Origin of the sequence: Halomarina halobia (genome assembly GCF_029338575.1) — an archaeon.
In the GTDB taxonomy this organism is placed as follows: Archaea; Halobacteriota; Halobacteria; order Halobacteriales; family Haloarculaceae; genus Halomarina; species Halomarina halobia.
In genome coordinates this window covers 1-112,914 of record NZ_CP119994.1, presented here as the reverse complement: position 1 = coordinate 112,914, position 112,914 = coordinate 1, and the positions used below count along the sequence as shown (strand labels likewise).

General features: G+C 67.8%; 108 protein-coding genes and 6 pseudogenes (1 of these 114 only partly in view). 46 read left to right on the top strand and 68 right to left on the bottom strand.

Annotated elements, in window-relative coordinates; all coding sequences use genetic code 11:
- Window positions 1-252, top strand: partial view of a universal stress protein gene (locus P1K31_RS21355; RefSeq protein ID WP_276306794.1) — the 3' portion only. Its footprint begins 159 nt before the window's first position; 252 of the gene's 411 nt are visible here — the last part of the coding sequence; its start codon lies beyond the left edge, outside the window; it ends in the stop codon at window positions 250-252.
- A 6-nt stretch (window positions 253-258) separates the two neighbouring features.
- On the opposite strand, the gene P1K31_RS21350 is transcribed toward P1K31_RS21355, so the two are convergent.
- The 5 genes from P1K31_RS21350 to P1K31_RS21330 all read right to left on the bottom strand — a co-directional run bounded on the left by P1K31_RS21350 (window position 259) and on the right by P1K31_RS21330 (window position 4,852).
- Window positions 259-537 (bottom strand): DUF7521 family protein, encoded by a 279-nt coding sequence (locus P1K31_RS21350; protein ID WP_276306793.1) that lies wholly within the window; start codon window positions 535-537, stop codon window positions 259-261.
- A complete protein-coding gene (locus P1K31_RS21345) occupies window positions 534-902 on the bottom strand; it encodes a winged helix-turn-helix domain-containing protein (RefSeq protein ID WP_276306792.1) in 369 nt (122 codons plus the stop codon). Before P1K31_RS21345 ends, P1K31_RS21350 begins: the two co-directional genes overlap by 4 nt.
- Window positions 903-1,159: 257 nt before the next feature.
- Entirely contained in the window at window positions 1,160-2,506 is a 1,347-nt protein-coding gene (locus P1K31_RS21340) for an MFS transporter (protein WP_276306791.1), read from the bottom strand.
- Window positions 2,507-2,562: 56 nt separating this feature from the next.
- Complete coding sequence (locus P1K31_RS21335) at window positions 2,563-3,498, bottom strand: ArsA family ATPase (protein ID WP_276306790.1); 936 nt, start codon at window positions 3,496-3,498, stop codon at window positions 2,563-2,565.
- A gap of 208 nt (window positions 3,499-3,706) precedes the next feature.
- Window positions 3,707-4,852, bottom strand: coding sequence for an FG-GAP repeat domain-containing protein (locus P1K31_RS21330; RefSeq protein WP_276306789.1), 1,146 nt, complete (start codon window positions 4,850-4,852; stop codon window positions 3,707-3,709).
- A gap of 311 nt (window positions 4,853-5,163) precedes the next feature.
- On the opposite strand from P1K31_RS21330, the gene P1K31_RS21325 reads away from it, so the two are divergent.
- The 5 genes and pseudogenes from P1K31_RS21325 (at window position 5,164) to P1K31_RS21305 (ending at window position 10,432) form a co-directional block, all read left to right on the top strand.
- On the top strand, window positions 5,164-6,105 hold the full coding sequence (locus P1K31_RS21325; protein ID WP_276306788.1) for an NAD-dependent epimerase/dehydratase family protein: 942 nt from the start codon (window positions 5,164-5,166) through the stop codon (window positions 6,103-6,105).
- Between the two features lie 523 nt (window positions 6,106-6,628).
- Window positions 6,629-7,255, top strand: a complete 627-nt coding sequence (locus P1K31_RS21320; RefSeq protein ID WP_276306787.1) for a DUF7344 domain-containing protein — start codon at window positions 6,629-6,631, stop codon at window positions 7,253-7,255.
- A 365-nt stretch (window positions 7,256-7,620) separates the two neighbouring features.
- Window positions 7,621-9,436 (top strand): annotated as a pseudogene (gene glmS, locus P1K31_RS21315) (glutamine--fructose-6-phosphate transaminase (isomerizing)).
- Between the two features lie 229 nt (window positions 9,437-9,665).
- Window positions 9,666-10,178, top strand: coding sequence for an ArsR/SmtB family transcription factor (locus P1K31_RS21310; protein ID WP_276306786.1), 513 nt, complete (start codon window positions 9,666-9,668; stop codon window positions 10,176-10,178).
- Window positions 10,175-10,432, top strand: coding sequence for a hypothetical protein (locus tag P1K31_RS21305; protein WP_276306785.1), 258 nt, complete (start codon window positions 10,175-10,177; stop codon window positions 10,430-10,432). The genes P1K31_RS21310 and P1K31_RS21305 overlap by 4 nt, the downstream gene beginning before the upstream one ends.
- A 227-nt stretch (window positions 10,433-10,659) precedes the next feature.
- On the opposite strand, the gene P1K31_RS21300 is transcribed toward P1K31_RS21305, so the two are convergent.
- The 6 genes from P1K31_RS21300 to P1K31_RS21275 all read right to left on the bottom strand — a co-directional run bounded on the left by P1K31_RS21300 (window position 10,660) and on the right by P1K31_RS21275 (window position 17,437).
- Window positions 10,660-11,625: an NAD-dependent epimerase/dehydratase family protein gene (locus tag P1K31_RS21300; RefSeq protein WP_276306784.1), complete on the bottom strand. Its 966-nt coding sequence runs from the start codon at window positions 11,623-11,625 to the stop codon at window positions 10,660-10,662.
- Window positions 11,618-12,496, bottom strand: coding sequence for a DUF362 domain-containing protein (locus P1K31_RS21295; protein ID WP_276306783.1), 879 nt, complete (start codon window positions 12,494-12,496; stop codon window positions 11,618-11,620). Before P1K31_RS21295 ends, P1K31_RS21300 begins: the two co-directional genes overlap by 8 nt.
- A complete protein-coding gene (locus P1K31_RS21290) occupies window positions 12,493-13,551 on the bottom strand; it encodes a Gfo/Idh/MocA family protein (protein ID WP_276306782.1) in 1,059 nt (352 codons plus the stop codon). Before P1K31_RS21290 ends, P1K31_RS21295 begins: the two co-directional genes overlap by 4 nt.
- A gap of 99 nt (window positions 13,552-13,650) precedes the next feature.
- Window positions 13,651-14,604 (bottom strand): glycosyltransferase family 2 protein, encoded by a 954-nt coding sequence (locus P1K31_RS21285; RefSeq protein WP_276306781.1) that lies wholly within the window; start codon window positions 14,602-14,604, stop codon window positions 13,651-13,653.
- A gap of 244 nt (window positions 14,605-14,848) precedes the next feature.
- Window positions 14,849-16,381 carry a glycosyltransferase family 39 protein gene (locus tag P1K31_RS21280; RefSeq protein ID WP_276306780.1) on the bottom strand — a complete coding sequence of 511 codons (1,533 nt, stop codon included), beginning with the start codon at window positions 16,379-16,381 and terminating at the stop codon, window positions 14,849-14,851.
- A 141-nt stretch (window positions 16,382-16,522) separates the two neighbouring features.
- The gene (locus P1K31_RS21275; protein ID WP_276306779.1) at window positions 16,523-17,437 is read right to left on the bottom strand and encodes a sugar phosphate isomerase/epimerase family protein; all 915 of its coding nucleotides are present in this window, start codon (window positions 17,435-17,437) and stop codon (window positions 16,523-16,525) included.
- A 270-nt stretch (window positions 17,438-17,707) separates the two neighbouring features.
- Here P1K31_RS21275 and P1K31_RS21270 point away from each other — a divergent pair, with 270 nt between their 5' ends.
- Window positions 17,708-17,941, top strand: coding sequence for a hypothetical protein (locus P1K31_RS21270; RefSeq protein ID WP_276306778.1), 234 nt, complete (start codon window positions 17,708-17,710; stop codon window positions 17,939-17,941).
- A 28-nt stretch (window positions 17,942-17,969) separates the two neighbouring features.
- Here the strand turns inward: P1K31_RS21270 and P1K31_RS21265 are convergent, their stop codons facing one another.
- Window positions 17,970-19,532 (bottom strand): lipopolysaccharide biosynthesis protein, encoded by a 1,563-nt coding sequence (locus tag P1K31_RS21265; protein WP_276306777.1) that lies wholly within the window; start codon window positions 19,530-19,532, stop codon window positions 17,970-17,972.
- A 219-nt stretch (window positions 19,533-19,751) separates the two neighbouring features.
- Here P1K31_RS21265 and P1K31_RS21260 point away from each other — a divergent pair.
- The 3 genes and pseudogenes from P1K31_RS21260 (at window position 19,752) to P1K31_RS21250 (ending at window position 22,768) form a co-directional block, all read left to right on the top strand.
- Window positions 19,752-20,704 (top strand): annotated as a pseudogene (locus tag P1K31_RS21260) (glycosyltransferase family 2 protein).
- A gap of 54 nt (window positions 20,705-20,758) precedes the next feature.
- Entirely contained in the window at window positions 20,759-21,511 is a 753-nt protein-coding gene (gene aglF, locus P1K31_RS21255; RefSeq protein WP_276306775.1) for a UTP--glucose-1-phosphate uridylyltransferase AglF, read from the top strand.
- 135 nt (window positions 21,512-21,646) lie between these two features.
- The gene (locus tag P1K31_RS21250) at window positions 21,647-22,768 is read left to right on the top strand and encodes a glycosyltransferase family 4 protein (protein WP_276306774.1); all 1,122 of its coding nucleotides are present in this window, start codon (window positions 21,647-21,649) and stop codon (window positions 22,766-22,768) included.
- A gap of 24 nt (window positions 22,769-22,792) precedes the next feature.
- Here the strand turns inward: P1K31_RS21250 and P1K31_RS21245 are convergent, their stop codons facing one another.
- The 9 genes from P1K31_RS21245 to P1K31_RS21205 all read right to left on the bottom strand — a co-directional run bounded on the left by P1K31_RS21245 (window position 22,793) and on the right by P1K31_RS21205 (window position 32,441).
- Complete coding sequence (locus P1K31_RS21245; protein WP_276306773.1) at window positions 22,793-23,221, bottom strand: PIN domain-containing protein; 429 nt, start codon at window positions 23,219-23,221, stop codon at window positions 22,793-22,795.
- Complete coding sequence (locus P1K31_RS21240; protein WP_276306772.1) at window positions 23,218-23,532, bottom strand: AbrB/MazE/SpoVT family DNA-binding domain-containing protein; 315 nt, start codon at window positions 23,530-23,532, stop codon at window positions 23,218-23,220. The genes P1K31_RS21245 and P1K31_RS21240 overlap by 4 nt, the downstream gene beginning before the upstream one ends.
- A 153-nt stretch (window positions 23,533-23,685) precedes the next feature.
- Complete coding sequence (locus P1K31_RS21235) at window positions 23,686-24,126, bottom strand: HVO_A0114 family putative DNA-binding protein (RefSeq protein ID WP_276306771.1); 441 nt, start codon at window positions 24,124-24,126, stop codon at window positions 23,686-23,688.
- Window positions 24,123-24,401 carry a toxin-antitoxin system TumE family protein gene (locus P1K31_RS21230; RefSeq protein ID WP_276306770.1) on the bottom strand — a complete coding sequence of 93 codons (279 nt, stop codon included), beginning with the start codon at window positions 24,399-24,401 and terminating at the stop codon, window positions 24,123-24,125. Before P1K31_RS21230 ends, P1K31_RS21235 begins: the two co-directional genes overlap by 4 nt.
- Window positions 24,402-24,511: 110 nt before the next feature.
- The gene (locus P1K31_RS21225) at window positions 24,512-25,486 is read right to left on the bottom strand and encodes a hypothetical protein (protein WP_276306769.1); all 975 of its coding nucleotides are present in this window, start codon (window positions 25,484-25,486) and stop codon (window positions 24,512-24,514) included.
- An 8-nt stretch (window positions 25,487-25,494) separates the two neighbouring features.
- Window positions 25,495-26,721: a glycoside hydrolase family protein gene (locus P1K31_RS21220; RefSeq protein WP_276306768.1), complete on the bottom strand. Its 1,227-nt coding sequence runs from the start codon at window positions 26,719-26,721 to the stop codon at window positions 25,495-25,497.
- A gap of 374 nt (window positions 26,722-27,095) precedes the next feature.
- Window positions 27,096-28,160, bottom strand: coding sequence for a DUF354 domain-containing protein (locus P1K31_RS21215; RefSeq protein ID WP_276306767.1), 1,065 nt, complete (start codon window positions 28,158-28,160; stop codon window positions 27,096-27,098).
- On the bottom strand, window positions 28,157-29,455 hold the full coding sequence (locus tag P1K31_RS21210) for a nucleotide sugar dehydrogenase (protein WP_276306766.1): 1,299 nt from the start codon (window positions 29,453-29,455) through the stop codon (window positions 28,157-28,159). The genes P1K31_RS21215 and P1K31_RS21210 overlap by 4 nt, the downstream gene beginning before the upstream one ends.
- A gap of 526 nt (window positions 29,456-29,981) precedes the next feature.
- Window positions 29,982-32,441 carry a hypothetical protein gene (locus tag P1K31_RS21205; RefSeq protein WP_276306765.1) on the bottom strand — a complete coding sequence of 820 codons (2,460 nt, stop codon included), beginning with the start codon at window positions 32,439-32,441 and terminating at the stop codon, window positions 29,982-29,984.
- 538 nt (window positions 32,442-32,979) lie between these two features.
- On the opposite strand from P1K31_RS21205, the gene P1K31_RS21200 reads away from it, so the two are divergent.
- Window positions 32,980-33,885 (top strand): hypothetical protein, encoded by a 906-nt coding sequence (locus P1K31_RS21200; RefSeq protein WP_276306764.1) that lies wholly within the window; start codon window positions 32,980-32,982, stop codon window positions 33,883-33,885.
- Between the two features lie 480 nt (window positions 33,886-34,365).
- Here P1K31_RS21200 and P1K31_RS21195 read toward each other — a convergent pair whose 3' ends face one another.
- From P1K31_RS21195 to P1K31_RS21175, 5 genes are all read right to left on the bottom strand, one after another.
- Window positions 34,366-36,654: a hypothetical protein gene (locus tag P1K31_RS21195; RefSeq protein ID WP_276306763.1), complete on the bottom strand. Its 2,289-nt coding sequence runs from the start codon at window positions 36,652-36,654 to the stop codon at window positions 34,366-34,368.
- A gap of 130 nt (window positions 36,655-36,784) precedes the next feature.
- Entirely contained in the window at window positions 36,785-37,786 is a 1,002-nt protein-coding gene (locus P1K31_RS21190) for a glycosyltransferase family 2 protein (RefSeq protein WP_276306762.1), read from the bottom strand.
- Between the two features lie 407 nt (window positions 37,787-38,193).
- Entirely contained in the window at window positions 38,194-38,769 is a 576-nt protein-coding gene (locus tag P1K31_RS21185; RefSeq protein ID WP_276306761.1) for a metal-dependent hydrolase, read from the bottom strand.
- Window position 38,770: 1 nt separating this feature from the next.
- On the bottom strand, window positions 38,771-39,865 hold the full coding sequence (locus P1K31_RS21180) for a DUF1616 domain-containing protein (RefSeq protein WP_276306760.1): 1,095 nt from the start codon (window positions 39,863-39,865) through the stop codon (window positions 38,771-38,773).
- 139 nt (window positions 39,866-40,004) lie between these two features.
- Window positions 40,005-40,280: a PadR family transcriptional regulator gene (locus tag P1K31_RS21175; RefSeq protein ID WP_276306843.1), complete on the bottom strand. Its 276-nt coding sequence runs from the start codon at window positions 40,278-40,280 to the stop codon at window positions 40,005-40,007.
- A 350-nt stretch (window positions 40,281-40,630) separates the two neighbouring features.
- Here P1K31_RS21175 and P1K31_RS21170 point away from each other — a divergent pair, with 350 nt between their 5' ends.
- On the top strand, window positions 40,631-41,179 hold the full coding sequence (locus tag P1K31_RS21170) for a DUF7344 domain-containing protein (RefSeq protein ID WP_276306759.1): 549 nt from the start codon (window positions 40,631-40,633) through the stop codon (window positions 41,177-41,179).
- Window positions 41,180-41,227: 48 nt separating this feature from the next.
- On the opposite strand, the gene P1K31_RS21165 is transcribed toward P1K31_RS21170, so the two are convergent.
- The 3 genes and pseudogenes from P1K31_RS21165 to P1K31_RS21155 form a co-directional block, all read right to left on the bottom strand.
- A complete protein-coding gene (locus P1K31_RS21165) occupies window positions 41,228-41,449 on the bottom strand; it encodes a DUF7511 domain-containing protein (protein ID WP_276306758.1) in 222 nt (73 codons plus the stop codon).
- Window positions 41,450-41,595: 146 nt separating this feature from the next.
- A complete protein-coding gene (locus P1K31_RS21160; protein ID WP_276306757.1) occupies window positions 41,596-41,877 on the bottom strand; it encodes a HalOD1 output domain-containing protein in 282 nt (93 codons plus the stop codon).
- Window positions 41,878-42,558: 681 nt separating this feature from the next.
- Window positions 42,559-43,245: pseudogene (locus tag P1K31_RS21155) on the bottom strand (nuclease/transposase family protein); the annotation flags it as partial.
- Window positions 43,246-43,422: 177 nt separating this feature from the next.
- Here P1K31_RS21155 and P1K31_RS21150 point away from each other — a divergent pair.
- Window positions 43,423-44,397 carry an AAA family ATPase gene (locus P1K31_RS21150; RefSeq protein WP_276306756.1) on the top strand — a complete coding sequence of 325 codons (975 nt, stop codon included), beginning with the start codon at window positions 43,423-43,425 and terminating at the stop codon, window positions 44,395-44,397.
- Between the two features lie 249 nt (window positions 44,398-44,646).
- On the opposite strand, the gene P1K31_RS21145 is transcribed toward P1K31_RS21150, so the two are convergent.
- The 9 genes from P1K31_RS21145 to P1K31_RS21110 form a co-directional block, all read right to left on the bottom strand.
- Window positions 44,647-45,336: a DUF7519 family protein gene (locus P1K31_RS21145; RefSeq protein WP_276306755.1), complete on the bottom strand. Its 690-nt coding sequence runs from the start codon at window positions 45,334-45,336 to the stop codon at window positions 44,647-44,649.
- Window positions 45,333-46,625, bottom strand: coding sequence for a DUF58 domain-containing protein (locus P1K31_RS21140; RefSeq protein ID WP_276306754.1), 1,293 nt, complete (start codon window positions 46,623-46,625; stop codon window positions 45,333-45,335). Before P1K31_RS21140 ends, P1K31_RS21145 begins: the two co-directional genes overlap by 4 nt.
- Window positions 46,622-47,269 carry a DUF7269 family protein gene (locus P1K31_RS21135; RefSeq protein WP_276306753.1) on the bottom strand — a complete coding sequence of 216 codons (648 nt, stop codon included), beginning with the start codon at window positions 47,267-47,269 and terminating at the stop codon, window positions 46,622-46,624. The genes P1K31_RS21140 and P1K31_RS21135 overlap by 4 nt, the downstream gene beginning before the upstream one ends.
- Window positions 47,266-48,018 carry a DUF4129 domain-containing protein gene (locus P1K31_RS21130; protein WP_276306842.1) on the bottom strand — a complete coding sequence of 251 codons (753 nt, stop codon included), beginning with the start codon at window positions 48,016-48,018 and terminating at the stop codon, window positions 47,266-47,268. The genes P1K31_RS21135 and P1K31_RS21130 overlap by 4 nt, the downstream gene beginning before the upstream one ends.
- Before the next feature lie 209 nt (window positions 48,019-48,227).
- Window positions 48,228-48,482: a hypothetical protein gene (locus tag P1K31_RS21125; protein WP_276306841.1), complete on the bottom strand. Its 255-nt coding sequence runs from the start codon at window positions 48,480-48,482 to the stop codon at window positions 48,228-48,230.
- A gap of 89 nt (window positions 48,483-48,571) precedes the next feature.
- On the bottom strand, window positions 48,572-50,380 hold the full coding sequence (gene glmS / locus P1K31_RS21120; protein ID WP_276306840.1) for a glutamine--fructose-6-phosphate transaminase (isomerizing): 1,809 nt from the start codon (window positions 50,378-50,380) through the stop codon (window positions 48,572-48,574).
- 455 nt (window positions 50,381-50,835) lie between these two features.
- Entirely contained in the window at window positions 50,836-51,027 is a 192-nt protein-coding gene (locus P1K31_RS22190; protein ID WP_438268332.1) for a DUF7563 family protein, read from the bottom strand.
- Window positions 51,028-51,252: 225 nt separating this feature from the next.
- Window positions 51,253-51,822 carry a DUF7344 domain-containing protein gene (locus P1K31_RS21115; RefSeq protein ID WP_276306839.1) on the bottom strand — a complete coding sequence of 190 codons (570 nt, stop codon included), beginning with the start codon at window positions 51,820-51,822 and terminating at the stop codon, window positions 51,253-51,255.
- 328 nt (window positions 51,823-52,150) lie between these two features.
- The gene (locus P1K31_RS21110; protein ID WP_276306838.1) at window positions 52,151-52,504 is read right to left on the bottom strand and encodes a hypothetical protein; all 354 of its coding nucleotides are present in this window, start codon (window positions 52,502-52,504) and stop codon (window positions 52,151-52,153) included.
- Between the two features lie 103 nt (window positions 52,505-52,607).
- Between P1K31_RS21110 and P1K31_RS21105 the strand changes: the two genes are divergently transcribed.
- Window positions 52,608-52,862 (top strand): hypothetical protein, encoded by a 255-nt coding sequence (locus tag P1K31_RS21105; protein ID WP_276306837.1) that lies wholly within the window; start codon window positions 52,608-52,610, stop codon window positions 52,860-52,862.
- A gap of 174 nt (window positions 52,863-53,036) precedes the next feature.
- Here P1K31_RS21105 and P1K31_RS21100 read toward each other — a convergent pair whose 3' ends face one another.
- From P1K31_RS21100 to P1K31_RS21085, 4 genes are all read right to left on the bottom strand, one after another.
- On the bottom strand, window positions 53,037-54,239 hold the full coding sequence (locus P1K31_RS21100) for a Cdc6/Cdc18 family protein (RefSeq protein WP_276306836.1): 1,203 nt from the start codon (window positions 54,237-54,239) through the stop codon (window positions 53,037-53,039).
- 1,236 nt (window positions 54,240-55,475) lie between these two features.
- Complete coding sequence (locus P1K31_RS21095) at window positions 55,476-55,961, bottom strand: DUF8160 family protein (RefSeq protein WP_276306835.1); 486 nt, start codon at window positions 55,959-55,961, stop codon at window positions 55,476-55,478.
- 317 nt (window positions 55,962-56,278) lie between these two features.
- Window positions 56,279-57,082: a ParA family protein gene (locus tag P1K31_RS21090; protein ID WP_276306834.1), complete on the bottom strand. Its 804-nt coding sequence runs from the start codon at window positions 57,080-57,082 to the stop codon at window positions 56,279-56,281.
- Between the two features lie 605 nt (window positions 57,083-57,687).
- Window positions 57,688-58,902: a tyrosine-type recombinase/integrase gene (locus P1K31_RS21085; RefSeq protein WP_276306833.1), complete on the bottom strand. Its 1,215-nt coding sequence runs from the start codon at window positions 58,900-58,902 to the stop codon at window positions 57,688-57,690.
- Window positions 58,903-59,347: 445 nt separating this feature from the next.
- On the opposite strand from P1K31_RS21085, the gene P1K31_RS21080 reads away from it, so the two are divergent.
- From P1K31_RS21080 to P1K31_RS21065, 4 genes are all read left to right on the top strand, one after another.
- Window positions 59,348-59,920 carry a dihydrofolate reductase family protein gene (locus P1K31_RS21080; RefSeq protein WP_276306832.1) on the top strand — a complete coding sequence of 191 codons (573 nt, stop codon included), beginning with the start codon at window positions 59,348-59,350 and terminating at the stop codon, window positions 59,918-59,920.
- Between the two features lie 669 nt (window positions 59,921-60,589).
- Window positions 60,590-60,976 (top strand): HVO_A0114 family putative DNA-binding protein, encoded by a 387-nt coding sequence (locus P1K31_RS21075; RefSeq protein WP_379794871.1) that lies wholly within the window; start codon window positions 60,590-60,592, stop codon window positions 60,974-60,976.
- Window positions 60,977-61,359: 383 nt separating this feature from the next.
- On the top strand, window positions 61,360-61,902 hold the full coding sequence (gene msrA, locus P1K31_RS21070) for a peptide-methionine (S)-S-oxide reductase MsrA (RefSeq protein ID WP_276306830.1): 543 nt from the start codon (window positions 61,360-61,362) through the stop codon (window positions 61,900-61,902).
- A 304-nt stretch (window positions 61,903-62,206) separates the two neighbouring features.
- The gene (locus tag P1K31_RS21065; RefSeq protein ID WP_276306829.1) at window positions 62,207-64,765 is read left to right on the top strand and encodes an alkaline phosphatase D family protein; all 2,559 of its coding nucleotides are present in this window, start codon (window positions 62,207-62,209) and stop codon (window positions 64,763-64,765) included.
- 297 nt (window positions 64,766-65,062) lie between these two features.
- Here the strand turns inward: P1K31_RS21065 and P1K31_RS21060 are convergent, their stop codons facing one another.
- Entirely contained in the window at window positions 65,063-66,448 is a 1,386-nt protein-coding gene (locus tag P1K31_RS21060) for a hypothetical protein (RefSeq protein WP_276306828.1), read from the bottom strand.
- A gap of 14 nt (window positions 66,449-66,462) precedes the next feature.
- Between P1K31_RS21060 and P1K31_RS21055 the strand changes: the two genes are divergently transcribed.
- From P1K31_RS21055 to P1K31_RS21015, 9 genes are all read left to right on the top strand, one after another.
- Window positions 66,463-66,912, top strand: coding sequence for a universal stress protein (locus P1K31_RS21055; RefSeq protein WP_276306827.1), 450 nt, complete (start codon window positions 66,463-66,465; stop codon window positions 66,910-66,912).
- A 593-nt stretch (window positions 66,913-67,505) separates the two neighbouring features.
- Window positions 67,506-68,621, top strand: coding sequence for a DegT/DnrJ/EryC1/StrS family aminotransferase (locus tag P1K31_RS21050; RefSeq protein ID WP_276306826.1), 1,116 nt, complete (start codon window positions 67,506-67,508; stop codon window positions 68,619-68,621).
- A gap of 22 nt (window positions 68,622-68,643) precedes the next feature.
- Window positions 68,644-70,071, top strand: a complete 1,428-nt coding sequence (locus tag P1K31_RS21045) for an oligosaccharide flippase family protein (protein ID WP_276306825.1) — start codon at window positions 68,644-68,646, stop codon at window positions 70,069-70,071.
- Between the two features lie 541 nt (window positions 70,072-70,612).
- Complete coding sequence (locus tag P1K31_RS21040; RefSeq protein ID WP_276306824.1) at window positions 70,613-72,508, top strand: asparagine synthase-related protein; 1,896 nt, start codon at window positions 70,613-70,615, stop codon at window positions 72,506-72,508.
- The gene (locus tag P1K31_RS21035) at window positions 72,505-74,160 is read left to right on the top strand and encodes an alkaline phosphatase family protein (RefSeq protein WP_276306823.1); all 1,656 of its coding nucleotides are present in this window, start codon (window positions 72,505-72,507) and stop codon (window positions 74,158-74,160) included. Before P1K31_RS21040 ends, P1K31_RS21035 begins: the two co-directional genes overlap by 4 nt.
- Window positions 74,161-74,249: 89 nt before the next feature.
- A complete protein-coding gene (locus P1K31_RS21030) occupies window positions 74,250-75,293 on the top strand; it encodes a lipid II:glycine glycyltransferase FemX (RefSeq protein ID WP_276306822.1) in 1,044 nt (347 codons plus the stop codon).
- A gap of 825 nt (window positions 75,294-76,118) precedes the next feature.
- On the top strand, window positions 76,119-76,343 hold the full coding sequence (locus tag P1K31_RS21025; RefSeq protein WP_276306811.1) for a hypothetical protein: 225 nt from the start codon (window positions 76,119-76,121) through the stop codon (window positions 76,341-76,343).
- A gap of 53 nt (window positions 76,344-76,396) precedes the next feature.
- Window positions 76,397-76,678: a hypothetical protein gene (locus P1K31_RS21020; protein ID WP_276306810.1), complete on the top strand. Its 282-nt coding sequence runs from the start codon at window positions 76,397-76,399 to the stop codon at window positions 76,676-76,678.
- Window positions 76,679-76,944: 266 nt separating this feature from the next.
- On the top strand, window positions 76,945-77,481 hold the full coding sequence (locus tag P1K31_RS21015) for a DUF7344 domain-containing protein (RefSeq protein WP_276306809.1): 537 nt from the start codon (window positions 76,945-76,947) through the stop codon (window positions 77,479-77,481).
- Between the two features lie 78 nt (window positions 77,482-77,559).
- Here the strand turns inward: P1K31_RS21015 and P1K31_RS21010 are convergent, their stop codons facing one another.
- From P1K31_RS21010 to P1K31_RS20990, 5 genes are all read right to left on the bottom strand, one after another.
- Complete coding sequence (locus P1K31_RS21010; RefSeq protein ID WP_276306808.1) at window positions 77,560-78,720, bottom strand: thiolase C-terminal domain-containing protein; 1,161 nt, start codon at window positions 78,718-78,720, stop codon at window positions 77,560-77,562.
- A complete protein-coding gene (locus P1K31_RS21005) occupies window positions 78,717-79,190 on the bottom strand; it encodes a Zn-ribbon domain-containing OB-fold protein (RefSeq protein WP_276306807.1) in 474 nt (157 codons plus the stop codon). The genes P1K31_RS21010 and P1K31_RS21005 overlap by 4 nt, the downstream gene beginning before the upstream one ends.
- A complete protein-coding gene (locus P1K31_RS21000) occupies window positions 79,187-80,257 on the bottom strand; it encodes a hypothetical protein (RefSeq protein WP_276306806.1) in 1,071 nt (356 codons plus the stop codon). The genes P1K31_RS21005 and P1K31_RS21000 overlap by 4 nt, the downstream gene beginning before the upstream one ends.
- Before the next feature lie 207 nt (window positions 80,258-80,464).
- On the bottom strand, window positions 80,465-80,848 hold the full coding sequence (locus tag P1K31_RS20995) for a PIN domain-containing protein (protein ID WP_276306805.1): 384 nt from the start codon (window positions 80,846-80,848) through the stop codon (window positions 80,465-80,467).
- Window positions 80,845-81,153, bottom strand: a complete 309-nt coding sequence (locus P1K31_RS20990; protein WP_276306804.1) for an antitoxin VapB family protein — start codon at window positions 81,151-81,153, stop codon at window positions 80,845-80,847. Before P1K31_RS20990 ends, P1K31_RS20995 begins: the two co-directional genes overlap by 4 nt.
- Window positions 81,154-81,237: 84 nt before the next feature.
- Between P1K31_RS20990 and P1K31_RS20985 the strand changes: the two genes are divergently transcribed.
- Window positions 81,238-81,447: a hypothetical protein gene (locus P1K31_RS20985; RefSeq protein ID WP_276306803.1), complete on the top strand. Its 210-nt coding sequence runs from the start codon at window positions 81,238-81,240 to the stop codon at window positions 81,445-81,447.
- Between the two features lie 276 nt (window positions 81,448-81,723).
- Complete coding sequence (locus P1K31_RS20980; protein ID WP_276306802.1) at window positions 81,724-82,173, top strand: MaoC family dehydratase; 450 nt, start codon at window positions 81,724-81,726, stop codon at window positions 82,171-82,173.
- A gap of 86 nt (window positions 82,174-82,259) precedes the next feature.
- On the opposite strand, the gene P1K31_RS20975 is transcribed toward P1K31_RS20980, so the two are convergent.
- Both P1K31_RS20975 and P1K31_RS20970 read right to left on the bottom strand, forming a co-directional pair.
- A complete protein-coding gene (locus P1K31_RS20975) occupies window positions 82,260-83,207 on the bottom strand; it encodes a ferritin family protein (RefSeq protein ID WP_276306801.1) in 948 nt (315 codons plus the stop codon).
- Between the two features lie 124 nt (window positions 83,208-83,331).
- Window positions 83,332-83,484, bottom strand: a pseudogene (locus tag P1K31_RS20970) (hypothetical protein); the annotation flags it as partial.
- A gap of 59 nt (window positions 83,485-83,543) precedes the next feature.
- On the opposite strand from P1K31_RS20970, the gene P1K31_RS20965 reads away from it, so the two are divergent.
- Window positions 83,544-85,166, top strand: coding sequence for a class I adenylate-forming enzyme family protein (locus P1K31_RS20965; RefSeq protein WP_276306821.1), 1,623 nt, complete (start codon window positions 83,544-83,546; stop codon window positions 85,164-85,166).
- A gap of 10 nt (window positions 85,167-85,176) precedes the next feature.
- Here P1K31_RS20965 and P1K31_RS20960 read toward each other — a convergent pair whose 3' ends face one another.
- Both P1K31_RS20960 and P1K31_RS20955 read right to left on the bottom strand, forming a co-directional pair.
- Window positions 85,177-85,659: a type II toxin-antitoxin system VapC family toxin gene (locus tag P1K31_RS20960; protein WP_276306800.1), complete on the bottom strand. Its 483-nt coding sequence runs from the start codon at window positions 85,657-85,659 to the stop codon at window positions 85,177-85,179.
- Window positions 85,656-85,877 (bottom strand): AbrB/MazE/SpoVT family DNA-binding domain-containing protein, encoded by a 222-nt coding sequence (locus P1K31_RS20955; RefSeq protein WP_254547401.1) that lies wholly within the window; start codon window positions 85,875-85,877, stop codon window positions 85,656-85,658. The genes P1K31_RS20960 and P1K31_RS20955 overlap by 4 nt, the downstream gene beginning before the upstream one ends.
- A 149-nt stretch (window positions 85,878-86,026) precedes the next feature.
- Between P1K31_RS20955 and P1K31_RS20950 the strand changes: the two genes are divergently transcribed.
- The 4 genes from P1K31_RS20950 to P1K31_RS20935 all read left to right on the top strand — a co-directional run bounded on the left by P1K31_RS20950 (window position 86,027) and on the right by P1K31_RS20935 (window position 88,308).
- Window positions 86,027-86,827 (top strand): enoyl-CoA hydratase/isomerase family protein, encoded by an 801-nt coding sequence (locus P1K31_RS20950; protein WP_276306799.1) that lies wholly within the window; start codon window positions 86,027-86,029, stop codon window positions 86,825-86,827.
- A gap of 332 nt (window positions 86,828-87,159) precedes the next feature.
- Window positions 87,160-87,357: a trypsin-like peptidase domain-containing protein gene (locus P1K31_RS20945; RefSeq protein WP_276306798.1), complete on the top strand. Its 198-nt coding sequence runs from the start codon at window positions 87,160-87,162 to the stop codon at window positions 87,355-87,357.
- A 34-nt stretch (window positions 87,358-87,391) separates the two neighbouring features.
- A complete protein-coding gene (locus tag P1K31_RS20940; protein WP_276306797.1) occupies window positions 87,392-87,721 on the top strand; it encodes a hypothetical protein in 330 nt (109 codons plus the stop codon).
- A gap of 164 nt (window positions 87,722-87,885) precedes the next feature.
- Window positions 87,886-88,308 (top strand): universal stress protein, encoded by a 423-nt coding sequence (locus P1K31_RS20935; protein WP_276306796.1) that lies wholly within the window; start codon window positions 87,886-87,888, stop codon window positions 88,306-88,308.
- Between the two features lie 15 nt (window positions 88,309-88,323).
- Here the strand turns inward: P1K31_RS20935 and P1K31_RS20930 are convergent, their stop codons facing one another.
- Window positions 88,324-88,764 (bottom strand): universal stress protein, encoded by a 441-nt coding sequence (locus P1K31_RS20930; RefSeq protein ID WP_276306820.1) that lies wholly within the window; start codon window positions 88,762-88,764, stop codon window positions 88,324-88,326.
- A 301-nt stretch (window positions 88,765-89,065) separates the two neighbouring features.
- Between P1K31_RS20930 and P1K31_RS22185 the strand changes: the two are divergent.
- Both P1K31_RS22185 and P1K31_RS20925 read left to right on the top strand, forming a co-directional pair.
- Window positions 89,066-89,152, top strand: a pseudogene (locus P1K31_RS22185) (DUF7501 family protein); the annotation flags it as partial.
- Window positions 89,153-89,218: 66 nt separating this feature from the next.
- Window positions 89,219-89,629 carry a universal stress protein gene (locus P1K31_RS20925; RefSeq protein WP_276306794.1) on the top strand — a complete coding sequence of 137 codons (411 nt, stop codon included), beginning with the start codon at window positions 89,219-89,221 and terminating at the stop codon, window positions 89,627-89,629.
- Window positions 89,630-89,635: 6 nt separating this feature from the next.
- Here the strand turns inward: P1K31_RS20925 and P1K31_RS20920 are convergent, their stop codons facing one another.
- From P1K31_RS20920 to P1K31_RS20900, 5 genes and pseudogenes are all read right to left on the bottom strand, one after another.
- Complete coding sequence (locus tag P1K31_RS20920) at window positions 89,636-89,914, bottom strand: DUF7521 family protein (protein WP_276306793.1); 279 nt, start codon at window positions 89,912-89,914, stop codon at window positions 89,636-89,638.
- 4 nt (window positions 89,915-89,918) lie between these two features.
- A pseudogene (locus P1K31_RS20915) lies at window positions 89,919-90,278 on the bottom strand (helix-turn-helix domain-containing protein); the annotation flags it as partial.
- 257 nt (window positions 90,279-90,535) lie between these two features.
- Window positions 90,536-91,882, bottom strand: coding sequence for an MFS transporter (locus P1K31_RS20910; RefSeq protein ID WP_276306791.1), 1,347 nt, complete (start codon window positions 91,880-91,882; stop codon window positions 90,536-90,538).
- Window positions 91,883-91,938: 56 nt separating this feature from the next.
- Window positions 91,939-92,874, bottom strand: a complete 936-nt coding sequence (locus P1K31_RS20905) for an ArsA family ATPase (RefSeq protein ID WP_276306790.1) — start codon at window positions 92,872-92,874, stop codon at window positions 91,939-91,941.
- Window positions 92,875-93,081: 207 nt separating this feature from the next.
- Entirely contained in the window at window positions 93,082-94,227 is a 1,146-nt protein-coding gene (locus P1K31_RS20900; protein WP_276306789.1) for an FG-GAP repeat domain-containing protein, read from the bottom strand.
- A gap of 311 nt (window positions 94,228-94,538) precedes the next feature.
- Between P1K31_RS20900 and P1K31_RS20895 the strand changes: the two genes are divergently transcribed.
- The 6 genes from P1K31_RS20895 (at window position 94,539) to P1K31_RS20870 (ending at window position 99,805) form a co-directional block, all read left to right on the top strand.
- Window positions 94,539-95,480, top strand: a complete 942-nt coding sequence (locus P1K31_RS20895) for an NAD-dependent epimerase/dehydratase family protein (RefSeq protein ID WP_276306788.1) — start codon at window positions 94,539-94,541, stop codon at window positions 95,478-95,480.
- A 522-nt stretch (window positions 95,481-96,002) separates the two neighbouring features.
- Window positions 96,003-96,629 (top strand): DUF7344 domain-containing protein, encoded by a 627-nt coding sequence (locus P1K31_RS20890; RefSeq protein ID WP_276306787.1) that lies wholly within the window; start codon window positions 96,003-96,005, stop codon window positions 96,627-96,629.
- Between the two features lie 365 nt (window positions 96,630-96,994).
- Window positions 96,995-98,812 (top strand): glutamine--fructose-6-phosphate transaminase (isomerizing), encoded by a 1,818-nt coding sequence (gene glmS / locus P1K31_RS20885; RefSeq protein WP_276306819.1) that lies wholly within the window; start codon window positions 96,995-96,997, stop codon window positions 98,810-98,812.
- Between the two features lie 227 nt (window positions 98,813-99,039).
- Window positions 99,040-99,432, top strand: coding sequence for an ArsR/SmtB family transcription factor (locus tag P1K31_RS20880; RefSeq protein ID WP_276306818.1), 393 nt, complete (start codon window positions 99,040-99,042; stop codon window positions 99,430-99,432).
- Window positions 99,375-99,551 (top strand): hypothetical protein, encoded by a 177-nt coding sequence (locus tag P1K31_RS20875; RefSeq protein WP_276306817.1) that lies wholly within the window; start codon window positions 99,375-99,377, stop codon window positions 99,549-99,551. The genes P1K31_RS20880 and P1K31_RS20875 overlap by 58 nt, the downstream gene beginning before the upstream one ends.
- Window positions 99,548-99,805 (top strand): hypothetical protein, encoded by a 258-nt coding sequence (locus tag P1K31_RS20870; protein ID WP_276306785.1) that lies wholly within the window; start codon window positions 99,548-99,550, stop codon window positions 99,803-99,805. The genes P1K31_RS20875 and P1K31_RS20870 overlap by 4 nt, the downstream gene beginning before the upstream one ends.
- A 227-nt stretch (window positions 99,806-100,032) precedes the next feature.
- Here P1K31_RS20870 and P1K31_RS20865 read toward each other — a convergent pair whose 3' ends face one another.
- From P1K31_RS20865 to P1K31_RS20835, 7 genes are all read right to left on the bottom strand, one after another.
- Window positions 100,033-100,998 carry an NAD-dependent epimerase/dehydratase family protein gene (locus P1K31_RS20865; RefSeq protein ID WP_276306784.1) on the bottom strand — a complete coding sequence of 322 codons (966 nt, stop codon included), beginning with the start codon at window positions 100,996-100,998 and terminating at the stop codon, window positions 100,033-100,035.
- Window positions 100,991-101,869, bottom strand: coding sequence for a DUF362 domain-containing protein (locus tag P1K31_RS20860; RefSeq protein ID WP_276306783.1), 879 nt, complete (start codon window positions 101,867-101,869; stop codon window positions 100,991-100,993). Before P1K31_RS20860 ends, P1K31_RS20865 begins: the two co-directional genes overlap by 8 nt.
- On the bottom strand, window positions 101,866-102,423 hold the full coding sequence (locus P1K31_RS20855; RefSeq protein ID WP_276306816.1) for a Gfo/Idh/MocA family protein: 558 nt from the start codon (window positions 102,421-102,423) through the stop codon (window positions 101,866-101,868). Before P1K31_RS20855 ends, P1K31_RS20860 begins: the two co-directional genes overlap by 4 nt.
- Window positions 102,375-102,923: a Gfo/Idh/MocA family protein gene (locus P1K31_RS20850; RefSeq protein WP_276306815.1), complete on the bottom strand. Its 549-nt coding sequence runs from the start codon at window positions 102,921-102,923 to the stop codon at window positions 102,375-102,377. The genes P1K31_RS20855 and P1K31_RS20850 overlap by 49 nt, the downstream gene beginning before the upstream one ends.
- 99 nt (window positions 102,924-103,022) lie before the next feature.
- Window positions 103,023-103,976 carry a glycosyltransferase family 2 protein gene (locus P1K31_RS20845; RefSeq protein WP_276306781.1) on the bottom strand — a complete coding sequence of 318 codons (954 nt, stop codon included), beginning with the start codon at window positions 103,974-103,976 and terminating at the stop codon, window positions 103,023-103,025.
- Window positions 103,977-104,318: 342 nt separating this feature from the next.
- On the bottom strand, window positions 104,319-105,752 hold the full coding sequence (locus tag P1K31_RS20840; RefSeq protein WP_276306814.1) for a glycosyltransferase family 39 protein: 1,434 nt from the start codon (window positions 105,750-105,752) through the stop codon (window positions 104,319-104,321).
- 141 nt (window positions 105,753-105,893) lie between these two features.
- The gene (locus tag P1K31_RS20835; protein WP_276306779.1) at window positions 105,894-106,808 is read right to left on the bottom strand and encodes a sugar phosphate isomerase/epimerase family protein; all 915 of its coding nucleotides are present in this window, start codon (window positions 106,806-106,808) and stop codon (window positions 105,894-105,896) included.
- A gap of 270 nt (window positions 106,809-107,078) precedes the next feature.
- On the opposite strand from P1K31_RS20835, the gene P1K31_RS20830 reads away from it, so the two are divergent.
- The gene (locus tag P1K31_RS20830; protein ID WP_276306778.1) at window positions 107,079-107,312 is read left to right on the top strand and encodes a hypothetical protein; all 234 of its coding nucleotides are present in this window, start codon (window positions 107,079-107,081) and stop codon (window positions 107,310-107,312) included.
- A 28-nt stretch (window positions 107,313-107,340) separates the two neighbouring features.
- Here the strand turns inward: P1K31_RS20830 and P1K31_RS20825 are convergent, their stop codons facing one another.
- Entirely contained in the window at window positions 107,341-108,903 is a 1,563-nt protein-coding gene (locus P1K31_RS20825) for a lipopolysaccharide biosynthesis protein (RefSeq protein ID WP_276306777.1), read from the bottom strand.
- Between the two features lie 219 nt (window positions 108,904-109,122).
- Between P1K31_RS20825 and P1K31_RS20820 the strand changes: the two genes are divergently transcribed.
- From P1K31_RS20820 to P1K31_RS20810, 3 genes are all read left to right on the top strand, one after another.
- On the top strand, window positions 109,123-110,076 hold the full coding sequence (locus tag P1K31_RS20820) for a glycosyltransferase family 2 protein (protein WP_276306813.1): 954 nt from the start codon (window positions 109,123-109,125) through the stop codon (window positions 110,074-110,076).
- Between the two features lie 54 nt (window positions 110,077-110,130).
- On the top strand, window positions 110,131-110,883 hold the full coding sequence (aglF, locus tag P1K31_RS20815) for a UTP--glucose-1-phosphate uridylyltransferase AglF (RefSeq protein ID WP_276306775.1): 753 nt from the start codon (window positions 110,131-110,133) through the stop codon (window positions 110,881-110,883).
- Between the two features lie 135 nt (window positions 110,884-111,018).
- Window positions 111,019-112,140: a glycosyltransferase family 4 protein gene (locus P1K31_RS20810; RefSeq protein WP_276306774.1), complete on the top strand. Its 1,122-nt coding sequence runs from the start codon at window positions 111,019-111,021 to the stop codon at window positions 112,138-112,140.
- Between the two features lie 24 nt (window positions 112,141-112,164).
- On the opposite strand, the gene P1K31_RS20805 is transcribed toward P1K31_RS20810, so the two are convergent.
- On the bottom strand, window positions 112,165-112,593 hold the full coding sequence (locus P1K31_RS20805; protein WP_276306773.1) for a PIN domain-containing protein: 429 nt from the start codon (window positions 112,591-112,593) through the stop codon (window positions 112,165-112,167).
- Window positions 112,590-112,904 (bottom strand): AbrB/MazE/SpoVT family DNA-binding domain-containing protein, encoded by a 315-nt coding sequence (locus P1K31_RS20800; protein ID WP_276306772.1) that lies wholly within the window; start codon window positions 112,902-112,904, stop codon window positions 112,590-112,592. The genes P1K31_RS20805 and P1K31_RS20800 overlap by 4 nt, the downstream gene beginning before the upstream one ends.
- Between the last annotated feature and the right edge of the window lie 10 nt (window positions 112,905-112,914).

Sequence of the window (112,914 nt, the reverse complement as noted above, 5' to 3'; positions counted from 1 at the left end):
ACCGAGGAGGGACAGCGCGCGACGAAGGAAGCCGCCTCCCGCGTCAGCGGGGCGGGCCTGTCGGTGACGCGCGCGGTCGTCGAGGGGAAGCCGTCGCGGGCGATCCTCGAGTACGCCGACGAGGCGCGGATCGACCTCATCGTGATGGGAACCCACGGTCGAACGGGACTCGATCGGCTGTTCATGGGGAGCGTCGCCGGGCGCGTCGTTCGCCTCGCGAAGGTCCCCGTGCTGACGATCAGGCGGCCGTGACGCGACTCAGTCGGCGTACAGCGAGTAGGTGATGACGCCGAAGCCGACGGCCGTGAGGGCGCTCTCGATGAGCAGGACGGTGTCGGAGTCGAGGCCGAACCCCTGGTGGGCGGCCCCGGCGAGGAGCGACCCGAAGGTGACGATGGCGAACCCGACCGAGAGCGCCGCGAGCGCCCGCGCCCGCGTGCGTCGGTACGCCTTGAACGCGAAGTAGGTGATGACGCCGCCGAGCACCAGCGTCAGGGTCTTGAACGCGACGACGAGGGTGGCGAACTCGGCGGTCATCGCGCTTCCCTCCGTACCTCGCCCCACAGCTGTTCCAGGCGCTCGTCGGGGGTCGACGGCCGCTCGATGGTCACGGCCAGCCGGCGGTCCTCGCTCAATCGGATGACGACCTCCTCGAAGTCGCGTCGGTAGCGGGTCGTGTGGTGGCCGTCGCGTCGGATCTCCGTCTCCTCCGCGACGAGCGAGGCCTCGCTCAGGTCGTCCAGCTTCCGGTAGGTCGTCGAGAGGGGGACGTCGCACGTCTCCGAGAGTTCGCTTGCCGTCATAGGTTGGTCCAACTCCACGATGATGCGCTGGCAGGTCGCGTCGTCGAGGGCGTCGAGGACCGCCTGCATCTCCGAACCGTCGTCGTGTGGCCGCACCATCTCCATCTGACAGTCCTCGAAGGGGACGTATAGCCCTGTCTCTCCGTCGCTCCCACGTTTCACCACCGTTATATACTTGTCAGATCAACCGCCATCGACGGGCGGGATGTTAGTACGACGATAACGACAGTCCGAACCGGGCGTCGGTCGCCGGACGAGATGGCCGCCGCCGCGCCCGTCGGCGTTCGGTCCGGTCCCGGCGGCACCGTACCGACCGCGCGGCCGACCCGTACCCCGCTTCGGCCCTCCTCTCCCGATCAGCCCGCCGTCGTCGTCGTCGGCCGCCGCGCCACCCGTACCAGCAGAGCCACGATCGGAAGGACCAGCGCCGCGCCGACGGCGAACGGCGACCACACGGCGACGGCGGCGTACAGCAGCGCCATCGCGGGCGGTCCGACCGTCCGACCGAGGCTCGCCGCCCCCTGTGTCACGCCGAAGGCGCTGCCCTGTGTCTCCTCCCCCGTACTCGTCGAGACGAGCGTGGCGAGCGAGACGTTGAGAAGGCCGTTGCCGAACGAGAGGCAGGCGAGGACGACCAGCAGCGCCGCCAGTTCGGGCGTCAGGGGCGACGCCAGCGCGAGTCCGCCGAAGAGCGCGCGACCGAGGGCGGGCGCGCCCGGGATGCCCGCCAGCGCGAGCGCGAGGACGCCCGCGCCCACGAGCGCGAGCAGCCGGTCGTCGTAGCGCCGCGAGAGGCGACCGACGAGCACGCCCTGGTTGACGACGCCGAGGACGCCGACGTAGGTCAGGAGCGCGGCCGCCTGCGACGCGTCGTAGCCGTAGATGTCCGCGACGAACGGGATGAACATCACCTGGACGCCCGAGAAGGCGAGGGAGACGAGGAAGAACGCGACGACGAGGTCCCGGAGGCCGGGCGTCGAGAGCGCCTCGCGGAACTGCGCGACGAACGTCCCGCCGCGGGCCGCCGCCCGGGTGCGCTCCGGTTCCTCGAGGAAGAGGTACGCGAGGAGGAAGCTGGTGAGGCTCAGTCCGGCGGCGGCGAAGCTCGGCAGCGAGAAGCGCGTCGTCGGGACGAACGACGGGAGGAGACGGTCCGCGGCCGAGACGACGGCGTCGCTCGCGAACGCGCCGCCGATCGCGGGACCGAAGATGAACCCGAGGGCGAACGACGCGCCGACGAGGCCGAGCGCCCCGGCGCGGCGCTCGCGAGGGGTGACGTCGGCGATGTACGCCTGCGCGGCGGCGATGTTCCCGCCCATCGCCCCGGCGAGCATGCGCGAGCAGAACAGCGTGGCGACGGCACCGACGACGCCGAGCAACGCCTCCGCCTCCCCCGCGAGGCCGAAGACCGTCCACGCGACGGCGCTCCCCGCGAGCGAGAGCATGAGGACCGGCCGCCGGCCGCGCTCGTCGGAGACGCGGCCGAGGACGGGCGCGAGGCCGAACTGCATGAGCGAGTAGGAGGCCGCGAGTAGGCCGATGAAGACGTCGCTCACGCCGAAGCTGCGGACGTAGAACGGGAGGATGGGGATGACGACGCCGAACCCCAGCAGGTCGACGAAGACGATGACGACGACGGTCGCGAGGGCGCGGCGGGGCGATCTGACCGCGGCCGTGGCCGTCGCCGCGCGCGGCGCGCTCATACTATCTAGAGCGGCGAGAACGACCTAACGGTTGTGTAATCGGCGGTCGCGGACGGTCACGCGTCGATCCGCTCGGCGAGGCGGGAGAGCGCGTCCCGGCCGTACGCCTCGCCGTCGAGTTCGGGTACCACCCGGACGGAGCAGTCGGGAAACGTCTCCCGGACGCGTTCGAGCCGTCGCTCGTGGCGCGCCTTCCGCGCCGCGCACCGGTCGCAGTTCTCGTCTACGTCCTCCAGCACGCGGTTCACGAGAAGCGTGTCGACCGGAACGTCGAACTCGCGGAGGCGCTCCACGAGCCGTCGGGTCTCCTCGATGGCGAGCGTCTCGGGGAGCAGCACGACCCGGAAGTCGGTTCGCTCCGGGTCGCGGAGGAGCGCGGCGACGCGCTCCATCCGTTCGCGCAGCGCGTCGACCTCGTCCGGTTCGCGGCCGGGACGGAGGAGGGCCGCGGGGCCGAACACCACGCTCCGCGCCGAGGCGACCAGCCGTCGGAGCTGTCCCCGCACCTTCCCGACGGTCGAGAGCGACTCGCGCAGCACGTCGGGCAGGGTCAGCAGCCGGAGGGTGTGTCCCGTCGGCGCGGTGTCGAACACCACGTAGTCCCACGCGTCCGCCTCCGCGTACTCCCCGATGAACTCGAGCGCGGCGATCTCGTCACTCCCTGGCACGAACCCGGCCGCGAACAACCGCTCGACGTCCTCGTCGTCGAGCCTGACGCCCGCCTCCCGGAACTCCGCCGCGAGCACCGAGACGATCCCGCGGTAGGTCTCCTGGCCCGCCTCGGGGTCGGCCTCCACGGCCCAGAGGTTCGCCGCGACGCGCGTCGGCTCGCCGCTCAGCTCGGTCTCCAGGCTGTCACCGAGGGAGTGGGCGGGGTCCGTCGAGACGACCAGCGTGCGCGCTCCGCGGCCGGCGAGTTCGAGCCCCGTCGCGGCGGCGCACGACGTCTTTCCCACCCCGCCCTTCCCGCCGTAGAAGACGTACTCGGTCATCGCCCGACCTTGGTCCCGCGGCCGCAAAGGCGTGCGGCCGCGGAGGGGTGCCGTCGGCCCGTCCGCGGCGAGCACACGTCGTTTCTCGCAGATTCGACACGGCTCGTACAGTTCGCACGATCCTTGCGATTTGTACAGTTTGTACAGTTTGGATAGTTCGTACCGCTCCGCGGCCCGGTTCGTCGGACCGGCGTTCGCCCGCGTGCCGTCAATCGGTCTCGTTGTACCAGACGTCGACGTGGTGGGTCGGCCCGTAGGACTTGCCGACGACGTCGAGTCGGCCGTCGCCGTTCACGTCGGCGAGTTTCGCCTCGTGGGTCGCGACGCCGCGCTCGACGACGACCTCCTCGAACGCGCCGTCGCCGCGGTTCCTGAACACGACGTGCTCCGGGTCGTCGTTCTCGCCCAGACCCATCTCGCCGACGTAGACGTCCGGTCGTCCGTCACCCGTCAGGTCGCCGACCTGGAGGCTGTGCGGGCAGTACATGTCGTCGCGGAGGACGTGCGGCGTCCAGTCCGGTCCGTCGAACCACGCGACCTGCGCGGGGTGGGTGCCGTAGATGGGCGAGTCGCCCTCCGCGAGGACGATCTCGTCCTCGCCGTCACCGTCGAGGTCGGCCACCGCCACGCGCACGTCGTCCCACCCCTCGACGATGGACTCGCGGTCCCACGAGCCGTCGTCGTCGCGGTGGTAGATGCCCGTCCCGGCGACGATCTCGGTGCGGCCGTCGCCGTCGACGTCGCCGACGTGGACGCCCTCGACCGAGCGGTCGCGGTCGACGACGTGGCAGCACCAGTCGGGCCACGGCTCGACGGTCGGGTCCGCGGGAATGTCGAAGTAGAAGACGGTGGCGGCCTCCTGGGAGAGGCCGACGATCTCGGGCTCGCCGTCGTCGTCCACGTCGCCGACCGCGAAGTCGTGGTACTTCCGGAAGCGGTCGGTGAGCAGGTGCTGCTCCCACGGCTCGCGGGGGTCCTCGGGCTGGCGGTACCAGTAGACGTCGCCGTGCCCGTAGCCCTGGCCGACGATCAGGTCGACGCGGCCGTCGCCGTCCACGTCGTGGAGGGTCCCGCCGACGTCGAGGTGGAGGTCCCGCTCGGCGGCGAGGGTGTGGCGCTCCCAGCCGGGGTTCTCGTACCAGAAGACGTTCGTCTCGAAGCGGGGGAGGAGCGAGCCGATCCCCGGCAGGAGCCGGAGCTTGATCTCGGTGCCGTTGAGCGAGACCGTCGGGTAGCGTCCCATCCCGCCGACGATGACGTCCGGCCGGCCGTTTCCGGTCAGATCGGTCGTGAAGCAGGTACTCAACCGGCCACAGGGAGGGCGCGAGTCGATTCGCTCGTGCCGGAAGTGCATGGTTTCGCTTGGTCTTTCACGGTCGTTGTAATGACTCGCCTACCGATTCCTGACAGACCGGGAACCGAACCACTCCGCCGCCCGACGACCACTCGCGCGGCGGTCGCCGGGCGACGACGTTCCGCGTACGATACACCTTTCCCTTGGTAGGGATCGCGTAACGAGCACCGCGGCACCGCCGTCGGCGCGTTCGCGTTCGACGTATCGCCGTAGCGACTGCTCGTCTCCGGTGGTAGTCCCGCCGTCGAATGCGCAATCTATCACGATAGAATACTAATAACCATACGCCCCGGGCGCCGAGGACGGTCGCAATGGCATCCGCGACGCTCGAGGGTCGGAGCGTGTTGGTCACGGGGGGCGCGGGGTTCATCGGGAGCCACCTGGTCGACGCGCTCGCCCAGGACAACGAGGTGCACATCATCGACGACTTCTCGACGGGACGCCGCGGACACGTCCACCCCGGGGCGACGGTGATCGAGGGGGACGTCTGTGACCCCGCGGTCGTTTCGGAGGTGATAGCCGACGTCGATCTCGTCTTCCACCAGGCGGCGAACGCGAGCATCAAGCGGTCCGTGGACGATCCGAGCGCGAGCCACCGCGCGAACGTGCAGGGGACGCTCACCGTGCTCGAACGCGCGCGCCGCACTGACGCGCGCGTGATCGTGGCGTCGAGCACCGCGATCTACGGGAACCCGACGTCGGTTCCCATCTCCGAGGACGAGCCGACGACGCCGACCTCGCCGTACGGCGTCGAGAAACTCGCCGCGGACCACTACGCGCGGCTGTACAACGAGCTCTATGACCTCGACACCGTTGCCCTCCGGTACTTCAACGTCTACGGACCCCGACAGGCGTGTGCGGACTACAGCAGCGTCATCACCACGTTCCTCGAACAGGCGTGTAGCGGACAGCCCATAACGATCGAGGGCGACGGGTCGCAGATACGTGACTTCGTCCACGTCAACGACGTGGTCCGGGCGAACCTGCTGGCGGCGACGACCGATCGGGTTGGCGAGGCGTACAACGTCGGCACCGGACGGAGCGTGAGCGTCCTCGAACTCGCCCGACTCGTCGCCGACCTCACCGATTCGCGCGGCGAGGTCATCCACGTCGATCGCCGTCCGGGTGACATTCAGAAGAGCCGAGCGGACATCTCGAAGGCCCGGCGGGACCTCGGCTACGAACCGTCGGTCGGGCTGCACGACGGCCTGGCGGCGCTCGTCGACGGCGACGGGACCGTCCGCCGGCGGTGACCGCGTTACCACTGGGCACTCCTCGACGGCGAGAAATTCGCCCCTGAGAACCCCGAGAAACCGTTCGAGGTCGATAACCCGCGAAAAATCGTCCGCTAACCGGACATCGGCACCCGGCGGAGCCGCCCTGATCGACCGGAGACGACGCACCCCCATATAACGTCTGACGACCGCATGACGGCCGCCAGCCGCTCACGAGCGTATAATTCAATCATCTGGGCAAGAAAGTAACCTGCAATCGATCGGAACGAACCTCTAGATGCCCGTATCAGTTTTCGCACATTCTGCAAAACGGGCGGGGGGTTTTGCAGCCCCTGCATAAATCAGTTACTTATTAAGCTATTCATAGATTACACTGGAACTGCTGACGCAGCATCGTGGGGATGCACGCGTGTCCGCCGATCACGGACGTTCGTATAATCGGTACGGCGGACATAACTCCGATCTCGTCGCGGCCGCTTCGGTACGCGGCACGACCGGTAGGTGCAGCCAGCCGCTGCGACCAGCCACAGGTGGTATCCAAATGAGCCAAACTCGACTTCAGACGCCGGACGAACCGTCGTCACCGACTGACTCCGCCGACGCCGGGTCGGAAAAGCTTCCGCTCGACACGGTGTTCGAGATCCTCAAGAATCGACGTCGGCGCGACATTCTCCAGTATCTCTGGGAGCACGACGGTTCCGCCAACATCGGCGAGCTCGCGGAACACATCGCGGCGATGGAAAACGGAATAGAGGTGAACGCGCTCTCGTCCGCGCAACGAAAGCGCGTCTACATCGGCCTCTACCAGTGTCACCTCCCGAAGATGGACGACGCCGGGATCGTGGACTTCGACAAGCATCGGGGGACCATCGAACTGCGGGAGGTCGCAGAGCAGCTCACCCCGTATCTCACCGTGCAGACGGACACTACCGATCGGGTCCCGAGGAGCAATCTGTACGTCGGACTCGCGGTCGGGGTGCTCGTCTCCGGCGGGGCCCTGGGCGCACCGGTACTGGGTGGGATCGAACCGCTGGTGTGGACGTTCCTGAGCACGGCCGCTCTGCTGTTCGTCACCGCGAACCAGTTCCGGGCGAAAGCCGACGGCGAGGAGGACTCGCCGCTGGCCCCGGTGCTCGAGCACCTCGACGCCGAGCCCTCGGTGTCCTGAGTTCGCTCCTCCTGACCCCATCGCTCGTACTCTCGTTCGAGCGTGCTGCACCGACCGGGTGTAGCACGCTCCTAACCCGGACGGTTTTTCGTCCGTTCATCGACAACCTGTTTTTAACAAAGGTCCCGGGCTGGCTGCTATCGGTAGATGATGCGCCGTGGATACGTGGGAATCCCGTGGCTGGAGAGGACGATTGGTCCCTACCGGGGTGACCGTTCGGAGACCACCCTGCGGAAATTTAATACAAATCTGTGCACGATTAAACTAATAAAGATACAGTTGGAAAAATTGATCATGAGCGCTCAGGGTAGCCGACACGGAGACGTCGATGGCGCAGTACACCACGTTCCGGGGGTGAGTCGCTGATGTGCGGCATCACCGCGTACGTCGGAACCGACGACGCGGTCGGCGGCCTCCTGACCGGGCTCTCGAACCTCGAGTATCGGGGGTACGACTCCGCGGGCATCGCGGTCAAGAACGGACGCGGACTGGAGGTGATCAAGCGGGAGGGCGAACTCGACCGACTCCGCGAGGCGGTGGGTAGCGAGCGGCCGACCGGCGGGATCGGCATCGGACACACGCGCTGGTCGACCCACGGCCCGCCGACCGACGAGAACGCCCACCCACACACGGATTGCTCGGGACGCATCGCCGTCGTCCACAACGGGATCATCGACAACTACGACGGGCTCCGGACCGACCTCGCCGCCGAGGGCCACGAGTTCAGGAGCGACACCGACACGGAGGTCATCCCGCACCTCATCGAGTCCGAACTGGAGACGGGGAAGTCGCCGGCCGACGCCTTCCGGGCGGCCATCGCCCGCCTCGACGGGAGCTACGCCGTCGCCTGCCTCATCGACGGCGAGGACGTCGTCTACGCGACCCGCAACGGATCGCCGCTCGTGCTGGGACGGGCCGACGGGCGGTACTTCCTCGCGAGCGACGTCCCCGCCTTCCGCGAGTACACGGACGAGGTCGTCTACCTCGAGGACACGGACGTCGTCGTCGTCCGTCCGGGGGTACGAGATCACCGATCCCAACGGGATCCCGGTGAACCGGCCGGTCGAGACCGTCGACTGGGAGCCGGAGGCGGCGGGTAAGTCCGGCTACCCCCACTACATGCTGAAGGAGATCAACGAGCAACCCGAGTCGCTCCGTCAGACCCTCCACGGCCGCGTCGACGCGCTCGCGGGGAAGGTCGACCTCCCCGAGTTCCCGCCCGGCACCTTCGAGGACGTCGAGCAGGTGCAGTTCGTCGCGATGGGCACCTCCCACCACGCCGGGATGTACGCCGCGTCGATGCTCACCGCGCACGGCATCCCCGCGCACGCCTACATGGCGGGGGAGTACGCCGACTGTCCGCCGCCCGCGGACGGTCGGACGCTGGTCGTCGCCGTCACGCAGAGCGGCGAGACGGCCGACACGCTCAACGCCGTCCGCCGCGCCCGGAGCGCGGGCGCGCGGACGCTCGCGGTCACGAACGTCGTCGGGTCGAGCGTCACCCGCGAGTGCGACGACGAGCTGTTCATCCGCGCGGGGCCGGAGATCGGCGTCGCCGCCACCAAGACGTTCACCTCGCAGGTCGCGGCGCTGACGCTGCTTGGCGAGCGCATCGCGGGCGACGTGACGGGCGTCGCGAGCGCCGGCGCTCGCGACCTGCTGGCGGCGCTCTCCGAGCTGCCGGGCGACGTCCAGCAGGTGCTCGACGACGGGACGGCCCGCGAGGTCGCGGAGGCGCTCTACGGCTGCGACGCGTACTTCTTCATCGGGCGCGGTCCGGCGTACGCCGTCGCGCTGGAGGGGGCGCTGAAGATGAAGGAGATCAGCTACGAACACGCCGAGGGCTTCGCCGCCTCCGAACTGAAACACGGCCCCCTCGCGCTGGTCACGCCGGAGACGCCGCTGTTCGGCGTCCTCACCGGGAAGGACGAGACGAAGACGCTGAACAACCTGAAGGAGGTGCAGGCGCGCGGCGCGCCGGTGATCGTCGTCACCACGCCGCGCCACGCGTCCGCCGCCTCGTTCGCCGACTACGTCATCGAGATCCCGGAGACGGAACCGGAGGCCGCGGGCATCCTCGCCAACGTCCAACTGCAGCTCGTCTCGTACTACGCCGCGGACCTCCTCGGCCGGCCCATCGACAAGCCGCGCAACCTCGCCAAGAGCGTCACCGTCGAGTGACACCGTCCGTGCCGACGCGAGAAACGCCCGTCCGGACGGGGATCGTCGGCCCGCCGCGCTTAACAAGCAGCCGCCGTGACCGACCGTGTGAGGAAGACCAGGCGCTACACTAATAGCTCAGGGAAATGATAGCCGAACACGGGTATGAGTAGGCGTTCACCGACGGAGGTCCCCGCGGCGAGTGGTCGCACCCAGCGGGGCGGCCGGCGCTGCCGGGGGGTGCCGTGAGATGTCCGACCCGGAGCCCCAGCTCTCGGAACTGCTCGACCACCTCGGCGACGACGTCTCGCGGGCGGTCCTCGCCGCCTGCGCGAACGATACCCGGAGCGTCGGCGAGCTCGCCGAACTGTGTGACGTCTCCGAGGCGACGATCTACCGTCGATTGAACCACCTCATCGACTCCGGACTGCTGGAGGAGCGCCCCCGGATCGGGGGCAACGCCGTCTCGGGGGGAAAGGAGTACCGCACGGCCATCCAGCACGTCGAGATCGTGCTCGACGAGGAGGGGATCACCGTCCAGATCGACGACGCGACCGAGTCGGGGGGACCGCTGCCGACGTTCACGGTGTTCGACCCCGACGAGCGCGAGGAGGACGGAACGCGGGTCGTCGACATCCAGTTGAAGCTCCCCGAACACCTCTTCAGTGAGTTTCTCACCGTCTGGGCCGAGCTGAACAAGCGCGCAGAAGCGGAGCGCGACGACGACGATTCGAATCAGGGAACGCTGAACGACGCTCTATGACGAACCCCGACCCACACATACCGGATCCGCCCGAAGACCCGCGCAGGGCCGACCACTATCGGCACCCGGACTGCGTGGAGATCGTCTACCTCGTCGAGGACGGCCACGTCCTCACGCTCCGCGAGTACGATAGCGTGGAGGCGTTCGAGCGGACCGTCGCGGACGCGCGCTACCTCGGCCTCCACGAGGGCGTCGAGGCGCTCCCCGATCCGGCGACGTTCGCCGACGAGGACGACACGTCCGAAGACGGATAGATCAGAAAACGTACCAGTACGCCGGACGACCGATCGCGGCGGGTGCCGAGATCGGTCGACGACGGCGTACCGGCGGCGACGCCGCTGCCGAAGGTTTATTATACGTGGTGCTGAATTTTCAGATGGCTTCCCCGGTTCGCGTGCCAGTTCGTGTGCCAACAATCGTGCTGCGGGCCAGGGAAGCTACTCGACGCCCGACACGAACCGGCGAATCGTGTGCCAGCCGGTTATCGTCCCTCGGCGTTCCGATACCACGCCCACGCGTCGGGAACTACCTCCCTGAGCGGCCGGTACGCGTAGCCAAGTTCCGCCTCCGCCTTCCGACTGCTGTAGAAGAGTCGCTTCGTCGAGAGCCGCGCCATCTCCCCGTCGAAGGGGAACATCCGCGTCCCGAGGAGGTCGTTCACCCGGCCGACGACCGGCCCGGCGGCGTGGACGAGCGTCGGGGGGAGTTCCACCGCCGGTTTCTGACCCCCAGTCAGCGCGGCGATGACGGTCAGCGCCTCGGCGTAGGTGAGGTTCTCGCCGCCGAGGACGTAGTGCTCGTCCGCCTCGCCCCGCTCCGCGGCGGCGACGATCCCGTCGACGACGTCGCCGACGCCGACGAAGCTCGCCCCGCCGGGGGGATGCACCACGGCGAGCGGGTTGTTCACGAGCGCGAACATGCGCCCCGTGAAGTCCGGGTCGCGCGGCCCGAAGATCGACGTGGGGTGGACGGTGACCACGTCGAGGCCCGCCTCGCCGTACTCGTCGCACAGCGTCTCTGCGGCGGCCTTCCCGCGCTGGTACGCGCCGATCGGCTCCGCGACGTCGTCCTCGGTCGCGGTCCCCCGCGCCCGACGGGTCCCCGCCGTGCTCGTGAACAGGACGCGCTCGACGCCGTGCTCCCGCGCGGCGTCGAGGACGTGTTCCGTCCCGTCGCGGTTCACCCGCTCTACCGTCTCCGCGTCGCCGGCCTGCAGGCCGATGCCGGCAAGGTGGAAGACGTAGTCGTGGCCCTCGACGGCCGCGCTGACGGCGGCGGGGTCGAGCACGTCCATCGTGGCCCACGCCATGTCCACGTCCGCGAGGGCGGTGGCGTCGGAGGTCGGCCGGCGCGTCCCGGTGACCTCCCAGTCCCCCGCCGCGAGTGCCGCACAGAGGTGCGAGCCGAGGAAGCCGGTCGCGCCGGTGACGAGCGCGCGCTCAGGCATCCGGGTCCCCCATGAACTGCGGCGGGAGCAGGTCGCCGGTGACGCGGGAGTAGAGCCGGTACCCCGTCTGCATGACGGGGGAGGTCTCCCCCGTCTCCTCGCGCTCGTTCGGGAGGCGGTCCGCGATCTCGTCGAGGTCGAGGCCGGCGACGGGTGGCGTCCGGACGCCGTGGGGCGCGAGGTAGGGCACCTCCTCGGGGTCCTCGTTCACGAGCCGAGCGGCGGCCGCGTCGAGCGTCGGCGCGTCCGAACTCGCGAGGAGGAACCCCGACCGGTGGGGCGCGCCGGTGTAGGTGTACGTGCCGTCGAGGAGGACGGCCGCCGGATCGCACACCGCGGCCGCGGCGACGACGTCCTCGGCGGTCGCGTCGGCCGCGTCGGCGCCGAGCGCGCCGAGGGCGGTCGCGGCCATCCCGGCGACGAAGCCGTGGTCGGGGTCGGTGCGGAGCGTCGGGACGGTCACGAGCGTCTCCGAGTCGAGCGGCTCGGGGACCGTCACCCGACGGCGGCTGTCGCCGATGGTGACGGTCCGCTCGACCGACCCGGCGGCGTCGAGGTCGAGCACGTCCACGCCGAGGCGGTCTACGACCTCGTCGTAGCCGAGGAACGCGGCGCAGCGATCGCCCGCGACCCACGGGGAGTCGGGGTAACAGAGCAGAACCTCCGTGCCGCGTCCCTGGAGGAACTCGATCAGGACGCCGACCACGCCCGGATCAGTGACGAGGCCAGTGCTGGGGTGGAAGGGGTAGTGCACGTCCGGCACGACGAGCGCGCGTCCGGCGGGCGGCGCGTCGTCGAGGAGGTCCATGACGGCCCCGGCGAGCGACGCCGCCGTCCCGTCGACCCGGCGACCGGAGACGCGGGGGGTCACTCCGTCACCTCCACGAGCGCCGCGTCGGCGTCCGCGATGCGGTAGGCTTCCCTGACGTGTTCGACCATCCGCAGGCCCGTCTCGCCGCCGACCGGCGGCGACTCGCCGTCGCGCACGGCGTCGAGGAAGTCCCGCAGCGCCCAGTAGTGGGCCTGGTAGTAGTACGTGGGCTTGAAGTACTCCGGCTCGTCGCCGCGCAGGCGGCGGCCGAGGTTCTCGAGCGCCGAGCGGGCGGCGTAGGTGGTGAAGCGTCGCGGGACATAGTCGGTGCTCACGACCGAGTCGGCGATGCCGTCGAGGCGGAGGTAGCTCGTCACGTCCGGCGGCGTCTCCCACTGGAAGAACCCGCAGGTGAGCGTCGCCGTCGTTCCGCGCTCGCCCCTGACGACCACCGTGGCGGCGTCCTCGTAGGGGAGGTTCAGCTGGCGGTCGGTGACGGCGTGTTCGACGGTGAGGTCGCCGAAGAACCACTCCAGCACGTCGAGCAAGTGGATGCCGAGGTCCATCAGCGCCCCACCGCCGGTCGCCTCGGGATCGAGCTGCCAGGTCGGCACCTTCGATCGGGCCGGCGGCGCGTCGAACGGTCCGTTGTTGATGCGCGAGATGGACGCGATGGGGACGTGGCCGAGACGCCCCTCGTCGAGCAGTTCCTTCAGCCGTCGCATCTCGGGCTGATAGCGGATAGTGTGATCGACGCCGACCGAGACGCCCGCGGCGTCCGCGGCGTCGAGCATCCGTCGCCCCTCCTCGGGGGTGCGCGCGAACGGCTTCTCGACGAAGACGTCACAGCCCGCCTCGGCGGCCGCGACCGCGGCGTCGGCGTGGAGAAACGGCGGGAGGGCCACCACGACCGCGTCGAGCGACTCGGACGCCAGGAGGTCGGCGTAGTCGTCGTAGGTGCGGCGGACGCCGAGGCGCTTCGCGCGCTCCCGGTTACCCTCGACCGCGTCCGCGGCCGCGGCGACGGTGACTCCCTCCAGCGTGCTCGCCGTCTGGAGGTGGACGGTCCCGATGTGACCGACGCCGAGCAGTCCGACGGCCAGCTCACGCGGCATCGACGGCCCCCCTGAGCGGTCCTCTGCCGATGCTACTCGACGGCGTCCTCGTAGTCATTACCGGAACAACGGCCGCTGTCACATCTTGTTATACACTCGCTACCCGCGATGCTCGATAGCGTCGCGAACAGCGCCGTACGCGTTGGTCAGTTTGAGCAGGTAAGTGAGCGCATAGAACAGGAGTTTCTCCGAGAGGGGAAGGTCGTCCCAGTTACGTAGCGCGGCGCGGACCTGCCCCGGCGTCGCCGGTACGTAGATCGCGGGGTTGAAGATGAGCCGCGCGGAGCTGCCGTAGCGCTCGGGGTAGATGCGCCTGAGCTGGTTCTTACCCCGGCCGATGCGGATGGACTTCTTGACGAGCGCCTTCAGCGTCGTCCGCGTCGGGTGGTACATGTGAACGTCGGCGGCGTAGCCGAGCGTCCACCCCGCCCGATAGACGCGGTGGCCGAACTCGCGGTCGCCGCTCGACGTGAAGCGGACGTCGAACGGGCCCACGTCCTCCACGACCTCCCGGCGGACGGCCAGACAGCACGTCGGCGCGTAGTGGAACTCGGAGACGTAGTCCTCGATGGGAAAGCCGCTCAGGCGGTTGAACTTCGCCGCGAGCGACTCCTCCCCGACGGAGTACAGCTTGACGTTGCACGCCAGGTAGTCGATCTCCTCCTCGTCCATCGTCTCGACGACGCGTTCGAGCCAGTCGGGGTCGACGGTCATGTCGGCGTCGATGAACGCCATGACGTCGCCCGTGGCGCAGTGTAACGCCCGCGTTCGCGCCGCGTACGAACTCTGCCGGCGACGCTCGTCGAGCGCCGTCACGCGCTCGTACGCCTCCGCGTACTCCTGTGCGACTGCCCGCGTCCCGTCGTTCGATCGGTTGTCGACGACCAGTATCTCGTAGTGCTCCTCGGGGTAGGTCTGATCGATGAGCGTATCGAGGGTCGTGCGAAGTCCCTCGGGGTCGTTGTAGACCGGAACGATGACGGACACGAACGGCACGGTCGCCGCTGCGGCCACGGCCGTCGTTCCTTCCGCGTTAGTAGCTTGTTCCGTCATTGTGTGCGAACCTCTGATACCGGCCGACGACGACCGGTCGTTCCCGATAGACCAGTGGCTGCCCTATTTATCCTCCGCCAGAGACGCTGGCCTATCCGGCCCGAGCGAGCGAACTCACCCGCTCGAACTACACGGGAATACATCGATTACACCTTTAGTTGTATCTGATTCTCCCGCCCGCCGGATATAGTTGCACGTCGTTTCACGTGCGATAAGAAGAACCTTTAGGGCGGGTCCAGTGACACTATCGTACGCGTTCATTATCAGCCTCCGTACCTTCATAGCGGTACACCTCGATGTCGATGTACTCCCGGTGCCACGTCTGCCGACGGCCGTCGCTCGCTATCGCCTTGATGCGCTCGTCGTCCTCGTCTTCCGTGTGAGAGAGGACCACCCACACCTCGTCGTGGCCGGCCATCTTCCGCCTGATCTCCGCGTCGCTAGTGCGTTCCGTTCCGTTGGGTGCGTCGTCCGCGTTGATCGGTTTGACCACGAGGTCGTCCCGGGTCTGGTAGTACTCGAAGGCGCGTTCGGTGACCTGATCCGCGACGACGACCAGCGCGCCTCGATCCGCGCGCTGTTCGACGTCGGCGGTCGCCTCGTCCCACTGCTCGCGGGTGTCGGTGGTGAGGTAGAAGGTCGTCGGCGGGACGAGCGCGACGAGCAGGAGGACGACGAGCGCGAGGCGAACGTGCGAGCGCTTCGCCCTGCTGACGCCGTATCCGACGAGCAGGTAGAGCGCGAAGGAGGCGGCGATGGTGTATCGCGGCCAGAAGACGGGGGTGAGCGCGTAGGAGACGACGAGCGGCAGGAGGAACGTCCCGGCGAGCCAGAACAGCAGGAGGTGGACCTCCCATCGGTCGGTGAACCCGACGCGCTCGCGGAGGTTCCGTAACGTCCGCCCCGGGCGACGCGCGTCGAGCGACGCGGAGAAGCAGCCGTCCGTGACCGCGAGGACGAGCAGTCCCCCGACGAGCACCGAGACGTACGCCAGCGCCGGCACGATCCCCGTCCGCGCGAAGTACCCCGTCACCACCGCGATCACGAGCTGTGGCGTCGGCGTCGGGATGTAATCGAGCGTCACGCCGCCGCCGAAGCGGAAGAGGGCACCGACGACCAGCGGGAGCACCGCGAGGCCGAGGGCGGCCTGCGTCCCGACCGCCCGCCGGAGGTCGGCGACGCGACCCCGCAGGACCGCGAAGGCGAGGTAGGCGCTCTCCCCCGCGACGACGAACACGGCGAACGGATGGCTGTAGACGAGGAGGATCGTCGCGAGCGCGTAGGCGGCCGCCGTGCGTCGCGACTCCGTTCGCAGGTACCGAACGAACAGGTACAGCGAGGAGAGCGCGAGAAACGCGAACAGCGTGTACATCCGCACCTCCTGGGCGTGGTAGACCTGCACCTGCGCCAGCGCGTAGATCAGGGCGGCGACCAGCCCCGTCGCGTCGTTGAACAACTCGCGCCCGGCGAGGTAGAACAGGGGGATGGAGGCGATGCCGAACAGCGCCGAGAACGAGCGGAGCGCGACGGGCGACATACCGAACGCCGACGCCCACAGGTCGAGCAGGACGTAGTACAGCGGCAGGTGGGGCTGACTGAGCGGGATGACGACGAACAGTTCGAGCGTGTCGTACCGCTGGATGAACTCCATCGTGATGAGCTCGTCCAACCAGAGGCTGTCCCTCCCGATCCCGTACAGGCGCACGGCCGCGCCGACGAGCACGACGGCCGCGAGCGCTATCCGCGTCCGGCCCGCACGAACGACCCGCTCTGACATTAGTGGTGGTAATCAGGACCCGCTGATAACGATACTGGCCGAGTACGTCCCGTGCCAGTGAGTTTCATCCATCAACGATCGTGGTGGATCTCGGGGGTGTCCCGCGCAGGCGGCCGGTCGCGGCGACGGCCGGGCGACGCGTCAGGGTTGAACCGCGCTCGTGAGGTCGATCAGCGTATCGGCGCCCACGCGCAGCGTGGTGATGGGGTCCTCGGGGTGGTCGTGCTCGAAGACCAGCCAGTCGACGCCGTTGCGCTCCGCGGCCCGGGCCGCGCCGGGGAAGTCGACGAGCCCGCGGCCGGGATTCGTCGAGCGGACGGACGCCAGCGGCCCGGGGTCGCCGTCCACGACGACGTCCTTCATGTGGACGAGCGGGGCGCGGTCGCCGACGAAGTCGAGGACGTCGCCGGGATCGTAACCGGCGGCGGTGACGCCGCCGACGTCCACCTCGAACGCGACGGCCTCCGGGCTGGTCCGCGCCACGAGGCGGCCGTAGGCGGTCGACTCGACGGACGCGGCGGCGACGGGCGGGGACGCCACGGCGCGCAGCGCGCGGTCGCCGAGCAGGCCGAGGCCGGTCTGGGCCTTGCTCGCCCCCGGGGAGTGGGGGTGAACGGCCGTGAGGAACCGTTCGAGGGCCGACGGTCGATGGACCGGCAGGAAGTCGTGGACCTGGTTGTGGTAGACGAGCGAGAGGCCGCGATCGGCGAGCGCCGAACCGACGGCGTTCAGCCGCGCGGCCAGTTCGTCGAGGCGGCCCGGCGTCCGGTAGTGGGTCACCGGCAGGTGGGGGATGACGAGACGGGTGACGCCGAGCGCCCGGTACCGCTCGGCGACCGCGTCGAGGTCCGCCTCGATCGCGCGCAGGTCGACGTGCGCGCCGATCGGTTCGACGCCGGCTTCCGCGAGCGCGTCGCCGACCGCCTTCGGATCCGCCTCGGCGACGCGCGTGGCGAACTCGACGCCCTCGAAGCCCGCGGCCGCGACCCGGCGGACGAGCTCCGGCAGCGGTTCGTCGATATCCCGCACGGTGTAGAGCTGGATCGCGGGGCGCATTACGCGGACCACCCGTGGAGAGGCCCGACGCGCCCGACGGCGTACGGCGTTGGCATGTCCGACAGTCACCACGTTCGATACTATTGTAATAACGCCCCTACGCCCCGGACGGGAGCGTTCCGGACGACCGGAACGTCACACAGGTAGGGTAGCTGTCACATAACCCGCCAGGGGGCGTGCGAGCGACGCTCCGTCGGTGGACGCTCCGCGTCCGCCGCGCCGAACCGGAGGACCAGTAAGTACTTATCGTGCCAATCGATCACTAGCCTCGTGACACGAGAGAGGCCCGGACCGCGGACCGGAGGAGCGGACGACAGCCGTCCCACGCTGATCGCGGCGCTCGTCCTGCTCGGGGTCGTCGTGATCCCCCTGCTCGCGCTCTCGCCGACGGACGCCTCGGTCGCGGTCCTGGCCGGCGCGCTGGGTCTCGCGGCGTCGTACCTCGCGACGACGTGGGCGGTCGATCGGACTGACGTCGCCCCGCAGACCTGCGTCGAGAAGTGAGTACCGGGGCCGCGGTGCCTCGGAACCGCTACCCGTTGACCGCGGCGACGACGCTCCGGAAGTTCTTCTCCAGCCCCCAGCCGAAGCCCCGGTCGAGCACCAGCGCCGCGACCCCGTACGAGACGGCCCCGACGACGATCTGGACGACGAAGACGCCGAGCACCGGCAGGTACGCGTCGATCCACGCGCCGACGGCGACCACGACCGCGAACATGAAGACGCTCGCCGCGAGCGGGAAGGCGACGTCGCGGGCGACGCGACCGTACGACGTCTCGACGATGCGCACCAGGTAGTAGACGTCGATCGGCATCATGGGGAAGATCTGCACGGCGACGATGGCGAGCGAGACCAGTTCGATCCCCTGGAGTTCGACGCCGAACAGGGCCATCACGAGTTCCTGCCCGTAGAGGATCGAACCCGGGACGAGCACGGCGAGCATCAGGACGCGGAGGAACGAGAACTTCGCGATGAGATCCGGCCGTCCGGTCGCCTTGAACACCGGCCCCATCGTCGCCATCATCGAGCGCATGAGCCCGTAGATGGCGAGGATCTGCATCGTCAGCACCATGGGCATCCACTGCTCACCGAGGAAGGCCGCGATGAACGCGGGCGTGACGGCGATGATGCCCATCGACATGGGAAACGAGAGGAACGTCGTCACCTGCAGCGTGTGGAAGTACGCGTCGCGTAGCTGTCGGACGTTGTCCTGGAGCTTCGAGTACGCCGGGAACGTCACGCTCGAGATGACGTGGGTGACCTCCGTCGCGGGCGCGTTCGAGAGCTGGTAGGCGTAGCGGTAGAAGCCGAGCGCGGTCGTGGAGACGAGCGCCCCGACCACGACGTCGTCGCCCTCGTTGTAGAGGAAGTAGAGGATGGACGTCGCGGTGATCCACTTGCCGTAGTTGGTGATCTCCTTCGCGTGATCGAGGTCGAACTCGAAGCTCGGGCGGTAGTCGTGCATCAGGTACGAGACGACCATACGGATGAAGTCGGAGATGACGTACGCGAGCACGAGCGCCCACACCGTCTCGTAGGTGTAGGCGTACCAGATGGCGAAGACGAACTGGACGACCGACCCGCTCAGGGTGTAGACGAACTGCTTGTCGAACTCGAGGTCCTTCTGGAAGTAGACGGTCGCCGGGTTGCGAAGTCCGACGAACACCTGCGAGAGGCCGATGACCTGCAGCAGCGGGACGGCCGCCGGTTCGCTGAAGATCGTCTCGCCGATGAACGGCGCGGCGAGGAGGAGGATCCCGGCCAGAAGGACCCCACGACCGATCTGGAGCGCCCACGCCGTGTTGAGCATGTCGTCGACGTTCTCGTCCTTGTTGTAGATGAGCGAGGAGCTCAGCCCCAGGTTGGAGAACTGCCGCAGCGCGCTGACGGCGAGGAGGGCGATGCCGAGCAGCCCGAGCGCCTCCGGCCCGAGCACCCGCCCGACGACGATGAGGAGGGTGATCTGCAACAGCCGATCGATGACGTTGAGTGCGCCGACCCACATACCGCCCTTGACCATCCGCTCGCCGACGCCGTCGCCGCTCGGCCTCACGAGGCGCTTCAGGCGAACGAGCAGGTCCCGAATACCGCTCATCGCGACCGCGCCCCCGTCCGGAGAACCGCCATCGCCGTCGCTCCCGAACGGAGGGCCGGCTCGCGCACTCTGGTCATTCGGGACTCCCTCGGGGAGACACGGGCATTGTTATGACTCTTCTAAGCCCACCGCGGTCGTGAGAAAACGTATCGTAGAGCGTGAACGAACGACTCGAAAGGATGTGCTTAACCAAGCGTTAGGGACCGAAACAACCGGAAAATGGCATCGTCCGGCGATCCCCGACCGCTGGTGAGCGTCGTCGTCCCGACGTACGGTCGCCCGACGTTACTCCCCGAGGCCGCCCAGAGCGTCCTCGATCAGACCCACGAGCGCGTCGAGCTCATCATCGTCGACGACCACTCCCCCGAGCCGGTCGGACCGGCCCTCTCGGAGCTCGACGTCGGCGACCGGGCGTCGGTGACGTGTATCCGCCACGAGCGGAACAGGGGGCGAACGGGGCTCGAAATACGGGGATCGAGGCCGCAAACGGCGAATTTGTCGCGTTCATCGACGACGACGACTACTGGTACGAGACGAAGATCGAGCGCCAGCTCGAGGCCTTCGACGACCCGGACGTGGGCCTCGTCCACACGGGCGAGCGCTACGTCACCGGCGACCGGGTCAACCACGTCCTCCGCCCGACGGTTCGCGGCGACGCCACCGAGGAACTCCTCTGTGGCGCGCCGTTCGGCACGTTCTCCACGCTGATGGTCCGCGCGTCCCTCGTCGAACGCGTCGGGTTGCCCGACGAGCGGTTCCCCTGCTGGCAGGACCGGGAGTGGCCGATCCGCCTCTCGACCGCCTGCCGCGTCGAGGCGGTCGACGAACCGCTCGTGGATCACCGGATGGCCGACCACGAGCAGATCAGCGACGATCTCGAGGTGAAGCGCGACGTCGCCTACCCGCTGTTCGTGGAGACGTTCCGCCCGCTCGCGGCCGAGTACGGCCGGACGACGGTCCGGAAGATGATCGCCTCCCGCGCGACCGTCGTCGCCTCCGCGGCGCTCAAGACGGGACACTACGACGACGCGCGGCGGTTCGCCCTCCGGTCGATCCGGTCGTGGCCGCTCGCACCCACGCCGTACCTCCTCCTCGCGCTGTCGCTCGGCGGTCGGCCCGCGTTCAGCGCCGCGCAGTGGACCAAACGGTCCGTCGTTCGTCACTTTCGGTAGACGCGAGCGATAGTAGGCCCATAACAATACCCGTCAGGCGATTCGTGGGATCCAATGCAGGCAGTCGTACTCGCCGCCGGGAAGGGGACCCGGCTCCGTCCGCTCACCGACGATAGACCGAAGGGACTGGTCGAGGTCGACGGGAAGCCGATCCTCACCCACTGCTTCGAGCGACTCGTCGAACTCGGCGCGTCCGAGTTCGTCGTCGTCGTCGGCTACCGCAAGGAGGACATCATCGACCACTACGGGGACAGCTTCGACGGCATCCCCATCACCTACTGTCACCAGCGCGAGACCAAAGGGCTGGCCCACGCCCTCCTGACCGCCGAGGAGTACATCGACGACGACTTCATGCTCATCCTGGGGGACAACATCTTCGAGGCCAACCTGGCCGACGTGGTGCGCCGCCAGTCCGAGGAGCGCACCGACGCGGCGTTCCTCGTCGAGGAGGTACCCTACGAGCAGGCCTCCCGCTTCGGCGTGTGCAACACGAACGACTACGGCGAGATAACGGAGGTCGTCGAGAAGCCCGAGGACCCGCCGTCGAATCTCGTCATGACCGGGTTCTACACGTTCTCCCCCGCGATCTTCCACGCCTGCCACCTCGTCCAGCCCTCCGACCGCGGGGAGTACGAACTGAGCGACGCGGTCGACCTCCTCATCCGGAGCGGGCGCACCATCGACGCCATCCCGCTCGACGGTTGGCGCATCGACGTGGGCTACCCCGAGGACCGCGACGAGGCCGAGCGGCGACTGCGGGCCGCCCGCGGGGCCGAGGAGGAGGTCGCGGAGTCGGCGAGCGACTGAGATCGAGGCCGAGCGACCGAGCGCGCGGCGCTGCGTGATCGAACGTCGTGCGACCGACCCACCACCCCGCGAACCGGCGCGAGCGGAGTAGCGCGCGTCTAACAATACCTCGTCCGGGGAATACGTCGGGTAGCCGTGTCGCAACGCGCCAGTCCCGACTCACGCGCCGCCGGACGCGCTCGACCCGCGAGCGACGACCGCGAGCACGCGTCCTCGGTGCTCGTCGTCACCGACTTCACGCGGAACCTCTCGAAGATCGAACGTCACGTCGGTCCCCTCGCCGAGACCGCGGACGTGACGATGGTCTGCATCACCGGCGACGGCGAACTCGACGGTATCGACTACCGGACCGTCCCCTCCCTCGGCGCGCGGCCGCTCGGCCTCGCGCTCATGCTCGTCGCCGCCCTCTACGAGGCGTGGCGCGGCGACTACGACGCGGTCGCCTCCTTCTCGCTGCTCCCCCACGGCTGCATCGCGCTCGCCGTCGGGACCGCCTTCGGGATCCCCGCCCACCTCGGCATCATCGGCATCGACCTCGACGTGCACGCGCGCTCGCGCTACGGGGCCGTCGTGCGCTGGCTCATCCGCCGGTTCGACGCGATCTCGGTGCCCGGAACGGCCTTCCGCGACCAGCTCGTCGGCATGGGCGTCCCGCGGGGACGGATCGAGGTCCTCGCCAACCCGATCGACGTCGGCACCTACCACCCGAACCCCGACGCCGAGGCCGACTACGACCTCATCTGGGTCGGCCGGTTCGACGCGGAGAAGGACCCGCTGCTGTTCGTCGAGGCGCTGGCTGAACTGCGGGAATCGGGCCGCGAGGTCACGGCCGTGATGCTCGGCGACGGCCCGCTCCAGGACGCCGCGGAGCGACGGGTGCGCGAGCGCGGCCTCCGCGTCGACCTCCCCGGGTGGGTCGACGACCCGGTCGCGTACTACTGGCGCTCGCGGGCGTTCGTGCTCACCTCCGAGCGCGACGCGCTCCCCCTGACGCTCGTGGAGGCGATGGCGACCGGACTCGGCTGCGTCGTCCCGGCCGTCGGGAACGTCCCCGACGTCGCGCGAGACGGCGAGACGGCGCTCGTGCTGGAGGAGATGACCGCGGGGACGCTCGCTGCCGCGCTCGACCGGCTGCTGGCCGACGACGAGCTGTGCGCCCGCCTCGGCGAGAACGCCGCGGGCGTGGCCGACCGCTACTCCTACGAGGCCGCCGCCGAGGACTGGGTGCGGATCCTGGAGACGCTCGGCGTCAGGTGAGCGAAGCGGATAGACGTACCGCGATCACGCCGGGTCGGTCCTGAATCGTTCGATCGGGACATCGCCGATCTCGTCGTAATCGTCGTCCGCACCAACGAGCAGTACTCCGCCGACGTGAGCGGCAGTCGCGAGCGCGAAGGCGTCACCCAGCGCCGGGGAGTACCGATACTTGAACTCGGCCGCTTGACGCCATGTCTCGGCGGTGTCGACTCGTCTGATGCCCGTCTCCTCGATGACGTCGGCTACCACATCCGCCCGTTCCTCGCCATCGATCGCGCGCACGACGTAGTGGACCTCCGTGAAGGTGACCGCGGAGAGGTAGCCGTCAGACGAACCGGTTACCGCCTCGACGTACGTCTGGACGGTATCGCTACCCGGCTCGTCGCAGAAGTAGGCGACGAGCGGCTCCGCGTCGAAGACGATGCGTCCGGGGACATCCCTCTCGGAGGTCACTGCTCCTCCCCGTCCGCATCCTCCTCAACGTACCGCCGTCGAAGGTCGGCCTCGCTGGCCCGATCGCGATCGCGTTCGTCCCGGAGCAGTTCGACGGCGGATCGCCCCCGGGAATCGGTCTTCCCCTTCAGAATCCCGCGCAGATCCGCCACGGATCGGATCGGACGCACGACGATTTCCCCTTCGTCGGTGCGAACGAACTTCACCCGTCCGGGAGTGTCGATGCCTAATTCCTCCCGGAACTCCTTCGGAATGGTCGCCTGCCCGCGGGCCGAAACCGAGACCACCTTTTCAGACTCGGATTTACTCATACATTCTCTAGCCACTACTCAGCCAAGGTCATGGAAAAAGTTACCGCCGAAACGACACCCGTCGTGGCATGTGCGTCCCCACGACGCGGAGGCTCCCGATCTCACGACAGGGGAGGTCTCGGGGGAGATCGGGGGGAGGTCCACGACGGTACGCTACGCGCTCGTGGACGACCGACTCCCGGCACCCGAGAGCATGTCCACCTCGATCGTCACCTCGTCGTAGGGGACGAACGGGGCTTTCGCCCGTCCCTCCTCGCGGAAGTAGACGATTCCGTAGTCGGCGAGCAGGTTCACGTCGGCCGTGACGTCGCTCGGGTTCCGGCCGAGACGGTCGGCCAGCTTCCGAATACTCTCCGGCGGCGCGTTCTTGACGCTCCGCAGTAACTCGACGCGTCGCTGCGTGAGTAGCTTACGCAGATCCTCGGGGTTCCCGAAGTTGAGGAGGTGTGGCACCTGCTCTCCGGCCTCGAAGCGCTCGGCGAGCGCGATTTCTCGTTCGGTCGCCGCCTCCTGCGAATCTGCCGTGATCAGCAGTCGCGATGGGTACTCCGCGCTCCCTGGTCCCGGGGTAGCCGTATCTTCCGGATCGGTCATCGTTCGTTCACCTCGCGTTTGAACGCCCGAACGTGTGACACCAGTCCATCGAAGTCGATCCCTTCGACGCCCTCAGGTGTGTGTCGGTGGTGCATTCCTACTCCCTCCCGATAGTGCGAGTTATCGTAGCGCAGGACCGTCGTCCCGTCGGCGGCGGTGTACTGATACCTGATCCCCTGGGGGTAGTCGTCGCTTTCCGGAACGTTCCACGCGCGCATTTCGTACCGACTCCCGTCGGGGAACTCGTTGTCCGCCCAGTAGAGCAACGTCGCCAACGTACTCGCACCTGTGCGTCGACAGAGCGGAGACGAGGATAAACGTGTGAGGCAAACACCGATACATAGTGGGCGTGAGCGTCCACGTCCGACCTCCGGCGGACGCGATGCTACAGGTAGCCCAGATCCTGAAGTCGCTCCTGGGTCTCCTCGGCGGTCGCCGTCCGATCGGACTCGACGCCCGCCTCGGCGACGACCCGCTTTCGCTCCTCGCCCTCGACGACGAGCCACGGCACCTTCACGAGGTGCTCGGTGTAGACGCCCTCCGGGTGGCCGTACATCCGCATCGGGACCGGGCAGGGCGCGGGTCGCTCGCCGAGCAGGTTGCCGTGGTCGGACGTGACGACGGTCGTCCCCGGAAGGTCGTCGAGCAGCGTCTCGACGGGCGAGAGCGCGATCTCCAGGTTCTCGCGGTAGGCCCGCCAGACCGTCTCCGCGTCGATGGCCCCCCGCTTGAGCATGTCCCAAACGTGCTCGTAGTCCTGCTGGGCGTCCGCGCCGTCGGCCAGTCGCTTCGAGAGTTCCATCCCGGCCTGCTTCCCGATGAGGTCGCGGCCGGTCGGGCCGATGAAGGGGTAGTGGGGCTGGACGAAGTGGGCGACGATTCGCTTGTCGGGGTACGCCTCGGCCGCCTTCCTCGTCTCCTCGGCCATCACCTCCGGGTGGACCGTGTTCAGCTCCTCGTCCCAGTGATCCCGCCAGACCGAGACGACCGCGTGGAACGTGTTCGGTGGGAGCCGAACGTCGATCTGCGGGTTCGCCGTCACGTAGACGGTGTCGTCGAACCGCCGACCCTCGAAGTTCTCGCGGAGGAACTCGGGCGTGTTCGACCCGCGCGAGACGCGCGACTCGAGTCGCCCCTGGATCGTGTTCAGCTCCGCGAACATGTCGTAGCGGCAGGCGTCGAGGATGATCAGGTTGTCCCAGTCCTCGGCCATGACGTCGACTCCCTCGTGATCGGAGACGTACTCGAAGTACGGCTTCACGAGGGTCTTTTCGACCACGAACTGGCCGACGACGCGTCGCCACCAGTTGGGATCGTTCCAGTTCTTCCGAACGCTGTTGAGATACACTTCCAGATCCATGTCGTAGATCACTCGTCGTCCGCGTAGCGCAGGTGTTCCGCGAGAGCGTAGGCCATCCACGCCTCGCACCAGCGCATCAGGGTGAACCGCTTCGTGTAGAAGCGCCGCCTCTGGTAGTAGAACCGTCCGTCTCCCGCGTAGAGGTTCCCGAGCACCCAGTCGACGATGCGCCGGGCGAACTCGCGGTCGCCGGCCATCGAGAACACGATGATGCCCTGGGTCGCGGCGTGGATGTCCTTCGGGAACCGCGAGTCCTCGTCCCAGTTGGGCGCGCCGTCCGGGTCGAACAGCGTGTTCCGGTAGAACTCGAGCGCGCGCTCGATGGTCTCCTCGTGGCGGTCGCTGCCGGTTACCTCGCGGTAGCGCAGGAACCCCTCGATGATGAACCCGTTGTGGTGGTTGTCCATCGAGAGGTGCGAGGCGGAGGGCGGGTCGCGGTAGGTCCATCCGCCGATCGGCTGTTGCTTCGTCGCGAGGTAGTCGAGCAGCTTCGTCGAGCGCTCGAGCAGCTCCTCGTCCCCGAAGTGGTCGTAGAGGTCGACGAGCATCCGGGCGGCGATAGCGCCGCAGTTGAGGGTGTAGAACTCGCCCGTGTACTCGGGCTGGTACTTGATTCGCGCGCCGCCCTCGAGCTCGCGGTACTCCAGTTCGTCGTAGACGAAGTTCGTCGCCGTGCGCGCGACGTCGGCGTACCGCTCCTCGCCGGTCGACTCGGCCGCCCGGAGGAGCGCCTTCACCGCGTAGGAGGTCGGGATGGCGTTCGGAACGTACGCCCCGCGGCGCTCGTCGAGCAGTTGCATCTCGTGGGTGTGCCCGCCGCAGAAGCCGCTGTAGCCCTCCGCGGCGTTCTCGATGAGCCAGTCGGCCAGCGCCCGCGCCTCCGCGCGGTACAGTTCGTCGCCCGTGAGGTCGTAGGCCGTGTCGTTCGCCATCGAGAACAGCGCCGTCCCCTTGAAGTTCTGGCGCTTCTCGACGAGGAACAGCGGGCGCAGGTTGACCGGCGCGCGCTTGATGCCCTCCTGGACGGCGATGTTGAGCCACTTGTTGTCGACGGGCGCGGCCCGCAGCAGTCGGCTGCTCATGCCGTCGAAGTAGTCCCATCCGGTGTAGTCGCGCTCGCGAGCGTATCGGAGCGTGTCCTCGAGCAGGCCCGTCAGGAAGTCCCCCTCGACCGGTCTCGCGGCGGAGAGACGACCGGCGTCGCTCGGCTCCGAGCTGGTTCTGCCTGTGGTCATCGCGGTTTCGTCCCTCGTTCAGTTCCCCGAGCACAAAGTTAGGTCACTGCTACGCCCCCGACTCGCCCGACCGGACGACGATCCGTTCTAGAACGAGAGACAGGTACCGTCGCCCGGCGCGTCCGAGCGTGTAGCACAGCCACGCCCGGTTCCAGCGCCTGTACGGCGTGTTATCGCGCAGGAGCCGGTCGCGACGGCGGTAGGAATCGCCTTCGTCGTCGTGGAGGTCGTCGACCGTCCACGCGAATCCCTCGCTCGCCCGTTCGATGCTGTCCGGCGATCCGTCCCTGACGAACGTCCGGACGGCCTGTGCCGAGGCGTGGACGTCCCGCGGGGACGGGGCGTCGTGCTCGAACCTCGGCGTGCCGTCGAGTTCAGGTACAGTCGTCGATGATGGCGTCCGTGATGTCGACGACCTCGGCGTGGACCTCGCGCGCCCTGGCGAGGTCCGGTTCGATGTCCCCACCGCTGAGGCCGGTGAGGTAGTCGACGATGTCCGCCACGTCGCGCGAGTGGAACACGCGCCCCTCCTTCACGAGCCGCTGATCGACCGAGAGCATCGTGTGCGGGAAGAAGGACACCGCGGGCTTGCCCATCGAGGCCGCCTCGCGGGCCATGGTGCCCGAGCCGGTGAGCACGCACTGGGCGTGCCACGCCAGCTGGAGGCCCTGGAGGGGCTGCTCGGGGGCGTACACCCGGTCGTCGGGGTATTCGGCGGCGTACGCGCGGTCGCGCGGCCGCCGGGGCAGGTAGACGACGTTGAACCCGGCGTCGACCGCCCGGTCGAGCAGGCTCGGGACGAGCGACTCCTCGATGTCGATGTAGGCCGCGCCCATCGCCTCGGGTCGGACGACGATGAACTCCTCGAAGGGGAGCCTGTCGGTGAAGTCGTCGTCGGGCTCGAAGTAGGCGACGCAGACCTCCTCCTTGTAGCCGTCGTAGGTGTGGACGGTCTCGGGGGCCGCGCCGTAGTCCGTGAGTTCGGCCGTCTTGAACGCCGCCGGGACGACGTGGTGGGTCGCCATCGCCCGGAAGTAGTTGAACGCCTCCTCGACGAACGGCGCGTCCTGGTAGTAGGTGATGTCGTTGTCGGTGTAGTGGATCGAGGGGATGCCGTGGACCTTGGAGGCGAGCACGCACATGGCGTTGCGCGCCGACAGCGAGACGTCGGCGTCCGGGGCCTTGAACGACAGCTGGATAGTCCGCAGGGGAACGCCGAACGTTCGGGCGAGCTCGTTGTCGAAGTCCCTGCCGACGACCGAGAAGTCGAAGCCCGCCTCGCGCGCCAGCGGGACCGTCTCGGTCTTCTCCCTGGCCGTCACGACCGTTGGCAGGTCGAGGCCGTCGGCGATGGCCTTGAAGAAGACCGGGTGCGACGGGCTGGCGAGGTCGATCCAGACCGTCGGCTGGGCGAGGGTGCTTCGCATGGGGGCTTTCATAGAGTGAGTACGTCGAAGTCGGCGTCACGCCACGCGTTCTCGTCCATCAGCCCCTTCGTGTCGACGAGGAGGCGACCGCGCATCCGATCGGCCGCCTCGGTCGGGGAGAGGTCGCGGTACTCGTCGTGGTCGGTCGTGACGACGATCGCGTCCGCACCGTCGAGCGCCGTTTCCAGCGAGACGAGTCCCATCGAACCGTCGTCGTCGGAGACGTGCGGATCGTGCAGGCGCATCTCGACGCCCATGTGCTCGCCGCCGTCGGCGACCGCGGGCTGCTCCTGCTCGGTCGCCCGGAGCATCCGCGCGAGGCGGAGGCCGGGGCTGTTGCGCGCGTCGTCGACGTTCCCCTTGTAGGCGACGCCGAGGATGGCGAGCCGCTTGCCGTCGAGGTCGCCGAAGTAGTGGGTGACGAGATCGGCGACGTACCCCGCCATGCTGTCGTTCACGCGACGGGCGTTTCGGATGAGGTCGACGGAGTCGGAGCCGTGGGCCAGAAACAGGGGATCGACGGGGAGGCAGTGGCCGCCGACGCCCGGTCCCGGCTGGAGGATGTCGACGCGGGCGTGGCGGTTCGCCAGCCCGATCGCCTCGCGGGTGTCGATGCCGTAGTCGCGGGCGATCTTCGCGAGTTCGTTGGCGAAGCCGATGTTCGTGTCGCGGTAGGCGTTCTGGACGAGCTTCACGAACTCGGCGGTGGTCGCGTCGGGAGCGCGGTGGACCGTCCCGTCGATGCAGGGCTCGTAGAGGCGCGCGGCGGCCTCCGTGGAGGTCGCGTCGACGCCGCCGACGAACCGGTCGTTGGCCCGGAGTTCGTAGAGGATGTTCCCCGGCAGGACCGTCTCGGGGCTGTGTGCGAGGTGGAAGTCCTCGCCGGCGCGCAGCCCCGAATCCCCCTCCAGCGCCTCGAGGACCGGCCCCTCGGTCGTTCCCGGCGGGACGGTCGACTCTACGATCACGGTGTCACCCTCCCGGAGGACGCCCGCGATGCCCCCGGCCGCGCTCAGGACGTAGGCGAGGTCCGCGCGCTCGGCCTCCGCGTCGAGCGGCGTCGGGACGCAGACGAGGTGGTACGACGCCGGGACGACCTCGTTCGAGAGCGTGAGCCGTCCGTCCTCGATCACCTCGGCGATGTACTCGCGGAGTTCCGCCTCGCCGGTCCGTACCTCACCGCGGGAGAGGCGGTCGATGACCGCCTCGTCCACGTCGTAGCCCGCGACGTCGTGACCGTTGTGCGCGAGCAGCGCCGCGGTCGGGAGGCCGACGTAGCCGAGGCCGTGGACGCAGATCGTCGACATCAGTGCCGTCCTCCCGCCGCCGATCGCTCGGCCGCGCTCCGTACTACCCCACGAGTAGATCGAGTCGCGTCAGCGAAAGCCCGCTGCGCGATACAGCCTCCTAGTGCCATCATGCTGGATTCGCTATCGGAAAACGGACAGCCAATCCCTTTGTTATGAGTCGCCTGTCGGAAACCGTACCCGTCGAATGTTGGGAGTAGGTACTCTGTGTCGATCGATTTGCGCACCAGGGGGTCGCGACGGATCGCGGTAGCGACCCGCGGACGTGGCCGATCGAAGGCGCCGGCCGACGGGTCCGCGAGGCGCGTTATGCGGATCGTAACAGGCCCTCCGGAGGGGGCCGACCGCCTCGCGCCGACCCCGGAAGCGGACGACGGGAGAGGGGCACCCCGCGGCGGTGCTCGACCGACGACGATCCCCGCTTCCGGCGCTGGTGGGTCTGGAACGCGGAGAGACCGACCACCGGTCTCGTCGACCGATCGGTGTCGCTCGTCGCCGCCGCGAGAAGGAGTGATCCGAGCGGCGTTCAGTTCGCGCGCTCGCCGCGATCGTCGAAGCGGATGTTCGCGGTGCCGTCCACCTCGAAGGTGGTCAGGTCGCCCGAGAAGCGGTAGGCGTCCGCGCCGCCGCCGACGGTCCCGGAGACGACGCCACCCTCGACGCGGTCGTCGGCGTTGACCGAACCGATCTCGCCGTACTTCTCGACCGTCCCGGAGGTCTCGAAGCGGTAGGTGCTCTCCTCGCCCTTGCCCTCGACGACGACGAGGTTCGGCAGGGGATCGCCCCCGAACTGGTCGGGGGTGACCTCGGACCCGTTCACGCGAACCGACGCCTCGCCGTCGACGTCGAGGCTGGTCACGCTCCCGGAGAAGCGGTACCTGTCGACGCCGCCGGAGACGGCGCCCTCGGCGCTCCCGCCGGAGATGTTGTCCTCGCTGTCGACCGTCCCGTCGGGCGCGGGCGCGATGGCCCCGTCGACGGTGAAGCTGTAGGAGGCGACCGCCTCGTCGTCGCTCCCGATCACTTCGATGGTGTTGGAGGGGAGCACGTCCTCGGGCGTGACCGCCTCGCCGTCGAGGTAGACGTCGGCGTCGCCGTCGAGCGTGAAGCCCGTCACGCCGCCGGTGAACCGGTAGCTGTCGGAGCCGCCGGTGACGGCACCGGTGGCCGTGCTCTTCGTGAGGTTGTCCTCCTCGTTGATGAGGCCGTCCGCGTCGTTGGCCTCGAGCGAGCCCGAGACGCTGAACTCGTACGACGCGTGGTCCCCCGTTCCGCGGATTGCGAGGACGCTCGCGCGGTCCTTCTTCGCCGCCTTCCCCGCTGCGTCAGTCGCCTCGGCCTCGTCTTCCCGCTCGTCCTCGGCGTCCGACGCTTCCTTCGCCGTCGACTCCTCGCCGGCCGACGTGGCGTCGACGTCGCCCTCGACCTCCGCTCCGTCGGCGTCGGTGGCGTTCGTCTCGTTGCCACCTTCGGCCGCCCGATTGTCGGTCGATCCGTCCGCTGACGGCTGCTTCCGACCGCCGCTCTTCCGCCACTCGGCGTTGGGAGCGGGACAGGAGTCCTTGCTCGTGATGTTGTTCGTCGAGACGCGCGACCCGTTGAAGACGGTCGCCCGACCGGGCACCTTGACGTTGGTGTTGACGACCTTACTCCCCGAGGAGTTGTCGAGCACGATACCGTCCGTGTTGCCGGTCATGTGGATGCAGGAGTCCCTGATGACCGATCCCGGACGCGAGTCGAGCCAGATAGCGCCCCGGCGGGGGCTCCCCGACCCGGTGATCGAGACGTTCTCGATGGTGATGTTCGCCTCGTCCGGCGTCTTGTGCCCGCGGTTCGAGAAGCGGCTGCCGGGTTTCCACGCCCGGATGGCGGGCATGTTGACGTCGCAACGGATGCGGGTGTCCTTGATCGTCACGTCGCCGTCGGAGGAGTTGATGGAGATCGCGCCCTGACTGCCCCCGGGCATGGACTTGACGATGACGTCGCAGTTGTAGACCCCGCCGCCGGTCTTGCCGTGCTGCGCGCTGGCGAAGTAGATGCCGATCGTACCGCCGGGATTGCCGACGTTCTTCGGGTGAGCGTCGTCGAAGTCGACGACGACGGTCGAGTCCCTGATGGACGATCCCGCACCCATGCGGATGGCGGCCATGTCGTTGTTCTTGAAGAAGCAGTTCTCGAAGTTCGTCGAACCCTCGTGCTTCCCGGTGTAGAGGCCGCCGTCGCCCGCCGCGTTCTCGATGTGGCAGTCGCGGAACGTGATCGTCCCCATGTGACCGCTGTAGACGCCACCCGCGCCGTCGTTGGCCCCGTGGCCGATAAACACCGAGGGCCCGGTCTGGACGAAGCCCGTGATGAGGGCCTCGCCGTCGGGGTCGGTGATCTTCGGCAGCAGGGAGGGACGGTCGTCGCCCCGCGAGTTCATGCCGATGAACTCCACGTCGTGGACCTGGAGACCGTCTTCGAGCTGGAAGGCGTTCCCGATGTCGCCGCCGTTCCTGCTCATCGTCTGGTCGAACGTGACGTTCTCGAGGAGGATGTCGCGTCCGCCCCGTACGGTCAGGAAGAACGCCTCCTGCCCGTTGGACGTTCGGAACTGCACGTCGCCCTTGCTGTCGCCGAGGCCGCGGACGCCGAAGCGGCGCAGACCGTTCTGTGCGTTGTCGCCGTCGAAGACGTAGGTACCCTCGGGGAACTCGATGAGCGTGCCATTCTGCATCGCCCCGTAGAACGCGTCGTCGATCGGCCGATTACCGTTCGGGTCCATGCCGAGGTCGTCGACGGCGTTCACCACCCGATCGAAGGTGATGCCGTGACGCTCGGTCGCCGCCGCCGCCGTGGCGCTTCCGACCGCGACCGTGGCCGCGGCGGCCGCCCCGATCTTCAGGTACTGACGGCGGTTAAGCAGGCGTTTATCCTCGTCGTCTAGTATCGAATCTGTCGACGCTTCCGGATGGTCATCCGGTTCGCGTGCCGAATCGTGTGCCATGCATCTCGTAGCTTCATGCTTAAGCTAATAAGTGTTTTGTGTCTTACATAAGTATGCCCACATGACTATCACTGTCCATTACCAGAAAGCGGTTGACTATCAGATAGCCACACCGGTCCGGTAACGGTCAGATTAACTGCCGAAATGGCGCTCTCTGAGCCGTCTAGCGGTTGTTGCGGGAAGACCATCACAATCTATCGACATACCCGAAACCCCGTACGTGCAAATTACCGACCACGAACTGTCACGTTACTTTATTATTTCTCGTCGGACGAGTGTCACCGATACGGATCGATCGATCGTCCGTCGTTCGACCGGGGGCGGCATCGCCGCGGAATAGCTTCGAGGACGGAGGAAATCGGGGATGACCGGTCCGGATAGAGGAACTTATAAGTAACCACGACGGGATGAAATTGACGATGCGGTGTACGTAACCCGGTCGACGGTGACCGTCATAGCGCGCTGGTAGAGTTGATCGAGAGACAGTACCTCGATACGTCATTCGTAACAATACTGATATCGGCCGTCTACACCTCACATGTACACACTTTCGCAATTGAAACGTGCACTCGACACCCCCACGCTCTTCGCCGAGGAAGTGAACCGGGTAGCACACCGACGATTCAAGCGATGGTCGTATAACGAGCGCGGCGTCGACATATTCGCCGAGGACTGGGACAACCTGGTCATTCTCGACGCCTGCCGCTACGACATGTTCGCGGAGCAGCACTACCTGCCGGGGCGCCTCGAATCGCGCATCTCCCGCGGCTCAGCGACGTGGGAGTTCCTGGAGGGGAACTTCGCGAACCGGGTGCTCGAGGACACGGTGTACGTCACGGCCAGTCCGATGCTCCACCGGAACGAGGACGCCCTCAACACGCGGTTGCACGCCGTCATGAACGTCTGGCAGGAGAACGGATGGGACGAACGGTACCGCACCGTCCTGCCCGAGACGACGACCGAGTACGCCATGCGGGCCGCCGAGCGGTACCCCAACAAGCGGATCATCGTCCACTACCTCCAGCCGCACTACCCGTTTCTCGGACCGACCGGCCAGGAGCACTTCCCGCTCGACACACTCGCGCTCTGGGGCGAACTCAAGGAGGGCACCCTGGACATCCCCGAGGAGATCCTCTGGCGCGCGTTCCGCGAGAACCTCGACATCGTCCTGCCACACGTAGAGGAGCTGATGGAGGTGTTCGAGGGGCGCACCGTCGTCACGAGCGATCACGGCCAGGTGATCGGCGAGCGGTGTTACCCCATTCCGGTCCGCGAGTACGGCCACCCCATCGGGATCTACATGGACGAACTCGTGCGCGTACCGTGGCTCGTCTACGACGACGGCGAGCGCCGCACCATCACGAGCGAAGCGGCCGGGGAGACCGAGGAGGACATCGACTACGGCGTCGTCGCCGAGCGACTCGAACAGCTCGGCTACAAATAAATCGCCTCGGAGGTCAAGTGGTTCGAGAGAGCGTTGCTCTCTCGTCATCACGAGACGGCTTCGCCCTCTCGCTCGACCCGACGAACCCAGCCCGCTTCCGATAGGGGACTTCGGGCGGATCCCCGTTCTACGCCGCGTCGGCGGCGTCCACGAAACGTACGCGCCACTCGCGTCCAGCGTTCATCGATCTCTCTCGCGAACGCGGGGCGCGCGTTCGCACGGTGTACGCGCTCGCGGACAGCCACGGCCTGCCGCCTCTCTGTTATTCACGCGTGTGAGAGGCGCGAGTGTACGCGGGGCACGCACCGAGACGTGCGGGGGAGTCACGCAGGGCGTCGGGGCCCGGGAGGCACTCGACGCCCCCCAGTTCGACGGAGACGGAGGGTCGCAGAACAGTGCTCCGGCACGGTCGCGCTCGGGACGGAAGACGCGGGGGGTTGCGAGTCGGGAGAGGCGGAGCGAAGTCGGGGTTCGGACCGGCTAGAAGAGGAACCCGCCGTCGTCGTCGTCCGACGAGTTCGTACCGCCGGTGTCGTTTCCGCCGGCGTCGCCGCCACCGCCGTCGGTAGTGTTGTTGTCGCCGCCACCACCACCGCCACCACCGCCGCCACCACCGCCGCCGATGGTCGTGTTGTCACCGCCGCCGGTATCGCCGCCGGTGTCGTTGGTGTCCGCGCCGCCACCGCCGCCGAAGTCGCCGCCGGTCGGCCCCTCGTCGTCGCCGGTGTCGTTGGTGTCCGCGCCATCGTCGGCGTCGCCGCCACCGCCGTCGCCGAAGTTACCGCTCGTCGGCCCGCTGTCGTTGGTACCGTTGTCGGCACCACCGCCGGCGCCGAAGTTACCGCTCGACGGCCCCTCACCGCCGTCGGATCCGTTGGGCGTCGGCGGCCCGCCGACGAAGGTCCCGTCGTCGCGGTCGGTCATGTTCACGCCGCCGGGCGCGGCACTGTCACCGACGCCCTCGACGTAGTACACCTGCATCCCGTTGCTCGACTGGATGCGGCTCACGCCCGGCGAGGACTCGATGCTCTCGAACCCCGACTCGTTGTATCGTAAGCCCTTGTACGCCCCCGTCTCTAACTTCCTGTTGTAGTCGTGGACGACGAGGTAGTACGGCTGATTGTGATACTCCCTGAGACTTCCGTTCACCAGCCACTCGTTCGTGGGCGACGCGAGCGTCGAGATGGAGACCTGTTCGGCGTCGGCGAACCGGTCCGGCCCCTTGCGGATGCCGGCGAACTGTACGTCGGCCGCCCGGTGGTCGAACGCCATGTCGTGGCCGGTCATCATCTGGTCGGAGACGTGCTGGGTGGGTTTGTAGATGTACGGCGAGGGGAAGATCACCAGCGTCGAGAGCAGCAGCGCGACGAGCACCCCGGCCACCGCGAGCGTCTTCAGGATTCCGGAGCTCCGTCCTCCGCGCGTCGCGGTGTAGATAGCGTGGAGCGTGATCGCCCCGAGGATCGTCACGATGACCATCCCGAACCCGAAGTGACGGAAGAAGTACGACGAGATGCTGCCGACGAACTGGAGGAGGAAGAACGGGGTGAGCGTCAGTCCGCTGTAGGCGAAGTAGGTGACGGCGGCGTTACGCTCGGGATTGCGCTCGCCCAGGCGGCCGGAGAGCGCCACGAGCACCAGCACCGCCGCCAGAGCCGCGAACACGGCGTGTACGAGGAACAGCTTCGCGAACAGCTCCGGAAGGCTCGCGCCGATGCCGCTGATGGAGTCGGTCTGTTCCGTGACGGCCTGCCCGCCCCCGCTCCCGAAGCCGCTCGGACCGAAGCCGAAGAACCCGACGACCGACGTGGCGAGGTTCCCGAGGAACGTGTACACCTTCGGCTGCCGGAGGATCCAGATGGCGAAGAAGGCGAACCCCGCGAGCGTCGGCGCGAGCGCCGAGCGGGCCTCGCTGATGACGCTGCCGCTCGGCAGCCAGCGGTACATCCGCTGGACGACGACGATGGTGACGAAGAAGATGAGCACGTTCAGCGCCACCTGTGGGTGAAAGAGGATCGACGTCATGATCGCGAGGATGAGTATCAGGCCGGTCGCCGAGGTCGCGTTCCGAAGTCCGGAACCGCGCTTCGCGTCCGCGAGGTACTTGAAGAGCAGGAACAACACGAGCGGGAACAGGAAGGTCGTCAGCGTGTAGGGGTGAAAGTCGATGAACGTCGAGATGTTGGTGATCGGGAGGAGGAACGCGGCCGAGAAGGTCCCGATGACCGTCGCCATCCGGTCGCCGATGAGCCCACGAATCGACAGCGGGATGAACACCAGGTAGATGACGACGCAGAGGAGGATGACGAGGATCATCGACCGCGAGACCGTCATCCCGCTCATGGCGCTCAGGGTGCTGGCGAACGCGTGGCTCCCGGGGTAGACGAGCAGGAGCACGCTCTGGGTCCCGTCCGCGATCCCGCGCGCCCACCCGAGGTGCGTCAGCGCGTCGGCGATGCCGTAGCCGCGGTAGCTCCGGATGAGCGGCAGCGCGACGATCGTCGCCATCGCGGACACGACGAGCGCGAGCGCGGCCGGGACCAGCCAGCCCCGATCCTCCGACCCGCCCCAGACCGACACGCCGACCGCGACGAGGAACGCCACGGCGAGGCCGACCCAGACGGTGGCGGGCGTCGCCCCGTAGATAGAGAGTTCGTAGTTACTCGCGGGGGCCTCGCGGGCCCGGAGGATAGCGTACGCGAGCGCGAGAAAGCCGACGGTCAGCGCCGCCTTGGCGGCGCGCTGCCCGCGACCGTCGTCAACTAGCATCGCTCCTCGGGCCGGGTGGAGTTCGGCCCGTCAGTCCCTCTAACATCAGTCATCGATTCATACGTGTTCGGTGGGGCTTTGTTACGGTGGTATTACCGTCAGTAGTCGGTCGTTCCCGTCGGTTGCACCGTCAGTTGCGCTCGGTGTTGGCCATCAGGTGGGAGTTGAGTTCGACGTCGTACGCGAGCGCCAGGACGAGAAAGAGCGTTCCGAGGAGGAACACGAGCGTCGAGAGCAGACCGCGCACGAACACCCCCTGTGCCGCCGTCGCGGCGGTGTACGCGCCGCCGAACAGACCGATGAGCATGGCGACGAACGCCAACACGTAGCAGAAGACGACCGGGTGGAAGTCGAGTAAGAGGTACTTGAACTTGATCCGCTCGCGGAAGTTCCGGAAGAGCAACAGCGACACGTGAGGGATGAACGAGCGGTAGCGTATCGTGCTCTGTTCCTCGCCGTATATCGCCGAGTGGGAGACGTCCGCCACGCGCAGGTCCTTGAGGTTGCACTTCGCGAGGATGTCGTTGAGGAACCCGTAGTCGTCGTACAGTTCGTCGACGGGGATGCGTTCGAGCGCCCGGCTCGAGATGGCGGTGTAGCCGTTCTGCGAGTCCGATACCGACCAGTACCCGGTCGAGGCCTTGGTCAGGAACGTCAACACGACGTTCCCGAACAGGCGGAACCGGGACATCCCCTTCCAGGACTGGCGACTCGACAGGCGGTTGCCCTTGACGTAGTCGGCGCGGCCCTCGACGATGGGATCGAGCATGCGGTCCAGGACCGACGGATCCATCTGTCCGTCGCCGTCCATCACCGCGACGAGATCGATACCGTCCTCGAGCGCCTTGCGGTAGCCGAACTTGACGCTCCCGCCGCGACCGAGGTTCCGCTCGTTTCGAAAGGGGAGGACGACCGCCTGGTGGCCGCCGTCGGCGAGCACCTGTTCGACCTCGCGCTGGCGGTTCATGGCGGTGGCGTGGGACTGAATCTCCTCCCAGGTGCCGTCCGTCGAGCCGTCGTCGATGACGTATACCCGGTCGACGAAGCCGGGTATGGTGTCGATGACGCGGCCGACGAGGCCCTGTTCGTTGTACGCGGGGACGATGACGCCGACGGAGTGGTTCCGGTACATATCACCGCACCCCGCCGGTTCGGGGTCGTCGCTGCCCGGGCAGCCGCGTCATCGGCCCCCCCGGATCCGACGGCAGTTGCACGTACGGACCGCGCAGTGGCGACTTGTCCTCGCGTTCGTCGATGATCTCGGTACGTACATTTGTTAACGGTCGATGCACCGGCGAGCGCCAGCGCACTCAATTATGAAAGAAATGTAGTCTGTCGGGCTTTGTTATGATCCACCTTCGCTTCGAGAACGCTTCAAGGGGAAGAATTCAGGGAGTGCCAAACCGGTAAGGACTACCTCAGAACGGTGAAGAAAGTGATTGAAAAGATACAATTACGCGCGCATCGTTACCTGCCCGGCGACCGCCGGAGGGATCCTGAGCGCGCCCCTGAGGGGTGATGAACGATAAAAACCGTTCATCAGTCGTCGAGGGTGTACGTTCGGCGGTGGGGCCGCGGGAGGCCCGGTGCGCCGTCGTAGAGCCACAGGACGAACGCGAAGCCGAGCAGCGCCACCTCGAAGGCGACGTAGGCCTGTCCCTCGGGGCTGGACGCGAGTTCGACGGTCCGGGAAAGGAAATACGTGAGGTTCTCGAGGAACCCGGTCCCCGAGTCGTTGACGTGCGTGACGAGCGGCCAGAGCAGCACCTCGAAGTTCACCGGCTCGCCGTAGACGATCGGATGGACGGCGTCCATCGGCGGGTGCAGCGCGTAGGCGACCGCGAAGCCGAACCCGACCATCGTGTAGCCGCGCCGCCGTGCGAGCAGCACGACGACGACGCTCAGGACGACGACGGTGAACACCGAGTGTGCGAGCGAGATGCCGCTCGACAGGACGCCGAACTCCCACGCGAGCGGCTTGTCGACGAGGTCCGGAAACTGCGATCCGAGGGCGACGGCGGCCAGCGTCGCCGCGTCCGGCGACCGCCGCCACAGCAGGTGACAGAGCAGCGATACCGCGATGTAGCCGACGGCGAAGTGTTCCCAGGGCCACATCTCAGTGCGTCCCCGGCCCGAGCAAGGCCGCGGAACCGTTAGCCCCGCCACCGCCACCGCCGCCCCCGTTCGACGGCTGGGGGCTCTGCACTTCGATGAAGACGGTCTCGTTCGCGTTGTCGCGGGTCGGGTTCTCCGGAACGCCGTCCTTATACAGGAGGTAGGCGATCTGGACGCGTTCGCCGCCGAACTGCGAGCTGACGACGTGACGCTGCTGCCACGACTCCCCCGCCCCGACTGTCTGGCTGAAGCGGTCGAGTTCCGTGGACTGTGTCACCTCGCCGTTCCCGTCGAGCGCCCGCTGCTGGATGACGACGGTGTAGTCGACGGTTCGGTTCTCGTTGTTAACGACGAGGAAGGAGAGTTCCGCGGAGTCGCCGGGGGACATGTCGGTCGGATACCCGGCGTAGACGAGGTAGCCGTCGTCGGTTTCGGAGCCGACGCTGAACTCCGTGTAGTGGGTTCCGTCCTTCGGCGCGGCGAGTCCGACGGCGAACGCGCCCGCGGCGAGGAGAACGGACGCCGCGAGGGCGATCGAGAGGGCCGTATCGAGGCTCGACCCGTCGGTCGCGTCGCCGACCGCCGCCGCCCAGGCACCGACGGGGAGACCGTAGCGTTCCTCGGGGGCGATGCGCAGGCGACGGAGCGTCGCCACGAGGGACAGGACGGCGACCAGCACGGTGATGACGACCGCGGCGGTGGTGGCGGTCATCGGACCGGGGTCGGCGGCGACGACGAGGCCGAGCATGGGCATCAACACGACGCTGAGCCCGAACGAGAGGCCGAGGCGCTCGACGTTGTCGATGCCGGCCTGCGAGCGCGCCGAGAGCCGATCGAGCAGCGAGCCGCGGGCGCGCGAGTGCTGCTTCCGGCCCCGCTTGGGGGGAGCGCGACGCGGGAACGCCGCCGCCGTCAGTGCGTATCCGGGCAGGAACAGCATGACCGGTAAGGTGAAGATGATCCGCAGCGGGTTCGGGTTCCCCGAACCGGCGAAGACGCCGCTGACGACGAGGAAGTCGACGACGCCGAGATAGGCGAGAGCCAGGACGAGATCCAGCGGAACGGGGCCCGCCGAACGCGCGTTCCGACGGCTCATGACCGCCCCTCCCCGTCGACAGCGAGGAGACGTCTCGACACCAGGGTGACCTGCATGGTCTTGGATCGAGGGAGGCGACGTCCGGGCATTGTTATACGGCTATTACCGTGAGAGGAGGTCGCAGGGCGAAATCCGGGCGTTAGAACTGGACGTACTGATCTTCCCACTCCCGGCGCTGCTGGAGCGCCTCGACGCCGTCGTCGGAGACGACGTAGTAGTTGGTACGGCGGTCGATCTGTCCCTTCTCGACGAGACCACGGTTGACGAGCACGTCGAGGTTAGGATAGAGCCGGCCATGCGTGATTTCTCGACCGGTGTGTGCTTCCAACTCCTCTTTGACTGACTGCCCCGACGCACGATCTAGCCCCGCAATGACGTATAGCAGATCGCGTTGGAACCCGGTCAGGTCGAATATCTGCATGACACCTGAACTCATCGGATAATCGATTTTGTTAGTTGCTATGTAACCAGTCAGAACACTGAACTCCGGGCTCGGTCGCGCCGGGAATCGCCACCAAGCGCCTGCGGGTCTGACACGTAACGCGGCGGACAGACCGGAAACCGACGAGAGGAGTCACGGTTCATGAATGCCGTTAGTGCAAGATAGCCACACGGTAACAAAGATAGCGTGTGTAGGAGTAATGTTCATGTTGATGTTGGTATCGTCACGGGTGCTCGGAGTCTGCGGTGATCCGGGCGGAAACCCCTTGCAGAGCCGCTGGCATCGCGATATTGCGCCCAACATAGATGCAACAGGACCAGTTAATGTCTAAGGAATCGACAGAATTAGCGCTCGACGACGCGTTCAACATCCTCAGTAACTCACGTCGTCGATACATACTCTACTACCTGTACACCCGGGACGAACCGGCGACGATCGAGGAGCTCGCGAGTCAGATCGCCGCCTGGGAGAACGACATTCCCGTGGACGACCTCGACGATACCGCCCGGCGGCGCGTCTACGTCTCGCTCTACCAGACGCACCTGCCGAAACTCGACGACTTCGGGATCGCCGTCTACGATCGCGACGAGGGGACCGTCCGGCTGACCGAGAAGGCCGAGGAGATCGTTCGGTACCTACCGGTCGAGAGGCGCGAGACGCCACAGTTCACCTGGTACTACGTCGTGCTGACCGCCGGCGCGGTGATCGCGCTGCTCGGAACGGCGTTCGGTCTCCCGCCGTTCGCCGTCGTTCCGGGCACGCTCATCGCCCTAGCGTTCGCCATCGCGCTCCTCGCGCTCGTCGTCTACCAGTACGCGCTCACGCGTCGCTCGGAGGACGACGACCTCATGAAGCTCGAAGACCTCGAGTGAGGCCTCCGCACCGCTGTTCGACGAACGTCGGACGGGTCGACCGCCGCGCTATCGCATCGAGGTGATGTCGACGACCCACTCCTCCGTCGCCGAGACCCAACTGGTGATTATCTCCTCGTCCGTCGCCCCGCGCGGGTAGAACGTGTAGAGGTCAGGGGTGTCCTCGTACGGCTCGACGGTGTACTCGAGATCGAACTGCGGCCACGCGAACAGCGAGCCCTCCGCCTGCTCGGGTTCGCGCGTCTGCGGCGTGTCGATGTTCTTACTCATAGTGTCCCCCGAGGGGTGTTTCGAGTGTCGCCTGACGGAGGTATAGTTACACGCGAGTTAACCAGCGACCGGCCGAACACGCGTAATTGAAGGCGTCGATCGCCGCATGAAGATCCTGCCGGCACCGACGGGACAGTGAAAAACAGTCAGTTATCAGAGGTGAGCGTCGCTGCCGACGATTCGGTGAGCGGGGAGAGCGTGACCCGACCGTCGCTGTGTGCCTCGACCTGATAGCCGTCGTACTCGAAGGCGACGTAGCCCGGCACCGAGTTCGGCACCGAGAACATCTCGTCGAGCGCATCCGGATCGACGACGTCGTGCAGCGGCGGGTCGAGTCGGATCGGGTCGACCTGCTTCTCCGCGGCGATCGCCTCGACGATTGCTGTACTGAGCGCGGTCTCGTGAACTCGCCCGTCACCCCTAACCATCACTGTACTACCGTCGGACAGAACACGTATAAGCGTGACTATCGACCGCGCTAGTGAGTGACAGTCGTGCGTCGTCGTGCCGGCCCCGGCCGACCCACCGACGGCGGACGGGGGATCGCCCGACGCGCGGCGCTCGATCGCCCGCGGACGGGACTCAGAGTTCGTAGCGGGCGATCGACGCGCTCCCGCAGCGCGAACAGCGGTCGTCGTCCGCGTCGATCGTGGTGCCACACCGTCGACACTCGTAAAGCAGAGCGGGCGCGTTTCCGAACCGACGCACAAGCGTGTCGAGTAGACTCACGTGGGTTCTCACGGGTCACAGCTCATGAAGTCAGGGTATTACTACGTGTCGGATCGCCGCTCGTCGGCGTGGCTCGGCCGGGAGCACGGTACGAAACGAGTGCGCGTGGGAACGGACGAGGGGTGGGATATGGCTGGCAGTGACGATGGCACGTGGGCCCCCGACGTCCGTATCGGCCCATGCGGCTCGACACCCCCCGATGGGAGGGGCGCACGCGTAGATAGCCGTCTCACGGGCTTAGTTATCAGCCTTCTAAACACTCGGAGACCCGGTAAGGTCGGGGTTACGAGCGCGTTAGCGGTCCCTACTGTCCGGAGAAAAACGCGTCACCATGGCGTGATCGGTGACCCTACGCGGTCCGGAACTCGGTATCGCCGACCGCGGAGCGTGGCGCGGCGCTTCTCGTACTCGCGGTGCCAGTGGTCGAGTTCGGAAGCCGGCCAAAACACGCCGGTCGAAGTGACGGCGATGTTTTCGACCCCGAGATCCACGCCGAGAACCGTTCCGCTCTCGCATAGTTCGGAGGCGTCCACGTCAGCCTTTGTTCTGACGTGAAGGTAGAACTCGTCCGTGGTTTCGCGGTAGTGAAGCGTTGCACCCGTCGTCTCGTAGTCGTCGGAAAAGAGGTACGACGAGTGGGGCGTGTCGCGGGCTTCGTCGGGCAACACGTACTCGGCGGTGATGCGTCGACCGATGGTCGAAAGCGAAGCGTGATCGTCGTGAAACGTCGCGCTCCGCTTGTCGTATTCGAGGAACGGCGACGTGAAGTGCGGGAGATTCGCTTTCTTCCCGCGCTTCCACGTCGAAACGACCGATTTCAGCGCCTCCGCCGCGCGGCTTCGAGCCGCTTGGACGAGGTTCGCGTGAAGGTCCGTCTCGCGGCGAACGTCGTCATAGGTGCGGCTGTTGAGCTTGCCCTTGTTCGTTTCGACGTAACCATCGTCGTTTTGAGCGTGCTGAACGACGTAGTTCGCGGCCCATCGGAACTGTTGAATCGTCTCGTGAAGAAGGTCGGCGTCACGCTCGGTCACGTCGAGTTTGACCGGGACGGTTCGCCGGACCTCCATACATCATGCGAAACGCCAATGTTTATAAAATTAATATACAACCGAGAGTCGGCTCGGCTGTAGACGGCGGTAGTAGAGTCAATCGAACGCGCTTCCACCCACGACTTTAGTCGTGGGTTTCCGCGCTGAGGTCCGTATGACGACGATAACAAAGGTCCGTTCTCGCCGGGGGACTGTATGGACATCCAGACGGTCCACGCGAAGAGCGACGCCATCCTCGACGAAGTGTCGCGGGCGGTCATCGCCGATCGAGCGGTCCTGCGCACGGTGTTGACCGGCTTCCTGGCGCAGGGGCACGTGCTGCTCGAGGACGTACCGGGGACGGGAAAGACGCTCACCGCGCGCTCGATCGCGACGGCGCTCGGCCTGTCGTTCTCGCGGATCCAGTTCACCCCCGACCTCCTGCCGTCGGACGTGACGGGGACGCACGTCTTCGACGAGCGGACCCGCGAGTTCGAGTTCCAGCGGGGGCCGATCTTCGCCAACATCGTCCTCGCCGACGAGATCAACCGCGCATCGCCGAAGACCCAGTCCGCGCTTCTCGAGGCCATGGAGGAGGGGCAGGTGACCGTCGACGGGACGACCTACGAGTTACCAGACCCGTTCTTCGTCGTCGCGACGGCCAACCCCGTCGAGCAGGAGGGCACCTTTCCCCTCCCCGAGGCGCAGAAGGACCGGTTCATCGTCAAGTCGAGCCTCGGCTACCCCGACGAGGAGGGGGAACTGGAGATCCTCGACCGCCGTGCCGAGCGCACGAACCGGATCCCGACCGTCGAGGCGGTCTGCACGGAGGCCGACGCCGCGGCGCTCCGCGAAGCGGTCGAGTCGGTCCACGTCGAGCGCGACGTCCGCCGCTACGTCGTTCGCCTCTGTCGGGCGACCCGCGAGGACGCCCGCGTCAGGACGGGCGTCTCCCCGCGCGCCACCCAGCGCCTCTTCGAGGTCAGTCGGGCGCTCGCGGCCGTCGAGGGCCGAACGTACGTCACCCCCGACGATGTCAAGGCCGTCGCGCCGGCCGTCCTCGCCCACCGACTGGTGCTCACCGCCGACGCCCGCGTGGGGAACGTCGAGAAGCGGACGATCGTGGGGGAGCTCCTCGATTCCGTCGAGGTACCCACGGTGTCGTACGCGTCGCGCCCCTCGGTTCGGTAGGGTCGAGCGCATCGCCGTCGAGCGACCGTTCGAACCGGCGACTCGGCGACGGGCGTCCCGGAGCGGTCGAACGCGGCGGAGGAGAGGAGAGGAGAGGAGAGGAGAGGAGAGGAGAGGAGAGGAGGAACACGAACGCGACCCCTCGACCCGCCGTTGGTTCGCTGTCTGCTTCTAGATCATGCGCGTGCGCGCGATCAGCGCACCGTGGAATGTGGACGGTAGGCCGGCTACGGTACGCCGGCGATGCGGTTACGCGTAGAGGACGACCATCAGCGTGACCGCCGCGCCGAGCAGTAACGCGAGCCCGGCTAGCGGGACGCCGGTGACGTTCGCCTCCGAGAGCGCGAGGGCGAGCGCGACGGAGACGCAGCCGAAGGCGGCCGTCGCGCCCGAGTGCGCGAGTTCGACCGGCCACGTGCGCGCGTCCGTACCGAGCTGATCGCCGAGGTTGATCGCCCGCTCGCCGGCGTCCCAGGCGACCACTGCGGCGACGAGGCTACCGAGCAGCGAGAGCGTCGAAGCGCCGCCGACGGTCGCGCTGAAGACCGTCCCGACGACCACGAGCGCGAATCCGGCCGAGATCAGCCGGCGAGCCGCCCGTCGGCTGATCGGAACGAGGCCGAGCGCGAGCAGGGGAACGCCGAGGAGGCCGACGAGTTCGCCGCGCGCGGTGACGCCGTCGGTGAGCGCGACGCCGACGGCGACGGCGACGGCGGCGAGCGATGCGGCGAGGCCCGCGAGCGCGACGGGGAGGCCCGCGAGCCGCGAGCCGCGACGCCGGAGGGCCGCGCCCAGCGCCAGGACGGCGACGCCCGCGAACGAAGCGCCGACGGCGGCGAGCTGTTCCGCCTCGTCCGCGACGAGCGCCACCGCGAGGAGGGCGGCGAGCACCGCGATGCCGCCGCTCAGGCGTCGCGGACGGTGGACGACGCGGGTCACGGCCGCACCTCCCGGACGCGGGCGATCGACGCGCCGAGCGGTTCGTCGGGCGGCCAGTCGACGACGGGGATCCCCGCCTCGCGGAGCGAGTGGATCCGGTCGGCTCGCTCGACGCGGACGAGGCGACCGCCGACGGTCGCCTCCGAGGTGACGTCGGGGCTGACGACCGTGACGGCGCGTCCGGACGCCTCGATCGAGAGGGCGGCGGTCGCGGCGAACTCGTCGAGGAGCGGCGAGAGGAACACCACCTGCGTGTCCCTCCCGAGGCGCTTTCGGAGTTCGCGGAGCTGCCGCTCGTGGTCCGATCGCCCCTCGCCCCCCGGGTCGGGCGGTCGCGGCGAGAGCGCGGGGTGGGCGGCGAGCAGTTCGCGGGCCGCGAGTTCGTGCTCGCCGCCCGCGCCCGGGGCGAGCCAACAGGACTCCCGTCCGACGCCGGCGAGGCCGACGTAGGTGCGCGCGTCGACGAGCGCCGTCAGCAACTGCTCGACGCCGGCGAGACCGTAGGCGACGCCGTGCGGTTCGCCCTCGGCGCTCGCGCGGTAGGCGCACTCCCGGGCGTCGACGAGCAGGACGACCGAGGCGGCCCGCTCCTCGCGAAACTCGATCGTCGTGAGGTCGCCCGTGCGCGCGAGGCGCTTCCAGTCGACGCGGCTCATCGGATCGCCCCGGCGGTACTCGCGCGCGCGGTGAAACTCGATGCCGCTGCCGCCGTCGTCCGTCACGAGCCGGCCGACGTCGCGGCGCGACTGTCGGCGCAGGGGGACCTCCGGGACGGGGTCGGTGCAGACGACCACGGTGGGCGCGTCGGGTTCGGCGCGGACTTCGACCTCCGTACCGCCGCTCGCGTCGCGCAGGAACGCGGTCGCCGGTTCGAACCGGTGGCGACCGTACTCGGCACCGACGGCGTAGGAGAGGCGCGTCGAACGCCCGGGGAGGAGGACCGCGGCGCGACGGGGCGATCCCGACCGGACCGCGAGCGTCGCCGGGACGCCGTCGACGACGCGCACGTCGAACAGGGGCCAGCGGCCGGTGTTCGTCACGGTCACCTCGACGTCGACGCGCTCGCCGCGCCCCGGCGTCTCGTCGCTCAGCGTCCGCTCGATCCGCAGCGAGGGGCTCGGCGGACCGGTGAGACGGGGGAACGAGGCGTAGCCGACGCCGACGACGGCGAGGAGCAACGCCGCGGGCCGGGCGGTGAGGACGCCGACCGCGCCCGCGAACAGGGCGACGGCGACGACGCCGCGCCACCGGCCCGTTCGCCTGACGGCGACCGTCTCGACGGCGCTCATCGCTCGCCTCCCGAGACCGGGGCCGTCTCCGCCCCGGGACCGCGCTCGGAACGGGCGGCGATCGCCTCGGCGGCGGCCGCCGCCCCGTGCTGGGGCCACGACCGACCGCGCAGCGCGGCCCGAACGCGGACGCCGACGGGCGGACCGCGCCCCGAGAGGAACGCCGCGGCCGCGGCGTCGTCGGTCCACGCGCCCGAGTCGACGCGGTCGAGCGCAATCTCGCGCGAGCAGTTGTCGGTACGCGCCAGCGTGCGGGCGGCCGTCTCGCGGAGGCGGGCGCGGACGCGGTCGGGGGCGTCCGAGAACAGCGCCGCGCGACGGCCGAGACCGTCCTCGACCAACGCGTCGAACTCGGCACCCGGCGCGGGGACGCGCTCGACGAACTCGGGATCGGGGGGGCGGCCCTGCTCGACGCGTCCGAGCGCCCGGGCGGCGAGCACGGTGAGAAGCGCGAGGAGCGCGAGGCCGCCGAAGACGGCGATCAACTGGTAGTCGCTGCCGGCGGCGTCGACGGCCGCCTCCAGGGGGAGGACGTCGGCGAGCGGCGGCACCACCAGGACGGCGAGCGCGCCGGCGAAGACCAGCCCGCCGCAGGCGGCGACGGCGTATCGGGCGATTCGCGCGGCCCGCGAGCGGCGCGTCACGACGCGTCACCCCCACTCATCCGGCGGAGACTGTCGCGGGCGCGACGGACGTCCTCGTCGGTGATCGCCGCGCCGCCGTAGCGGATCCGCTCGTACGCCGTCCGGAGCGTCTCGACGGCGCTCGGATCGCAGCCGGCGTCGACGGCCGCGCGGGCGCACTCGGCTGTCGTCATCGTCCGCGCGTCCTCGACCCCCGCACGCTCGAGCATCGAGAGCCACGCCCGTTCGACCTCGTTCTCCGGGACTGCGACCGGCGCGTCGGTCCCCGCGTTCCCGTCGGCTCGCCCCCCTGGGAAGAGGGCGAGCAGGAGCGAGCGCAGTCGGTCCGCGTAGCGGCGGCCGAGCGCGAGCGCCACCAGCGCGACGAGCGCCGCGGTGGCGTACGACAGGAGCCGCTCCAGCAGGCGCAGGAGCCACGCCCACCACGGCGGCTCGGGCTCCTCGCTCCCGCCTCCGCTGTCGCCGCCGCCACCGCCGGACCGCGCCTGCTGCCGCCGTTCCTGCCGCTGCTCGTTTCGCTCCACCTCCTCCTTCACCTCGCGCGCCTGCTCCTGGCCCAGCGGGATCCGGTCGTAGTCGAGGTCGATCACCTCCTCCGGGTCGGAAGAGAGCGAGGAGTCGAGCGTCGTCGCCGAGACGCCGACCGCGACGACGCAGACGAGCGCGATGGCCGCGGAGACGAGGCGGTCGACGTTCGGCCGCTCCCGAGCCGGCACCGCTCGTTCCGATCCGTCACCTTCCTGATTCACGGTTGGATGTATACCACGGGTAGGAGACAGTCATAGTTAGTTAGCTGCTATCCGGCGAGGGGGCTACCGCGCGGACTCGCGTCGAGGGCGTCCGTGTGCGTTCGCGACGGTGTCTCGGACCGCACACGGACGAACGGTCCTCCGACGCGCACGGCTCTCTACCGGTCGAAAAACGCGATATCGGCGCGTCGTCGGGGGCGACGTCGACGCTAAGGTCGTTCGGCGGCGTCGGCCGGGGTGAGACTACCGTCGTTCGTCGTCACCAGGAGGCCGCGGTCGAGCGCGCGCTCGATCGCCCGGTTCACCGCGCCGACGTCCTGATCGCCGTCGTCGCACAGGACCGAGCGCACGTCGCGGGGCTCCATCGTGCCCGGTCGCGGTTCGGTCGCGTCCGAGGCGACCGTCCGGACCACCGTCTGTACGAGCTCGTCGAGGTCGTTGAGGTCGTCGTCCCCTCGTCCCATAGTCGGCGCGAGGGGATTGACGCGGTTAACTCTTGATCGCTAGTGCGGAACGGAGCGAGGAGAGGAGAGTCGGTCGATCGGACGGAGGGTTACTCGACGGTGACGCTCTTGGCGAGGTTGCGCGGCTTGTCGATCTCGCGGCCGAGGCCGTAGGCGGTGTGATAGGAGATGAGCTGGAGCTGGACGTTGGCCAGCAGGCCCGCGAGATCGGGGTGCGTGTCGGGAACCCTGAGGATCTCGTCGGCGACCTCGCCGACCTCCATCCCCTCGGGCGCGACGGCGACGACGGTCGCGCCGCGCGTCTTCGCCTCCTCCGCGTTCTTCCGCGTCTCGTCACCGCGCGCACCCGTGAGCAGGGCGAACAGCGTCGCGTCCTCGGTGACGAGCGCGAGCGGGCCGTGCTTCAACTCGCCGGAGGCGAAGCCCTCGGCGTGCTCGTAGGTGATCTCCTTGAACTTGAGCGCCCCCTCCAGCGCGACCGAGTACTCGAAGTCGCGACCGATGAAGAAGTACGACTGGCGGCCGATGTGCTGTCGGCTCACCGTCTCGGCGGCGGTAGCGGCGAGCAGTTCGTCGATGCGGTCCGGGAGGCGGGCGAGCTCGCGGAAGAACGCTGCGGCGTCCTCGCGGGGGGTCCCGCGCTCCGCACCCTGCGCGATGCGGTGCGTGAGCATCGCGAGCGTCGCGACCTGCGAGGTGAACGTCTTGGTGGCGGCGACGCCGATCTCCGGCCCCGCGCGGATGTAGAGCACGTCGTCCGCCTCGCGGGAGACGGTAGACCCCACGACGTTCGTCACGGCGAGCGTCCGGCCCCCGGCCGCCGCCGCGCGGCGGAGCGCGCTCAGGGTGTCGGCCGTCTCGCCGCTCTGCGTGACGGCGACGACCAGCGTCCGCTCGTCGACGGTCTGGAGGTCGAAGTACTCGCTCGCGCGGGTCGTCGAGGCGGGGATCCCCGCCCTGACGAGCTGGCGCTCCGCGCAGAGCGCGGCGTGGTACGAGGTGCCGCAGGCGACGAGGTGGACCTGGTCTACGTCCTCGAACGTTCCCTCGGGGAACGACTCTAGCGTGACCGTCCCGTCGTCGATGCGACCGCTGAGGGTGCCGCGGAGCGCCTCCGGCTGGGCGTAGATCTCCTTGAGCATGTAGTGCTCGAACCGCCCCTTACCGGTCTCCTCCGCGCTCCACTCGACGTGTTCGGGGTCGCGATCGACGGCCGCGCCCGTGCGGTCGCGGTGGTCGACGCCGTCGGGCGTGACGATCACCACCTCGCCGTCCTCGAGGTAGACGACCCGGTCGGTGAATTCGAGGAACGCGGGCACGTCGCTCGCGAGGTAGTACGCGTCGTCGGCCACCCCGAGCACGAGCGGGGAGTCCTGTCGGGTGGCGTACACTGCGTCGGTGCCCTCCGCCATCACCGCGAGCGCGTAGCTCCCCTCGAGTTCGTCGACGGCGCGCTCGAACGCCTCCTCCACGCTCGCGCCCCGGTCGACGTGGTACTCGATGAGCTGCGGGACGACCTCGGTGTCGGTGTCGCTCTCGAAGACGTACCCCGCGTCCATCAGGCGGCGTCGGAGCGTCTCGTGATTGTCGATGATGCCGTTGTGGACGACGCTGATCCGTCCGGACTGACTGGTGTGCGGGTGGGCGTTCTCGTCGGTCGGTGGGCCGTGGGTCGACCAGCGCGTGTGCCCGATGCCGACCGCTCCGGCCGGCACGGCGGCTGCGATGTCCTCCTTCAGTTCGCTGATCTTTCCCGATCGCTTCCGTACGGTGACGTCGCTTCCGTTCTGTACCGCGATGCCCGCGGAGTCGTACCCCCGGTATTCGAGGTTCTCGAGCCCCGTGAGGAGTTCGCCGACCGCGTCGTCCGATCCGATGCACGCGATGATTCCACACATGATTTGAATTAAGACCTGTTTTATCCGCTCGTGACGACCCACGCCGCGGGCCGAACCTCTTCGTTGGGCGTGATACTCGCGAACTACACATTATTATGGCCCTGATAACGACACGCCCGACGACGGTTCACGCCAGTTCAACCCGACCGGAGGAACCCGTCTCTGTCCGGCGATTTATCCACAACAGACCGGGATGAACGGTGGGTAAACAGTACATTACTTCGACAGGATACGAGAGGCGGGGGCAGTGCGGCGGTGCGGCGGTGCGGCGGGTTCGATCGCCACCGATATCGGTCTCGGTTCCGGTCTCGGTCACCGGCTGTCCCGTCCACGGACGGACGCGGCGTTCCGCGTCAGTCGAGGGAGCACCGGCGGCCGGGTGTGACGGACGGCCGCCGGACACAAGGGATGACGGGTACACGCGTGGAGCACGCCCGCGTTCGCGGGCGCGGTCGCTACGGTGCCGATCGCGGGTCCTGAATGTGCTTACCGTCGCGGAGATCCCTCGCGGTGAGGCAGCTCAAGCAGCCGTGGACTTCGTCGTGGTTGTCGCCGAAGACTCTGACGAACTGCTGCGTGACGAACGCTCCGCAGGCACTACATCGACGCTGTGAGTCGGCCGAATGCACACTATTGACCCAGTCCATTGCTCGACACCGATTGGTCAATGCGAAGGAGTGTGCTTTGCTATCCCCATCATAATGGCCGTTATGTCGCTCTTATCCCCGTCGGGGGCGTTTTCGGATCCCGAGTGCCGGGCGTCGGGATCGATCACCCCCGGGGAGACGCCTCGCCGGTCGGCGCGCGGATCGGGGGCGAGACCCGTCGCTCGGCGACTGATCGTCCACGAACGGAGGAGAGCGCCCCCTCGACTAGCGGTAGACGACGGCGAGGGTCGCCGCGGCGAAGAGAACCGTCACGAACGTCGCGAGCCAGAGCCCGGCGGCGGGGATGACGGTCGCCCACGCCGCGAGCGTCAGCACCACGGCCAGCACCGTTGCCACGCCGTGGTATCGAAGCACGAGCGCGGTGATCTCCTCGCCGACGTCCTCGTCCTCCTCGTTGACCTCGAGGTAGGGGAAGAGCTGTTCGGTGAGCGCCGTCCGCTCTACGAACCCCCGACTCTGGTCGTACTTGATGACGCCGACCTCGTCGAGTTTCGGGAGGTGGCACTGATAGAGGCCGACGTAGACGCGCTTGCGCTGGGCCGAGGAGAGCGCCGACACCTCCACGTCGTTCTCGAGGGCCGCGATGTGCTCGGCGATGTCCCGCATGTCGACCTGGCCCTCCTCCTCCCGGAGATACCGGAGGACCCGCCGTCGACGCTGGTTCTGCAGGAGATGGAAGAGGTCGTCCTTCGGAAGGGGACCCACTTCGCTCTCCGCCGTCCTGTTCTCCGCCGTCGCCATATCGTCACCAGTCGTGACTGCCGTTGCATCCATATCTAGGCCACCTTGACCTTCGTCGTTTTTGAAAGTCGGGTCGGTATTGAACCTATCACCCAAAGGGTTAGGTTCGACGCGATCGGCCGGTACCCACCGTCCACGGGACCGCTACCTCGAACTGCAGCGGGGAGGGCGGTCGGTGAGTTCCGACTTCCGGGCCGACGGCGCGTCCATCGGTCGTTCTCGCTCACACGCCGCTCGTTCGTAACCAACCGGGGACTGCGGCCAGCGAAACGTAGGTCTTGTGGTATGTCGTGAGGACCTGTCGTTTCGTCAGTCCGGTCGGTGTCCCGTCCGTCGTCCGCACGAACCCCACATCGCCCGCTCATCGTTCTGTTCGTGCGGTTGAACGCCCGAGCGGCGGGGTCACGGCGGCGACCCCGGAACGGCACTCGACGAGTCCCACGTCGACGAGTTCTGAAGGGCGAACGTGCCTGAGCGTACGTGCCATCCGCTCGACGACGTGCGCGCCCGCCGCCGATCGAGCGGCGAGGGCGTCGAGGTGCACGGCGTCGTCGCGTGCCAGAGTGTGTGCCGAAGTCCACCGTCGACGCCCGTCCGGAGGTGCGTCGACCGGGTCGGCCGCCGACGCGAACTCGAGGGCGGGGTCCATCGGTCCCCCCATCGTGCCCTCGGCGTCGGCGGGCCGACCGGCGTTCTCGGCTACGTGCTGCGCCATATCGTTCCCCCAAAGGAGCTAGGGGTTAAAAGACTACACGGCCAAATGTATTTACATAGACAACAATAAGTCAACGATCACAACCAGTACGACACACGGTATCATGGCGAAGGGGAGAGGAGAGGAGAGGAGAGGAGAGGAGAGGAGAGGAGAGGAGAGGAGAGGAGAGGAGAGGAGAGGAGAGGAGAGGAGAGGAGAGGAGAGGAGAGGAGAGGAGAGGAGAGGAGAGGAGAGGAGAGGAGAGGAGAGGAGAGGAGAGGAGAGGAGAGGAGAGGAGAGGAGAGGAGAGGGGGACACCAGGTTTCCGATGAATCCCGACGGGCGGGGGCGACGAGCGGGGACACCTCGTTTCCGGTGAATCGACCCGCGTTCGGGTGTCGGCGGTACCGAGATCGCCTCGGGCTCTCGGCGGGGAGCCCCGGGTGTGCGGTCCGTCGCCGGGGGTACGGGAGGCTACCGAGGGAAGGCTCGAACGGACACACCCCGCTTCCGGTGAAGTCGGGACAGGGGACGCCGCGATGTCCGTCCGCGCTCAGTCGATCGTGTCGGCGAGGACGCTGCGCACGACCTCCGGATCCTCGAGCAATCGGTGTTCGGTGTAGCTTCCCTCGGCGCTCCCGCCGCTGTAGCGCGACTGCTCGATGACGTCGAGGAAGGCGTGTTCCTTCAGGAGATCGCGCACGCGGCGGAGCGAGAGCGACTCGGAACCCTCCTGTCGACACACCTGCTGGTAGAGTTCGTAGATGCGGGTGGTGCGGAACGCCTCGTCGTCGGTGTGTTCGTTGAGCGAGAGCACCGTGAGCGCCTGGAGGACGTAGCGGGAGTGCGGCGTCGACCCGCGGATCAGCTCGCGGAAGCGATCGGTCTCGGCGCGCTGGCGGGCCTGCACGACGAACTCCTCCCGGACGGTGTTCGCGTCGGTCGACTGGGCGATCTCGCCGGCGTAACGGAGGATGTCGATGGCCTTGCGGGCGTCCCCGTGCTCGCGGGCGGCGAGGGCGGCCGCCCGCGGGATGACGGAGTCGTCGAGCACCCCCTCGCGGAAGGCGTCGCTGCGCGCCTGCATGATGTTACCCAGTTGTTGGGCGTCGTAGGGCGGAAAGACGAACTCGCGCTCACAGAGGCTCGACTTGACGCGCTCGTCCATCCGGTCCTTGTACTTGATCTTGTTACTGATCCCGATGACGCCCACCTTGCACTCGGTGAGCTTTCCCGCCTCGCCCGCGCGCGAGAGTTGCATCAGGATGTCGTCGTTGTCGAGCTTGTCGATCTCGTCCAGGATGACGAGCACGACGTCGTACCGCATGTCGAGGATCTTCCAGAGGCGCTTGTAGTAGGTCGCCGTGCTGATACCCTTATCCGGGATGTTGATGTCGGTCAGATCGGGGTCGTTCAGCGCGCTCGCGATGGTCTGGACCGCCTGGGTCTCCGTCGAGTCCTGCGCGCAGTCTACGTACGCGTACGCCGCCGTGATCCCCTCCTCCTCGGCCGTCTGGATGAGCCGGCCGGAGACGTACTTCGCACAGAGCGACTTGCCGGTGCCGGTCTTCCCGTAGATGAGCACGTTGCTCGGACTCTGGCCGAAGATGGCGGGGTTCACCGCGTTCGCGAGCTGGCCGATCTCCTCGTCCCGACCGACGATACGCCCCTCGTCGGGGAGATGGTTGATCTCGAGGAGTTCCTTGTTCACGAAGATCGGATCCTCGCGAATGAAGAGGTCGTCCGTGTCGGTCATTCGTTGGACACCACGTTCGTTGGACACCACGTTTCCGGTGAAACTGCTTGACTGTTTCCCATACAGTCCGGTGAAAGTGGAAAATCCCGTATTTGAATCGGAACCCGGGTAAAAGTTGACGAACGGATAGAAGTTGCGGAGAGTGTAGCGTGGGTCGACAGTCGAGACACACACACCACGTTTCCGGTGAAACGGGGTGCGAGAGGGGGTGGGGGTTGAGTTGAAGCGGAGGGCGGCTTTACCGGAAACGCGGTCGGTTGCGACAGCCGTTTCACGGGAGACACGGCAACTAACGCTATACGGTCTCTCGAGGCGATTCAAGGGGGAGTGATCGAAGGGGGAGTCGCTTACCTCGCGAGGAGTCCGATCGAGCGTACCGATGAGAAAGGTAACGGTTCGCGTGGAACGCTGGTCGGTGAGAGCGATAGATATCGCTCTTTTATTATTGTTAGCGAATAAGCTAATGGACTATTCGCTTCTATACTACATAAAGAATTTGGTGCGAGGGCGAGTGTGCAGCGTCAGTAGCTTCCTGTCTCCTGCCCGCTTTCCCGTCTTGCCCCGTTTTACTCTAGCTCCGACACGTGGAATCAACGCTCGGCGGCGAAGATCGGGCAACGTTCACCGCTTCCCGTCCCGCAGGGGGGCCCTCGCATCCCGTTTCACCGGAAACGTGGTGTGTGTGTCTCGGTCGATTCGGCGTCGTCCAGGGTCCGGTTCCCGTGGATCATGTGGAACCCGGATCCATCGAGGGCACCGTCGGTTTCACCGGAAATTCGGTGTCTTTCCAGTCACCTGGAGACGAGGCGAGGGATATACGGAGAACATACCGCGGGTGTCCCGAGGGTATGTAGGGTACGGAGAGAACACGGTATTGTACCCCCTGCGCGTATCAACGGGGGCGGGGACACCAGATTTCCGATGAACCGGTGTCATCTTTCCGTCGGATCCGTTTTTGCCCCTTGATTTATTCCCCTGATTCCCTCTCCTGATCCCCTCCCGCGTTCGCCCCTTTCGTTTGCTCCCCCGTTCGTTCCTCTGTTTCGCTCCGCAGTTTTCTCTCACTCCGTCTGCCGCTTGCCCCGTCTGTTTCACCGGAAACGCGGTGTCTGATCTAACCGTAGAGAGGCGCTCTCGACGTATTTCACCGGAAGTCCGGTGTTCCACGACCGTCTCTCGTCCGGGGTATCGCGATCGTTCGAGGCGCGTACGACGGACAGCCCGGCACCTTCCGGACTACAGATCCCGCAGGAGCGAGTCGACGGTTCGCGCGTCCGCCGAGTCGAGCGCCTCGAAACCGTGTTTCACGACGAGGGGGAAGAAGTGACGGTTCTTCTCGAATTCCTCGTCGAACTCGTACTCGTACGCCACCTTGAGCGTCCCGTAGATCCGGTCGAGCTCGCGCTTCTGCGACTCCGGGAGATACATGTACGTCCCGACCCGTTCGGTCTTGACGCTCGATCGGGCGGCGCTTTCGTCGTCGCTCCGGTCATCCCTCCTCTCGTCCGCATCGCTACTCCGATGGTCCCGGCCAGCGTCGCCCTCACCGTCCCTATCAGCGTTCTCCCCCCCGACGTCTCCGGCGTTCCTCCCGACGTCAGTCCTCCCGTCCGTGTCGTCACTCGTACTGCTACTTTCCTTCCCCCTGTCGGCTTCGCGAACCTCGTGAGACCTCTGGCTTTCCGGCCACTCCCGACGTCCCCGCTCGCCGTAGGCGTCCACGGTTCCCCGCTCGGAGCGAGAGGCTCCTTCGGGCCGCATCGCTCGCCGGTCCTCGCCCGCGGGACTGGGTTCCTGCGCCTCGCTCGCTCGAACGGGTCCGGACCTCTCAGACGGTTTCGCCCCCTCTGACGGCTCGGACCCTTCTGGCGGTTCGGATGGTTTGGACGATTTGGACGCGTCGGCTAGTTCGGATGGGTCGGACGGGTCGGATCCCGACGACTCTGTCGTCCCTGACGATTCGGCGTCGGCGCGCTCGGCCCGTCGCCGTGCTCGATCTCGGCGATTTCGCAACCGGTCGGCACGACTCTCTCCGTCGCTCATCCCATCGCCTCCGCGCCGCTCCGCAGCGGCGGCATGTCGAACTGCTCGTCCAGGCTCGCCGCGATGGCGAGGAACTCGTCCGTCATGTCTACGTCGTGCTCGTACTCGAATAGCGAGACGCCCGCGCTGAACGCGCGTTGGAGCGCGACGCGCTTCCTGATCTCCCAGATCGGTACGTCCGGAAACGCGTCCCCGAACCACGCGAGCATCTCCCTCGCCTCGTTGGTCGTCTCGACGCGGTTCGCGACCACGCCCCGCTCGCGGACGGTGATGTCGTAGTCGAGTTCGAGCGCCTCGATGTGGTCGAAGAGCAACTCGAGCGCGCGCTTGCTCGTCGACTCGGCGAGCGCCGGGATCAGCACGTTCTGCGTCGCGTGGAGCGCGTTGTCGGTGAGGTAGCCGAGGTGTGGCGGGCAGTCGACGATGACGTACTCGTACTCGTCCTCTACGTGTTCGAGCGCGAGCGCGAGCTGCTCTCCCCCGCGCCGCGAGAGCGTCAACTCCGGCTCCGCGGCGGTCATGTCGATGTTGCTGGGAATGACGTCCATCGCGGGGTGTTCGCGGACGAGGTCACCGATCGCGTCGCGCGTTTCCGGGTCGGTCAGCACGTCGAACAGGCTCGGCGGCTCGGCGTCGTACGCCTCCCGGAATCCGAGCCCCTCGCTCGCGTTCCCCTGCGGATCGAGATCGACGAACAGCACGTCGCGCCCGCGGGCGTTGAGCGCCCCGGCGACGTTGATCGCGACGGTCGTCTTCCCGACGCCACCCTTCTGGTTCGACACCGCCAGCTTCGCCGGCATCAGCGCCCCTCCGACGACCGTGCGGCCGTCCGCGACTCGACGGGTTGTCCTGTGACGATCATAGCTTCCTGTTCGGACCGCCGACCTTAATCGTATGTCAGACACGAGTCGGACGGACGAACCGTCACTTCCATCAAATCCATACGAACTGTCTCGCTCGTCCAAACTATACAAACTGAGGAGTACGCGCGATTCGTCGGTGAGTACGTGACCACACTAGCGGAGAGCCGCACCAACGGCTCTCCGCTCCCCGTCGATGTCGCAGGTACCTCCTGTCCGATCCCTCCGGCCTATCTCGTTCTCCTGAGTGCCCCGCCCAACCGGCATAGACCACATCGGCTGTACCATTCGCACAGTTTCTACCGTTTGCAGTTTGTACCGTTTGCATCATCCATACAGATGATACAGTCAGTACGGTCGTACGGTTCGTACGGTCGTACGGTTAGTATTGTTTGCACATATCGTACGGTTCGGATAACCAGTGCCGTTCGCGGGGACGTGCCGGTCCCGCCGGAGAGCACGATCCGGCGGGCGGGATGATTCGGCCGATCCCGACGACCCGACTTCGTCGACCGCCCGGGGTCGACCCGTACCGGGTCGCTCGCCTACGCTATCTCGTCGAGGTGGGCGTCGATGCGTTTCGTCCGCTCCTCGGCGTCGATGTGCTGGTAGGCCTCGCGGGTCGTCGAGAGCGATTTGTGTCGCGCCAGGTCCTGTGCGTCCCCCCGATCGCGTCGGTAGATGTCCTCCAGCATCCCGCGACGGGCACCGTGCAGCTGGAGGTACTCGACGCCCTCGTCGGGAACGTCGATGTTCGCGCCGGCGGTCAACCGCCGCATGACCGATCGGGCCCCCTCGGTCGTGAGCGCCGGCGGTGTGACGTCGTGCCTCCTGAGTACGGCGTCGACGTCGTCGGCCTCGTCCAGGATCGCCGCGGCGTCATCGCCCAACGCGTCGCGGACGGCTCGATACTTGCTCGGCGCGTGATCCGTCGGGAAGACCGGCCACTCCTCCGACGGCGGTCGCTGGACGGCCCGTAACCGTTCGAGTCCCTGGGCCGCCTCCCGCGGGAGCAGCGCGGATTCGCGGCGCTGGTCCTTTCCGAGCACCCGCATCGTCCCGGCGTCGAGGTCGACGTTCCGCCAGCGTAGTCCCTGCCGTCCGGGACGATTGTCCTTCGGGTGGCGGAGGACCTCAGCACCCCTGACGGCGGCGTACGCGAGCACGCGGACGAGCGCCCGGTCGCGCACCTCCGCGACCGCACTGAACCCCGCGTCGTCGACGGCCCGCGCCGCTCGCTCGTCGGCGAACCGCACCAGGCGACGGCGCTGGTCGCGCGACCAGAACTGCTGATCGGTTCGATCTCCCCCCGAATCGTCCGGTAGCTCCTCCCGCGCGCGTTCGGTGAGCGCCGGATTCAGCGGTAGCGCGCCGTCGCGGACGGCGTAGGAGAGGCACCCCGAGACGTACGCGAAGTAGGTACGCGCCGTCGAGGCGGCGATTCCGTCCTCGCCGCGAGTCCGCCGCGCCAGATGCATCGCGTACCGCCGCATCACTCGCCCCCCGTCGTCCGCAAGGTCGTCCATCGCGTACCCGCGCGCGTGCATCCACCGCCGCCAGCGCCGGAGTTCGGAGGCGGCGCTGGCGCGATAGGTACCGGTCGGGGTGCCGTCATCGCGAGCGCCGCGGCTCTTCGAGTCGAGGTACCGCTCGATGAGCGCCCCGAGTTCGTCCGCCGTTCCGCGCTCGGGGCTCTCGCGCTCGGAAGCTTCGCGCTCGGACGCCTCTTCCGAACGCGCCTGCTCGTCGGGGGACGACATTCGTCGTCGACCGACGGCTCGATCCCCCATATATTCACCTGGTCGTACTGGACTACAACCAAGTAGATCGGCCTATCGGAAAACGGGGACGAGAGGGCGCGGAGACGCGCTCTCCCCGACATTCGCCTTTTATATATCATATTTCGCTATACTCAAGAAGGGTGGGGGCGAGGGAGATCCTACAGGCGGAGACTTCCGGCCTCGCACCTCGTGGCTAGCTGTTCGATATCGAATACGGTGGCGTCGTAGATGTCGTGGTCGTCAGTGGGGACTTACTCGAGCAATCGGCAGCTATTCGACGCCTCCTTCGCCCGCATCGATAGCCAACTTCGTCCGTTTCATGCGCACCCTCGGTTCAGGGGATTCGAGTACCCAATGGAGCGCGTCGGGATGGGGGATACGGTCTTTATCCCGACAGAAAGCGTCCTAGACGCCGATCGAACGGATGAAGACTCAATACTATACTGCCACGAGCATCGACGGGTATCTCGCCGATGAGGATAGCTCCCTCGACTGGCTCTTCCAATTCGGAGAGATCGAGGGGATCGAGGGCGTGAACGACGATTACTCCCGGTTCGTAGAGCAGGTCGGTGCCCTGGCCATGGGTTCGACCACCTATGAGTGGATCGTCGAGCACGAAAACCTACTGGAGCACCCGGAAAAGTGGTCGTACGAGGCTCCAACGTGGGTGTTCAGCACTCGGGAATTACCGGCAGTCGAGGGTGCGGACATTCACTTCGTGCAGGGGGACGTCGCGCCCGTCCACGCGGACATGGTGAAGGCCACGGAGGGCAAGAACGTCTGGCTCGTCGGTGGTGGTGACCTCGTGGGACAATTTTACGATCAGGGCCTCCTAGACGAGGTTATTCTCAGCGTTGCTCCAGTCACGCTCGCCTCAGGTGCCCCGCTCCTGCCACGCAGGATTACCAGCCCGCCCCTGAAATTAACTAACGTGGAACAACGGGGAGATGTTTTTGCGGTCCTGATCTACGAGGTGCAACGATCCACCGAGAGCTAACCGATGAAACTCCTCGTTTTCACTCCCTAGTAACAAACGGCGGTACCGTCACAGCCTTCTCAGTGAGTTTTGCCGCAGACGTCCCTGGCAGATCGATGTCTCACGACCGACCGATTGGATGCTCCACGGAACGGTTCGGTCTCCTCCGGCATCCAACTGCGCGTATCCAGCTCTTCTCAGGAACGTGAGTGACGTCGTCCTAGTGTTGCTATTCATAGCAACGTTTGCTATGTTGTGGTTCGTAACAACATACGATGGTAGAGGACGGCGCGGCGCCGTTGTTGATCAGGCGTCGTGAAACCTTCGGCGAGACGTTCGCCGACGTCCGTGTGTGGTCCGTCCCTGCGTCTGAGCGGTCAACCCTGACGGGGTGAAATACGGGATGCAGTACGGCTACAAGGACGCCGATACCGCGACTGAGGTCGCGAACGACGACGGCACGGTAATCCGATACGACAAGTTCCCCGATCACCCCGGCGCACCACCACAACCACCTGCCTGATGGGACGGTCGAGCCGGTCAAGTTCACTGGCGTCCGGCCGCTCTATCAGCGCTTCAAACGAGAGGTGATCGACGACTATGACGAATCCTGGGACTAACACAGACCCCGACACTGACGCCGAGGCGACGCCCGACTCCACCGCCGACAGCTCCGACAGCGACCGCGTGATGTACATCCGCTATCGTGAGGGGGACGAGGAGGGACTGCTCGACGCACTCGAGGCGGTCGACCGCGGTGAGACGCCTGACCCACATCTCGAGTGCGTGTATCACGACATCGAGGACGTCCATCGGGTCACTCGGCCGAAGACGCTCGAACTGCTGCAGGTGCTCGTCGCCGACCAACCGGAGAGCATCCGCGAGACGGCCCGGTTAGTCGACCGTGATGTCCGACAGGTCCATCGCAACCTCAAGGAGCTCGAAGCGCTCGGCCTGATCGACTTCGAGCAAGCAGGCCGGTCGAAGCGGCCGACCGTCTGGTACGACCGGATCGAAGTCGACCTGCCGCTGAACCGCCCCGAGTGGCAGCCTGCTCGCGATCGAGCGGGCGTGTAACGCATTCGATGACACCACTCTCTACCCCAACCTGTCGTCCCCAGTGCGACGACGAGATCCGTCTCATCGTCAGCGGTCGAGAGCAAATCGAGAGAGGTGGATGGAACAACATCCAATTCGAACTGGCGCTCGTCGGTAGTTGTTCCGCGTCTCAGGTCCCACGTATAGAGCGGTTAGAGTTTGAGGACCGCCAGCTACCGGACCCATGGCAGGCGTCCGATGACGCCCGATCTCGAACCGGGCATGAATCGAGTGGGAATCAGGCGTGAATCAGACACGAATTGACCTGAATCGACCGCGGCGACCGCCCCGCCGATGGGACACGTCGCGCACCCCCGGTCCAGAACACAGGGGATTACTGTCCGCGCGCCCTACGACCGGGTATGAGCCGATCCGATACGGAGCGGGCGACGTTCGCCGGCGGCTGTTTCTGGTGCGTCGAGGCCCCGCTCCAGGAACTCACCGGAGTGCGCGCGGTGACCTCCGGCTACGCGGGCGGCGAGACCGAGAACCCGACCTACGAGGAGGTCTGCTCGGGGACGACCGGCCACGCCGAGGTCGTCCAGGTCGAGTACGACCCGAGCGCGGTGAGCTACGAGGAGCTGCTGGAGGTCCTCTTCACGGTCCACGACCCGACCCAGCTCAACCGCCAGGGACCGGATGTCGGCACGCAGTACCGTTCGGCGATCTTCTACCACGACGACGAGCAGCGCGAGAGCGCAGAGGCGTTCGTCGAGGAGCTCGAGGCCGCGGGGATCTACGACGACCCCGTCGTGACGGAGATCGAACCGCTCGAGGAGTTCTACGAGGCGGAGGACTACCACCAGGACTACTACGCCAAGAACCCGAACGACTCCTACTGTACCTTCCACGCCGAACCGAAGATCAAGAAGGTGCGAGAGAAGTTCGCCACGAAGACACGCTAGCAGGCCCTCGCGTTCTTCGGTACGGCGATTTCGCCCGGCGGAGGCGCGCTCGCGGTGTCCGTCGATCGGACGCCCGGTGGCAACGTTCGCGTTCAAAAGGGATAGGAACGCCGCTACGCGTCTGTCGTCACCGTCTCCACTATTATCACCTCGCGGAATTTTCCGAGATACATAGCATTCGTCGGTACATCTTACGAATACGGATGAGTACTGTCCGCTCTCCGGCCTCGAATCTAGAAATACTTCGATTGAGTACTATTATAAATAATCATATCTAATTGGATGAGATTCGAACTTGCGTAAAATGACCGAAACTGATAACGGAAATGATGTGGATGGCCAACGGACCTCGTTTCCTTCCGCTAAGCGACGTGAGTTCCTTCGGACAGCCACGGGCGTTACTGGGTTGAGCATATTCGGGACCGCGGGGGTTACGTCCGGGGAAACCGGGGAGCCCGGCCGGTTGAGCGACGATCCCTTTACGCTCGGTGTCGCCTCCGGCGACCCGCTGCCCGACGCAGTGGTGATCTGGACCCGTCTCGCTCCAGAACCGCTAGAGGGCGATGGTGGCATGCCCGACCGCCAGATGCCGGTCAACTGGAAGGTCGCGACCGACGAGCACATGCGCGACGTGATTGCGGACGATGCGGCGATCGCCCGCCCGGAGCACGCCCACTCGGTCCACGTGGACGTGCGGGGACTGGAGCCCAACACGGAGTACTATTACCAGTTCCGGGTCGGGTCCTCGACCAGCCCGGTCGGCAGGACCAAAACGGCCCCGGCGGCCGACGCGGACGTCGACGAATTCCGCTTCGCCTTCGCTTCTTGTCAAAACTATCAGTCGGGATATTACACCTCGCATCGCCATCTCGCCGAGGAGGACCTCGACGTGGCCTTCCACCTCGGCGACTACATCTACGAAGGCGGCGCACAGGGATCGCTCGGCCGTGGCCACGAGCCGCCGCGAGAGATCCGGAGTCTCGATGATTACCGGATCCGCTATGCGCAGTACAAGTCGGACCCGGATCTCCAGGCCGCACACGCTGCGTTTCCCTGGATCGTCACCTGGGACGATCACGAGGTGGCCAACAATTACGCAGACGAGATAGACGAGGGGACGCCCCCCGAGGAGTTCCTGAAGCGGCGAGCGAGTGCGTACCAGGCCTACTGGGAACACCAGCCACTGCGCCGCTCCCGGATGCCCGACGGTCCGGATCTACCGCTGTACCGCCGCTTCGCCTTCGGCGACGTGGCCGAGTTCAACGTATTAGACACGAGACAGTATCGCGACGATCAAACCTCCTCCTCCGAGGAGGCCAGCGCCCCCGAACGAACGATCCTCGGCGACGAGCAGGAGCAGTGGCTGTTGGACGGATTGGGCGACTCCGGCGCGCGCTGGAACGTCCTCGTAAATCAGGTCCCCTTCGCGGCGACGGATGACGATCCGGATCCGGACGAAGTGGACTTCGGCGGTGGTGACAAATGGGACGGCTATCGGGCCGACCGAGAGACCCTCCTGGAGTTCATGACCGGACGCTCGGGGTTGAATCCGGTCGTGGTTACTGGTGACGTCCATCGAAACTTCGTGTACAATCTCAAGTCCGACTTTTCGGACCCCGACTCCGAGACGGTGGGAACCGAATATGTGGGATCTTCGATATCATCGGGTGGGGACACGAGCGGAACGACGACGTACGGAAGCGGTGTCAACACTCCCTGGCGGAAGTTCTTCAACAACGATCGAGGGTACGTGCGGTGTACGCTCACCGCCGAGGAGTGGCGGGCCGATTATCGGGTCGTCTCGACCGTCGAAGAGCCGAACGCGTCGGTTAGTACTGTCGCCTCGTTCCTCACGGAGGCCGGAACCCCCGGGGCGAAACAGACGACCGCTAGCATCGACTTCCAGGCACCCGATTCGTACGATTCATCCGATGAATCGTCGGAACCGTTCGAGATCACGGCTACGTTTACCAATCCAGGGGGTGTCGACGCAGCGGACGTCACTATGGAACGCGTCGACCTGAACGTGACGGGGCTCCCCGACGGCTGGTCGATCGTGGCCAATACTGCAACGCAGTTCGAGACGGTCTCGAACGGCGAGTCGGTGACCGCTAGCTGGGACGTCACCCCTGACTCGACCGCCGACGGTGACGTCGAACTCGAACTAGAGGTGACGTACGAGATTGACGGCGAACGCCATCGACACGTGTTCACGGAGGAGATGAGCGAAATCCTGCTCGCCTACTGGAAGTTCGAGAACAGCAACGAGGACAGTTCGAGCTACGAACACGCCTTTTCGCTCGGGAACGGTGCCGGGTACGACGATCAGGTGGCCGTCGAAGGGCAGTACTCCCTCCGGTTGGACGGTTCGGACGATTATATCCTCATCTCCAGTAGCGGATTCCTCCACGACGCGTTCACCGAGCGGACGGTGTCGATGTGGGTGAACCCTGATTCGACGACGGGAACGCAGGGGCTCTACAACGAAGGAGGGAGCGTGGACGGCCTGGGACTCCGTATCAGGGACGATACATTGGAGGCCGGGGCGATAAACGACAGGGTGCTTAGAACCGTCGGAAGCCCCTTCACTCGGACGGACTGGACGCACGTCGCGGTCGTGTTCGATAGCGGCGCGCTCACCCTCTACGTGGACGGGAACGAGGTGGCGTCGGAGGCGGACGTCGGCTTCGACACCGTCACACACCACGGCGACGAAGGTGAAATAGGCCGCTCCGGTGGGAGTTCCTCCCAGGACGTGTGGGATTCGACAGGTAATTACTTCGGCGGGCACGTCGACGCCACGTCGATCTACAGCCGTGCCCTCTCGGCAGATGACGTAGCGGCGTTATCGAACGAGTTCTGAGACCTCCCTCCCTCCCGACGACTTCCCGTTCGGAATGAACCGCGAACGATCCGGACGATCCGAGGTCGAGGACGGCGCTACGCGGCGAGCGCCCGCTCTCTGACGTTCTATGCAGAGACGTCGTCGGTCGACGGGCGGAGGGGTCGGAGCGTTCCCTCGATCGTCTGCCGTCGGTGACGGCTGTCGGCGTCATACGCGTGACGTCCCGAAGGCCGGATCGGCACGTCCTCGTCGAATACACCGCTCCGCGAAGGTCTACGAACGATTCGAATCGTCAGCCACGACGGGGGTCGCCGGCTATCGGCGACGGGCAAGCGTGAGCGCGACTGTCGCCACGAGCGCGAACAGAACGCCGATCGGACCGAAACCAGGCCCCTGGGCGTCCGTCGTCCGGTTGTCACCGTCTCCGTCGCTCCCCGTACTATCCGAGCCGTCGCTGCCGTCGCTGTCCTCGGACAGCGTGATCTCGCGCTGGGAGAAGTGGTCGACCGCGACGAGTACGTCCGTACTCGCTCGGGCGCTCGACTGCTGGCGAACGAGGAACTTCGAGGCGTCACCGTTGTCGATGGCGCTTTCGAGCTCGCTGTACGAGGACGCCTCGACGGCAGCCTCCCCGTCGACAGTCACCCGCAGGTCCTCCACGGAACCGATCGCCCGTTCCGAGACGGACGTGATGACGATCTTCCCCCGGCTCTGGGATCGTTCGGCGGTCATCGTCACCGTCCCCGCGGTCTTCTGGGTCACCTCGACGGTGGTGTCCTCACTGTATCGAACGACGTCGGCTACGAACTCACTCCCCTCCTCGCTCTTCTGCATCACGTGCACCTCGGCTGCGGCCTTGCCCTCGGAGATGAGCTGTTCTTCCCGCCTGTCGTCGTCGTCGCGTCCGTCGGGGTACGATCGGAAGACGAGTGCCCCATCGCCTTCGACGCTCGCGGATACGTTCCCCCGGTCGTTCACCGTCACCTCGCCGTCACCGACGACGACGAAGGTCCCCGTGGTGCCGTCTTCGGTCGTGACGACGACCCGCTTATCGCTCTCGCGGTCCGTCTGCGTGGAACTGGAGACGTTGACGGTGACGTACTGGGACTCGCCGCCGGAGCGAACGACGAGAATACCCCGGGAGTTGTCGTGCGCCCGCATCGACGCGCCGCTCTCGGCGGTGACCGTCGCACTGACCTCGGTCCGCGAATCGAGTGACACCGCCGCGCCTGAGAGTTGCGTCACTGCCGAGAGACCGATCCCGGCACGGACGTCACCCCGGCGCTCGGCAGTACTCCGTGACTGCACCGTTATCGACTGGAGAACCGTTTCGCCGTTGACCGTGTAATCGACGATCGCGTCACCGCTCGTCTCGAACTCCACGTGTGTGCCGGCATACACCTCTCCCTGCCCGGTCGAGGCCGTGGCAGCCCCGGCCGGGACGGTACCGCTGACGATCAGGAGGAGGGCCAGCAGTGTGCTGGTCAGTACATTCATGCAATTATGAACGTATCCCGGCGGAGTATATTCTTTCTGGCCCCGTCTGACGGCTGGCAGCCAGCGGTATCGAAGGCAGTCACGTCGCGGCGTCACCCGGACGACGCCGTGGGCCCGTCCCGTTAACCATCGCCGTATTATCCAAAATTTTATATCCGATATCGTGATTGTATCACATAGAGACTGGTACGCGTCTGCCGCCATCCCAGAGCCGCGCTATGACAGAACAAACGACGATCCTCGCTCCGATCCGATACCCGCTTACCGCCCAGAGCGCCCGAACCCTGGCGGTTGCCGGCCGCCTCGCACACGACCTCGCCCCAGCGGACCTCAGGGTCCTTCACGTCAACCTCTACCAGGTTGGGAACGATACGCAAACGGCGGAACTGACGCGGGCGATTTCGTCGACGCTCGATGGCGTCGAGGCGTCGGTGACCACCCGTCGTGGGTTTCTCGTCGAGGAGGTGATCCTCGACGAGGCCATCCAGATCGGCGCGGACATCGTCGTGGTCGGTGCGAATCAGCAAGCCACTTGGCGACAATTCCTGAGTCGCCTGCTCCGAAACGACCCTAACGTCAGTTCGTTTCTCCGCGAACACGTGCCCGACTGGATCGAAGTGATGGAGGTCGACACGGTCGCCGAGACGCCCACCGCCGAACCGGTGTAATGCCCGCTCGTGTGTCCCTCGCGGGGGAGCCTCGAGTGACGCTGCCGTGTCGCCCGTCCGGATACGCCCTCCGGTCGAAACAGGGGCCGACTGTCCGGATCAGCCCCGCGCTGTGCCCCCTGCGCCGACTCTCGGCAACCGACCGTCGTCGCCTGAATCGTTACAATATCTCCGTGCGCCGCTCTCAACCGAACGGTGTCACTGGATCGCGCGTTCGCACGATGCGCCGCGGGAGTCCGGTGAGTGGTGTTTCCTGATCGAGAGCGATCCGGTTTCGGACGGAGACGACGTTCGAAGTCGGTGTCGGCGAGCCCCCGACGTAGGCCAGTGTCCTCGCCGTAGCCACTGTCACCGCGCTGGCGCTCGCCGTCGTTACCCTGACGGTGATTCGCCCGACGCCGGAGGGGATCGACGTATCCGGCGTGCGGGGACCGCCGTCGTCGCCGGCGCGATATAACTCCGCACGCCGCGCCTCCCGCGTCGACATAAGCGACTCATAACAATGCCCCGCGGACCGATGGGTAGCCATTGATGCACTGCGTGCGCGAGCACCGGCGGGTACCGTCTTCAGCCCTCGTCGCCCGCCGGGACCGATGAGTATCCCGTCGTCCCCTCGCAGGCGGCCGTGGCCGTTGTTGCCGTCGTCGCGCCGGACCGTCCGATCCGTCGTCGACGGGGCGGGCGTCCCGTATCGCTTCTGCTCCAGCAGCAAGATCGCCCTCCGCAACGCGCTGGTGGCGCTCGGCTGCCCCGGGACGAACGTCCTCCTGCCGTCGTACCTCCCGCCGGGCGTCGTCGAGCCGTTCCACGAACTGGACGTCGAACCGCGCTTCTATCGCGTCGCGGACGACCTCTCGGCCGACGTGGCGGACGCCGAGGCCCGCCTCGACGACGAGACGTCGGCGATCGTGGTCGTCCACTACTTCGGGTTCCCCCAGCCGCGCCTGGACGAGATCCGCGCGCTCGCCGACCGCCACGACCTCGCCGTCATCGACAACAACTCCCACTCGACGCTCAGCCGACGCGACGGTCGCCTCCTGGGAACGTTCGGCGACGTGGGGTTCACCAGCCTCCACAAGACGCTCCCCGTTCCGGACGGGGCGGTACTGTACTTCAACGGCCCGTGCGTCGACCCGACCGAACGGCTGCCGCTGACCGGCGTTCGCGACCGCTACACGTGCGACGATTACCGCTACTGCGCCGGGGCCGCCGCCTCGTCGGCCGGATCGGTCGGGGAGGCCGCACTCGAACTCCTGGACTGCCTCCGTAACGGGGACAACAAGCCGTACGTCCCGCCCTCCGACGACCCCCTGGGGGAGTACCAGCGATCGAAGGTCCGCATGTCGAAACTCTCGTCGACGGCGCTGACGCGCATCGATCCCGTCGCGGTGACGGTGAACCGACGCGCGGCGTTCGCCAGGTGGCACCATCACCTGTCGGATGACGACCGCTTCGCCCCGGTCTTCGAGCACCTCCCGCCCGGCGTCTGCCCGTGGTTCTATCCGGTCGTCGCCGACGATCCCGCGTCGCTCGTCGAGTCGCTCGCGGGCGCGGTGAGCGCCTTCGCGTGGCCGACGCTCCCGTCGGGCGTCAGGGGGGATCCCGACTACCGGGCCGAGAACGAACGCTCGCGGCGACTGGTGCTCCTCCCGGCCCATCAGGATATGACTCCCCGGGACGTCGATCACCTCGCCGCGCGCGTCCGCTGATCACACCCACACCACCATGTCGATGAACATCTCGAGGTCGAGCATCAAGCTGTTCGGCGCCCAGATCGCGACGAACGCCGTCTCGTTCGTCGCGGTGGCGTTCTTCGCGCGCGAACTCGGCAGCGAGCAGATGGGGATCTTCTTCCTGTTTCAGGCGGCGTCGAGCGTCCTCGTCATGGCCTCTGACATGGGGCTCGCCACGGCGATGGAAAAGCGCATCAGCGGCGGCCAGGACGCGGGCAGCGTCGTCTCCTCGGCCGCGGCGCTCATGCTCGGGCTGCTCTCGTTCGTCGCCTTCGGAATCGTGCTCTTTCGCGGGCCGCTCAACGCCTACATCGGGGCGGACCTCGCGCTGTGGCTGATCGTCGCTATCGCGCTGACGCAGGTCAAGCGGCTGGTGATGGCGTGGCTCCGCGGGGACCTCCGGGTCGGGGACACCGCGGACGTTCAGTTCCTGAGTTCGGTCATCCAGATGGGCACCTCGACGGTGCTCATCCTGCTCGGCGTCGACGTGATGGCGCTCATCTTCGGCGTCCTCCTCGGCTCGGCGCTCAGTTCGGCCTGGGCCATCGTCCGCGACCGGCCGCCCGTCGGCAAGCCGAACCCGAGAGACGCCGTCTCGCTGTTTCACTACGCGAAGTACAACCTCATCCCGAGCGTCGGCATCGAGGTCCACAACTGGATGGACGTGCTCGTCATTGGGCTGTTCCTCACGCAGTCGGCCGTGGGCGCGTACGAGATCGCCTGGCGCGTCTCGGGCGTGACCACGCTGCTCGCGGCGGCCATCGGGATGTCGGTCCTCCCGCAGACGAGCGCGTGGGACGCCCAGTCGGAGACCGGTCGGATCGAGCGGCTCGTCTCGTCGAGCGTCGTCCCGTCGCTGTTTCTCATCATCCCGTCGGTGTTCGGCGCGGCGCTGCTGTCGCACGAGATCATGGGCGTGGTCTTCGGCGAGGACTTCTCGGTCGCCGCGCTCGCGCTCGTCGTGCTGGTCGCGGGCAAGATCCCCGAGGCGATCCAGGTCCTCGTCGGGAAGTGCCTGCTCGGGCTCGACAAGCCGAACCTCGTCGCACGGGCCACCGTCGTCGCCCTCGTGCTCAACCTCGTGCTGAACGTCACGCTCGTCACGCAGTTCGGGCTCCTCGGGGCGGCGTTCGCGACGACCCTCTCGTTCACGGTGGGGATGCTCCTCCGGGTGCGCTACCTGACCGAGTTCATCGCCTTCAGGTTGCCCTACTTGAAGCTCGCGTGGTGCGTGCTCGCGTCGCTGGTCATGTCGGGCGTCATCGTCGCCGTTCGGGCGCAACTCCCCGTCACGACCGTCCCGCGCCTGCTGGTCGTGGTGACCGTCGGCGCGGTCGTCTACGGCGCGGTCGTCATGCTCTACCCGCCGCTCCGGTCGCTCCTGCTCGGGTACGTCTCGAACCTCATCCCCCGCCCCGCGGCGTGACGTCGAGCGGGACGGGACCGCCGACGCCGGCGAACGCAGTTCGATGCACTGGTTCTCTCGTCCACCGTCGCCCCGACTCGGCCCGCCCATCCCGCCATCGACCGACGCACCTCGCACGCCTCGCATCCGCGGAAGGGGCAATAACAGCTCCGCGTGGTCTCTTACCCGTCACCCCGTCCGGCTGCATTGCCCCAGCCGTCCACCGCGATCACGTCGCTAACGTCGGAAACGAGGGGGGTGTGGGTGACCCTGCGATCCACGAGAGGCCGCGTCTCGAATCCGGCCTCCGGACCTCCGGATCGGCACCCCCGATTCCGACCGGATAACCTCCCTGTAACCCCCTCCCGACGACGGGAAGGCGCCTCTCGTCGGCTTCCGCGCCCCCGTTCGAGCGACGCGGGGCGGTCAATCCGATTTCGTGGATGTCCACGAACCGAAACCGTCTCTACACGGTTATTCTCGCGCTATTCTTTATATACCGAATCGGCGACTGCTATGTTTCTGATTAACGAAGTACGGACCGGGTATACGTCGGGGTAGAATGCCGGGATTGTGCGGCGCGCTCGGTTCGACCGGGTGCGACATCGACTGTCTACGGGACGGCCTCCAGTGGTCCGGCCGGGAGGTCGCCTTCGACGCGGAGGAGGGCGACGTCCGGGTGTCCGTCGCGGTCCACGCGAACGAGGCGGGCGAGCAACCCGCCCGCGCACCCGGGGGTGCGCTCGTCTGGCTCTGGGGGGAGGTCCGCGGGCACGACGGCCCGAACGGGTACGTTCCCGTCACCGGTCCCGACCGGGAGCGCCCCGCCGCCTACTGCGCGGACCTCTACGATCGCTTCGGGATGGAGTTCCTCGAAGGGGCGAACGGCACGTTCGCGGGCGTCGTCTACGACCCCCGACGCGACGCGGTCCACCTGTTCAGCGATCGGATGGGCTCTCACCCCGTGTACTACGCGCGAACGGGCGACGGCCTGGCGTTCTCCTCGAACGTGCAGTCGCTCGCCGTCGCGGTGAACGCGGCGTTCGAGGAGGCGTACCTCCCCGAGTACTTCACCACCGGGCGGATCTCCGGTACCCGGACGCCGTTCGTCGGCGTCGAGGAGGTTCCCCCCTCGTCGGTGCTGACCGTCGACCTCGCGACGGGCGACGCGGCGACGGAGCGCTACTGGACGCCGCGATACCGGCCGGTCGATCGGCCGTTCTCCGCGTTCGTCGACGCGTTCGTCGAGACCTTCGAGACGGTGATGGACGAGTACCTCGACGACGACCGCCGACACGGCGTCCTGCTGAGCGGCGGGAGCGACTCCAGGCTGTTGCTCGCCGGCGCGGCCGACCGGGATCCCGTCGCCTATCACCTCTCCGACTGGATGAGCGAAGAGGCGAACGTCGCCGAGCGCGCGGCGCACGCGGCCGACTGTCCCTTCGTCTGGCTCAAGCGCGACCGGGACCACCACCGGCGCTGCCTCGCGGAGAACCCCTCGATGATGCCCTTTTACGGGCGCTTCGACCAGGGGCACACGACCGGGTTCGAGGACCGACTCGCCGAGGAGGTGGACGTCCTCGTGAGCGGCCTCTACGCCGACGTGTTGTTCAAGGCCACGACGCTGCCCAACCCGACGGTCGACCTCGGCCCGCTGGGCGGCTTCACGCTCCCGGTCGAGCGATCCACGGATTCCGTCGAGGAGTACGTCGAGCGCGCCGCGGAGCCGCTCCCGCCGTTTCTCGATGTCCCGGTCACGATGGAGGAGGTCTTCGAGGCGAACGTCCGGGAGGCGGTCGGCGGCATCGACCACCACGGCGTGGTCTACCCGTCGCTGCGCGAACTCGTCTCGCTGCGGGAGTTCTACCCGATGTCGAACGACCCGGACCTGTTCTACTTCGGGCTGACGCAGTCGATGCCCCACTGGACGCCGTTCCTCGACAACCGGATGATCGACCTCGCGCTGCGCTTCCCGATCAAGTACCAGCTACGGCGCGACGTCGTGAACGAGGCCATCGCGCGCCTCTCGCCCGCGCTGGCCGACGTCCCGCACGCGAGCACGGGCGTGGGGCTCGACCGGTCGTTCGTCACCCAGTACGTCGGGAGGTACCTCACCTCGATGCGCCGTCGCCATCGGAGGGACGAGCCCGACGTTCCGTACTACTGCCACCGGCCGTGGGTCCACGGGCCGGAGCTGCTGCGCCACGACCGCTTCGCCATCGAGACCATCCTCGAGCGGCGCGACCTCATCGAGGCGCTGCCGTTTCTCGACTGGGGCGGCGTCCTGGACTGCTACCGCCGGCACGTCAACGGCGAGAACTTCTACTGGGAGCTGTTCATGCTCCTCGGATTCCTGGAGATGCCGGGCGTCGAGCGCCTGGCCGGCCTCCGGACGGCCGACCGTCCGGACTCGCCCCCGGGCGTCGACGTCGACATCACCTTCGAGGACGTGGCATGACCGGCCGAAACCTCACCACGCTGATCGTCGGTATCGACGCCGCGTGCGAGGAGGTGCTCGATCCGCTGTTCGAGCGCGACCTCCTGCCGAACCTGCAGTCGCTCGTCGAGCGGGGCGTGAGCGGCCCGCTCGAATCGCAGGTGCCGCCGTGGACGCCGAGCGCGTGGCCGTCGCTGTTCACCGGAACGAACCCGGGGAAGCACGGCGCGTACAGCTTCCTCCGGTACGACGGCTACGACTGGGACGTCATCGACGCGACGGTGCTCCGCGAGCCGGCGCTGTGGGACATTCTCGATCGGCACGGTCGCTCGAGCGTCGTGGTGAACGTGCCGGTGACCCATCCGCCGTCGGCGATCGACGGGGCGATCGTCCCCGGGTTCATCGCGCCCGAGTCCCCCGCCTGTCACCCCGAGGGGGTCCTGGAGGAACTGCGCGAGGCCATCGGCGGCTACCGCGTCTACTCGGAGGAGGAGTTCAACTCGCAGGCGGAGAAGGTCGCGAGGCACGTCGAGTACATGCGACTCGTTCGGATGCGGGGGAAGGCGTTTCGCTACCTCTGTGAGCGGTTCGATCCCGACTTCGGGTTCCTCCAGTTCCAGCAGTCGGACACGGTCGTCCACGACCTGCCCGGCGACCGCGACGAACTGCGGGCGGTCTACCAGGCCATCGACGTGCAGATCGGCCGCGTCCTCGACGAGTGCGATCCCGACACCGTCTTCGTCGTCAGCGACCACGGCATCGGGCCCTACTCCGGCATGGAGTTCCGGGTGAACGCCTTCCTCCGGGACCACGGCTACCTGACGACGACGCGCTCGGGACAGGGCCGCCCCTCGTGGGTCCCCATCTTCCACGATCGGCTCAACGAGGGGGACGACGGCGGCGACGGCGGCGTCGGGGCGTCCGCCGCCGCGACCGTCCTCGAGCGCGGGACGGCGCTCGCGGGGCGCGTCGGCGTCACGCCGGATCGGATGGTCGCCCTCCTGAAGCGGGCGGGTCTCGACGATCACGTCGCCCGCGTCGTCCCCGCGAGCCTCCTGCAGACCGCGGCGGGCGAGGAGCAGGTCGACTTCGCCAACTCGCGGGCGTACATGCGCCTGCCGGTCGAACTCGGGATCCGCATCAACCTGGCGGGTCGCGAGCCGGACGGGATCGTCCCGCCGGAGCGGTACGAGGCGCTCCGGGACGAACTCATCTCGCTCCTGAGCGGGGTGACCACCCCCGACGGGGCTCCCGTCTTCGAGCGCGTCGCCCGCCGCGAGGAGGTGTTCGAGGGGCCCGAAGTGGAGGACGCGGTCGACGTCGTCACCATCCCGGCGGACTACGATCAGTTCCCCTCCGCGCGCCTCGGGGCCGACACGTTCGGCCCGCCGAACGAGCCGTGGAACCACAAGCGCGACGGGATCGTCGTCGCCGCGGGGGAGGGCGTCGACGCGAGCGCGAGCGTCGCCGGCGCGCACCTCCTCGATATCGCCCCGACGGTGCTCGCCACCCTCGGGATCCCCGCCAGCGACCGCATGGACGGTCGGGTGCTCGATCCCGTCACGCCGGTCGGCGTGCGGGAGTACCCGCGCCCGACCCCCCGCGAGGAGCGGGACGGCGACTCGGAGTACAGCGTCGAAAACCGCCTCGTAGACCTCGGCTATCTCGACTGAGCGAACGTCGAACCGTCACACCGACCGCACTGACCGCATCGACCACACCGACCGCATCGAACGCATCCCATCGAATCACACCCCTGACAATGAGCATAGAGATCACCCGAATCGACGAATCGGACCGCGAGACGTGGAACCGCTGCGTGGAACAGTCGAACCAGACGAACCTCTTTCACCAGTACGAGGCCCTCGAACTCCTCGTCGCCCACTCGGGGGCGGACCTGACGCCCCTCGTCGGCTACAACGGCCAGGAGCCCGTGGGCATCATGCCCGTCTTCGAGGTCGAGCGCGGCCGCCGCTCGATCGTCAAGTGCCCGCCGTACATCCTGGAGAGTTTCCCGCTCGGCCCGGCGGTGTTGAACCTGGAGAAGATGAAGCGGCGACGCGCCGAGCGCTACCAGCGGCAGTTCGTCCAGGGCTGCCTGGAGTGGACCGAGGACGTCGTCGATCCCGACGCGACGTACGTCCGCCTCGGCGGGCGCTTCACCGACGTGCGGCCGTTCGTCTGGAGCGGCTACGACGCCACGCCGTACTACACCTACATCGTCGACCTCACGCCGGGCGAGGAGGCGGTCATGGCGGAGTTCAGCCGCGACGCCCGGAGCAACATCCGCAACACGGACGCCGACTTCGAGATCTACGAGGGCGGCGTCGACGAGATCAGGACGATCGTCCGACAGATCCGGGAGCGACACGACGAGCAGGACAAGGAGTACCGCGTCTACCCCGGGTTCGTCATCGACCTCTACGAGACGCTGCCGGCGGGGCAGGTCCGCCCGTACGTCTGCGAGTACGAGGGCGAGATCGTCTCCGGGATGATCACGCTCGAGTACGGCGACACGATCTACCGCTGGGAGGGCGGCGCGAAGTACGGCGGCGACATCCCCGCCGCGGACCTGCTCGACTGGCGCATCATGTGCGACGCGATGGACCGCGGCCTCGCGCGCTACGACCTCGTCGGCGCGAACATGCCGCGGCTCTGCAAGTACAAGGCCAAGTTCGGCCCCGAACCCGAGGTGTACTACAACATCGAGAGGAAGGCCTCGCTCGACTCGTTCACCGAGGGTGCCCGCGCGCTCGCCTCGGACGTGATCGGGCGGACGGCGGAGCTGCGAGAGCGGGTGAAGTGATCCGTCCGTGGGGTTAACGACCCTCCGATCTGGGTCGGACACTCCACCGCTTCACGTGAACGACGGCGATGAGGCGGCTGTATGCGCTAATCCTCAGCGACGTCAGCCAGACGTCAGACGCTCCTCGCTTTCGGTGAACGCGAACCAATTCACGGCTGGGGGACACCCCTCGTTTTCAGTGAAAGCCAGGGAAAGAGTGTCCCTCACTAGCCGCCAGCAGCTCTCGATTATCATATGATCAACTGTATGAGCAATGTATGTGGTATGGTAGCGTAAACCTACGCAAAGAGGCCTTGAGCCAACGGATTAGGGTTGGGAGATGGTACAGGCGCTTTCCATTTATGAGGTTATCCCGACGCGGTCGGGAATCCTCGCCGTCTACGGCGGGGAGGATGTCAAGTACTAACCGCTCTCTGGAGGTCAGAACCGAGACGCGATCCCAAGCGTTTCACTGAAAACCAGAGGTGTGGGATCAACCTCCGACACCCGTAGAATGTCGATCAGTACTATCGACGATACGCGCGGACGATGTCGGACCGAGTCGAACGTCTCCACACTACTACCGTGGCGCTTCACTCGAAGCGGTGGGGTGTCCCCGCGGTGGAGCACGGACGAGGAGGCGTCCGCACGCCCGCCCCGGTCGACGTATTCGGTCCTCTCCCCGCGACTATCCGCGCTCGGAGCGATTCGGCGCTGACGACCAGTCGCGTGCTATCACTATCTTGAACACTGCGATTGCGTTACACACCTGCCGGGGTGCCTCGGCGGGCGCATGCGCCTGCTGTAACGAGTATGCGGTCGCCGCCTCTATCCGACCTCGTGGGCATGACAGGCACACGAACTGAAGAACGCACCGACGAACGCACCGACGACATCGCGGACGCCGAAATCATCGAACTGAACTTCGCCGAGGAGCAACTGGCCGGCCTCGTGTCGGGGCTCCAGACGCGCGGCCTCGTCACGGAGGACGACGCCGCCGAGTTCTCGAACCGCGTCCAGACGCTCACCGACGAGCTTCGCGGCCGTCTGGTGGGTAGCTCGATCCGGTAGGACCGAACCCACCTCCGGCGAATCGAACCGACCGACCACCGACCGCAGGACACGTGTACATCGACTTCATCCGCGCCGACGCTCGGGCGAGGGACCCGACGACGGACGACCGCGCCGCCCGGAGCCGGAGCGGCCGAGAGCTGACCGTCGACGGGCTGGGCCCCGGCGATCGAATCGAACACGCCGACGGCCGCACGTGGCGCATCGTCGCCGCGTCGCCGCGCACCGTCCGCGTGCTGATGCCCGACGGCCGGCGATCGTGGATCCCCCGCGATAGCCTCCGTCGGCAACTCCGGGACGAACCCGTCTCGTTCGTCCCGAACCCCCGGCTCTGAGCGTCCGAACGCCGTCGGACGATCGGACCGACCTCGGCCAGCCGTCGGCTGGGACGGCCACTTATTTCTCAGCCGTTCGCGGTACGACTAACCAGTTAGAACGTAGAACGTATTGGGGCGTTATTATTTCAAATACATAATATCCGGATAAACGGATAGTTTTTTCTCCCATCGAACCCGCGTGACTACTGATACGCGGGCTGTCAGTCGCCGACGGCCAACCACCTTCGATCCGGGAAGCGCCCGCCTCGTCGTCCTTCACACGCATGAGCACGAACGCAGTCTTCGACGAACCGTCCCTCCGGGAGGGTGAGGTGTACGAAATACTACAGAACGACCGCCGTCGCCGCGCTATCGAACAGTTACGACGGCGCGGTCCGAGCGTCGAGGTCGCCACCCTGGCCGAGGCGATCGCCGCGGCCGAGACGGACGAATCGCCGGCCCCCCGGAACGTGCGACAGAGCGTCTACAACTCGCTGCACCAGTCGCACCTGCCCAGGCTCGCGCGGTGTGGCGTCGTCGAGTACGATCGTGAGCGAAAGGTGGTGACGCTCACCGAGCGGGCGACGACGGTCGAGCGGTACATGGGACTCGACCGGAACGCCGACGTGCCGTGGGAGACGGCCTACCTGCTCTGTGGCCTCGTCGGGTTCGGCGTCGTCACCGGCGCATACCTGGGACTCCCGGGGCTCGTGGCCGTCCCCGCCGTCGCGTGGTCCGGCCTCTTCTTCGCGCTCCTCGTCGGCGTCCGTCTCCTGCAGGAGGCGGACCGGCGGACGGGCGTCGTCTCCGCCCGCCTCTGATCGCTTCGCGCGCGATCGAACGAACGGGAGTGCCGAGACAGAACCGAGAGTGCCGGAGCCGAACCGGGTGGCGACGGGTCAGTCGCGCGCGAGTACGTTCACGCAGCTGACCGCGCCGGTGGCGTTGCGGCCGATGCCGATGTTGTGCTGGAGGCCGACCTCGGGGGCGTCGACCTGCACGTCGCCCGCCTCGCCGCGGAGCTGCTCGAAGATCTCGGCGAGCTGCGCGACGCCCGTCGCGCCGATGGGGTGACCCTTCGAGAGCAGCCCGCCGGAGGGGTTCACGGGCGTGTCGCCGTCGAGGTGGGGGTGACCCTCCTCGACGAACCGCCCGCCCTCGCCGTCGGCGCAGAGGCCGAGGTCCTCGTAGGTGATGAGCTCCGTGATGGAGAAGCAGTCGTGGACCTCGGCGACGTCGACGTCGCCGGCACCGATCCCCGCCCGCTCGTAGGCCTGACTGGAGGCCTGCCGGGTCGCCGGGAAGTTCGTCAGCGCGAGGTCGTCGCCGCGCTGGAACGAGTCGGCCGAGAGGCCCCACCCGGCGTGGCGGATCGGGTCGTCGGTGAACTCGCGGGCGCGGTCCTCGCTCGCGAGGAGCACCGCGCACGCCCCGTCGGTGACCGGACAGCAGTCATAGAGGTTGAGCGGGTAGCTCACCGTCGGCGACTCGCGGACGTCCTCGACGGAGCACTCGAACTGCTGGTGGGCGTAGGGGTACTTCACGCCGTTGGCGTGGTTCTTCACCGACACCTCGGCGATCTGCTCGCGGGTCGTGCCGTACTGGTCCATGTGGCGGGTCGCGCGCATACCGAAGTACGCGGGCATCGTGACGCCCCGCCCGCGCCAGAGGCGCTCGAGCGCAGCGCTCCCGATGAGCCCGGCGGTGTCGTCGAGCATCTTCTCCGCGCCGATGACGAGCGCGACGTCCGCCGCGCCGGACTGGACGGCCAGCGAGGCGTTTCGGAAGGCGTCGCTGCCGGTCGCGCAGGCGTTCTCGACGCGCGTGATGGGCGTCTCGAACAGCCCGGTCGCGTGCGCGAGCGCCGCCCCCGACGATCCCTCGCCCGCGATGTCGATGGTGCCGTACCACGCGGCGTCGATGTCGCTCGGGGCGACCCCCCCGTCTACGCCGTCGAGGAGGTTCAGGTACGCCTCCTCCAGCATGTCGTCGAAGGACTTCTCGTACAGCTCCCCGAACTCGATGATGCCCGAGCCGACGACGTAGGCGTCCCGGGTCATCGCCCGTCACCCCCGTCCCTCCCGCCGGCGTCGGTATTCGCTCCGCCGCCGCCGCCCTTCGTCGCGCGCGGGACGCCGAACTTGAAGGAGTTGATCGGCCGGGAGCCGTCGGCGAACAGTTCCCGGAAGCGCGCCTCGACCTCGGTGCCGACGTCGATCTCCTCCAGGTGCGTCTCGGTCAGCAGGCCGTACGCCCGGGCCGACTCGCCGCTCCCGTCGACCTGGGGGAGGTCGACGATGGCGACGGGCTGTGGCGTCTCGATGTCGTCGGGGAGGTACTGCTGGACGACGAAAGTCTTGATCTCGCCGCGCTCGGCCAGTTGCACCGCCTCGAAGTCCGCGGGCGCGCTGCCGCAGCGCTTGCACGTGCGCTTCTCTTCGGGGAACGACACCCAGCCGCAGTCGCGGCACTCGAAGCCGACGAGGCGCTGGTCCTGTCGCTTCGTGCGCTCGTAGCGCGGACCGCTCACGCGCGGTTCACCCCCTGGTACTCGACGGGTTCGCGGTACTCCAGGTGCTTCGCGTAGGTGACGTACTCCTTGGCGTCGAGCAGTTCGGCGACGGTCGGGCCGCCCCGACTCGCCTCGTCTCCCTCGACGTCCCCGCCCCGCTCGACCCTATCCCCGACCTCGAACGCGACGGCGTCCGCGCCGCCCGCGCCGTAGCAGACCGCGAGCGCGGGCGTCCCGGGCTCGGAGGTCTCGAGCAGGTGTGCGAGATCGAGAAGCAGGGAGGCCGTTCCGGCCGAGCCGACGGCGTCGAACGTGCTCACGTGCTCGGCCTCGACGCCGCCGAGGACGGTCCGAGCCAGCCGGGCGTCGGGGGCGCAGGCGACGGCCCGGGCGGGAGATTCCGCCGCCGCGAGCGCACGCTCGACGGCGGCCTCGGCCGCCGGGCGCGCGCCGTACCGCCGCTCGAAGCGTGCGTCGCCCCCGACCGCGGGCTCGCCGTGCTCGCGGTGGCGCTCGACGAACCCCGTGGTCTCCTGGCCCCACCCGGTGAGCGTCGCGGCGGGCGCGTCGTCGTCGGCCGTCGCGGGAGTGTCCGTCGCGTCGGCGTTCGCACCGTCGTCGGCGAGGACGACCGCCCCCGCGCCGGCACCGGCGGACGCCTCGCCGTCGTCGCCCGGCTCGGCCGGGAGGACGTCGCTCGCGACGACGAGCGCCCGCTCGCCGGTCGACTCGACGAACGCGCGGGCGGCGAACAGCGCGTCCGCGGCCGCCCGCGGGGTCGCCCGGAAGTCGCCCGTCCGCACGTCGCCGGTCGCGTCGAAGCGATAGGCGACGTGCGCGGCGATCCCGTGCTCCGCGAGCGGATCGGTGACGCTCGCGGCGAAGACCGCGCCGAGGTCACCCCCGTCGAGGTCGGCCCGCGCGAGCGCCGTCCCGGCGGCCTCGCAGGCCATCGTGACGTGGTTCTCGTCGCGCGCCGGGACGGCGCTCTCGCCGCGGCCGGACCCGCCGGCCTGCGCCGCGACCGTCTCGCGTTCGATGCGGTAGAGGGGGACGTAGCCGCCGCACCCGGCGATTACGACCACGTTCCACCCCCGCCGAACTGCCTGCGTCGTGATGACATACCACTGGTAGCTTACCAGCGAGTCAGTAATAGTTTCTGGTGATGGCGGTTTGCTCCGCGCCGACGGCGACTCGCGTCGCCGCGCTTCCGGACTGGAACCTGCCGGACTGGACCCTCCGACTGAGTTCCTGCCGCGCGGGAAGTTCCGGTGTTCGCGCCGCGGAGGACGTCACCGATACGTCAGTACGTCTAGTCCGTCGATCCGTTCGAAGTGGTCGTCGTGGGCGATCAACGGAACGTCGAGGGAGCGTGCGGTCGCGGCGATGTACGCGTCGGCGGTCTTGATCGACGTCCCTGCGCGCATGCGATCGGCCTGGAGCCGAGCGACCTCGATCGAGATCCCGTGGGTGATCGGCTGCGGGGTCGTCCAACCGAACCGGGCGACGGCCTCCTCGGTGGTGTAATCCCCGAGATAGAACAGTCCCGTATAGGCCTCCGCCAGCGCGGGCGTCGGCGCGTAGTAGACGTCCGCCCCGTCGTCCTCGAAGAACGCGCGGGCGGCGGGGTGGCCCTTCGCGAAGTCGATCAGAAACGACGTGTCGACGCATCTCATGCGTCGTCGATCTCCGGTTCGTCATCGGTCACTCGCTCGTCGTCGGCCCCCTCGCGTCCCAGCGGTTCGAGCACGTCCCCGAACAACGAGTCGGTCGTCTCCATCTCCTCGCGGCGGCGGCGCATGACGGCGTCGTACTCCTCGGCGAGTCCCTCCCGCTCGGCGAACCCGATGTGGGTTCGCCAGTCGGCGTTCTTCTCGGCGGTCAGTCGATCGACGAGGTCGCTGAAACTCTCGTCGTCGCGCTTCAGCGCCCGCAGGCGTTCGTACGCGTCTTCGCGAATGGTCAGCGATTTGGTCGCCATAGGTGTACACGTAGACGTACGTTCGTAACGTGCATAAGTTCGTCGTCGGCCGAACGGCTATACCGCCTCGACAGCACGAGCACGATGACCGCCCTCAACCGGCGGATGACCGACGAGCTGTTCGACCTCGCCGTCTCGCTGCACGAGGACGACGCCCGCTGTCTCGCGCTCACCGGGACGGACGGCGGACTTCCGCGAGGGCCTGCGCTCGTTCGGCGAGGGCCGGGAGCCGGAGTTCGAGGGGCGATAGCGTCGACCCGCCGGGTAGAAGAACCCCCCAGGCGAGCGTGGTGAAGGCCGGGCCGTCGGTGCACGACTTTTCGCCGACCCGAGGCGGCTCTCCGTGCCTCAGAATCGAGGATGCGATCGACTCGCAGGTCACTATCGCGATCATCGTTATTCGGATAATGACGTCGTGGTATCGGGCCGACGAACTCGACCGACTGCTCTCGCCGTAGGAGGGACGTCCCGGTCGCGCGGATCGGACGCGATCACGCACCGCGCCCGGCCGCGCGAGACGCTAACGCGGACCGAAGCTCACTTGACCTCCTCCGCCGACCTACCGCACCGATGGAGTACTACGAGGACATCGAGGTCGGCGACGTGACCGAGCACGGGAGTCGGACGGTGACGAAGGCGGAGATCGTCGAGTTCGCCACGCAGTACGACCCCCAGTCGTTCCACGTGGACGAGGAGGCGGCCGCCGAGTCGCCCTACGGCGGGCTCATCGCGAGCGGGTGGCACACCGCGTCGCTGTGCATGCGGATGCTCGTCGATAGCGTGCTCGGCGAGCGGGCGGGCATGGGCGCGCTCGGAGTGGACGAACTCCGGTGGTACCGCCCCGTCCGCCCCGGCGACACGCTCTCGATCGAGACCGAAGTTCTCGAGAAGCGACCCTCCGAGAGCGACCCCTCGCGGGGCCACGTCAGGAGCCGGGTGACGGGCTACAACCAGGACGGCGAGGAGGTCATCTCGTGGGTCGGGCTGGGACTCGTGGCGCGACGCGAGGCCGGCGAGTGAGCCGCTGGGTTGGGAGAAAACACTGATCTCCTGCGAGGCGTTCGTCGAACGCGTCCTGCTCGAACCGGATGGGGGAGGACCGACGGTCAGTCCGCCGCCGAGATGTCCCGCCCCCCCTCGACGTGGACCAGTTCCTCGACCGGCGGTAACTCCGCCTCGGCGTCGGTGATGATCTCGATGCGGCGGGTCAGCTTCTCCGCGGCGTACTCGACGAGCGGCGTCGAGTCGACCTCGCCCTCCTCGTACTGGACCGTCCCGGCGACGTGGCCCATGAGGTCCTGAAGGGTGGTCTGAACGACGTCGGGATCGACGCCCTCCTCCTGGACGAGCCGGCGCACCTCGTGCATGCCGAAGCCGACGTGTCGCCCCTCGTCGCTGCGGACGCGGGTGACGCCCTCGATGAGGCCCTCCAGGTGGACGGGTTCGCCCGCGACGTCGAGGTCCGCGCCGGCCGGCGACCAGGAGGACTGGATGCCGTAGTATCCGGTCTGGGCGAGGACGCTCTCCACGACGAGGTGGTAGTGACAGTACGCCCGCGCGCGGTTCTCGGGCGTGTCGTCGGTGAGCAGGCGCTCCATCGCGTCGGCCGTCTCGTCGAACAGCGCGACGTAGTCCTCGTTGAAGTAGCGCTGGTCGGTCGGGTTCGTCACCTCGAAGCCGCACGCCTCGGCGACCGGGTTGACCACCTCGCGCCAGTAGCGGTCGAAGAACTGGGTGTGCTTCGCCTCCTCGTAGAGCTGCGAGGTGAGGAACAGCTGCTTGTCGACGTCCCTCGTCACCATGAGCAGCGGCGCGAGGTCCTCGGTGACGGCCTCCTCGCCCGCGCCGAACAGCGCGAGCGTCCGGCGCAACCCGTCGAACTGCCCCTCGGTCTGCTCGCGGGCGATCAGCCGCTCGCGGTCCTGCTCGAGCAGGGCCTGCGGAACGTCCTCGTAGGGGTCCCAGTGGCGGTAGACCGCGTTGCGGAAGTAGCCCCCCGCGAAGGAATCCGGATCGAGGCGCATCTCTCGGCTGGCGTCCCGAATCTGCGTCATAGTTCGTGTTAGTTTTTGCCTACCGAACGAATAGGTCTATCGCAACTGTTGACAACTTGAGTCGAGTGGTTCGCTAGCGATATCCGCGTCCGGTCCCCCGATCTCGGTCTCGGGGCCGGACGCCTCACCCGGACCGGAGCAGCGAGCGCGCCCGCTGGACGTAGCTGTTCGTCTCCCAGCTCCGACCAGCGGCGATCAGATCGAGGAGCGTCGAGGCGTCCTCGACGGTGAGCCGATCCGTCCGGACGAACATCGAGAGCAGCGTGGGGGTCGTCACCTCGTACGCCGCCGCGCTCCGGGACAACACTTAATCCCTGCGTTTCGGTAACAGATTCCATGCGACTCGAGGACGTCGGCGACGACGCTCGGCACGGAAACGTCGCGCGGCTGCACGACGAGACGGTCTCCCGCCACGGCGACGCGCTCGCGGTCGAGATGCACGGGCGGACGCTGACGCACGCCGAGGTGGGGGCGGCCGCGGCGCGGTTCGCCGGCGGCCTCCGCGACCTCGGGCTGGAGCCGGGGGACGCGCTCCTGCTCTACCTCCCGAACTGCCCCCAGTACCTGCTCGCCTCGCTCGGGGCGTTCCGCGCCGGGGTGGTCGTCTCGCCGGTCAACCCGCAGTACAGGGTCCGCGAGCTGAGCTACCAGCTGGATGACGCCGACGCGCGGGCCGTCGTGACCCCTCCCGCGCTCCGCGAGACGGTGACGGAGGCGCTTGCGGAGACGGGCCGGGAGCCGGTCGTCGTCACGGTCGGCGGGGGGACGGAGGCCGTCGACGGGGGATCAGGAGTCCCCGAGGGCGACGTGTCGTTCGAGGCGGTGGCGGGCGAGCCGGTCCTGATCGAGCGCGACGACGACGACGTGGCCCTCCTGCCGTACACGAGCGGGACGACCGGCCGGCCGAAGGGCGTCGAGCTCACCCACCGGAACCTCCGCGCGCAGACGTTCACCTACCTCACGGGGGCGCTCGACGACCTCCCCGACGAGGAGGTGCGGAGCCTCATCTGGCTCCCCCTCTATCACATCACGGGCTTTATCCACACCGCCTGGCAGCCGCTGATCCGGGGCGGCGCGCTCTACCTCCGCAGCCCGGCGAACTGGGACCCGGACGCGGCGATGGAGCTGATCGAGGAGGCGGGCATCACGCACTTCGTCGGCGTCACCGCGATGTACGTGGACCTGGTGAACGCGGACACGTTCGGCGAGCGCGACCTGCGCAGCCTGGTGCAGGCCGCCGAGGGGGGCGCGAAGATGTCCGTCGCCGTCCAGCGCGAGTTCGAGGCGGTCGCGGGCGTCGAGATGGCGGAGGGGTACGGCCTCACCGAGACGAGCGGCGCGACCCACTCCCAGCAGGGATCGACCTACGGCCCCAGACGCGGCACCGTCGGCCAGCCGCTCCGGACGACCGACTGCAAGCTGGTGGACGACGACGGTGAGGAGGTGGCGGTCGGCGAGGCGGGCGAACTGCTCGTGCGCGGTCCGCAGGTGATGCGCGGCTACCACGACATGCCGGAGGCGACCGCCGCGGCGTTCACCGAGACGGGCTACTTCCGCACCGGCGACGTCGCCCGGCGCGACCCGGAGAACTACTACGAGATCGTCGACCGCAAGAAGCACGTGATCGTCTCCGCCGGGTACAACGTCTACCCGAGCGAGGTCGAGGAACTCCTCCACGAACACGACGCGGTGGCGGACGCCGCCGTGGTGGGCGTCCCCCACGAGCGGCGCAACGAGGTGCCGATCGCCTACGTCGTCCCGCGCCCCGGCGTCGAACCGGGCGCGGACGTGACCGCCGAGGACCTGAAGCGGTACTGCCTCGACGCCATCGCGGCGTACAAACACCCCCGTCGGGTGATCTTCCTCGACGACCTCCCCCGGACGGCGAGCGGGAAGGTCCAGAAGTTCAAGCTGGAGGGGCGCGACGACGCGGCGGCGGGCGACTCGGGTGGGATCTGACGGGCGCTCGCTACCCCCGAACCGTCCGGCAGGTCACGTCGAAGTAGTCGCGGTAGAACCCCCGGTCGAAGGTGAGGAGCGCGTCGACCGTCGCGGCGTGCGCGCCGATTAGGAAGTCCGCGGCGACGTGCTGACGAGCGGTGATCGACGCGTCGCAGTCGGGACACTGGAACGTGGTCTCGTGCCCGCACTCGCTGCACTGGAGCTCCTCCCCCCGGCGGTCGAGGTATCGCTGGAACGCCTTCCCGGCCTCGAACTGGGCGGCCCGCGGGAGTTCCTCGACGGCGATGCCCGTGTCGTCGAGGAAGTCGTCGAGGTCCGATCGCGAGCCGAAGAACGGGTCGGCGGCCAGTTCCGCGTAGACGACGGGGTTTACCAGGAGCGCCCCCTCCTCGGCGGCTTCCCGCAGGAGCGTCGCCGCCGCTCGGTTGTGCTCGTCGTCGGGCGAGAGGAGGGCGATCAGCGCGCTGGTGTCCACGACGGTCCGCGTCACGGACGTTCTCCGCGGAGTTCGCGCATACGCTCCTCCACCGTCGCTTCGGTGTCGGCCGCACCCCGCCACCGCTCGAAGCGGCTCTCGTCTACCTCCTTGCGGATGACGTACCCCTCGTCGGTCTCCTCGAAGGCGACCTCGTCGCCCGCTCGGATCCCGAGCCGCTCGCGGATCTCCTTCGGGATCGTGACCTGTCCCTTGCTCGTGACCCGACTCATGATAATACGTACTTAGTATTACGCAATAATCCTTACCCCCTCCGCCGCGTTCGGTTCGCTCGTCGGCCGCGTCGTCGGCGAACGGTGGCGTCGTTCGCCGTCGCGGGTTCGACGGTGAGCTATTTACCCCCCGCACCGGTTCGAGGGGTATGCACGAGGAACTCGACGCGGCCATCGCGGCGTTCGACGAGGAGACGGGCGTCGGCAGCATCACGCTGAACCGACCTGACGCGCTGAACGCGCTCAACGGGCAGTTGCGCGCCGACATCGAGGCGGCGTTCGAACGCTTCCGGGAGGTGGACGACGAGGCCGACGGCGCGGCGGTGCGCGTCGTCGTGATCGAGGGCGCGGGCGACCGGGCGTTCTGCGCGGGCGCGGACGTGAACGAGTTCTCGGGGGACGGCCCGGCGACGAACGCCTCCCGACCGGTCCAGGAGATCGTCGAGGACTGCCCGGCCCCGGTCGTGGCGAAGATCGACGGCTACTGCCTGGGCGGTGGGTTCGAACTCGCGCTGGCCTGCGACCTGCGCTACGCGAGCGAGTCGAGCCGCCTCGGCCTCCCGGAGGTCGATCTGGGGATCATCCCCGGCGCAGGCGGCGTCCAGTACGTCGCCCGCCTCGCGGGGCCCGCCGTCGCCCGCGAACTGGCCATGACGGGCGAGCACGTCCCCGCGGCCGAGGCCGCCGACCTGGGGCTGGTGAACGACGCCTTCGCGGACGACGACTTCGAGGCGGAGGTCGCGGCGGTCGTCGAGACGCTCGCGGCGAAGCCGCCGCTCTCGCTGCGGGCGATCAAGGAGTCGGCGCTCCTCTCGACGCAGGTCGGGCTGGCGGAGGGGCGGCGGTACGACCGGGCGCGCTTCCCCCGCCTGCTCGCCACCGAGGACCACGCCGAGGGCGCGCGCGCCTTCCGCGAGGACGACTACGAACCGGAGTTCGTCGGGAGGTAGTCGCAGTCGCGCCCCGAACCGAGTCCCCGTCTCGCCCTCGGTCGCCCGTCCGTGAACTGGAACGACGGCCCAACGCCTATTCGACCGTAGCGCGTCCGGGCGACCATGGCCGACCCTTCGCGCCCGTCGACGCGACGACGGTTCCTCGCCGCGCTGGGGACCGTGGCGAGCGCCGGACTCGCTGGCTGTTCGAGCGTCCTCCCCGGACTGTCCGCCGGATAGAACGGCACGACCGGCACGAACGGTACGAACCGATCCGCCGAGGTGAACGCGACGGGTCGGTCCGTCGGGGGCCCTACGCCCACGTCTATCGGGAGAGCGTCGCGGGGGTCGTGCTCGTCCAGCGGGGCGAGGGCCAGGGAAGCGGCTTCGTCTACGACGGGGAGGGGCACGTCGTCACGAACGCCCACGTCGTCGGGAGCGCCTCGTCGGTGAACGTGCAGCTCAGCCGCGACGACTGGCGCGCCGGGCGGGTCCTCGGCCGCGACGTCCCGACCGACCTCGCGGTCGTCGCCGTGGAGCGAATGTAAACCGTTATGGTCGGCGTTCTGCCATCCAAGAACGATGGATTCGGACATCGCGACCGCCCGACGACTCACCCTCGGGATGAACGTCACGCTGGTAGTGGCGATCCTGGCCGTGGTCGCCGGCGTCGTGCTCGGCGAGCCGCCGCTGGTGCTCGCGACGCTCGGGCTGTTCGTGGTCGCCCTCGTCGGATACGTCGTCGGCCACGTCACGCTCCACCGCCGCATCGCCGCCGAGAACCCGAGCGCCGTCACGAACGACGGGACGGTGGCGTCCGCCCTCGGGCTGATCCGGGTGAACCTCCTGCTCTACGGCGGGTTCGTCCTGCTCGTCGTCGCCCTCGCGGTCACGCAGGGCTACGGGGTCTGAGGACCGCTGAGGGCGGTAGCTTCCCCGCTCGCCGTCGCGAACGGCGGACCGACCCGCCGGCGCCGACGGGGAGCGCCCCGGTCAGCGCCGTCGCGCATCGAGACTGTTCGGCAAAAGTATAGGAGACACAACACTTCTCTCGACCGCCGTGTTACGACCGGCGCATGTACCGACGCATCCTCATCCCGACCGACGGCAGTCGCGAGGCGGCGCGGGGGGTGGAACACGGGCTGGCGCTCGCCGAGGAACACGGCTCGGACGTTCACGCGCTGTTCGTCGTCGACGAACACGTCCACGGCGACACGCCGGCGCTCGGCAGCTTCGAGCTCGCGATCGAGGAGATCGAGGAGGAGGGCTGGCGGATCGTCGAGGGGATCGGCAGGCAGGCCGAGGGGCGGGACCTCGACGCGGAGTGTCACTGCGTCCGCGGCACTCCCGACCGGGCCATCATCGACTACGCGATGAGAAACGACGTCGACCTCATCGTGATGGGCAAGCGCGGCGCGTCGGGGGTCGAGCCGCCGCACATCGGTAGCGTGACCGATCGTGTCCTGCGACTGTCGCGGGTTCCGGTCCTCCCGGTCTGATCCCGGAGCGATCGGCTAGTCGGTCGAGTCCTCCGGCGCGTGGGTCGTCAACACGGGTACGGTCGACAGGCGAACGACCTTCTCGGCGACGCTGCCGATGAGCAGCCGATCCAGGCCCCTCCGCCCGCGAGTCCCCATCGCGATGAGGTCGACGTCGTGTTCGTCCGCGTACTCCAGGATCTCCCGGTGGGGCGCGCCGTAGGCGATCTCCGGGGGGGCCGTCTCAACGCCGGCCTCGGCGGCGCGCTCGACGACCGCCGCCGTGGCGTCCTCGCCCACCCCTTCGAGCGCCTCGTCGACGTACGTCGCCGTCACGTCCGCCGGGAGCGAGGTCGTGTCCACGACGAACAGCGCGTGGATCGTCGCGTCGTACTGTCGGGCGAGGTCGATCGCCAGCTCCGCGGCCGCCGTCGATCCCGTACTTCCGTCGGTCGGTACGAGGATGTGCTCGTACATACCTACCACAATCGCTCCGACGAGGGATAACACGTACCCCTGTTTCGACGGGTGTCGTTCGACCGCCGGCGGTCGAGCGAAACCGACGGGCGCGTACGAATCCCGGTTCCACGGCCGTCGAGGTGTATAATCGCCCCGTGTAATCGATCAACCGCTCCGATACGTGACCATACCCCTCGAAACAGGTTTGGGTTTGTCCGGTACGCTCGTGGTGCCCGACGACGCACTCCCGGCGTGTCCGCGGTGGGACGACCCCGAGCGTTGCGCGTTCTGCGGCGCGTGATCGAGGGACGGCGGTCCGGGCTTCGTCGACCACGTCGAGGCCGACCCCTGGTGTCGAGAGCGGTTCGACGGCTGGCGCGAGCGAGTGGGTGGGGACATGACCGGCGAGTCGTCCGGCCCAGGGCGGCGCGCCTTGATTATCCCGGGCGGCGAAGCACACGCCGAGACGTCCATGTTCAACAACATCCTCGTGCCGACTGACGGGAGCGACACGGCGGAGGCCGCGCTCGAACACGCCATCGACCTCGCCTCGCGCGCCGACGCCGTGATCCACGTCGTCTACGTCGCCGACGTGACCGTCGCCCGCGGCGGGCCGATGCTCGACCTGCTGACCGAGGAGGGACAGCGCGCGACGAAGGAAGCCGCCTCCCGCGTCAGCGGGGCGGGCCTGTCGGTGACGCGCGCGGTCGTCGAGGGGAAGCCGTCGCGGGCGATCCTCGAGTACGCCGACGAGGCGCGGATCGACCTCATCGTGATGGGAACCCACGGTCGAACGGGACTCGATCGGCTGTTCATGGGGAGCGTCGCCGGGCGCGTCGTTCGCCTCGCGAAGGTCCCCGTGCTGACGATCAGGCGGCCGTGACGCGACTCAGTCGGCGTACAGCGAGTAGGTGATGACGCCGAAGCCGACGGCCGTGAGGGCGCTCTCGATGAGCAGGACGGTGTCGGAGTCGAGGCCGAACCCCTGGTGGGCGGCCCCGGCGAGGAGCGACCCGAAGGTGACGATGGCGAACCCGACCGAGAGCGCCGCGAGCGCCCGCGCCCGCGTGCGTCGGTACGCCTTGAACGCGAAGTAGGTGATGACGCCGCCGAGCACCAGCGTCAGGGTCTTGAACGCGACGACGAGGGTGGCGAACTCGGCGGTCATCGCGCTTCCTCCGTACCTCGCCCCACAGCTGTTCCAGGCGCTCGTCGGGGGTCGACGGCCGCTCGATGGTCACGGCCAGCCGGCGGTCCTCGCTCAATCGGATGACGACCTCCTCGAAGTCGCGTCGGTAGCGGGTCGTGTGGTGGCCGTCGCGTCGGATCTCCGTCTCCTCCGCGACGAGCGAGGCCTCGCTCAGGTCGTCCAGCTTCCGGTAGGTCGTCGAGAGGGGGACGTCGCACGTCTCCGAGAGTTCGCTTGCCGTCATAGGTTGGTCCAACTCCACGATGATGCGCTGGCAGGTCGCGTCGTCGAGGGCGTCGAGGACCGCCTGCATCTCCGAACCGTCGTCGTGTGGCCGCACCATCTCCATCTGACAGTCCTCGAAGGGGACGTATAGCCCTGTCTCTCCGTCGCTCCCACGTTTCACCACCGTTATATACTTGTCAGATCAACCGCCATCGACGGGCGGGATGTTAGTACGACGATAACGACAGTCCGAACCGGGCGTCGGTCGCCGGACGAGATGGCCGCCGCCGCGCCCGTCGGCGTTCGGTCCGGTCCCGGCGGCACCGTACCGACCGCGCGGCCGACCCGTACCCCGCTTCGGCCCTCCTCTCCCGATCAGCCCGCCGTCGTCGTCGTCGGCCGCCGCGCCACCCGTACCAGCAGAGCCACGATCGGAAGGACCAGCGCCGCGCCGACGGCGAACGGCGACCACACGGCGACGGCGGCGTACAGCAGCGCCATCGCGGGCGGTCCGACCGTCCGACCGAGGCTCGCCGCCCCCTGTGTCACGCCGAAGGCGCTGCCCTGTGTCTCCTCCCCCGTACTCGTCGAGACGAGCGTGGCGAGCGAGACGTTGAGAAGGCCGTTGCCGAACGAGAGGCAGGCGAGGACGACCAGCAGCGCCGCCAGTTCGGGCGTCAGGGGCGACGCCAGCGCGAGTCCGCCGAAGAGCGCGCGACCGAGGGCGGGCGCGCCCGGGATGCCCGCCAGCGCGAGCGCGAGGACGCCCGCGCCCACGAGCGCGAGCAGCCGGTCGTCGTAGCGCCGCGAGAGGCGACCGACGAGCACGCCCTGGTTGACGACGCCGAGGACGCCGACGTAGGTCAGGAGCGCGGCCGCCTGCGACGCGTCGTAGCCGTAGATGTCCGCGACGAACGGGATGAACATCACCTGGACGCCCGAGAAGGCGAGGGAGACGAGGAAGAACGCGACGACGAGGTCCCGGAGGCCGGGCGTCGAGAGCGCCTCGCGGAACTGCGCGACGAACGTCCCGCCGCGGGCCGCCGCCCGGGTGCGCTCCGGTTCCTCGAGGAAGAGGTACGCGAGGAGGAAGCTGGTGAGGCTCAGTCCGGCGGCGGCGAAGCTCGGCAGCGAGAAGCGCGTCGTCGGGACGAACGACGGGAGGAGACGGTCCGCGGCCGAGACGACGGCGTCGCTCGCGAACGCGCCGCCGATCGCGGGACCGAAGATGAACCCGAGGGCGAACGACGCGCCGACGAGGCCGAGCGCCCCGGCGCGGCGCTCGCGAGGGGTGACGTCGGCGATGTACGCCTGCGCGGCGGCGATGTTCCCGCCCATCGCCCCGGCGAGCATGCGCGAGCAGAACAGCGTGGCGACGGCACCGACGACGCCGAGCAACGCCTCCGCCTCCCCCGCGAGGCCGAAGACCGTCCACGCGACGGCGCTCCCCGCGAGCGAGAGCATGAGGACCGGCCGCCGGCCGCGCTCGTCGGAGACGCGGCCGAGGACGGGCGCGAGGCCGAACTGCATGAGCGAGTAGGAGGCCGCGAGTAGGCCGATGAAGACGTCGCTCACGCCGAAGCTGCGGACGTAGAACGGGAGGATGGGGATGACGACGCCGAACCCCAGCAGGTCGACGAAGACGATGACGACGACGGTCGCGAGGGCGCGGCGGGGCGATCTGACCGCGGCCGTGGCCGTCGCCGCGCGCGGCGCGCTCATACTATCTAGAGCGGCGAGAACGACCTAACGGTTGTGTAATCGGCGGTCGCGGACGGTCACGCGTCGATCCGCTCGGCGAGGCGGGAGAGCGCGTCCCGGCCGTACGCCTCGCCGTCGAGTTCGGGTACCACCCGGACGGAGCAGTCGGGAAACGTCTCCCGGACGCGTTCGAGCCGTCGCTCGTGGCGCGCCTTCCGCGCCGCGCACCGGTCGCAGTTCTCGTCTACGTCCTCCAGCACGCGGTTCACGAGAAGCGTGTCGACCGGAACGTCGAACTCGCGGAGGCGCTCCACGAGCCGTCGGGTCTCCTCGATGGCGAGCGTCTCGGGGAGCAGCACGACCCGGAAGTCGGTTCGCTCCGGGTCGCGGAGGAGCGCGGCGACGCGCTCCATCCGTTCGCGCAGCGCGTCGACCTCGTCCGGTTCGCGGCCGGGACGGAGGAGGGCCGCGGGGCCGAACACCACGCTCCGCGCCGAGGCGACCAGCCGTCGGAGCTGTCCCCGCACCTTCCCGACGGTCGAGAGCGACTCGCGCAGCACGTCGGGCAGGGTCAGCAGCCGGAGGGTGTGTCCCGTCGGCGCGGTGTCGAACACCACGTAGTCCCACGCGTCCGCCTCCGCGTACTCCCCGATGAACTCGAGCGCGGCGATCTCGTCACTCCCTGGCACGAACCCGGCCGCGAACAACCGCTCGACGTCCTCGTCGTCGAGCCTGACGCCCGCCTCCCGGAACTCCGCCGCGAGCACCGAGACGATCCCGCGGTAGGTCTCCTGGCCCGCCTCGGGGTCGGCCTCCACGGCCCAGAGGTTCGCCGCGACGCGCGTCGGCTCGCCGCTCAGCTCGGTCTCCAGGCTGTCACCGAGGGAGTGGGCGGGGTCCGTCGAGACGACCAGCGTGCGCGCTCCGCGGCCGGCGAGTTCGAGCCCCGTCGCGGCGGCGCACGACGTCTTTCCCACCCCGCCCTTCCCGCCGTAGAAGACGTACTCGGTCATCGCCCGACCTTGGTCCCGCGGCCGCAAGGCGTGCGGCCGCGGAGGGGTGCCGTCGGCCCGTCCGCGGCGAGCACACGTCGTTTCTCGCAGATTCGACACGGCTCGTACAGTTCGCACGATCCTTGCGATTTGTACAGTTTGTACAGTTTGGATAGTTCGTACCGCTCCGCGGCCCGGTTCGTCGGACCGGCGTTCGCCCGCGTGCCGTCAATCGGTCTCGTTGTACCAGACGTCGACGTGGTGGGTCGGCCCGTAGGACTTGCCGACGACGTCGAGTCGGCCGTCGCCGTTCACGTCGGCGAGTTTCGCCTCGTGGGTCGCGACGCCGCGCTCGACGACGACCTCCTCGAACGCGCCGTCGCCGCGGTTCCTGAACACGACGTGCTCCGGGTCGTCGTTCTCGCCCAGACCCATCTCGCCGACGTAGACGTCCGGTCGTCCGTCACCCGTCAGGTCGCCGACCTGGAGGCTGTGCGGGCAGTACATGTCGTCGCGGAGGACGTGCGGCGTCCAGTCCGGTCCGTCGAACCACGCGACCTGCGCGGGGTGGGTGCCGTAGATGGGCGAGTCGCCCTCCGCGAGGACGATCTCGTCCTCGCCGTCACCGTCGAGGTCGGCCACCGCCACGCGCACGTCGTCCCACCCCTCGACGATGGACTCGCGGTCCCACGAGCCGTCGTCGTCGCGGTGGTAGATGCCCGTCCCGGCGACGATCTCGGTGCGGCCGTCGCCGTCGACGTCGCCGACGTGGACGCCCTCGACCGAGCGGTCGCGGTCGACGACGTGGCAGCACCAGTCGGGCCACGGCTCGACGGTCGGGTCCGCGGGAATGTCGAAGTAGAAGACGGTGGCGGCCTCCTGGGAGAGGCCGACGATCTCGGGCTCGCCGTCGTCGTCCACGTCGCCGACCGCGAAGTCGTGGTACTTCCGGAAGCGGTCGGTGAGCAGGTGCTGCTCCCACGGCTCGCGGGGGTCCTCGGGCTGGCGGTACCAGTAGACGTCGCCGTGCCCGTAGCCCTGGCCGACGATCAGGTCGACGCGGCCGTCGCCGTCCACGTCGTGGAGGGTCCCGCCGACGTCGAGGTGGAGGTCCCGCTCGGCGGCGAGGGTGTGGCGCTCCCAGCCGGGGTTCTCGTACCAGAAGACGTTCGTCTCGAAGCGGGGGAGGAGCGAGCCGATCCCCGGCAGGAGCCGGAGCTTGATCTCGGTGCCGTTGAGCGAGACCGTCGGGTAGCGTCCCATCCCGCCGACGATGACGTCCGGCCGGCCGTTTCCGGTCAGATCGGTCGTGAAGCAGGTACTCAACCGGCCACAGGGAGGGCGCGAGTCGATTCGCTCGTGCCGGAAGTGCATGGTTTCGCTTGGTCTTTCACGGTCGTTGTAATGACTCGCCTACCGATTCCTGACAGACCGGGAACCGAACCACTCCGCCGCCCGACGACCACTCGCGCGGCGGTCGCCGGGCGACGACGTTCCGCGTACGATACACCTTTCCCTTGGTAGGGATCGCGTAACGAGCACCGCGGCACCGCCGTCGGCGCGTTCGCGTTCGACGTATCGCCGTAGCGACTGCTCGTCTCCGGTGGTAGTCCCGCCGTCGAATGCGCAATCTATCACGATAGAATACTAATAACCATACGCCCCGGGCGCCGAGGACGGTCGCAATGGCATCCGCGACGCTCGAGGGTCGGAGCGTGTTGGTCACGGGGGGCGCGGGGTTCATCGGGAGCCACCTGGTCGACGCGCTCGCCCAGGACAACGAGGTGCACATCATCGACGACTTCTCGACGGGACGCCGCGGACACGTCCACCCCGGGGCGACGGTGATCGAGGGGGACGTCTGTGACCCCGCGGTCGTTTCGGAGGTGATAGCCGACGTCGATCTCGTCTTCCACCAGGCGGCGAACGCGAGCATCAAGCGGTCCGTGGACGATCCGAGCGCGAGCCACCGCGCGAACGTGCAGGGGACGCTCACCGTGCTCGAACGCGCGCGCCGCACTGACGCGCGCGTGATCGTGGCGTCGAGCACCGCGATCTACGGGAACCCGACGTCGGTTCCCATCTCCGAGGACGAGCCGACGACGCCGACCTCGCCGTACGGCGTCGAGAAACTCGCCGCGGACCACTACGCGCGGCTGTACAACGAGCTCTATGACCTCGACACCGTTGCCCTCCGGTACTTCAACGTCTACGGACCCCGACAGGCGTGTGCGGACTACAGCAGCGTCATCACCACGTTCCTCGAACAGGCGTGTAGCGGACAGCCCATAACGATCGAGGGCGACGGGTCGCAGATACGTGACTTCGTCCACGTCAACGACGTGGTCCGGGCGAACCTGCTGGCGGCGACGACCGATCGGGTTGGCGAGGCGTACAACGTCGGCACCGGACGGAGCGTGAGCGTCCTCGAACTCGCCCGACTCGTCGCCGACCTCACCGATTCGCGCGGCGAGGTCATCCACGTCGATCGCCGTCCGGGTGACATTCAGAAGAGCCGAGCGGACATCTCGAAGGCCCGGCGGGACCTCGGCTACGAACCGTCGGTCGGGCTGCACGACGGCCTGGCGGCGCTCGTCGACGGCGACGGGACCGTCCGCCGGCGGTGACCGCGTTACCACTGGGCACTCCTCGACGGCGAGAAATTCGCCCCTGAGAACCCCGAGAAACCGTTCGAGGTCGATAACCCGCGAAAAATCGTCCGCTAACCGGACATCGGCACCCGGCGGAGCCGCCCTGATCGACCGGAGACGACGCACCCCCATATAACGTCTGACGACCGCATGACGGCCGCCAGCCGCTCACGAGCGTATAATTCAATCATCTGGGCAAGAAAGTAACCTGCAATCGATCGGAACGAACCTCAGATGCCCGTATCAGTTTTCGCACATTCTGCAAAACGGGCGGGGGGTTTTGCAGCCCCTGCATAAATCAGTTACTTATTAAGCTATTCATAGATTACACTGGAACTGCTGACGCAGCATCGTGGGGATGCACGCGTGTCCGCCGATCACGGACGTTCGTATAATCGGTACGGCGGACATAACTCCGATCTCGTCGCGGCCGCTTCGGTACGCGGCACGACCGGTAGGTGCAGCCAGCCGCTGCGACCAGCCACAGGTGGTATCCAAATGAGCCAAACTCGACTTCAGACGCCGGACGAACCGTCGTCACCGACTGACTCCGCCGACGCCGGGTCGGAAAAGCTTCCGCTCGACACGGTGTTCGAGATCCTCAAGAATCGACGTCGGCGCGACATTCTCCAGTATCTCTGGGAGCACGACGGTTCCGCCAACATCGGCGAGCTCGCGGAACACATCGCGGCGATGGAAAACGGAATAGAGGTGAACGCGCTCTCGTCCGCGCAACGAAAGCGCGTCTACATCGGCCTCTACCAGTGTCACCTCCCGAAGATGGACGACGCCGGGATCGTGGACTTCGACAAGCATCGGGGGACCATCGAACTGCGGGAGGTCGCAGAGCAGCTCACCCCGTATCTCACCGTGCAGACGGACACTACCGATCGGGTCCCGAGGAGCAATCTGTACGTCGGACTCGCGGTCGGGGTGCTCGTCTCCGGCGGGGCCCTGGGCGCACCGGTACTGGGTGGGATCGAACCGCTGGTGTGGACGTTCCTGAGCACGGCCGCTCTGCTGTTCGTCACCGCGAACCAGTTCCGGGCGAAAGCCGACGGCGAGGAGGACTCGCCGCTGGCCCCGGTGCTCGAGCACCTCGACGCCGAGCCCTCGGTGTCCTGAGTTCGCTCCTCCTGACCCCATCGCTCGTACTCTCGTTCGAGCGTGCTGCACCGACCGGGTGTAGCACGCTCCTAACCCGGACGGTTTTTCGTCCGTTCATCGACAACCTGTTTTTAACAAAGGTCCCGGGCTGGCTGCTATCGGTAGATGATGCGCCGTGGATACGTGGGAATCCCGTGGCTGGAGAGGACGATTGGTCCCTACCGGGGTGACCGTTCGGAGACCACCCTGCGGAAATTTAATACAAATCTGTGCACGATTAAACTAATAAAGATACAGTTGGAAAAATTGATCATGAGCGCTCAGGGTAGCCGACACGGAGACGTCGATGGCGCAGTACACCACGTTCCGGGGGTGAGTCGCTGATGTGCGGCATCACCGCGTACGTCGGAACCGACGACGCGGTCGGCGGCCTCCTGACCGGGCTCTCGAACCTCGAGTATCGGGGGTACGACTCCGCGGGCATCGCGGTCAAGAACGGACGCGGACTGGAGGTGATCAAGCGGGAGGGCGAACTCGACCGACTCCGCGAGGCGGTGGGTAGCGAGCGGCCGACCGGCGGGATCGGCATCGGACACACGCGCTGGTCGACCCACGGCCCGCCGACCGACGAGAACGCCCACCCACACACGGATTGCTCGGGACGCATCGCCGTCGTCCACAACGGGATCATCGACAACTACGACGGGCTCCGGACCGACCTCGCCGCCGAGGGCCACGAGTTCAGGAGCGACACCGACACGGAGGTCATCCCGCACCTCATCGAGTCCGAACTGGAGACGGGGAAGTCGCCGGCCGACGCCTTCCGGGCGGCCATCGCCCGCCTCGACGGGAGCTACGCCGTCGCCTGCCTCATCGACGGCGAGGACGTCGTCTACGCGACCCGCAACGGATCGCCGCTCGTGCTGGGACGGGCCGACGGGCGGTACTTCCTCGCGAGCGACGTCCCCGCCTTCCGCGAGTACACGGACGAGGTCGTCTACCTCGAGGACACGGACGTCGTCGTCGTCCGTCCGGGGGGGTACGAGATCACCGATCCCAACGGGATCCCGGTGAACCGGCCGGTCGAGACCGTCGACTGGGAGCCGGAGGCGGCGGGTAAGTCCGGCTACCCCCACTACATGCTGAAGGAGATCAACGAGCAACCCGAGTCGCTCCGTCAGACCCTCCACGGCCGCGTCGACGCGCTCGCGGGGAAGGTCGACCTCCCCGAGTTCCCGCCCGGCACCTTCGAGGACGTCGAGCAGGTGCAGTTCGTCGCGATGGGCACCTCCCACCACGCCGGGATGTACGCCGCGTCGATGCTCACCGCGCACGGCATCCCCGCGCACGCCTACATGGCGGGGGAGTACGCCGACTGTCCGCCGCCCGCGGACGGTCGGACGCTGGTCGTCGCCGTCACGCAGAGCGGCGAGACGGCCGACACGCTCAACGCCGTCCGCCGCGCCCGGAGCGCGGGCGCGCGGACGCTCGCGGTCACGAACGTCGTCGGGTCGAGCGTCACCCGCGAGTGCGACGACGAGCTGTTCATCCGCGCGGGGCCGGAGATCGGCGTCGCCGCCACCAAGACGTTCACCTCGCAGGTCGCGGCGCTGACGCTGCTTGGCGAGCGCATCGCGGGCGACGTGACGGGCGTCGCGAGCGCCGGCGCTCGCGACCTGCTGGCGGCGCTCTCCGAGCTGCCGGGCGACGTCCAGCAGGTGCTCGACGACGGGACGGCCCGCGAGGTCGCGGAGGCGCTCTACGGCTGCGACGCGTACTTCTTCATCGGGCGCGGTCCGGCGTACGCCGTCGCGCTGGAGGGGGCGCTGAAGATGAAGGAGATCAGCTACGAACACGCCGAGGGCTTCGCCGCCTCCGAACTGAAACACGGCCCCCTCGCGCTGGTCACGCCGGAGACGCCGCTGTTCGGCGTCCTCACCGGGAAGGACGAGACGAAGACGCTGAACAACCTGAAGGAGGTGCAGGCGCGCGGCGCGCCGGTGATCGTCGTCACCACGCCGCGCCACGCGTCCGCCGCCTCGTTCGCCGACTACGTCATCGAGATCCCGGAGACGGAACCGGAGGCCGCGGGCATCCTCGCCAACGTCCAACTGCAGCTCGTCTCGTACTACGCCGCGGACCTCCTCGGCCGGCCCATCGACAAGCCGCGCAACCTCGCCAAGAGCGTCACCGTCGAGTGACACCGTCCGTGCCGACGCGAGAAACGCCCGTCCGGACGGGGATCGTCGGCCCGCCGCGCTTAACAAGCAGCCGCCGTGACCGACCGTGTGAGGAAGACCAGGCGCTACACTAATAGCTCAGGGAAATGATAGCCGAACACGGGTATGAGTAGGCGTTCACCGACGGAGGTCCCCGCGGCGAGTGGTCGCACCCAGCGGGGCGGCCGGCGCTGCCGGGGTGCCGTGAGATGTCCGACCCGGAGCCCCAGCTCTCGGAACTGCTCGACCACCTCGGCGACGACGTCTCGCGGGCGGTCCTCGCCGCCTGCGCGAACGATACCCGGAGCGTCGGCGAGCTCGCCGAACTGTGTGACGTCTCCGAGGCGACGATCTACCGTCGATTGAACCACCTCATCGACTCCGGACTGCTGGAGGAGCGCCCCCGGATCGGGGGCAACGCCGTCTCGGGGGGAAAGGAGTACCGCACGGCCATCCAGCACGTCGAGATCGTGCTCGACGAGGAGGGGATCACCGTCCAGATCGACGACGCGACCGAGTCGGGGGACCGCTGCCGACGTTCACGGTGTTCGACCCCGACGAGCGCGAGGAGGACGGAACGCGGGTCGTCGACATCCAGTTGAAGCTCCCCGAACACCTCTTCAGTGAGTTTCTCACCGTCTGGGCCGAGCTGAACAAGCGCGCAGAAGCGGAGCGCGACGACGACGATTCGAATCAGGGAACGCTGAACGACGCTCTATGACGAACCCCGACCCACACATACCGGATCCGCCCGAAGACCCGCGCAGGGCCGACCACTATCGGCACCCGGACTGCGTGGAGATCGTCTACCTCGTCGAGGACGGCCACGTCCTCACGCTCCGCGAGTACGATAGCGTGGAGGCGTTCGAGCGGACCGTCGCGGACGCGCGCTACCTCGGCCTCCACGAGGGCGTCGAGGCGCTCCCCGATCCGGCGACGTTCGCCGACGAGGACGACACGTCCGAAGACGGATAGATCAGAAAACGTACCAGTACGCCGGACGACCGATCGCGGCGGGTGCCGAGATCGGTCGACGACGGCGTACCGGCGGCGACGCCGCTGCCGAAGGTTTATTATACGTGGTGCTGAATTTTCAGATGGCTTCCCCGGTTCGCGTGCCAGTTCGTGTGCCAACAATCGTGCTGCGGGCCAGGGAAGCTACTCGACGCCCGACACGAACCGGCGAATCGTGTGCCAGCCGGTTATCGTCCCTCGGCGTTCCGATACCACGCCCACGCGTCGGGAACTACCTCCCTGAGCGGCCGGTACGCGTAGCCAAGTTCCGCCTCCGCCTTCCGACTGCTGTAGAAGAGTCGCTTCGTCGAGAGCCGCGCCATCTCCCCGTCGAAGGGGAACATCCGCGTCCCGAGGAGGTCGTTCACCCGGCCGACGACCGGCCCGGCGGCGTGGACGAGCGTCGGGGGGAGTTCCACCGCCGGTTTCTGACCCCCAGTCAGCGCGGCGATGACGGTCAGCGCCTCGGCGTAGGTGAGGTTCTCGCCGCCGAGGACGTAGTGCTCGTCCGCCTCGCCCCGCTCCGCGGCGGCGACGATCCCGTCGACGACGTCGCCGACGCCGACGAAGCTCGCCCCGCCGGGGGGATGCACCACGGCGAGCGGGTTGTTCACGAGCGCGAACATGCGCCCCGTGAAGTCCGGGTCGCGCGGCCCGAAGATCGACGTGGGGTGGACGGTGACCACGTCGAGGCCCGCCTCGCCGTACTCGTCGCACAGCGTCTCTGCGGCGGCCTTCCCGCGCTGGTACGCGCCGATCGGCTCCGCGACGTCGTCCTCGGTCGCGGTCCCCCGCGCCCGACGGGTCCCCGCCGTGCTCGTGAACAGGACGCGCTCGACGCCGTGCTCCCGCGCGGCGTCGAGGACGTGTTCCGTCCCGTCGCGGTTCACCCGCTCTACCGTCTCCGCGTCGCCGGCCTGCAGGCCGATGCCGGCAAGGTGGAAGACGTAGTCGTGGCCCTCGACGGCCGCGCTGACGGCGGCGGGGTCGAGCACGTCCATCGTGGCCCACGCCATGTCCACGTCCGCGAGGGCGGTGGCGTCGGAGGTCGGCCGGCGCGTCCCGGTGACCTCCCAGTCCCCCGCCGCGAGTGCCGCACAGAGGTGCGAGCCGAGGAAGCCGGTCGCGCCGGTGACGAGCGCGCGCTCAGGCATCCGGGTCCCCCATGAACTGCGGCGGGAGCAGGTCGCCGGTGACGCGGGAGTAGAGCCGGTACCCCGTCTGCATGACGGGGGAGGTCTCCCCCGTCTCCTCGCGCTCGTTCGGGAGGCGGTCCGCGATCTCGTCGAGGTCGAGGCCGGCGACGGGTGGCGTCCGGACGCCGTGGGGCGCGAGGTAGGGCACCTCCTCGGGGTCCTCGTTCACGAGCCGAGCGGCGGCCGCGTCGAGCGTCGGCGCGTCCGAACTCGCGAGGAGGAACCCCGACCGGTGGGGCGCGCCGGTGTAGGTGTACGTGCCGTCGAGGAGGACGGCCGCCGGATCGCACACCGCGGCCGCGGCGACGACGTCCTCGGCGGTCGCGTCGGCCGCGTCGGCGCCGAGCGCGCCGAGGGCGGTCGCGGCCATCCCGGCGACGAAGCCGTGGTCGGGGTCGGTGCGGAGCGTCGGGACGGTCACGAGCGTCTCCGAGTCGAGCGGCTCGGGGACCGTCACCCGACGGCGGCTGTCGCCGATGGTGACGGTCCGCTCGACCGACCCGGCGGCGTCGAGGTCGAGCACGTCCACGCCGAGGCGGTCTACGACCTCGTCGTAGCCGAGGAACGCGGCGCAGCGATCGCCCGCGACCCACGGGGAGTCGGGGTAACAGAGCAGAACCTCCGTGCCGCGTCCCTGGAGGAACTCGATCAGGACGCCGACCACGCCCGGATCAGTGACGAGGCCAGTGCTGGGGTGGAAGGGGTAGTGCACGTCCGGCACGACGAGCGCGCGTCCGGCGGGCGGCGCGTCGTCGAGGAGGTCCATGACGGCCCCGGCGAGCGACGCCGCCGTCCCGTCGACCCGGCGACCGGAGACGCGGGGGGTCACTCCGTCACCTCCACGAGCGCCGCGTCGGCGTCCGCGATGCGGTAGGCTTCCCTGACGTGTTCGACCATCCGCAGGCCCGTCTCGCCGCCGACCGGCGGCGACTCGCCGTCGCGCACGGCGTCGAGGAAGTCCCGCAGCGCCCAGTAGTGGGCCTGGTAGTAGTACGTGGGCTTGAAGTACTCCGGCTCGTCGCCGCGCAGGCGGCGGCCGAGGTTCTCGAGCGCCGAGCGGGCGGCGTAGGTGGTGAAGCGTCGCGGGACATAGTCGGTGCTCACGACCGAGTCGGCGATGCCGTCGAGGCGGAGGTAGCTCGTCACGTCCGGCGGCGTCTCCCACTGGAAGAACCCGCAGGTGAGCGTCGCCGTCGTTCCGCGCTCGCCCCTGACGACCACCGTGGCGGCGTCCTCGTAGGGGAGGTTCAGCTGGCGGTCGGTGACGGCGTGTTCGACGGTGAGGTCGCCGAAGAACCACTCCAGCACGTCGAGCAAGTGGATGCCGAGGTCCATCAGCGCCCCACCGCCGGTCGCCTCGGGATCGAGCTGCCAGGTCGGCACCTTCGATCGGCCGGCGGCGCGTCGAACGGTCCGTTGTTGATGCGCGAGATGGACGCGATGGGGACGTGGCCGAGACGCCCCTCGTCGAGCAGTTCCTTCAGCCGTCGCATCTCGGGCTGATAGCGGATAGTGTGATCGACGCCGACCGAGACGCCCGCGGCGTCCGCGGCGTCGAGCATCCGTCGCCCCTCCTCGGGGGTGCGCGCGAACGGCTTCTCGACGAAGACGTCACAGCCCGCCTCGGCGGCCGCGACCGCGGCGTCGGCGTGGAGAAACGGCGGGAGGGCCACCACGACCGCGTCGAGCGACTCGGACGCCAGGAGGTCGGCGTAGTCGTCGTAGGTGCGGCGGACGCCGAGGCGCTTCGCGCGCTCCCGGTTACCCTCGACCGCGTCCGCGGCCGCGGCGACGGTGACTCCCTCCAGCGTGCTCGCCGTCTGGAGGTGGACGGTCCCGATGTGACCGACGCCGAGCAGTCCGACGGCCAGCTCACGCGGCATCGACGGCCCCCCTGAGCGGTCCTCTGCCGATGCTACTCGACGGCGTCCTCGTAGTCATTACCGGAACAACGGCCGCTGTCACATCTTGTTATACACTCGCTACCCGCGATGCTCGATAGCGTCGCGAACAGCGCCGTACGCGTTGGTCAGTTTGAGCAGGTAAGTGAGCGCATAGAACAGGAGTTTCTCCGAGAGGGGAAGGTCGTCCCAGTTACGTAGCGCGGCGCGGACCTGCCCCGGCGTCGCCGGTACGTAGATCGCGGGGTTGAAGATGAGCCGCGCGGAGCTGCCGTAGCGCTCGGGGTAGATGCGCCTGAGCTGGTTCTTACCCCGGCCGATGCGGATGGACTTCTTGACGAGCGCCTTCAGCGTCGTCCGCGTCGGGTGGTACATGTGAACGTCGGCGGCGTAGCCGAGCGTCCACCCCGCCCGATAGACGCGGTGGCCGAACTCGCGGTCGCCGCTCGACGTGAAGCGGACGTCGAACGGGCCCACGTCCTCCACGACCTCCCGGCGGACGGCCAGACAGCACGTCGGCGCGTAGTGGAACTCGGAGACGTAGTCCTCGATGGGAAAGCCGCTCAGGCGGTTGAACTTCGCCGCGAGCGACTCCTCCCCGACGGAGTACAGCTTGACGTTGCACGCCAGGTAGTCGATCTCCTCCTCGTCCATCGTCTCGACGACGCGTTCGAGCCAGTCGGGGTCGACGGTCATGTCGGCGTCGATGAACGCCATGACGTCGCCCGTGGCGCAGTGTAACGCCCGCGTTCGCGCCGCGTACGAACTCTGCCGGCGACGCTCGTCGAGCGCCGTCACGCGCTCGTACGCCTCCGCGTACTCCTGTGCGACTGCCCGCGTCCCGTCGTTCGATCGGTTGTCGACGACCAGTATCTCGTAGTGCTCCTCGGGGTAGGTCTGATCGATGAGCGTATCGAGGGTCGTGCGAAGTCCCTCGGGGTCGTTGTAGACCGGAACGATGACGGACACGAACGGCACGGTCGCCGCTGCGGCCACGGCCGTCGTTCCTTCCGCGTTAGTAGCTTGTTCCGTCATTGTGTGCGAACCTCTGATACCGGCCGACGACGACCGGTCGTTCCCGATAGACCAGTGGCTGCCCTATTTATCCTCCGCCAGAGACGCTGGCCTATCCGGCCCGAGCGAGCGAACTCACCCGCTCGAACTACACGGGAATACATCGATTACACCTTTAGTTGTATCTGATTCTCCCGCCCGCCGGATATAGTTGCACGTCGTTTCACGTGCGATAAGAAGAACCTTTAGGGCGGGTCCAGTGACACTATCGTACGCGTTCATTATCAGCCTCCGTACCTTCATAGCGGTACACCTCGATGTCGATGTACTCCCGGTGCCACGTCTGCCGACGGCCGTCGCTCGCTATCGCCTTGATGCGCTCGTCGTCCTCGTCTTCCGTGTGAGAGAGGACCACCCACACCTCGTCGTGGCCGGCCATCTTCCGCCTGATCTCCGCGTCGCTGTGCGTTCCGTTCCGTTGGGTGCGTCGTCCGCGTTGATCGGTTTGACCACGAGGTCGTCCCGGGTCTGGTAGTACTCGAAGGCGCGTTCGGTGACCTGATCCGCGACGACGACCAGCGCGCCTCGATCCGCGCGCTGTTCGACGTCGGCGGTCGCCTCGTCCCACTGCTCGCGGGTGTCGGTGGTGAGGTAGAAGGTCGTCGGCGGGACGAGCGCGACGAGCAGGAGGACGACGAGCGCGAGGCGAACGTGCGAGCGCTTCGCCCTGCTGACGCCGTATCCGACGAGCAGGTAGAGCGCGAAGGAGGCGGCGATGGTGTATCGCGGCCAGAAGACGGGGGTGAGCGCGTAGGAGACGACGAGCGGCAGGAGGAACGTCCCGGCGAGCCAGAACAGCAGGAGGTGGACCTCCCATCGGTCGGTGAACCCGACGCGCTCGCGGAGGTTCCGTAACGTCCGCCCCGGGCGACGCGCGTCGAGCGACGCGGAGAAGCAGCCGTCCGTGACCGCGAGGACGAGCAGTCCCCCGACGAGCACCGAGACGTACGCCAGCGCCGGCACGATCCCCGTCCGCGCGAAGTACCCCGTCACCACCGCGATCACGAGCTGTGGCGTCGGCGTCGGGATGTAATCGAGCGTCACGCCGCCGCCGAAGCGGAAGAGGGCACCGACGACCAGCGGGAGCACCGCGAGGCCGAGGGCGGCCTGCGTCCCGACCGCCCGCCGGAGGTCGGCGACGCGACCCCGCAGGACCGCGAAGGCGAGGTAGGCGCTCTCCCCCGCGACGACGAACACGGCGAACGGATGGCTGTAGACGAGGAGGATCGTCGCGAGCGCGTAGGCGGCCGCCGTGCGTCGCGACTCCGTTCGCAGGTACCGAACGAACAGGTACAGCGAGGAGAGCGCGAGAAACGCGAACAGCGTGTACATCCGCACCTCCTGGGCGTGGTAGACCTGCACCTGCGCCAGCGCGTAGATCAGGGCGGCGACCAGCCCCGTCGCGTCGTTGAACAACTCGCGCCCGGCGAGGTAGAACAGGGGGATGGAGGCGATGCCGAACAGCGCCGAGAACGAGCGGAGCGCGACGGGCGACATACCGAACGCCGACGCCCACAGGTCGAGCAGGACGTAGTACAGCGGCAGGTGGGGCTGACTGAGCGGGATGACGACGAACAGTTCGAGCGTGTCGTACCGCTGGATGAACTCCATCGTGATGAGCTCGTCCAACCAGAGGCTGTCCCTCCCGATCCCGTACAGGCGCACGGCCGCGCCGACGAGCACGACGGCCGCGAGCGCTATCCGCGTCCGGCCCGCACGAACGACCCGCTCTGACATTAGTGGTGGTAATCAGGACCCGCTGATAACGATACTGGCCGAGTACGTCCCGTGCCAGTGAGTTTCATCCATCAACGATCGTGGTGGATCTCGGGGGTGTCCCGCGCAGGCGGCCGGTCGCGGCGACGGCCGGGCGACGCGTCAGGGTTGAACCGCGCTCGTGAGGTCGATCAGCGTATCGGCGCCCACGCGCAGCGTGGTGATGGGGTCCTCGGGGTGGTCGTGCTCGAAGACCAGCCAGTCGACGCCGTTGCGCTCCGCGGCCCGGGCCGCGCCGGGGAAGTCGACGAGCCCGCGGCCGGGATTCGTCGAGCGGACGGACGCCAGCGGCCCGGGGTCGCCGTCCACGACGACGTCCTTCATGTGGACGAGCGGGGCGCGGTCGCCGACGAAGTCGAGGACGTCGCCGGGATCGTAACCGGCGGCGGTGACGCCGCCGACGTCCACCTCGAACGCGACGGCCTCCGGGCTGGTCCGCGCCACGAGGCGGCCGTAGGCGGTCGACTCGACGGACGCGGCGGCGACGGGCGGGGACGCCACGGCGCGCAGCGCGCGGTCGCCGAGCAGGCCGAGGCCGGTCTGGGCCTTGCTCGCCCCCGGGGAGTGGGGGTGAACGGCCGTGAGGAACCGTTCGAGGGCCGACGGTCGATGGACCGGCAGGAAGTCGTGGACCTGGTTGTGGTAGACGAGCGAGAGGCCGCGATCGGCGAGCGCCGAACCGACGGCGTTCAGCCGCGCGGCCAGTTCGTCGAGGCGGCCCGGCGTCCGGTAGTGGGTCACCGGCAGGTGGGGGATGACGAGACGGGTGACGCCGAGCGCCCGGTACCGCTCGGCGACCGCGTCGAGGTCCGCCTCGATCGCGCGCAGGTCGACGTGCGCGCCGATCGGTTCGACGCCGGCTTCCGCGAGCGCGTCGCCGACCGCCTTCGGATCCGCCTCGGCGACGCGCGTGGCGAACTCGACGCCCTCGAAGCCCGCGGCCGCGACCCGGCGGACGAGCTCCGGCAGCGGTTCGTCGATATCCCGCACGGTGTAGAGCTGGATCGCGGGGCGCATTACGCGGACCACCCGTGGAGAGGCCCGACGCGCCCGACGGCGTACGGCGTTGGCATGTCCGACAGTCACCACGTTCGATACTATTGTAATAACGCCCCTACGCCCCGGACGGGAGCGTTCCGGACGACCGGAACGTCACACAGGTAGGGTAGCTGTCACATAACCCGCCAGGGGGCGTGCGAGCGACGCTCCGTCGGTGGACGCTCCGCGTCCGCCGCGCCGAACCGGAGGACCAGTAAGTACTTATCGTGCCAATCGATCACTAGCCTCGTGACACGAGAGAGGCCCGGACCGCGGACCGGAGGAGCGGACGACAGCCGTCCCACGCTGATCGCGGCGCTCGTCCTGCTCGGGGTCGTCGTGATCCCCCTGCTCGCGCTCTCGCCGACGGACGCCTCGGTCGCGGTCCTGGCCGGCGCGCTGGGTCTCGCGGCGTCGTACCTCGCGACGACGTGGGCGGTCGATCGGACTGACGTCGCCCCGCAGACCTGCGTCGAGAAGTGAGTACCGGGGCCGCGGTGCCTCGGAACCGCTACCCGTTGACCGCGGCGACGACGCTCCGGAAGTTCTTCTCCAGCCCCCAGCCGAAGCCCCGGTCGAGCACCAGCGCCGCGACCCCGTACGAGACGGCCCCGACGACGATCTGGACGACGAAGACGCCGAGCACCGGCAGGTACGCGTCGATCCACGCGCCGACGGCGACCACGACCGCGAACATGAAGACGCTCGCCGCGAGCGGGAAGGCGACGTCGCGGGCGACGCGACCGTACGACGTCTCGACGATGCGCACCAGGTAGTAGACGTCGATCGGCATCATGGGGAAGATCTGCACGGCGACGATGGCGAGCGAGACCAGTTCGATCCCCTGGAGTTCGACGCCGAACAGGGCCATCACGAGTTCCTGCCCGTAGAGGATCGAACCCGGGACGAGCACGGCGAGCATCAGGACGCGGAGGAACGAGAACTTCGCGATGAGATCCGGCCGTCCGGTCGCCTTGAACACCGGCCCCATCGTCGCCATCATCGAGCGCATGAGCCCGTAGATGGCGAGGATCTGCATCGTCAGCACCATGGGCATCCACTGCTCACCGAGGAAGGCCGCGATGAACGCGGGCGTGACGGCGATGATGCCCATCGACATGGGAAACGAGAGGAACGTCGTCACCTGCAGCGTGTGGAAGTACGCGTCGCGTAGCTGTCGGACGTTGTCCTGGAGCTTCGAGTACGCCGGGAACGTCACGCTCGAGATGACGTGGGTGACCTCCGTCGCGGGCGCGTTCGAGAGCTGGTAGGCGTAGCGGTAGAAGCCGAGCGCGGTCGTGGAGACGAGCGCCCCGACCACGACGTCGTCGCCCTCGTTGTAGAGGAAGTAGAGGATGGACGTCGCGGTGATCCACTTGCCGTAGTTGGTGATCTCCTTCGCGTGATCGAGGTCGAACTCGAAGCTCGGGCGGTAGTCGTGCATCAGGTACGAGACGACCATACGGATGAAGTCGGAGATGACGTACGCGAGCACGAGCGCCCACACCGTCTCGTAGGTGTAGGCGTACCAGATGGCGAAGACGAACTGGACGACCGACCCGCTCAGGGTGTAGACGAACTGCTTGTCGAACTCGAGGTCCTTCTGGAAGTAGACGGTCGCCGGGTTGCGAAGTCCGACGAACACCTGCGAGAGGCCGATGACCTGCAGCAGCGGGACGGCCGCCGGTTCGCTGAAGATCGTCTCGCCGATGAACGGCGCGGCGAGGAGGAGGATCCCGGCCAGAAGGACCCCACGACCGATCTGGAGCGCCCACGCCGTGTTGAGCATGTCGTCGACGTTCTCGTCCTTGTTGTAGATGAGCGAGGAGCTCAGCCCCAGGTTGGAGAACTGCCGCAGCGCGCTGACGGCGAGGAGGGCGATGCCGAGCAGCCCGAGCGCCTCCGGCCCGAGCACCCGCCCGACGACGATGAGGAGGGTGATCTGCAACAGCCGATCGATGACGTTGAGTGCGCCGACCCACATACCGCCCTTGACCATCCGCTCGCCGACGCCGTCGCCGCTCGGCCTCACGAGGCGCTTCAGGCGAACGAGCAGGTCCCGAATACCGCTCATCGCGACCGCGCCCCCGTCCGGAGAACCGCCATCGCCGTCGCTCCCGAACGGAGGGCCGGCTCGCGCACTCTGGTCATTCGGGACTCCCTCGGGGAGACACGGGCATTGTTATGACTCTTCTAAGCCCACCGCGGTCGTGAGAAAACGTATCGTAGAGCGTGAACGAACGACTCGAAAGGATGTGCTTAACCAAGCGTTAGGGACCGAAACAACCGGAAAATGGCATCGTCCGGCGATCCCCGACCGCTGGTGAGCGTCGTCGTCCCGACGTACGGTCGCCCGACGTTACTCCCCGAGGCCGCCCAGAGCGTCCTCGATCAGACCCACGAGCGCGTCGAGCTCATCATCGTCGACGACCACTCCCCCGAGCCGGTCGGACCGGCCCTCTCGGAGCTCGACGTCGGCGACCGGGCGTCGGTGACGTGTATCCGCCACGAGCGGAACAGGGGGGCGAACGGGGCTCGAAATACGGGGATCGAGGCCGCAAACGGCGAATTTGTCGCGTTCATCGACGACGACGACTACTGGTACGAGACGAAGATCGAGCGCCAGCTCGAGGCCTTCGACGACCCGGACGTGGGCCTCGTCCACACGGGCGAGCGCTACGTCACCGGCGACCGGGTCAACCACGTCCTCCGCCCGACGGTTCGCGGCGACGCCACCGAGGAACTCCTCTGTGGCGCGCCGTTCGGCACGTTCTCCACGCTGATGGTCCGCGCGTCCCTCGTCGAACGCGTCGGGTTGCCCGACGAGCGGTTCCCCTGCTGGCAGGACCGGGAGTGGCCGATCCGCCTCTCGACCGCCTGCCGCGTCGAGGCGGTCGACGAACCGCTCGTGGATCACCGGATGGCCGACCACGAGCAGATCAGCGACGATCTCGAGGTGAAGCGCGACGTCGCCTACCCGCTGTTCGTGGAGACGTTCCGCCCGCTCGCGGCCGAGTACGGCCGGACGACGGTCCGGAAGATGATCGCCTCCCGCGCGACCGTCGTCGCCTCCGCGGCGCTCAAGACGGGACACTACGACGACGCGCGGCGGTTCGCCCTCCGGTCGATCCGGTCGTGGCCGCTCGCACCCACGCCGTACCTCCTCCTCGCGCTGTCGCTCGGCGGTCGGCCCGCGTTCAGCGCCGCGCAGTGGACCAAACGGTCCGTCGTTCGTCACTTTCGGTAGACGCGAGCGATAGTAGGCCCATAACAATACCCGTCAGGCGATTCGTGGGATCCAATGCAGGCAGTCGTACTCGCCGCCGGGAAGGGGACCCGGCTCCGTCCGCTCACCGACGATAGACCGAAGGGACTGGTCGAGGTCGACGGGAAGCCGATCCTCACCCACTGCTTCGAGCGACTCGTCGAACTCGGCGCGTCCGAGTTCGTCGTCGTCGTCGGCTACCGCAAGGAGGACATCATCGACCACTACGGGGACAGCTTCGACGGCATCCCCATCACCTACTGTCACCAGCGCGAGACCAAAGGGCTGGCCCACGCCCTCCTGACCGCCGAGGAGTACATCGACGACGACTTCATGCTCATCCTGGGGGACAACATCTTCGAGGCCAACCTGGCCGACGTGGTGCGCCGCCAGTCCGAGGAGCGCACCGACGCGGCGTTCCTCGTCGAGGAGGTACCCTACGAGCAGGCCTCCCGCTTCGGCGTGTGCAACACGAACGACTACGGCGAGATAACGGAGGTCGTCGAGAAGCCCGAGGACCCGCCGTCGAATCTCGTCATGACCGGGTTCTACACGTTCTCCCCCGCGATCTTCCACGCCTGCCACCTCGTCCAGCCCTCCGACCGCGGGGAGTACGAACTGAGCGACGCGGTCGACCTCCTCATCCGGAGCGGGCGCACCATCGACGCCATCCCGCTCGACGGTTGGCGCATCGACGTGGGCTACCCCGAGGACCGCGACGAGGCCGAGCGGCGACTGCGGGCCGCCCGCGGGGCCGAGGAGGAGGTCGCGGAGTCGGCGAGCGACTGAGATCGAGGCCGAGCGACCGAGCGCGCGGCGCTGCGTGATCGAACGTCGTGCGACCGACCCACCACCCCGCGAACCGGCGCGAGCGGAGTAGCGCGCGTCTAACAATACCTCGTCCGGGGAATACGTCGGGTAGCCGTGTCGCAACGCGCCAGTCCCGACTCACGCGCCGCCGGACGCGCTCGACCCGCGAGCGACGACCGCGAGCACGCGTCCTCGGTGCTCGTCGTCACCGACTTCACGCGGAACCTCTCGAAGATCGAACGTCACGTCGGTCCCCTCGCCGAGACCGCGGACGTGACGATGGTCTGCATCACCGGCGACGGCGAACTCGACGGTATCGACTACCGGACCGTCCCCTCCCTCGGCGCGCGGCCGCTCGGCCTCGCGCTCATGCTCGTCGCCGCCCTCTACGAGGCGTGGCGCGGCGACTACGACGCGGTCGCCTCCTTCTCGCTGCTCCCCCACGGCTGCATCGCGCTCGCCGTCGGGACCGCCTTCGGGATCCCCGCCCACCTCGGCATCATCGGCATCGACCTCGACGTGCACGCGCGCTCGCGCTACGGGGCCGTCGTGCGCTGGCTCATCCGCCGGTTCGACGCGATCTCGGTGCCCGGAACGGCCTTCCGCGACCAGCTCGTCGGCATGGGCGTCCCGCGGGGACGGATCGAGGTCCTCGCCAACCCGATCGACGTCGGCACCTACCACCCGAACCCCGACGCCGAGGCCGACTACGACCTCATCTGGGTCGGCCGGTTCGACGCGGAGAAGGACCCGCTGCTGTTCGTCGAGGCGCTGGCTGAACTGCGGGAATCGGGCCGCGAGGTCACGGCCGTGATGCTCGGCGACGGCCCGCTCCAGGACGCCGCGGAGCGACGGGTGCGCGAGCGCGGCCTCCGCGTCGACCTCCCCGGGTGGGTCGACGACCCGGTCGCGTACTACTGGCGCTCGCGGGCGTTCGTGCTCACCTCCGAGCGCGACGCGCTCCCCCTGACGCTCGTGGAGGCGATGGCGACCGGACTCGGCTGCGTCGTCCCGGCCGTCGGGAACGTCCCCGACGTCGCGCGAGACGGCGAGACGGCGCTCGTGCTGGAGGAGATGACCGCGGGGACGCTCGCTGCCGCGCTCGACCGGCTGCTGGCCGACGACGAGCTGTGCGCCCGCCTCGGCGAGAACGCCGCGGGCGTGGCCGACCGCTACTCCTACGAGGCCGCCGCCGAGGACTGGGTGCGGATCCTGGAGACGCTCGGCGTCAGGTGAGCGAAGCGGATAGACGTACCGCGATCACGCCGGGTCGGTCCTGAATCGTTCGATCGGGACATCGCCGATCTCGTCGTAATCGTCGTCCGCACCAACGAGCAGTACTCCGCCGACGTGAGCGGCAGTCGCGAGCGCGAAGGCGTCACCCAGCGCCGGGGAGTACCGATACTTGAACTCGGCCGCTTGACGCCATGTCTCGGCGGTGTCGACTCGTCTGATGCCCGTCTCCTCGATGACGTCGGCTACCACATCCGCCCGTTCCTCGCCATCGATCGCGCGCACGACGTAGTGGACCTCCGTGAAGGTGACCGCGGAGAGGTAGCCGTCAGACGAACCGGTTACCGCCTCGACGTACGTCTGGACGGTATCGCTACCCGGCTCGTCGCAGAAGTAGGCGACGAGCGGCTCCGCGTCGAAGACGATGCGTCCGGGGACATCCCTCTCGGAGGTCACTGCTCCTCCCCGTCCGCATCCTCCTCAACGTACCGCCGTCGAAGGTCGGCCTCGCTGGCCCGATCGCGATCGCGTTCGTCCCGGAGCAGTTCGACGGCGGATCGCCCCCGGGAATCGGTCTTCCCCTTCAGAATCCCGCGCAGATCCGCCACGGATCGGATCGGACGCACGACGATTTCCCCTTCGTCGGTGCGAACGAACTTCACCCGTCCGGGAGTGTCGATGCCTAATTCCTCCCGGAACTCCTTCGGAATGGTCGCCTGCCCGCGGGCCGAAACCGAGACCACCTTTTCAGACTCGGATTTACTCATACATTCTCTT

Coding starts and splice junctions, on each gene's coding strand:
- P1K31_RS21350 (WP_276306793.1), bottom strand. CDS start 537: ATGACCGCCGAGTTCGCCACCCTCGTCGTCGCGTTCAAGACCCTGACG.
- P1K31_RS21345 (WP_276306792.1), bottom strand. CDS start 902: ATGGTGCGGCCACACGACGACGGTTCGGAGATGCAGGCGGTCCTCGAC.
- P1K31_RS21340 (WP_276306791.1), bottom strand. CDS start 2,506: ATGAGCGCGCCGCGCGCGGCGACGGCCACGGCCGCGGTCAGATCGCCC.
- P1K31_RS21335 (WP_276306790.1), bottom strand. CDS start 3,498: ATGACCGAGTACGTCTTCTACGGCGGGAAGGGCGGGGTGGGAAAGACG.
- P1K31_RS21330 (WP_276306789.1), bottom strand. CDS start 4,852: ATGCACTTCCGGCACGAGCGAATCGACTCGCGCCCTCCCTGTGGCCGG.
- P1K31_RS21325 (WP_276306788.1), top strand. CDS start 5,164: ATGGCATCCGCGACGCTCGAGGGTCGGAGCGTGTTGGTCACGGGGGGC.
- P1K31_RS21320 (WP_276306787.1), top strand. CDS start 6,629: ATGAGCCAAACTCGACTTCAGACGCCGGACGAACCGTCGTCACCGACT.
- P1K31_RS21310 (WP_276306786.1), top strand. CDS start 9,666: ATGTCCGACCCGGAGCCCCAGCTCTCGGAACTGCTCGACCACCTCGGC.
- P1K31_RS21305 (WP_276306785.1), top strand. CDS start 10,175: ATGACGAACCCCGACCCACACATACCGGATCCGCCCGAAGACCCGCGC.
- P1K31_RS21300 (WP_276306784.1), bottom strand. CDS start 11,625: ATGCCTGAGCGCGCGCTCGTCACCGGCGCGACCGGCTTCCTCGGCTCG.
- P1K31_RS21290 (WP_276306782.1), bottom strand. CDS start 13,551: ATGCCGCGTGAGCTGGCCGTCGGACTGCTCGGCGTCGGTCACATCGGG.
- P1K31_RS21285 (WP_276306781.1), bottom strand. CDS start 14,604: ATGACGGAACAAGCTACTAACGCGGAAGGAACGACGGCCGTGGCCGCA.
- P1K31_RS21280 (WP_276306780.1), bottom strand. CDS start 16,381: ATGTCAGAGCGGGTCGTTCGTGCGGGCCGGACGCGGATAGCGCTCGCG.
- P1K31_RS21275 (WP_276306779.1), bottom strand. CDS start 17,437: ATGCGCCCCGCGATCCAGCTCTACACCGTGCGGGATATCGACGAACCG.
- P1K31_RS21265 (WP_276306777.1), bottom strand. CDS start 19,532: ATGAGCGGTATTCGGGACCTGCTCGTTCGCCTGAAGCGCCTCGTGAGG.
- aglF (WP_276306775.1), top strand. CDS start 20,759: ATGCAGGCAGTCGTACTCGCCGCCGGGAAGGGGACCCGGCTCCGTCCG.
- P1K31_RS21240 (WP_276306772.1), bottom strand. CDS start 23,532: ATGAGTAAATCCGAGTCTGAAAAGGTGGTCTCGGTTTCGGCCCGCGGG.
- P1K31_RS21235 (WP_276306771.1), bottom strand. CDS start 24,126: ATGACCGATCCGGAAGATACGGCTACCCCGGGACCAGGGAGCGCGGAG.
- P1K31_RS21225 (WP_276306769.1), bottom strand. CDS start 25,486: ATGGATCTGGAAGTGTATCTCAACAGCGTTCGGAAGAACTGGAACGAT.
- P1K31_RS21220 (WP_276306768.1), bottom strand. CDS start 26,721: ATGACCACAGGCAGAACCAGCTCGGAGCCGAGCGACGCCGGTCGTCTC.
- P1K31_RS21215 (WP_276306767.1), bottom strand. CDS start 28,160: ATGAAAGCCCCCATGCGAAGCACCCTCGCCCAGCCGACGGTCTGGATC.
- P1K31_RS21210 (WP_276306766.1), bottom strand. CDS start 29,455: ATGTCGACGATCTGCGTCCACGGCCTCGGCTACGTCGGCCTCCCGACC.
- P1K31_RS21205 (WP_276306765.1), bottom strand. CDS start 32,441: ATGGCACACGATTCGGCACGCGAACCGGATGACCATCCGGAAGCGTCG.
- P1K31_RS21200 (WP_276306764.1), top strand. CDS start 32,980: ATGTACACACTTTCGCAATTGAAACGTGCACTCGACACCCCCACGCTC.
- P1K31_RS21195 (WP_276306763.1), bottom strand. CDS start 36,654: ATGCTAGTTGACGACGGTCGCGGGCAGCGCGCCGCCAAGGCGGCGCTG.
- P1K31_RS21190 (WP_276306762.1), bottom strand. CDS start 37,786: ATGTACCGGAACCACTCCGTCGGCGTCATCGTCCCCGCGTACAACGAA.
- P1K31_RS21185 (WP_276306761.1), bottom strand. CDS start 38,769: ATGTGGCCCTGGGAACACTTCGCCGTCGGCTACATCGCGGTATCGCTG.
- P1K31_RS21180 (WP_276306760.1), bottom strand. CDS start 39,865: ATGAGCCGTCGGAACGCGCGTTCGGCGGGCCCCGTTCCGCTGGATCTC.
- P1K31_RS21170 (WP_276306759.1), top strand. CDS start 40,631: ATGTCTAAGGAATCGACAGAATTAGCGCTCGACGACGCGTTCAACATC.
- P1K31_RS21165 (WP_276306758.1), bottom strand. CDS start 41,449: ATGAGTAAGAACATCGACACGCCGCAGACGCGCGAACCCGAGCAGGCG.
- P1K31_RS21160 (WP_276306757.1), bottom strand. CDS start 41,877: ATGGTTAGGGGTGACGGGCGAGTTCACGAGACCGCGCTCAGTACAGCA.
- P1K31_RS21150 (WP_276306756.1), top strand. CDS start 43,423: ATGGACATCCAGACGGTCCACGCGAAGAGCGACGCCATCCTCGACGAA.
- P1K31_RS21140 (WP_276306754.1), bottom strand. CDS start 46,625: ATGAGCGCCGTCGAGACGGTCGCCGTCAGGCGAACGGGCCGGTGGCGC.
- P1K31_RS21125 (WP_276306841.1), bottom strand. CDS start 48,482: ATGGGACGAGGGGACGACGACCTCAACGACCTCGACGAGCTCGTACAG.
- glmS (WP_276306840.1), bottom strand. CDS start 50,380: ATGTGTGGAATCATCGCGTGCATCGGATCGGACGACGCGGTCGGCGAA.
- P1K31_RS22190 (WP_438268332.1), bottom strand. CDS start 51,027: ATGGACTGGGTCAATAGTGTGCATTCGGCCGACTCACAGCGTCGATGT.
- P1K31_RS21115 (WP_276306839.1), bottom strand. CDS start 51,822: ATGGATGCAACGGCAGTCACGACTGGTGACGATATGGCGACGGCGGAG.
- P1K31_RS21110 (WP_276306838.1), bottom strand. CDS start 52,504: ATGGCGCAGCACGTAGCCGAGAACGCCGGTCGGCCCGCCGACGCCGAG.
- P1K31_RS21105 (WP_276306837.1), top strand. CDS start 52,608: ATGGCGAAGGGGAGAGGAGAGGAGAGGAGAGGAGAGGAGAGGAGAGGA.
- P1K31_RS21100 (WP_276306836.1), bottom strand. CDS start 54,239: ATGACCGACACGGACGACCTCTTCATTCGCGAGGATCCGATCTTCGTG.
- P1K31_RS21090 (WP_276306834.1), bottom strand. CDS start 57,082: ATGCCGGCGAAGCTGGCGGTGTCGAACCAGAAGGGTGGCGTCGGGAAG.
- P1K31_RS21085 (WP_276306833.1), bottom strand. CDS start 58,902: ATGTCGTCCCCCGACGAGCAGGCGCGTTCGGAAGAGGCGTCCGAGCGC.
- P1K31_RS21080 (WP_276306832.1), top strand. CDS start 59,348: ATGAAGACTCAATACTATACTGCCACGAGCATCGACGGGTATCTCGCC.
- P1K31_RS21075 (WP_379794871.1), top strand. CDS start 60,590: ATGTACATCCGCTATCGTGAGGGGGACGAGGAGGGACTGCTCGACGCA.
- msrA (WP_276306830.1), top strand. CDS start 61,360: ATGAGCCGATCCGATACGGAGCGGGCGACGTTCGCCGGCGGCTGTTTC.
- P1K31_RS21065 (WP_276306829.1), top strand. CDS start 62,207: ATGACCGAAACTGATAACGGAAATGATGTGGATGGCCAACGGACCTCG.
- P1K31_RS21060 (WP_276306828.1), bottom strand. CDS start 66,448: ATGGCGGCAGACGCGTACCAGTCTCTATGTGATACAATCACGATATCG.
- P1K31_RS21055 (WP_276306827.1), top strand. CDS start 66,463: ATGACAGAACAAACGACGATCCTCGCTCCGATCCGATACCCGCTTACC.
- P1K31_RS21050 (WP_276306826.1), top strand. CDS start 67,506: ATGAGTATCCCGTCGTCCCCTCGCAGGCGGCCGTGGCCGTTGTTGCCG.
- P1K31_RS21045 (WP_276306825.1), top strand. CDS start 68,644: ATGAACATCTCGAGGTCGAGCATCAAGCTGTTCGGCGCCCAGATCGCG.
- P1K31_RS21040 (WP_276306824.1), top strand. CDS start 70,613: ATGCCGGGATTGTGCGGCGCGCTCGGTTCGACCGGGTGCGACATCGAC.
- P1K31_RS21035 (WP_276306823.1), top strand. CDS start 72,505: ATGACCGGCCGAAACCTCACCACGCTGATCGTCGGTATCGACGCCGCG.
- P1K31_RS21030 (WP_276306822.1), top strand. CDS start 74,250: ATGAGCATAGAGATCACCCGAATCGACGAATCGGACCGCGAGACGTGG.
- P1K31_RS21025 (WP_276306811.1), top strand. CDS start 76,119: ATGACAGGCACACGAACTGAAGAACGCACCGACGAACGCACCGACGAC.
- P1K31_RS21015 (WP_276306809.1), top strand. CDS start 76,945: ATGAGCACGAACGCAGTCTTCGACGAACCGTCCCTCCGGGAGGGTGAG.
- P1K31_RS21010 (WP_276306808.1), bottom strand. CDS start 78,720: ATGACCCGGGACGCCTACGTCGTCGGCTCGGGCATCATCGAGTTCGGG.
- P1K31_RS20995 (WP_276306805.1), bottom strand. CDS start 80,848: ATGAGATGCGTCGACACGTCGTTTCTGATCGACTTCGCGAAGGGCCAC.
- P1K31_RS20990 (WP_276306804.1), bottom strand. CDS start 81,153: ATGGCGACCAAATCGCTGACCATTCGCGAAGACGCGTACGAACGCCTG.
- P1K31_RS20985 (WP_276306803.1), top strand. CDS start 81,238: ATGACCGCCCTCAACCGGCGGATGACCGACGAGCTGTTCGACCTCGCC.
- P1K31_RS20980 (WP_276306802.1), top strand. CDS start 81,724: ATGGAGTACTACGAGGACATCGAGGTCGGCGACGTGACCGAGCACGGG.
- P1K31_RS20975 (WP_276306801.1), bottom strand. CDS start 83,207: ATGACGCAGATTCGGGACGCCAGCCGAGAGATGCGCCTCGATCCGGAT.
- P1K31_RS20965 (WP_276306821.1), top strand. CDS start 83,544: ATGCGACTCGAGGACGTCGGCGACGACGCTCGGCACGGAAACGTCGCG.
- P1K31_RS20955 (WP_254547401.1), bottom strand. CDS start 85,877: ATGAGTCGGGTCACGAGCAAGGGACAGGTCACGATCCCGAAGGAGATC.
- P1K31_RS20950 (WP_276306799.1), top strand. CDS start 86,027: ATGCACGAGGAACTCGACGCGGCCATCGCGGCGTTCGACGAGGAGACG.
- P1K31_RS20940 (WP_276306797.1), top strand. CDS start 87,392: ATGGATTCGGACATCGCGACCGCCCGACGACTCACCCTCGGGATGAAC.
- P1K31_RS20935 (WP_276306796.1), top strand. CDS start 87,886: ATGTACCGACGCATCCTCATCCCGACCGACGGCAGTCGCGAGGCGGCG.
- P1K31_RS20930 (WP_276306820.1), bottom strand. CDS start 88,764: ATGTACGAGCACATCCTCGTACCGACCGACGGAAGTACGGGATCGACG.
- P1K31_RS20925 (WP_276306794.1), top strand. CDS start 89,219: ATGTTCAACAACATCCTCGTGCCGACTGACGGGAGCGACACGGCGGAG.
- P1K31_RS20920 (WP_276306793.1), bottom strand. CDS start 89,914: ATGACCGCCGAGTTCGCCACCCTCGTCGTCGCGTTCAAGACCCTGACG.
- P1K31_RS20910 (WP_276306791.1), bottom strand. CDS start 91,882: ATGAGCGCGCCGCGCGCGGCGACGGCCACGGCCGCGGTCAGATCGCCC.
- P1K31_RS20905 (WP_276306790.1), bottom strand. CDS start 92,874: ATGACCGAGTACGTCTTCTACGGCGGGAAGGGCGGGGTGGGAAAGACG.
- P1K31_RS20900 (WP_276306789.1), bottom strand. CDS start 94,227: ATGCACTTCCGGCACGAGCGAATCGACTCGCGCCCTCCCTGTGGCCGG.
- P1K31_RS20895 (WP_276306788.1), top strand. CDS start 94,539: ATGGCATCCGCGACGCTCGAGGGTCGGAGCGTGTTGGTCACGGGGGGC.
- P1K31_RS20890 (WP_276306787.1), top strand. CDS start 96,003: ATGAGCCAAACTCGACTTCAGACGCCGGACGAACCGTCGTCACCGACT.
- glmS (WP_276306819.1), top strand. CDS start 96,995: ATGTGCGGCATCACCGCGTACGTCGGAACCGACGACGCGGTCGGCGGC.
- P1K31_RS20880 (WP_276306818.1), top strand. CDS start 99,040: ATGTCCGACCCGGAGCCCCAGCTCTCGGAACTGCTCGACCACCTCGGC.
- P1K31_RS20870 (WP_276306785.1), top strand. CDS start 99,548: ATGACGAACCCCGACCCACACATACCGGATCCGCCCGAAGACCCGCGC.
- P1K31_RS20865 (WP_276306784.1), bottom strand. CDS start 100,998: ATGCCTGAGCGCGCGCTCGTCACCGGCGCGACCGGCTTCCTCGGCTCG.
- P1K31_RS20850 (WP_276306815.1), bottom strand. CDS start 102,923: ATGCCGCGTGAGCTGGCCGTCGGACTGCTCGGCGTCGGTCACATCGGG.
- P1K31_RS20845 (WP_276306781.1), bottom strand. CDS start 103,976: ATGACGGAACAAGCTACTAACGCGGAAGGAACGACGGCCGTGGCCGCA.
- P1K31_RS20840 (WP_276306814.1), bottom strand. CDS start 105,752: ATGTCAGAGCGGGTCGTTCGTGCGGGCCGGACGCGGATAGCGCTCGCG.
- P1K31_RS20835 (WP_276306779.1), bottom strand. CDS start 106,808: ATGCGCCCCGCGATCCAGCTCTACACCGTGCGGGATATCGACGAACCG.
- P1K31_RS20825 (WP_276306777.1), bottom strand. CDS start 108,903: ATGAGCGGTATTCGGGACCTGCTCGTTCGCCTGAAGCGCCTCGTGAGG.
- P1K31_RS20820 (WP_276306813.1), top strand. CDS start 109,123: ATGGCATCGTCCGGCGATCCCCGACCGCTGGTGAGCGTCGTCGTCCCG.
- aglF (WP_276306775.1), top strand. CDS start 110,131: ATGCAGGCAGTCGTACTCGCCGCCGGGAAGGGGACCCGGCTCCGTCCG.
- P1K31_RS20800 (WP_276306772.1), bottom strand. CDS start 112,904: ATGAGTAAATCCGAGTCTGAAAAGGTGGTCTCGGTTTCGGCCCGCGGG.